This window comes from Pantoea sp. EA-12 (assembly GCF_030053355.1).
In the GTDB taxonomy this organism is placed as follows: domain Bacteria; phylum Pseudomonadota; class Gammaproteobacteria; order Enterobacterales; family Enterobacteriaceae; genus Pantoea; species Pantoea vagans_C.
Window position 1 is genome coordinate 57,672 of sequence record NZ_JASGBY010000013.1, and the last position, 114,430, is coordinate 172,101.

Below are 114,430 nucleotides of genomic sequence, written 5' to 3' on the forward strand. Positions count from 1 at the left end.
ACAGATGCGCATCAACCGGCAGATACCACCAATGCTTTTGAGCAAAGCCACGGCACTTCACGGCATCTTTTTCCGTCATCAGCAAACATTGCCCGGCCTGCGTTAAGCGGGCCAGTTCATCTTCGCTGTATGCATGATGGTCAGCAAAAGCGACCTCAGCAACCGGACTGACGCCCTGCTGTTTCAGGGTATTAAAGAAGCGAGGGGGATGCCCGATACCGGCCATCGCCACGATCGCCGGTAACTCATCCAGACTAGCAGTGTCACCAGTGAGCAGATTCACCGCTAAACCCGGCTGCAGCGTCATTGAGATTTCTCCCGCTTGCGCCTCACCGCCATTGACGATAACCGCATTCACATCCTGCAGGCGTGAAGCACGTTCACGCATGGGACCCGCAGGTAACCACCAGCCATTACCAAAACGTCGTGCACCATCCACAACCACAATTTCACGATCGCGCTGCAAGGCGTAATGCTGCAGCCCATCGTCAGTAATAATCACATCCAGTGTGTGATCGGCCAGCAGCGCTTCCACAGCCAGACGGCGTTCAGGGGCAACCGCCACTGGCGCCTTTGTACGCTGCGCAATCAGCACCGGCTCATCACCCGCTAATGCTGTAGGGGTATCCGCCGTGACCCGCAGTGGGTAACGATCTGCTTTCCCACCGTAACCGCGCGACACAACACCCGCACGCAGACCACGCTGCTGCAGCGCCTGTACCAACCAGATCACCACGGGTGTTTTGCCATTGCCGCCAGCCGTGAGGTTGCCGACTACAATCACCGGGCAAGGCGCACGCCAGCTTTTACGCCAGCCGCGCTGATAGCTAAGGCGAATCAGTACACTGATGGCCCCATACAGCAAGCTGAGTGGCCACAACAGTAGCCACAACGGCGAGCGCCCGCTCCAGATGCGTTCAATCATTGGCCAAACTGCAGTTTGTGAAGTTGCGCATAAGCACCCTTCTCAGCCAGCAAGACTTCATGGGTACCACGTTCAACAATCCGACCATCTTCCACCACCACAATTTCGTCGGCCTTTTCGATGGTCGACAAGCGGTGGGCAATCACCAGCGAAGTGCGGTTTTTCTGTAGTTCATCCAGCGCGGCCTGTATGGCGCGCTCAGATTCGGTATCCAGCGCGGAGGTGGCTTCGTCGAGAATCAGAATCGGGCAATCACGCAGCAAGGCGCGCGCGATGGCGATACGCTGACGCTGGCCGCCAGACAGCAGCACCCCGTTCTCACCAATGACGGTATCGAGGCCGTTATCCATTTTCTTGATGAAGTCCATGGCATGCGCCATGGTTGCCGCCTGCTCGATCTGCTCACGCGTGTATTCACCGTTGCGCGCATAGGCAATGTTGTTGGCAATGGTGTCGTTGAACAAGTGGACATTCTGGGAAACCAGCGCCACCTGATTACGCAGCGAACGCAGCGTATACTCACGCAGATCGTGACCATCCAGCAGAATTTCACCTGAATCGATGTCGTAAAAACGCGTCAGCAGGCTAGCCATGGTCGATTTGCCCGAACCCGAACGACCCACCAGCGCCACCGTTTTACCTTCTGGCAGCGACAGATTGATATCACGCAGTGCAGGCACTTCACGGCCTGGGTAGGTGAAGGTGACATTACGGAATTCAACATCACCTTTGGCACGGCCAATTTCACGCTTGCCGTTATCAATTTCCTGCTCGCTATCCAGAATCGAGAACAGCGTCTGGCAAGCCGCCATACCACGCTGGAACTGGGCATTAACGTTGGTGAGTGATTTCAATGGACGCATCAGCGCAATCATTGATGAGAACACCACGGTAATGGTACCCGCAGTCAGGGTTTCCATCACGCTTGGGAAGCTGGCGGCATACAGCACAAATGCCAAGGCCAGAGAAGCAATCAGCTGAATCACCGGATCGGAGATGGAAGAAGCCGATACCAGCTTCATACCCTGCTGACGCATTTTATTGCTGACCTGCGAGAAGCGCTCTGCCTCGACATCCTGACCACCAAAGATCAGTACTTCTTTATGCCCTTTCAGCATCTGTTCAGCGCTGGTGGTAACCTGGCCCATGGTGTTCTGCATATTCTTACTGATGTTGCGGAAGCGTTTGGACACGGTGCGAATGGCAAAGGAGACAATCGGTGCCAACACAATCAGGATCAATGACAGCTGCCAGCTGTAATAGAACATCATGATAAACAGGCCAATGATCGAGGCCCCTTCGCGTACCACCGTCACCAAAGCACTGGAAGAAGATGACGCAACCTGTTCCGAATCATAGGTAATGCGCGATAACAGCGTACCGGTGGATTGCTGGTCAAAGAATGCCACGGGCATGCCCATCATGTGACCAAACAAACGACGGCGCATGTTCATCACCACGTTGCCGGATACCCAGGAAATACAATAGCTGGAGATATAACTGGTGACGCCACGGACCAGCATCAGACCAATCACCGCAAGCGGCATCCACAGCATCACGGACTTATCGGCTTTCCCGAAGCCATCATCCAGTAAAGGTTTCAACAGCGACAACATTAAGGTATCGCCAGCCGCATTGAGAATCAGCGCCACCGCAGACACGAACAGTCCAGCTTTGTGCGGTGCAATCATCGGCCAGAGTCGGCGGAATGTCTGCCACGTTGAGAGATCTTTGTCTTGATGCATTATTTATTCACGCTGTTTGAAATAGCCGCTCATTCTACCTGGATTCACGTTTGACGCCAAACCACTGATGATACCAGCGGGGCATTATTTGCTCTCTTAACCCCTTAATCTGCCAGTCTCCTTGCCGAATACCGATGTGGATCTGTCCCGATTGCGCGGTGTCATGCCAGATGTAGCCCTGTTCGCGATAGCGAGAGACCACAGATTGTGCCGGCATGCGCCACGCGTTATAGCGAGCGACAGAGGCGATTGCCGCTTTTCCTGCAACACTACGTAACAGTAATGGTCCAGAAGAAGTCCGGCTGCCGTGATGAGGAACCTGTATCAAGGTGCTGGCCAGCCGTTCTTTCTCCAGTGCCACTAATTTTTTTTCTGCTTCCAGCTCAATATCCCCCGTGAGCAGCAGGCTGACTTTCCCGTCATCAACCCGCACCACACAGGAATCATTATTTTGCCCCTGCGTATTACCTGCCGGAGGCCAGAGTGCGGTGAAGGTCAGTTTCCCCCACAGCCACTGTTCCCCGCGCTGACAAGGCAAATGCCCCACTTCAGGCAACGCACTACGGATAACAAGGTCTGGATTGGCGTCTTGCAATGAGGGCAAACCGCCTCGATGGTCCAGGTGTTTATGGCTAATGATCACCGCTTTTAACTTGCGCCCCTGATAGTGTAGCCAGGGCAGAATCACCCGGGCGCCAGCATCATCTTGTTGCCAGCGTGGTCCCGCGTCATACATCACAACGTCTTTGCCCTGGGTGATGGCGATGGCGAGGCCATGTCCGACATCTATCATGTCCACCTGCCAGTCATCTTGCTCCGTCTGGCTGCGCCAAATGACGATAGCTAACGCCAAACCACAGCATGGCGTCAGCGCACGATACAGTAAGCCGCTGCGCCACAATATCAACCCTACCCACAGCACCGCGACGGCGGGTATGGCTTCATTCAGCGGCCACCATCCTGCCGGGAGTAGTGCCAATCCTTTCATCACCAGACTGACAGACCCGTCGGCCAGCCACCATAAAACGGCAGAAACAGGCGGCACCGGTAGCATCAGCGCCAGTAAAATCAATGGCACGGTAATTAATGACACCACGGGCACAGCAATAAGGTTGGCGACCAAAGCACTGAGGCTGATGCCCTGAAACAGATAGATTTGCAGCGGTGCCATTAAGATCATCATGCCCAGTTGCAAGTGCAACAGGCGCAGCGGCAACCATCGCCAGCCTTTGCTGAATCTCGCAGGTAGCGGATACCACTGAAACCAGGCTATCAACATCGCCACAGCGAGTGAAGAGAGCCAGAAACTCTCTGACAAGATGGTGAGTGGATCCAGCCAGAGCAGGCTGCCGATGCACAGCGTCCACACCTGCCAGCCACTGAGTTGCCAGCCTGCTAGCCGAATCAGTATCCAGATCGTCAAGGCTACCATCGCGCGCTGCGCAGGCGCGTGACTGCCGGAGATCCAGCAGTAAACAGCCGCCGTCATCAGGCTGCCCACCAGGGGCAATACATATCCAATAAGTCGAGCAGGAAGGAAAAATTGCAGTGCCCGAGCGATTGCCCAGCCCACGCTGGCGGCTAGTGCGATATGCATCCCCGATATTGCCATCAGATGTGCGGTTCCCGTTTCCCGCAATAACTGACGTTGTGCAGGCGTCATATTATCGCGATCGCCAAAGGCTAACGCTTGTAAGATCGCCGGTTGCTGCAGCGTTTCTATTCTCGGTAAGTGATAGTTGACCAACTGTGCTCGCCAACTGCAGTTCAGTGATTGCGCCTGCTGTTCGATAATGCGCCCCTGCAGTGGCGTATGATTGGCGAGTGCAAAGCGTTGGGCATCAAACCCGCCTTCATTTAATCGACCATGTACCGCACGCAGACGCAGTTTCATTTGCCAGCGTTGGCCGACACAAAATGGTGATGTGTTGGATGCAGTACTGAGGGTGACAAACAGCGGGGGAAACTGATATTTCTCGCCAACGCGGATAATCTGCGCACTGAGTTGCTGTTTTGTTTCACGCACTTCCATAATACGCAGCGTCACTTCGACGGGAGTTGCCGTCAAATCCTCTATCGAATTGATGATCTGCCGGGCTTCCCACAGCGCCCATGACAATAGCAGTAAGCCCATTCCTGTTACACGCAGCGCAGGTGGCGGCATCAATCCAGCAACGACGCCTGCCGCAGCCAGGGCGGCGATCGCTGCGCTTGTCGGAATTTGCGGCAAAAAAACCAACGCTAAGGTGGCCAGAATCATGGCCCGGGCCAGCAGTATCCCTGTCATCCGCATGCACTATCTCCCTTAAAGAGCGAGAAGTTTGCGCGCGTCTGGCGTGGATAGCCTGCTGTTTGTTTACCGTTTGCGGGAAGGGTTCAACGGAATCGATAGGGTTTGCAGCAGGCCAACTGGATGTTGGAATCAAGTGCACAGTGTTCGGCTATAGGCAAAAAAAAACGACACCCTGAGGTGTCGTTTTTGTCGTTCGGTCACAGCTTAGCCGTAAATGTTTGCACGGTCACGCAATTCTTTGCCCGGCTTGAAGTGGGGAACGTATTTACCTTCCAGATCCACTTTGTCACCCGTTTTCGGGTTACGACCAGTGCGCGGTGCGCGGTAGTGCAAAGAAAAGCTGCCGAATCCCCGGATTTCAATGCGCTCGCCCTGTGCCAACGTTGTGGCCATGTGCTCGAGCATCTCTTTGACTGCATCCTCAACGACTTTCGCCGGAATATGAGAGTGCTGGCCAGCAAGTCTTTCAATCAGTTCTGACTTGGTCATGTAACCTCCGGTTAATCCTTAATGGGAAAGGTATGACAGCTTTTACCGAAACCGGACGATTTACATCGTCCGGTGCCTCGGGTCGATTACTCGCCTTTAGCCGCTTTGAACGCTTCAGCCATAGCGCTAGAGAAGTTGCTTTCTTCCTGTTTGGTGTTAACAGTGTTGATTGCTTCTTTCTCATCAGCCTGGTCTTTAGCACGAACAGACAGGCTTACAACGCGGTTCTTACGGTCAACGCCGGTGAATTTAGCTTCAACGTCGTCACCAACACTCAGAACCAGAGTTGCGTCTTCGATACGGTCCAGTGAAGCTTCTGAAGCGCGCAGGTAACCTTCAACGCCATCAGCCAATTCTACTGTAGCACCTTTAGCGTCTACTGCAGTCACTTTACCGTTAACGATAGCGCCTTTCTTGTTCAGGGTGATGTAGTTGTTGAATGGATCTTCAGCCAACTGCTTCACGCCCAGAGAGATGCGCTCGCGCTCTGCATCAACCTGCAGTACAACAGCAGCGATTTCGTCGCCTTTTTTGTACTCACGAACGGCTTCTTCGCCAGTCGCGTTCCAGGAGATGTCTGACAGGTGAACCAGACCGTCGATGCCACCGTCCAGGCCGATGAAGATACCGAAGTCAGTGATTGACTTGATTTTACCTTCAACGCGATCGCCTTTGTTGTGGGTCTCAGCGAACTGCTGCCATGGGTTGTTTTTGCACTGCTTCAGACCCAAGGAGATACGACGACGTTCTTCGTCGATGTCCAGAACCATAACTTCAACAACATCGCCCACGTTAACAACTTTAGATGGGTGAATGTTCTTGTTGGTCCAGTCCATTTCAGAAACGTGTACCAGACCTTCAACACCTTCTTCGATTTCTACGAAGCAGCCGTAATCAGTCAGGTTGGTTACACGACCGGTCAGGCGGGTGCCTTCTGGGTAACGCTTAGCGATAGCAACCCATGGATCTTCGCCCAGCTGTTTCAGGCCCAGAGATACACGAGTACGCTCGCGGTCGAACTTCAGCACTTTAACAGTGATTTCGTCGCCCACGTTGACGATTTCGCTCGGATGCTTAACGCGTTTCCAAGCCATATCGGTGATGTGCAGCAGGCCGTCAACGCCACCCAGATCCACGAATGCGCCGTAGTCAGTGAGGTTCTTAACGATACCTTTAACTTCCATGCCTTCCTGCAGGTTTTCCAGCAGCTGATCGCGTTCAGCGCTGTTTTCAGATTCGATAACTGCGCGGCGAGAAACAACCACGTTGTTACGTTTCTGATCAAGCTTGATTACTTTGAATTCAAGCTCTTTGCCTTCCAGGTGCAGAGTATCGCGAACCGGACGAACGTCAACCAGTGAACCTGGCAGGAACGCACGAATACCGTTCAGCTCAACTGTGAAGCCACCTTTAACTTTGCCGTTGATAACACCGGTAACAGTTTCAGCTTCTTCGTAAGCTTTTTCCAGCGTGATCCAAGCTTCGTGACGTTTAGCTTTCTCACGGGACAGCAGGGTTTCACCGAAGCCGTCTTCTACTGCGTCCAGCGCAACGTCAACTTCGTCGCCTACCTGGATTTCCAGTTCGCCGGCTGCGTTCTTGAACTGCTCTGCAGGGATTGCAGATTCAGATTTCAGACCCGCATCAACCAGGACTACGTCTTTGTCGATAGAGACAACAACGCCACGAACGATGGAACCCGGACGGGTTTCGATTTCTTTCAGTGATTCTTCAAATAGTTGAGCAAAAGATTCAGTCATATTGATAATCTTAGGATTCTTCAATTTAACGTCCACCTGACGTCATTGTCGGATGGGGTTGTTTCACATGCCCAGCACCGGGTCCTTGGTACAGGGTTACAGCAATTCGGTTGCCTTAACGATTACATGCCCAGCTTACTGCGGGCATAATCAAGTGCCTTTTCAATCACTTGCTCAATGGACATACTGGTTGAATCCAGCACCAGAGCATCAGCGGCAGGCACTAAAGGTGCGATAGCGCGATTACGATCGCGGTCGTCGCGTTCCTTTATCTCGGATAAAAGGCGATCAAAGTTAACATTAAAGCCCTTCTCCTGCAACTGTAGCATACGACGATGCGCACGCTCTTCCGAACTGGCATCCAGGAAGATTTTTACCGGTGCATCGGGGAAAACCACGGTGCCCATATCTCGACCATCCGCAATCAGGCCTGGTTCTTCACGGAATGCACGCTGGCGACGTAACAGTGCTTCACGCACACGTGGGAAAGCCGCCACGCGTGAAGCCGTGTTGCTGACTTCTTGCGTGCGAATTTCACCCGTCACGTCTTCACCTTCAAGAATGACCTGCATTTCACCTTCCACAGAAAGGAAACGCACATCAAGGTGAGCCGCCATCGGAACTAACGCTTCTTCTGATTCAATATCTACCTGATGGTGAAGTGCAGCCAAAGCCAATACGCGATAAATGGCACCAGAATCCAGCAAGTGCCACTGCAATGACTCCGCCATCGCTTTACACAAAGTCCCTTTACCTGCGCCACTTGGCCCATCAATGGTAATGATCGGGGCGATTGCCGTCATTGTTCTCTCCTGTTGCTGCGTGCTTATTATCAGCCTTCTTGGCTGTCTGGATTGCGCGGCATTATACGCTGCCCGCGTCAGGTTAGTACCCTTTCACGAACACAGCGCTAGAATTTTAGTCAGATTCGGAAGAATTTCCGCTCATCAAGACCAGAAGAGAGCGAAGAAACCCGGCACAAGCGTACCGGGTAGGAAGATTATGAGGCGCGGCTGATTTTCGCTAACTGCTGGAAGTAGTCCGGGAAGGTTTTCGCCGTGCAACCAGGATCAAGGATGGTGACTGGCGTGTCGGACAGCGCAACCAGCGCAAAGCACATGGCCATACGGTGATCGTTGTAGGTACCAATATCCGCATGTTGCAACTGTGCAGGAGGCGTGACACGGATGAAATCGTGGCCCTCTTCCACTTCAGCACCGACTTTGCGCAGTTCTGTCGCCATCGCGGCCAGACGATCGGTTTCTTTAACGCGCCAGTTATAGATGTTGCGCATTAAGGTTGTGCCTTCGGCAAACAACGCCGTGGTGGCAATGGTCATCGCCGCATCAGGAATATGGTTCATGTCCATATCGATGGCGGTCAGCGTGCCACGCGTACAGGCAATGTAATCATCACCCCACTCGATCACCGCACCCATTTTTTCCAGCACATCGGCAAAACGAATATCGCCTTGCACGCTATTGCGGCCGATACCCGTTACACGCACGGTTCCGCCTTTAATTGCTGCAGCAGCAAGGAAGTAAGAAGCCGAAGACGCATCACCTTCCACCAGATAATCACCCGGTGACTGATACTGTTGCTGGCCCTTAACCACAAAGCGTTGATAATTTTGGTTATCAACGTCCACACCAAAGCAACGCATCAGGTGCAGAGTGATATCGATATACGGCTTGGAAACCAAATCACCTTTGATGGTGATAACAGTATCTTTCTCAGCCAAAGGCGCGGTCATCAGCAAGGCGGTCAGGAACTGGCTGGAAACACTGCCATCCACGCTGACTTCACCACCCACGAAGCCGCCGTTCAGGCGTAACGGGGGATAATCCGTCTGCTCCAGATAATCAATGTTTGCGCCGCCCTGACGCAACGCATCAACCAGATGACCAATTGGGCGCTCTTTCATGCGCGGCTCACCAGTCAGTACGATCGACTGTTGGCCTAAGCACAGTGCCGCAGCCAGCGGACGCATTGCCGTACCCGCATTCCCCAGGAATAGCTCCAGTGGCTGGTCAGCGTGCAGTGGCCCTGCATTACCCACCACTTCACACACGGTGCGATCGGCAGAGAGCGTATAACTGACGCCCAGCGCTTTGAGCGCATTCAGCATGTGTTTGACGTCATCGCTATCCAGCAAGTTCGTCAGGCGAGTTGTGCCGTTTGCCAGCGCAGCCAACAGCAATGCGCGGTTAGAGACGCTTTTTGAACCCGGTAAGTTTACCGTGCCGTCAACGCGGGCAATCGGTTGTAGAGTCAGGGAGTCCTGCATGTGAAACCAAATCTCCAGAAAAGACGAGACCCCGTCCAATCACGGGGCCAGTTGCCAGCCAGGCTGGCATAAAGTAAGTAATTAACCGTGGCGACGTTCGAAGTCGATCATGAACTCAGTCAGGGCTTTAACCCCTTCCAGCGGCATCGCATTGTAGATCGATGCACGCATGCCGCCAACCACACGGTGGCCCTTCAAGGCATGCAAACCTGCCTGCAGTGACTCCTCGAGGAACACTTTGTCCAGAGCGGCGTCGGCCAACTGGAATGGCACGTTCATGCGTGAACGGTTACCGGAAGCAACATCGTTACGATAGAAGCTGCTGCTGTCGATCACGCCATAGAGAAGGTCAGCTTTCGCCTGATTAACCTTATCCATTTCAGCCACACCGCCCTTCTCTTTCAGCCATTTAAAGACCAAACCAGAAAGATACCAGGCGAAGGTTGGCGGGGTGTTAAACATGGATTCGTTTTCTGCCAGCACCTTGTAATCAAGAATAGAAGGCACATAACGTTGCGCTTTGCCCAGCAGGTCTTCACGCACCACCACCAGCGTTAAGCCTGCCGGTCCGATATTTTTCTGCGCGCCCGCGTAGATCACACCATAACGGCTGACATCAATAGGACGAGACATGATGGTTGAAGAGAGGTCGGCAACAACAACTTTGTCACCAAAATCTGGTTCTTCATCGATAGCAATACCGTCGATGGTTTCATTCGGGCAGAAATGCACATAAGCAGCGTCATCGTTCAACTGCCATTCACGCATCGGTAACAAAGCACGTTTACCTTCCAACGTGGTTTTGACATCAATGGTGTTTGGGGAACAATATTTTTCCGCTTCTTTGATGGCGCTGTGAGCCCAGTAGCCGCCATCAATGTAGTCGGCGGTTTTGGCTTCACCCAGCAAGTTGCCTGGGATAGCCGCGAACTGTGCACGCGCGCCACCATGACAGAACAAAACTTTGTAGTTGGATGGGATCTTCAGCAGATCGCGAAAATCCTGTTCTGCTGCTTCAGCAACCGCAATGAACTCTTTACTACGGTGACTGATCTCCATCACCGAGGTGCCTAATCCGTGCCAGTTTGTCAGTTCTTGTTCTGCACGACGGAGCACTTCTACCGGCAGCATCGCTGGGCCGGAGCTAAAATTATAAACCTGCGTCATTTCCCCTCACCACTGTCATATCGAACGGTTATGAATACCGTATCGGTTTTATCATTGCCTCCGAATGGCTGCAATCATTAATCCGGCGGAGATCACATTTCCAGAGCAGGCATAGCCGCAGCTTATGTCATAAATGCAATCAGCCACGGAATTTTGTGAGGTGGTTTCATGAAGTAAAATCAGAATGCAGCCAGGTGAATAAAAAGCCGCAACAATACCGCGATAAATTTGGAACACTGAATAGCGAAGCAAGCGCAAAACCCGTATCATTGCGCGCTTTACGCCCACCCCATCGACTTGAGAGAGCGCCAACATGACGCAAACGTTTATTCCAGGAAAAGACGCCGCACTGGAAGACTCCATTGCCCGCTTCCAGCAGAAGCTGCAAGATTTAGGCTTCAATATTGAAGAAGCCTCCTGGCTTAACCCGGTTCCACATGTTTGGTCTGTGCACATCCGCGATCGTGACTGCCCACTGTGCTTTACCAACGGTAAAGGTGCCAGTAAGAAAGCCGCGCTGGCATCTGCGTTAGGCGAATACTTTGAGCGTCTCTCAACCAACTATTTCTTCGCTGACTTCTGGCTGGGTGAATCCATCGCGAAAGGTGAATTTGTTCACTATCCCAACGAGAAGTGGTTCCCACTGACTGAAGATGACAGCCTCCCGGCTGGTATTCTGGATGCGCGCCTGCAGAAATTTTACGATCCAGAAGATAGCCTGAGCGCCTCAGACCTGATTGATTTGCAGTCGGGCAATGCTGACCGCGGTATCTGCGGCCTGCCGTTTACCCGTCAGTCCGATCAGCAAACGGTCTACATTCCGATGAACATCATCGGTAACCTGTATGTTTCTAACGGTATGTCCGCCGGCAACACCGCCAATGAAGCGCGTGTACAGGGACTTTCTGAAGTCTTTGAGCGCCATATTAAAAATCGTATTATCGCCGAGTCCATCAGCCTGCCAGAAATCCCGGCTGAAGTGATGCAGCGCTATCCCGGTGTGATTGAGGCGATTGACCGTCTGGAAGCAGAAGGCTTCCCTATCTTCTCTTACGATGCTTCCCTTGGTGGGAAATACCCGGTCATCTGCGTGGTACTGTTCAACCCGGCAAACGGCACGTGCTTCGCTTCCTTCGGTGCACACCCTGACTTTGGCGTGGCGCTGGAGCGTACCGTCACCGAACTGCTTCAGGGCCGTGGCCTGAAAGATCTGGATGTGTTCACCCCGCCGACCTTTGATGACGAAGAAGTGGCTGAACATGCTAACCTCGAAACACACTTCATCGATTCCAGCGGCCTGATCTCCTGGGATATGTTCAAAGACGATGCAGATTATCCGTTTGTTGACTGGAGCTTCTCTGGCAGCACGCACGAAGAGTTCGACACCTTGATGGCGATCTTCCGTGCTGAAGATCAAGAAGTTTATATTGCTGACTACGAGCATCTGGGTGTTTACGCTTGCCGCATTATCGTGCCAGGCATGTCCGATATCTATCCGGCAGAAGATCTGCTGTTGGCCAATAACAGCATGGGCGCGCCACTGCGTGAAACCTTGTTGGCGCTACCAGCCAGCGAATGGGAACCTGAAGCCTATCTGAACCTCATTGAGCAACTCGACGAAGAAGGCCATGACGACTTCACACGTGTACGTGAACTGCTGGGTCTGGCATCGGGCAAAGATAACGGCTGGTACACCCTGCGTATCGGTGAATTGAAAGCGATGCTGGCGCTGGCAGGTGGCGATTTAGATCAGGCACTGATCTGGACTGAATGGACCATGGAGTTTAACCAGTCGATCTTCAGTGAAGAGCGCGCCAACTACTACCGCTGCCTGCAGACGCTGTTACTGCTGGCGATGGAAGAAGAGCGTGATCCAGTGCAGTATCATCGTGCATTCGTGCGTATGTATGGACAAGCAGCAGTTGATGCCGCATCCGCTGCTATCAGTGGTGAAGCGCCATTCTATGGTCTGCAAGCGGTCGATCTCGACCTCAAAGCCTTCCCTGCTCACCAGGCTCTGTTAGCGGCTTACGAAAAATTGCAGGCAGCCAAGCGCCAATACTGGTCACAAAAATAACGCCAGTTTTGCAGTGAAGTAATAATTGGCACTGAATCATTTCAGTGCCTTTTTTATGACTAAAATACAGCTGTCACACTTAACGTTTATATTTAACAATCGGTCTTCAATCGCTGAACTTAATTAACTGTTTACTCGCTGCCAGACTACGGAATTAAAATATTGTTGTATATTTTAAAAAATATTTATTTCATTAAAATCATATAATTAAATACAAAAACTATCGTTAATCGCCTCGCTTATCCCCGCTGCCCCTGGCATTTATGATCCACATCAATTCCTGACCTATACTCCTTTGTTAGTATCATTACAGACAAATTTTGGAGAGCGTTAGTGTGAAAGCTGACAACCCTTTTAATGCATTACTACCGGCGGCAATGGCTAAAGTTGCAGAAGATGCCGGTGTTTATAAAGCCACTAAACACCCTTTAACCACCTTCTTCCTTGCCATCACCGCTGGCGTATTTATCTCTATCGCTTTCGTCTTCTATATCACTGCCACAACTGGCAGTGGCGCGATGCCTTACGGCATAGCCAAGCTGATTGGCGGCATCTGCTTCTCACTCGGCTTAATGTTAGTGGTGGTATGTGGTGCTGACCTCTTTACCTCCACCGTACTGATTGTGGTGGCGAAAGCCAGTGGGCGCATCACCTGGCTGCAACTCGGTCGCCACTGGCTGAATGTTTATATCGGTAACCTGTTTGGTGCCCTGTTCTTCGTGGCATTGATTTGGTTAGCGGGTGAACACATGGTCGCAAATGGTGCATGGGGCCTAAACGTGCTTCAGACCGCAGACCACAAAATGCATCACACCTTTATTGAGGCCGTAAGCCTGGGCACGCTCGCTAACTTGATGGTTTGCCTTGCAGTGTGGATGAGTTATTCCGGCCGCAGTTTGTTCGACAAAATGTTCGCGATGATCTTGCCCGTCGGCATGTTTGTTGCCAGCGGCTTCGAGCACAGCATCGCCAACATGTTCCTGATTCCCATGGCCATTGTTATTCGTGATTTCGCCAGTCCTGAATTCTGGCAGATGGCCGGTTCCAGCGCCGCACAGTTCCCGTCTCTCAGCGTTGGTGACTTTATAGTTAACAACCTGATTCCAGTAACCATCGGCAACATCATTGGTGGCGGATTGTTAGTCGGTTTGACCTATTGGGTTATCTATCTGCGCGGCGATGAGCCCGTGCATTAATGAATTGATACGGGCGTGCGGAAGCGCACGCCATACGTCAGAGTCTCCCTAAATAAGGCAGGTATATCATGTCCGAACTTAATGAAAAAATGGCGTCAGCCTGGGAAGGATTTAGCGCCGGCGAATGGCAGAACAGCGTCAACGTCCGTGACTTCATCCAGAAAAACTACACCCCGTATGAAGGTGACGAATCTTTCCTGGCGGGCGCAACACCGGCCACCACAAAACTGTGGGACAGCGTGCTGGAAGGCATCAAAATTGAGAACCGTACCCACGCTCCGGTCGATTTTGATACAGACTTGGCTTCAACCATCACCTCTCACGACGCAGGCTACATCAATAAATCTCTGGAGACCATCGTTGGTCTGCAGACTGAAGCCCCTCTGAAACGTGCCATCATCCCATTCGGCGGCATCAAAATGGTCGAGGGTTCTTGCAAAGTCTACGGACGTGAACTCGATCCTGCGCTGAAAAAAGTCTTCACCGATTATCGTAAAACCCATAACCAGGGTGTGTTCGATGTTTACACCCCAGATATCCTGCGCTGCCGTAAATCCGGTGTGTTGACCGGTCTGCCAGATGCTTATGGTCGTGGTCGTATTATTGGTGACTACCGTCGCGTGGCGCTGTACGGCATCGACTATCTGATGAAAGATAAAGTGGCACAATTCAATTCACTGCAAAGTGATATGGAGAACGGTGTCGATCTGGAAGCCACCATTCGCTTGCGTGAAGAGATCTCTGAACAACACCGAGCATTAGGCCAAATCAAAGAGATGGCCGCTAAGTATGGTTGTGATATCTCTCTGCCAGCCGTGACCGCGCAAGAAGCTGTACAGTGGACCTACTTCGGTTACCTTGCCGCTGTGAAATCTCAAAACGGCGCAGCCATGTCATTTGGCCGCGTATCCACCTTCCTTGATGTTTATATCGACCGTGACATCAAAGCCGGTAAATTGAGTGAAGAAGGCGCGCAGGAGCTGATTGACCACCTGGTGATGAAACTGCGTATGGTGCGTTTCCTGCGTACACCAGAGTACGATGAACTGTTCTCTGGTGACCCTATCTGGGCAACCGAATCCCTTGCAGGTATGGGCGTTGATGGCCGTACTTTGGTCACCAAAAGCACCTTCCGCTTCCTGAATACGCTGTACACCATGGGCCCATCGCCTGAGCCTAACATGACCATTTTGTGGTCGGAAAAATTGCCCGTTAACTTCAAAAAATACGCGGCCAAAGTCTCTATCGACACATCCTCATTGCAGTACGAGAATGATGACCTGATGCGTCCTGACTTTGATAACGATGACTATGCCATCGCCTGCTGTGTCAGCCCGATGATTGTCGGCAAACAAATGCAGTTCTTTGGTGCCCGCGCCAACCTGGCAAAAACATTGCTGTATGCAATCAACGGTGGTGTGGACGAAAAACTGAAAATGCAGGTGGGTCCAAAAGAAGCGCCGATCACTGACGAAATCCTGGATTTCGATACCGTTATGGCGCGTCTGGATCACTTCATGGATTGGCTGGCGAAACAGTACGTCACCTCGCTGAACATCATCCACTACATGCACGATAAGTACAGTTATGAAGCCTCACTGATGGCGCTGCATGACCGTGACGTTTATCGCACCATGGCCTGTGGTATCGCCGGCCTGTCAGTAGCTGCCGACTCCCTGTCAGCCATCAAATATGCGAAAGTGAAAACCGTGCGTGATGCCGATGGCCTGGCCGTGGATTTCGAAATCGAAGGCGAATACCCGCAGTTCGGTAACAACGATTCACGTGTTGATGACATGGCCTGTGACCTGGTTGAACGTTTCATGAAAAAAATTCAGAAACTGCAAACCTACCGTAATGCGGTACCTACTCAGTCAGTGCTGACCATTACCTCAAACGTGGTTTATGGTAAGAAAACCGGTAATACCCCAGATGGTCGTCGTGCCGGTGCGCCATTTGGACCGGGTGCTAACCCAATGCACGGTCGCGATCAGAAAGGTGCCGTTGCTTCACTGACCTCGGTTGCCAAACTGCCGTTTGCGTACGCTAAAGATGGTATCTCTTATACCTTCTCCATTGTGCCAAACGCGTTGGGTAAAGATGATAACGTGCGTAAAACCAACCTCGCGGGTCTGATGGACGGTTACTTCCATCACGAAGCAAACATTGAGGGCGGTCAGCACCTTAACGTCAACGTCATGAACCGTGAAATGCTGCTGGATGCGATGGTACACCCTGAGAAATATCCTCAGCTTACCATTCGTGTTTCCGGTTACGCTGTGCGCTTTAACTCGCTGACGAAAGAGCAGCAGCAAGACGTTATTACCCGTACCTTCACGCAGTCTCTGTAATTCTTCCAGAGATGTAAAAGGCTCCTGCGGGAGCCTTTTCTCCACAAGTCTGTTTTGCCAGTTTGCTGGTGATGGCAACCTGGCAAAATCGACTTTAATCCCAGAGCACAACACAGATTGTGCCGCCTGATGTTGAGGCTAAACCGGAGAACTCATCGCAATGTCCACCATTGGTCGTATCCACTCATTTGAATCTTGCGGCACCGTTGACGGTCCCGGCATCCGTTTTATCACTTTTTTCCAGGGCTGCCTGATGCGCTGCCTCTATTGCCATAACCGCGATACGTGGGACACACACGGCGGCAAAGAGGTCACCGTTGAAGACCTGATGAAAGATGTCTTGTCGTATCGCCACTTTATGAATGCCTCTGGCGGTGGTGTTACCGCGTCAGGCGGAGAAGCGATTCTGCAAGCCGAGTTTGTGCGTGACTGGTTCCGCGCCTGCAAAGCACAAGGGATTCATACCTGTCTCGACACCAACGGTTTTGTCCGTCGCTACGATCCGGTGATTGATGAGTTGCTGGATGCCACCGATCTGGTGATGCTCGACCTGAAGCAAATCAATGACGATGTTCACCAGATTTTGGTCGGGGTGTCCAATCACCGCACGCTGGACTTCGCCCGCTATCTGCAAAAGAAAGGTAAACGCACCTGGATTAGATTTGTCGTGGTGCCTGGCTATTCCGATGATGACGACTCAGTTCATCGCTTAGGTGAGTTCACCAAAGATATGGACAACATCGAGAAGATTGAGTTGTTGCCCTACCACGAATTAGGCAAACACAAATGGATAGCGATGGGGGAAGAGTACAAGCTTGATGGCGTGAAGCCACCGAGTAAAGAGACCATGGAACGGGTCAAAAATATTCTCACCAGCTATGGTCACGAGGTGATGTACTAAATGGCATAAGGGGAGCAATCGCTCCCCTTATTTTTGCCGTTAAGCATGCGCCACTGGGGTGGCATGCTGATCGGCCTTGCGTAGCAGCATCACCAAATACACCAGTGCCACCACCGCAATCATCACAAACAGCAGGCGATCGGAGTAGTTCTGCATCAGCATCGACGTCATGCCAGGCCCAACTAAACTGCCAACGGTATAGCTAAACAGCAGAGCCTGATTCATCGCGACCAGCTCGTGGTGAGCCACGGTCTCGCATGCCCACGACATCGCCACCGGATAGAGGGTAAAACCTGCCAGACCCAACACAAACAGCGCGGGTGCCATGGCGGTATCACCCAGCATGGCAATCGCACCCAGAATGACGACAAACACCTGCACGCGTAAAACCATTAAGCGGCCAAAGCGGTCAGCCAGGCGTCCGACCGGCCACTGCCCTACGATGCCTGCGCTCACCAGTAATGCCATCCAGTATCCGACGGTGGCATCGCTCATTCCTTGATGGGACAAATAGAGTGGCATCAGTCCATACAGCGATCCCAGCACAATGCCTGAAATCACACAGCCGTTAATACCCAGACGAGAGCTGCGACGACGCAACATAGTCCAGATACGGCCGGTCGATGCCTCTTCAGTTGCGGCTCCGGCGTTCACACGCAGGAATACCACTGGCAACACGGCACAAACAATCAGTGCGGTGACCCACGGGATAACGTGCAGTAACTCAGTCGAAACACGGCTAACCAAAAGCTGACCCGCAACCGTGCCCAGGTAGTAAACAATCATATAGGCCGCTAACAATTGGCCGCGATTGCGTACCGTGCCGCTACACAGCAATGCACTCTCCACCACAACCCAGATCAGTGCGCAACCTAAGCCAGCCATGAAACGCAGAGACGTCCAGTTATAGAAACCGTCTAATAGCGCCATGCCCATGGTCGCCAAAGCAAACAGCACGCTCGCCAGATAAAAACAGCGATTAAATCCATAGCGATTAATCAACCAGCCTGCCAGCAAGGTCCCGAGCAGGTTGCCGGTGTAATAGGCTGAGCTGGCCATCCCCACCTGCCAGGTTGGCAGTTGATCATGGGTAAGCCAAAGCGGTACCAGCGTATTAAGCACAGCAATAGACACCGTCATGAGCATTAAGCCGCAGAGCAGCAACACGACGGGGCGCGACCAGGTTGACATAGGGATTAAAACCAAAGAAATGTAGATAATTGCGCGCAGTTTGCCATTCGCTATTTTAAAGTCAACGTGCAAAAAATAGTCGCCGCACAATTTGCTGCTGAACAATTTATTTTTTTTATCTTCAGCAGGTTAGAGGATATATCTCACACGAGAGTACAACAGCTATCTGTATGAATTTATAGATTTTAGTATTTTAAGGTCATCTGCTGACGATAACGTTTATTTCTGATTAATTCTTACTAAAAAATAATCCCTGCGCTGCGGACAATAAAAAACCCGGCATAGCCGGGTTTTTGCTGGGAAAGTACTGATTAACCAATCATTTCCAGACCGCCCATATAAGGACGCAACACTTCTGGTACCTCAATGCGGCCATCAGCTTGCTGGTAGTTTTCCAGTACCGCAACCAAAGTACGGCCTACAGCCAGACCAGAACCATTCAAGGTGTGAACCAGGCGTGGTTTTTTGTCAGCTTTGCTGCGGCAACGCGCTTGCATGCGACGCGCCTGGAAATCCCACATGTTTGAGCAAGAGGAGATTTCACGATAGGTATCTTGTGCTGGCAGCCACACTTCCAGATCGTAGGTTTTGGCCGAGCCGAAGCCCATATCACCGGTGCACAGCAATACTTTACGATATGGCAGATTCAACAACTGCAAGACTTTCTCAGCGTGTCCGACCAGTTCTTCCAGCGCATCCATTGAGGTTTCTGGCGCAACAATATGCACCATCTCTACTTTGTCGAACTGGTGCATACGGATCAGACCACGGGTGTCGCGTCCGTAAGAACCCGCTTCTGAACGGAAGCAAGGTGTATGCGCCGTCAGCTTGATCGGCAGGTCTTCTTCTTCGACGATCTCGTCACGCACCAGATTGGTCAGCGGCACTTCTGCGGTCGGGATCAGCGCATAGTTGCTGCTACCCGCTTCTTCACCCAGTGGCTTAGTGTGAAACAGGTCTTCACCGAACTTCGGCAGCTGACCTGTACCAAACAGAGTTTCACGGTTGACCAGGTAAGGCACGTAGGTCTCAAGATAACCGTGCTGCTCGGTGTGCAGGTCAATCATGAACTGGCTCAGAGCGCGGTGCAGGCGTGCAATCTGGCCCTGCATCACAATAAAGCGAGATCCCGTCAATTTCACTGCGGACGCAAAATCCAGTCCTTTTACTGCTTCACCCAGCTCAACGTGGTCTTTTACCGGGAAATCAAACTGGCGCGGCTGGCCCCAGCGGCTGACTTCCTGATTCTCGCTGTCATCTTTACCCAGCGGCACTTCATCGACCGGCAAGTTAGGCAGAGAGAGCGCAAAATCACGGATTTCGTTCTGCAGCGTGTCCAGTTCCGCTTTGGCCGCATCCAGGCGTTCGCCCAGCGCGTTCACTTCCTGACGCAGTGGCTCGATGTCTTCCCCACGCGCTTTGGCCTGACCGATGGATTTGGATCGGGAGTTACGCTCTGCTTGCAGGTTTTCAGTTTCTACTTGCAGGACTTTACGACGCTCTTCGAGGGAGCGAAGCGTTTCCACATCCAGTTTAAATCCTCGGCGTGCCAGTTTTTCTGCGACTGCGTCTGGCTCATTACGCAGCAGATTGGGATCGAGCATGCTTATCCTGTGTAATTAAGGTTGATTGAACGAATGAAGGGATGCATCCCACTGGAATGCATTGAAATACTTGCTCACCTTACCGTAAGGTCTTTATCAGCGGTAGCGTTTTATCGGGCTATTTTGATCCTGTTCAGCCAGCCAGGCGAGTTTTTCGCCAATTTTCCCTTCAAGCCCCCGATTGGTGGGCTGATAGTAGCGCGTTTGCGCCATTTCAGGCGGGAAAAACACCTCACCGGCGGCGTAGGCATTGGGCTCGTCATGCGCATAGCGGTACTCTTTACCCAACCCCATTTCTTTCATTAATTTGGTCGGGGCATTGCGTAGATGCTCTGGCACATCGTAGTCCGGCGATTCGCGCGCATCACGCATCGCCGCCTTGAAAGCGGTATAAACGGCATTACTTTTCGGTGCACAAGCCAGATAAACTATCGCTTGCGCAATCGCGCGTTCGCCTTCAGCGGGGCCAACGCGGGTAAAGCAATCCCAGGCCGAAATCGCCACCTGCATGCCTCGGGGATCGGCATTACCGACATCCTCTGAAGCGATGGCCAGTAAACGACGCGCCACGTAAAGCGGATCGCCCCCTGCGGTGATAATGCGTGCGTACCAGTAGAGCGCGGCATCCGGCGCCGATCCGCGCACTGATTTATGCAGTGCGGAGATCAGATCGTAAAAGCGGTCACCTTTATTATCAAAACGCGCCGCCCTTTCACCGGAGACTTCATTAAGCAGTTGCGGCGTCAGCTCGCGCAGGCCTTGAGCATTGCTCTCTGCCATATCGGCCATCATTTCCAGCGTATTGAGCGCCCGCCGCGCATCGCCGTTGACCAGTTCGGCAATCATCCGACGCGTGTTATCCGGCAACAGAATATCGCTGCTGCCATAACCACGGTCGCTGTCCTGCATGGCTTGCGTTAATACCCGTTCAATGTCTTCGGTGGTGAGGGATTTCAACAGATAAACACGCGCACGCGATAACAGTGCCGAGTTGAGTTCGAATGAGGGGTTTTCTGTGGTGGCGCCAATGAAGGTGATGGTGCCATCTTCAATATGCGGTAAGAAGGCATCCTGCTGACTTTTATTGAAGCGATGCACCTCGTCGACAAACAAAATGGTGCGACGTCCGAGCTGACGATTCTGACGCGCACGCTCAATTGCCTCTCGGATCTCTTTCACGCCGGACGTCACCGCAGAAATGCGCTCAACGTCCGCTTGACCATAATGCGCGATGATCTCAGCTAGCGTGGTTTTCCCTGTTCCTGGCGGCCCCCAGAGGATCATCGAATGCAGATGCCCGGCTTCAATAGCACGCGGCAGTGGTTTGCCCGGCGCCAGCAGATGCTGTTGCCCGATATACTGCTGCAACGTTGCTGGCCGCATACGCGCGGCCAGGGGTTGAAACTCATTCGAAGAGGCGAAATCCAGGGACAGGTTACTCACGCTGACCTCACTGACGTTGATCGTCGACCGTTACCCCTTTAGGCGGCGTAAAGGTAAATTTATCCGGGCTAATCGCGCCATTTTTCTGACTTTTCAGCTGGTAGTCACTGTGCTGGCCATCTTGTTCAATCGCGCTGAATTTATTAATGGTGCCGGATGCAGAAACATTGATGGTGAACTGTTTCAGATTGCCGTCGCTGCTTTTCGGCGTCAGTTCAAAGTTGTCGCCCTGCTGCTTGATGTTGTACTGCTGCCAGTCGCTTGGCTGGTTACGCGCAATCAACATAAACGGGGTGTTGCTGGTGGCATTCTGCAACAGGCTAACGCTCGCCTGCTCAACAAATGGGTTATAGAACCACAGATTCTTACCGTCAGAGATGATGACGCTTTCGTCTGGCGCGGTCATGTGCCAGTTAAACAGGCTTGGGCGCTTAACCCACAGTTCCCCTTCCCCATCCTGCACATTGGCACCGCTACCGTCGGTGACCTTCTGGCTAAAGCTGGCATGGAAACTGTTCACCTTGTTCAGACGTTGTTGCAAATCGCTGGACGCATCCGCCAATACCGATGCAGAGACAAAACTGGCCAACAGGCCGCAGGCAATAACGCGTAATTTCATCTGATTCGATTCCTTATTCATGGTTTCCCGACACTTACCGCATTAAACGTAGTTGCCGCCCTGTCAGTTCGACAGGAGAAAAAGCCGAAAGCTCCCGAAGATATGGGGATCGTTTCGCAGATAAACAACGGGCCAGTGTTAACTGGCCCGAATATAGCTCACTGCTGACACAAGATTACATCTCATGCGGCGGCGGGGAGAGGACTTCACGGTTACCGTTATGGCCCGGTTCAGACACAATTCCCTGCGCCTCCATCTGTTCAATAATACGTGCAGCACGGTTGTAACCAATACGGAATTGACGCTGGACACCCGAAATCGAGGCGCGACGTTTCTCCACTACGAACGAGACGGCCTGGTCGAACAGCGGATCCAGTTCTTCATCGCCGTCCAGCCCACCTGCAGCAGTTTCGCTCTCTTCACCCGCCGTGATGCTGTCGATGTATTGCGGACGTCCGCGTGCTTTCCAGTCTTGCACCACTGCATGCACTTCCTGGTCACGCACGAAGGCGCCGTGCACACGGACTGGCATCGAGGAGTTTGGCGGCATATAAAGCATGTCACCCATCCCCAACAGCGATTCTGCGCCCCCCTGATCCAGGATAGTACGGGAGTCAATCTTACTGGAAACGGTAAAAGCAATACGGGTTGGAATGTTGGCTTTAATTAAGCCGGTGATCACATCCACTGACGGGCGTTGCGTTGCCAGCACCAAGTGAATACCCGCTGCACGCGCTTTCTGGGCGAGGCGAGCAATCAACTCTTCTACTTTCTTGCCCACCGCCATCATCAGGTCGGCGAATTCATCCACCAACACCACGATATAAGGCAGTTTCTCCAGTACTGGCGGCGTCGTGTCCATGCTGTCGCCCGGCTTCCAGAACGGGTCAGGAATCGGACGGCCCATCGCCGCTGCCTGCTCAATCTTCTCGTTATAACCCGCCAGATTACGCACGCCGAGTGCTGACATCAGCTTGTAGCGGCGTTCCATCTCACCCACACTCCAGCGCAGCGCGTTGGCGGCATCTTTCATGTCGGTAACGACTTCAGTCAGTAAATGAGGAATACCTTCATAAACCGACAGCTCCAGCATTTTCGGGTCGATCATGATAAAGCGCACTTCTTCCGGCGTGGCTTTATACAACATGCTGATGATCATGGTGTTAACGCCCACTGACTTACCGGAACCGGTGGTACCCGCAACCAGTAAGTGAGGCATTTTCGCCAGATCGGCAACAACCGGCTGACCCGAAATATCTTTACCCAAAACCACAGAGAGCGGTGAAGGATTATCACGGAATTTATCGCAATCCAGTACTTCACGCAGATACACGGTTTGACGGTGCTTGTTCGGTAACTCCAGCCCGACATAGGGCTTGCCTGGAATCACTTCCACCACACGCACTGCAACCGCAGAGAGTGAGCGCGCTAAATCGCGTGACAGGTTAGAAATGCGAGCGGCTTTCACACCCGGCGCAAGGTCGAGTTCAAAACGGGTGATCACCGGTCCCGGCGAAATGCCCACCACTTCCGCTTTCACACGATAGTCAGCCAGACGCGCTTCAACCAGACGCGCAGTTTGCTCAAGGGCAAACATATCCACCGGCTCTTCTTCCGAAGGCGGCGAAGTCAGTAAATCGAGCGTTGGCAATGGAGTAGACGGTTTTTCCAGTGGCCGCTCATGACGCACCAGGAACGGATGGAACAGGCTGTCCTGCGCTGGTGCAGCCGGTTTTGGCGTTTCGCTGGGTGCGGCATAACTTTCCGGCTCAGCTGAAGACCATGGACTGTTCTGCTCAGTCAACGATGGCAGGGTTTCCGGTTGCGGCGCTGCAGGCTGCTGCCATTGCGATGGTGCTTCCGGTTCTGGCGTCGCGGCAATAGTAAACAGCGGCTCGCTTGGACCGTCATCAACCAAATCTTTCATTGGCGAAAAATCAAAGGCTGACGAGGTATCAAGACTAAATACCGGACCATCATTGGCATCTGATGGCTGATAGCGCTGTTGCTGCTGTGCCGCAAACTGATTCGCGAGCTGCGCCTGATGCAACGCCTCTTCATCATCCTCTTCCGGTTGCTGCTGCCAGCTGTCGCCATAGCGCTGCTGCTGTTGAGATTCATAAGCCTGACGCAACTGTGCCTGCTGCAGTGCGGCATCATCATCTTGATCATGTTGCGGTTCATGGTAGGTTGCCGTCATTTCTGGCAACGTCTGCTCCGCCTCTTCTCGTGCCTTTTCTTCCGCCATACGCTGAGATGGCAGTTTAATGCCATAAGAAGCCCGTTCACGACGGGTTGGCAGTTTGACTTTATTCGGACGCGGTAATTCAGGACCAATACCCTGCTTCACCTGCGGGTTGTAATCTCGCTCAGGGACAATATCAAAAGCCGGTGTGTAAGCTGACACGCTCTTCGCCGCCGCCATGCCCGCTGCTGCCGCTGCAGCAGTATTGAGAGAAGCAGACGAGGATGCCGCATCCTGCCAGTTGCCCATGCGCGGGCCATCATCCTCATCAGCCAGTGAGAATGGAGCGGGCGTTGGCGCAGGTTCATTCGGCACTTCAAAACGATACAACGGTGGCGCAGGCTGAATCACTGGCTCGGGAGCAGCCGCAACAGGTGCTACTGGCACAGGTTCGGTTGGCACAGCGTTCACCGGAGGCGTCACAACAGAGGATTCAGTTGGCGAACTGACCGCAGGTTGCACAGCAGCCGGAGCCTGTTGTGCGGCTTCTGTGGTAACCGCAATAGCTGCGGCTGTTGCTGCACTGGCTTTCGCCAACAGCGGATCATCCGCCAGTTCTTCCGCAATGGGCTCGGCGATTTTACGTGGTTTAGCCAGCAGAACGTCATCAGCGTCATGATGGGCTTGCGTACCACGTAACGGAGGCGCGGCATCTTCTGCCTGCTCCTCGTCTACGTACTCGTCATCTTCTTGCCAGGGTTCGTCATGGCGCGAGCGATTGCTGGCAAAGGTCAGCACGCCCATCACCACACCGCCAATCCTTTCGGCAATGGTAAGCCAGGACCAGCCGGTATACAGCGTAATACCCGCAGCCCAGACGCACAGCAGCGTTAAGGTGCCGCCCGCGGAACTGAACCACGGTGCCATCGCATTGCTGACCAGGCTGCCAATCACGCCGCCGGAAGCAAAGTACCAGATGTCATCCACGTTGAGCGCCGCCAGGCCGCAGGTGGTGACCACCAAAGCCAACACGCCGATCAAACGTAAACCAACGGCAAAGTAATCGATGTAATCCTGACGATCACGTTGACGGAACGTAATCCAGCACAGCCCAATAATGACGGGAGGAATGGCATAGGCCATCACGCCAAAAATGAACAGCAAGGTATCCGCCAGCCATGCGCCAACACTGCCGCCTAAATTATGAATCGGCTCATGCCAGGCGGTCTGCGACCAGCTTGGATCTGAAGGGTTGAAGCTAACCAGCGACACCATCAAATAGATGGCGAACAGGGCCACAAGGATGAGTAACGCTTCCAGCAGCCTGCGTCCACTGCTCAGCGGTTGTAACGAAACGTCTTTATCTTCTGTATATTCCTGGCTCAAGAGAACTCTCCAGGTGCCTGTAAATTAAGAAGGAAACAGCGTCGGGCAAGCCCGACGCTGATCCTGTATGAATTCACAGGAGTGTACCGAATTCCTGCAAGCTTTGCACCTGCCCTGCACTACCGGGTTTTGATCACCAGACGATTGCTCTGTTTGACCTCTTCCATTACCACGTAAGTACGGGTGTCATTTACGCCCGGCAGGCGCAGCAAGGTTTCACCCAGGAGCTTACGATAGGCGGACATGTCCGGTACACGGGTTTTCAGCAAGTAGTCAAAGTCACCGGAAACGAGGTGACACTCTTGAGTTTCCTCAAGTTTTTGCACTGCGGCGTTAAATTGCTCAAACACATCGGGCGCACCACGATTCAGAGTAATCTCAACAAACACCAGCAGTGAAGCGTCCAGATAATGCGGGTTCAGCTGTGCGGTATAACCCAGAATGAAGCCCTGACGCTCCAGGCGACGCACACGCTCAAGACACGGTGTAGGTGATAACCCAACACGTTTCGAAAGCTCAACATTGGAAATACGACCGTCTTTCTGCAATTCATTCAGAATGTTTCTGTCGATACGATCCAGGTCTTTTCCGGGGCGTTTCTTATTGTCTACCATTATTATTGTCTCTCTTAATTCCTTCCCTTTACCTGCCACACCCTGAAAACGCTCATTGTTCAGGGCCTTACTTAAGCGAAGCCTATAAGTCTGTGCAGTAATGCGGCCATCCGTATGACGCATGTTGTCTGTCCACACCATGCGTCATTACCAATGTCAGACTGAGTTTATCCGGCAAAAACACGCAAAACAGAAATGAAATTCTGTTTTGCGCCGCTAAATATTCTCTGCTTCTGGTAATGTTTTCGCAAAACAGCAGGCGATTGTCAAAGTAAAACATCCAAATTCAGTACAAGATGCCAGACAGAGTGCTGGGATGCTGTTTTTTAATGAGAATTTTTATACTGCTGCACCAGAAATTGCCGAGCATTGCCCCCTTTTGGCGCAACAGACGTGCAAAATTCCGCCTCATCGACTACGCCGCTTGCAGCGATTGTTAACAAAATCGCTGAAACCTTTTTTTGCGTCGCTAATTTCCCTACAATCAAAAACTATGTTGTCAGAAAAAAACTGAGGAACGCATGAGTACGGCCAAACACAGTAAGCTGCTCATTTTGGGCTCCGGCCCTGCCGGTTATACCGCTGCAGTTTATGCAGCGCGCGCCAACCTGAATCCGGTATTGATTACCGGACTGGAAAAAGGTGGCCAGCTCACCACCACTACTGAAGTGGAGAACTGGCCTGGCGACCCGCACGATCTGACTGGTCCGTCGCTGATGGAGCGCATGCATGAGCATGCCGAGAAGTTCAACACCGAAATTTTGTTCGACCACATTCATACTGTGGATTTGCAGAACCGTCCCTTCCGCCTGACTGGCGACAGCGGCGAATACACCGCTGATGCACTGATCATCGCAACGGGGGCGTCAGCACGTTACCTCGGTCTGCCTTCTGAAGAAGCCTTTAAAGGTAAAGGCGTGTCCGCTTGCGCGACCTGTGACGGCTTTTTCTATCGCAACCAGGAAGTCGCGGTTATCGGTGGCGGTAACACTGCGGTTGAAGAAGCGCTGTATCTGGCCAACATCGCGTCAAAAGTGCATCTGATTCACCGCCGCGACAGCTTCCGTGCTGAAAAGATCCTGATTGACCGTCTGATGGCGAAAGTCAGCAGCGGCAATATCGTGCTGCACACCGACCGCACCCTGGAAGAAGTGGTTGGCGATCAGATGGGCGTAACCGGCCTGAAATTACTCTCGACCAAGGGTGAAGCGCCGTCGACCCTGGCCGTTGCGGGTCTGTTTGTGGCTATCGGCCACAGCCCGAACACGGCTATTTTTGATGGTCAGTTAGCGCTCGAAAACGGCTATATCAAAGTGCAGTCCGGCCTGCACGGTAACGCGACACAAACCAGCATTCCTGGCGTATTCGCTGCGGGCGACGTGATGGACCACATCTATCGTCAGGCAATTACCTCTGCAGGCACCGGCTGTATGGCAGCATTGGATGCAGAACGTTATCTTGATGGCTTGGTTAAAAACGATAAGTAAGTTGTTAATAAGCTGATCATAATTGCTGAGAGGCGACCTATATTGGTCGCCTTTTTTATGACCTGCGTGCTACAGTTCATGCGCTCAGGATGTCCGGACAATTGATCCGGTATTTGCCTCTCTCCATCAGTGATCAAACGGCTTCGCATGGATAAATCACGGCAGCAACACCTTCTCCGCTGGCTTCGTCAGCAACGCATTCACGGCGCACGTAGTTTACGTGCAGCATCGCTTTTCGGTTTAGCCGGGGCGCTGGTCATTATTGTTCAGGCCTGGTTGCTGGCCTCGTTGTTGCAAAATTTGATTGTGGCGCAACAGCCACGCGGCTCACTGCTTGCGGATTTTATGCTGCTGTTGCTCTGCTTTGTCCTGCGCGCCGGGCTGAATTATGCTCGCGAAATGGCAGGATACCAGGCGGGTGTTGCGATTCGCCGTGCTTTGCGCCAGCAGGTGCTGGATAGACTGAATGCGTTAGGCCCTGCCTGGATTCAGGGCAAACCCGCGGGCAGTTGGGCAACACTGTTGCTGGAACAGATTGAAGAGATGCAGGAGTATTACGCACGCTATATTCCGCAAATGTCGCTGGCCGTGTTTATTCCCTTTGCCATATTGATTGCTATTTTCCCTGTCAATTGGGCCGCCGGTCTGATTCTACTCGCCACCGCACCGCTCATTCCGCTGTTTATGGCGATGGTCGGCATGGGCGCGGCAGAGGCTAACCGTCGAAATTTTCAGGCGCTGGCTCGGCTGAGTGGCGATTTTTATGACCGCTTACGTGGGCGCGAAACCCTACGCTTGTTTCATCGCGCCAAAGCCGAACAGCATGCGATTGCCGAAAGTACGACGGATTTCCGTCAGCGCACCATGGAAGTATTGCGCCTGGCCTTCCTCTCTTCGGCCGTTCTGGAATTCTTCGCTTCACTGGCAATTGCCGTCGTCGCGGTTTATTTCGGTTTTTCCTACCTTGGCGAACTCAACTTTGGGCATTACGGAACCGGCGTCACACTGTTTGCCGGATTCCTGGCCCTGATACTGGCACCGGAATTTTTCCAGCCTCTGCGCGATCTCGGCACTTTTTATCACGCTAAAGCTCAGGCCGTTGGCGGGGCAGATGCACTCGACAGCTTCCTGACAGAGAGTCCTGATATTGCCGCCGCTCATTCCTCAACCTCGGTAGAATTTGACACACCGTTGACGTTGCAGGCGCAGGATCTGATTGTGATGACAGCCCGCGGTGAGCCGCTGTCACAACCTCTTAATTTCACTCTCGCAGCCGGCAAACGCATCGCGTTAATTGGTCAAAGTGGTGCCGGTAAAACGGCGTTGATGAACGTGCTACTCGGCTTTATGCCGTATCAGGGTTCGCTACGCGTCAACGGTCACGAACTGCGTGAAATCAGTCGCGACAACTGGCACCAGCATCTGGCTTGGGTTGGACAGAACCCCCATCTACCTGCGTCAACGCTGCGCGAAAACCTGTTACTGAACCGAACGGTTGATGACATCACGCTCACGAATGTGCTGCAACGCGCGGGGGTGAATGATTTTCTGACACAACTTCCACAAGGGTTGGACACACCACTGGGCGATGGCGGCCTGGGGCTTTCTGTTGGTCAGGCGCAGCGCGTTGCGGTGGCGCGGGCACTGTTAAAGCCCGCACAGCTTCTGTTATTGGATGAGCCTGGCGCCGGACTGGATAGCCAAAGCGAGCAACATGTCATGCATGCGCTGCATCAGGCGGCTACCCAGCAAACCACCCTGATGATCACGCATCAGCTCAATGCGCTCGCCGACTGGGATGAAGTGTGGGTTATGCAATCCGGGCAACTGGTGCAGCAGGGCGGTTGGCAGCAGTTGAAGGGTCAAGTGGGTCCGCTGCGCGAGATGATGCAGCACCGCCAGCAGGAGATTGTTTGATGAAAAATTTACTGCCGTTTTTGCGTCTCTATCGCCGTCACCCCTGGCGTTTAGGTTTAGGCATCATCCTGGCGATCGCGACCTTGCTGGCCAGCATCGGCCTGCTGACCTTGTCCGGCTGGTTCCTTGCCGCCTCCTCGCTGGCGGGTGTGGCGGGCCTGTATAGCTTTAACTACATGCTGCCCGCAGCAGGTGTGCGCGGCGCGGCCATTACCCGCACGGCATCCCGTTATTTTGAACGTCTGGTCAGTCATGATGCGACATTCCGGGTATTGCAGCATTTGCGCGTATTCACCTTCAGCAAGCTGATCGCGCTGGCACCAGAGCAACTGGCGCGCTTTCGTCAGGGCGATCTGCTGAACCGCTTTGTTAGCGATGTTGATACGCTGGATCATCTTTACCTGCGCGTGATTTCGCCGCTGCTGGGTGCCGCCGTTGTCATTATTATCGTCACCTGCGGTTTGGCCTATCTGGATGTGCCATTGGCTTTGCTGCTGGGTGGCATCATGCTGCTGACATTAATCCTCCTCCCTCCTCTGTTCTGGCGGCTCGGAACTTCTGCTGGCCAGCAAATCTCGCAGCGCCAGGCCAGTTGGCGCTTGCAACTCACACACTGGGTGAGCGGGCTGGCTGAATTACACATTTATGGTGCGGCGACGCAGTGGCGCACTCACCTCGATGATGAAGAAAAAGCCTGGCAGCAGGCTCAACGCCGCCAGCATCGTCTGCAGGCCATCGCGCAGAGTGTGCTGCTGCTGATCAGTGGTTCAACGGTGGTGCTCCTGCTGTGGATTTCAGCCGCGGGCGTGGGAGATAACGCAGCGCCCGGTGCATTCATCGCGCTGTTTGTCTTCTGCGGTCTGGCGGCATTTGAAGCACTGGCCCCGGTTGCCGGTGCATTTCTGCCTTTGGCTCAGGTCACGGGAGCGGCACAACGCGTGCAGGAGATTATTGAGCAGGAGCCGCAAATCCGTTTCCCGGACACAACGATACATTCTCAGCCCGGCATTGCGCTTACGCTGGAAGATATTGTTTTTCGTTACCCACAGCGGCCAGAGCCGGTGCTTAACCACTTTTCACTTCATCTCAAAGCCGGTGAACATCTGGCGTTGCTCGGCCCCACCGGCTGCGGGAAATCCAGCCTGCTGGCGTTGATCACGCGCGGCTGGGAAGCGCAGCAAGGTGAAATCGCGCTCAACGCGATCCCGATTAATGAATGGGATGAAACCAGCCTGCGCCAGCGTATCAGCGTTGTTACCCAGCGCGTCCATCTGTTTAGTCAGCCGCTGCGTGACAATTTACTGTTGGCTAACCCAATGGCCAGCGACACACAGTTGCAGGATGTTTTGCGCCAGGTAGGTCTCAGCCATTTAGTTGAGCATGATGAAGGACTTAATGCGTGGATGGGGGAAGGCGGTCGCCCGCTATCAGGCGGTGAACTGCGCCGTTTGGCCATCGCCCGCGCACTGCTGCATAACGGTGATTTGTGGCTGTTGGATGAACCCACAGAAGGGCTTGATGCCACCACCGAACAGCAGATTTTAGCGCTGTTGCAACAGGTAGCGGGTGATAAAACGCTGATCATGGTGACACACCGTTTGAGCGGCCTTGAGAAGATGGATCGAATTTGCGTTATGGATCGGGGACAGATTATTGAATCAGGCTCACACGACGAATTAATCTCAAAAGCGGGTCGCTACTGGCGTTTCCACCAGCGCTTTGCGCTATAGTCTAAGCGACTAGCCCGAAGGGTAAATGACGCAATGAGACTGGTACAGCTTTCACGGGATTCGTTAAATTTTCCACCGCCAGAGATGGCGCTGCGCGAGCCAAATGGACTGTTGGCGATGGGTGGCGATCTCTCCCCTGCCCGCCTGATGAATGCCTATCAGCGCGGTATTTTTCCGTGGTTCTCCCCCGGAGACCCGATTTTGTGGTGGTCGCCGGATCCGCGTGCCGTGATGTTGCCGGAATCTTTCCATCTCAGCCGGAGCATGGCGCGCTTTCATCGTCGCTCTCCTTTTCGTGTCACCATGAATCATGCGTTTCCGCAGGTGCTTGAGGGCTGTGCCAGCGGTCGCCAGGAAGGGACGTGGATTACGTTTGAAGTGAAGCGCGCCTGGCTGCGCTTGTATGAGCTGGGTCATGCCCATTCCATTGAGGTCTGGAGCGATCATCGTTTAGTCGGCGGCATGTACGGTCTGGCACTTGGGCAAATTTTCTGCGGTGAATCGATGTTCAGCCGTCAGGAGAATGCGTCAAAAACCGCATTATGGGTTTTCTCCCAACATTTTCTGGCTCATCAGGGGCGTTTAATTGATTGCCAGGTATTGAACCCGCATACCGCATCATTGGGCGCCGTTGAAATCCCACGTGTCGATTATTTACAGTACGTGCAAACACTGGCGTGGCAGCCTGTTTTGGCGGGTTGCTGGCAAACACAAACCCTTTTTTGACCCTCCCCGCAGATGTTTTGCACACAATTCCCGACAAAAGTGATACAATAAGCGAGTTTGGTATGTCGTCCGCGCTTCGCTGTGGCGAGCCGGAATTGCCAGGTTGGGAATCTCATACATTTCCCGAAGCTGTATCAGTTGTGCATCAGCAGCCAATTGCTACAGATTCTTAGCCCGCTAATCCCCCGCAGACGTCAAAAAACACCCGAATTTTTCCGTAATGCACGCGCAATGGCGCGACGCACGGCGAAGCGTTGGCAAAATCACCAACGGTTCTTTACATAAATCATGGAATTCGGCATTATCTTGCCGGTTCAACAGTTTGGTAGTTCACCCAGAGGATTCGATGGCCAAAGAAGACAATATTGAAATGCAAGGTACCGTACTGGATACGTTACCTAACACCATGTTCCGCGTAGAACTTGAAAACGGGCACGTGGTTACCGCTCATATCTCCGGTAAAATGCGCAAAAACTACATCCGCATCCTGACGGGCGACAAAGTGACTGTCGAGTTGACCCCGTACGACCTGAGCAAAGGCCGCATTGTCTTCCGTAGTCGCTAAGTTGTTGCCCACATCTCGCGTTGGTGGCAAGTAACTGAGCGCGAAAAAAAAGGCCGGATTCTCATCCGGCCTTTTCTTATCTGGAACTTAGCACATCAGTGCACAGTCCCTTCGGTTTTACGTTTTTCCGCACTCAGGAAGTGGTAAGTCAGCTGGTTTTTCTCTTTATCCAGCGCTACCGAGACTGAGCCTCCGTCGACCAATGAACCAAACAGCAGTTCGTTCGCCAATGGTTTCTTCAGATTTTCCTGTACGGCACGTGCCATCGGACGTGCTCCCATCGCCTTGTCGTAACCTTTGTCAGCCAGCCAGTCACGTGCATCATCACTGACTTCCAGTGATACGCCTTTCGCATCCAACTGTGCCTGCAACTCGACGATAAATTTATCCACAACCTGATGAATCACTGCCGTATCCAGGTGACGGAACCAGATAATGTTGTCGAGACGGTTACGGAACTCTGGTGTAAAGATCTTTTTGATCTCCTCCATCGCGTCAGTGCTGTTGTCCTGATGAATCAGACCAATCGATTTACGCTCGGTTTCACGTACACCGGCGTTGGTGGTCATCACCAGCACGACATTGCGGAAGTCCGCTTTGCGGCCGTTGTTATCGGTCAGCATGCCGTTGTCCATCACCTGCAACAGCAGGTTAAAGACATCCGGATGAGCCTTCTCGATTTCATCCAGCAGCACCACCGCATGTGGATGTTTGATCACCGCATCAGTGAGCAAACCACCCTGGTCGAAGCCCACATAGCCCGGAGGCGCACCGATCAAACGGCTAACCGTGTGACGCTCCATGTATTCGGACATATCGAAACGCAGCAGCTCAATACCCAGCGCCTTCGCCAACTGAACCGTGACTTCGGTTTTACCCACACCCGTCGGGCCGGCAAACAAGAACGAACCTACCGGTTTACGCTCCTGGCCTAAGCCTGCACGGCTCATTTTGATCGCTTCCGTCAGCGCTTCAATCGCGTTGTCCTGTCCGAACACCAGCATTTTCAGACGGTCGCCGAGGTTCTTCAGCGTATCGCGGTCCGTTGCCGAGACACTTTGCTCTGGAATACGCGCAATACGCGCGACCACAGATTCGATGTCGGAAACGTTGACGGTTTTCTTGCGCTTGCTAACCGGCACCAGACGCGCACGCGCACCGGCTTCATCAATCACGTCGATAGCCTTATCAGGCAGATGACGGTCGTTGATGTATTTCACCGCCAGCTCTACCGCAGCACGCACCGCTTTCGCGGTATAACGCACATCGTGATGCGCTTCGTATTTCGGTTTCAGGCCGTTAAGGATCTGTACGGTCTCTTCCACAGAAGGTTCGGTGATATCGATCTTCTGGAAACGACGCGCCAGCGCACGGTCCTTCTCAAAGATATTGCTGAACTCCTGATAGGTGGTTGAACCCATCACGCGGATTTTCCCGCTGGAAAGCAGCGGTTTGATCAGGTTAGCCGCATCGACTTGTCCGCCAGAGGCAGCACCCGCACCAATAATGGTGTGGATTTCGTCGATAAACAGAATGCTGCTGGTGTCCTGTTCGAGCTGTTTCAACAGCGCTTTAAAACGTTTCTCAAAGTCACCACGGTACTTGGTGCCTGCCAGCAACGAACCGATATCGAGCGAGTAAATAGTGCAGTCTTTCATCACTTCAGGTACATCGCCCTGCACAATGCGCCAGGCAAGACCTTCCGCAATCGCGGTTTTACCCACGCCAGACTCACCCACCAGCAGCGGGTTGTTCTTACGGCGACGGCACAGCACCTGAATGGCACGCTCCAGCTCTTTATCGCGGCCGATCAGCGGATCGATTCCGCCGACACGAGCAAGCTGATTAAGATTGGTGGTGAAGTTTTCCATACGTTCCTCCCCGCCTGCTTGCTCTTCGTTAACCGGATTTTCCGCGTTGTTCTGCGGCTGGCCGGGTTCGTCTTTACGCGTACCATGGGAGATAAAGTTCACCACATCAAGGCGGCTCACTTCGTGTTTGCGCAGCAGATAAGCCGCTTGCGACTCCTGCTCGCTGAAGATGGCGACCAGCACGTTTGCCCCAGCCACTTCGCTGCGACCAGATGACTGGACATGGAATACCGCGCGCTGCAATACGCGCTGGAAGCTGAGCGTCGGTTGCGTATCGCGCTCTTCTTCACTGGCTGGCAGCACCGGTGTGGTTTGTTCGATGAAGGCTTCGAGTTCCTGTCGCAGAGCCACGATATCTACCGTACAGGCTTCCAATGCCTCTCTGGCCGACGGGTTGCTGAGCAATGCCAGCAACAGATGCTCGACGGTCATAAACTCATGACGGTGCTCGCGCGCTCTGGCGAAAGCCATGTTTAAACTGAGTTCCAGTTCTTGATTGAGCATTTGGCACCTCCCCCAATTATCGCTCTGACGACCTATCCCCTATATGGAGACGGGCTCAGGCTTTTTCTAGCGTACACAGCAACGGATGTTCATTCTCTCGTGCGTAGTTGTTCACCTGGGCGACTTTTGTTTCCGCCACTTCTGCAGTGAATACACCACAGATCGCCTTTCCATGGTAGTGAACTTTCAACATCAGCTGCGTTGCACGTTCAACATCATAAGAAAAGAACTTTTGCACCACGTCAATAACAAATTCCATAGGTGTATAATCGTCATTATTCAGAATGACTTTATACATTGAAGGCGGCTTTAACCCTTCGCGTACTTTATCTTCGGCCAGATGTTCAAAATTAAGCCAGTCGTTTGTGTTTGCCATAATGTTCCGTCGAAATTCTGCGTTACGATTGTGCACATTGCTGTGCCCATTCTTAAGTTTAACATGTCTGTCAAGCCACCATTCCTCGATTAAAAAACGGCACTAAAAGCCCATGCGCGACCTGTATCACAAAATTTGCAATAGCGTTAACTGCCTCAAATTTTGATGAATTTCTCCCCATGCGCCAGGGCCGTTTGCTTGACGATAAGGTCCGTTTCTCTACATTCTACTTACACAAGCTGATTGAGTTTTAAACAAACTCGACTCACAGCTTCAATGACCTCACCTACTTATCAAAATGTCTTGCGAGGGAAGTAAAAGCATGGAGACGGGTACTGTTAAATGGTTCAACAACGCCAAAGGCTTCGGCTTTATCTGTCCGATTGGCGGCGGCGACGATATCTTCGCGCACTACTCCACGATTCAGATGGAGGGATACAGAACGCTGAAGGCCGGCCAGCAGGTTCAGTTCGATGTCCATGAAGGGCCAAAAGGCAATCACGCCAGTCTGATTGTGCCCTGTGAAGCCACGCAACTCGCGTGACGCTTCACTCATTCTGACCACTCCCGAAAAAAAATGCCAGCCGCATACGCTGGCATTTTTCTTTTACGAATTTTCCCGCGTCTTAGTCCGCCCGACCTCTGGCTAACCACATCACGCGAGCAAATAACTGGTCGAGCAACGGCGGAATCGCCTCTGGCCCGCGTTCTGCCGCCGACAGCGCCACGGCGATCGCCAGTTCGGGCTTCGAGCTATGCTGAATCGCTTTGGTAATAATACGCCGTGCATTCATTGGCACGTTTAACGGCAGGTGCGCCGTCTGGTGGTAAACATCACTAAACCCATGCTTATAGAGAAAATGTTCGATGTCGGGTGCCGGGAACTGAGTCAGATGATCGGCCTCCTGTTCATGCTCCTGCAGTTGGCCGCGCGCACTGGCAGCATATTTGTTGCCCGCTTCATCACCATCCGTCAGCACATGCCAGGCGATGCCCATGCGGCGGGCAAACTTCAGTAACGGCTTAAGACCGGCCTGGGCAAACTCAATCACTTTGACCCCTTCAGCCGCAAAGTGATAGCCACGCTGCCGCGCCAGCTCATTGATAATCCACACTTCCGTCTCGCCTTCCACCAACAACCAACAGCGCGCAAACAGGGCTGATGGGCGATTAACGCGAATGTGGAAGCCAATACGCCGACTCTCCTCGGCACTCAGCCCTTCAGGCCCCACCCGCCAGGCTGCGACCCGAGTGGGTTCACGCACCAACCGGCAGATGTTTTCCACCGGCACCTGCGAGAGCAGTTCACCCGAATTGGTGGTGGTGATTTTCTGCAAAGGCATCAGATCCAACAAATTCCACGCCACCGATAGCATAATGGGGTGCAAGCGCGTTTCCGGGTCTTCGACCAACAGCAGCGGATGCGCACCCGGCGGTAAAGCTTCGTTACCGTGCGCCTGAATTAACAGCGAAAACATCCGTAATAGGATCACCTGACGGCTACGTGACTCGGTACTGGCAATCAGATGATTCAGCTTATCCAGCGATCGCCAGCCCTGGCTGCCGTCGCGCATTTCGGGGGCCACGCGCGCAGCGCTGCTGCCAGGTTGCTGCACCAAAAAATAGTGCTCCAGCAGTTGCTGCATGGTGTGTAATCCCTGACGCAGTAAATCATCGCTCAGCGTTTGCGGACGCACCACTAAATCACGCGTTAACTTATCGACTTCCTGCACCAGCTCGCTCATGGTCGATGCCCGCCGATCCGCATCCGTTTCACTCTGCCGCCCACGCCGACCAAAACGCGCATCGCGCAGGCGTAATACGGGATAGAAAGCACGCAAATGGGCCAGCGCAGCCTCCGTGCCCTCCATCGGTAACACATCACCATGCTGATCAATAAAGCGCCAGGTGGTTTTCACCCCGTGTTCGTTACGCCGCGCACGGGTGCTGAAGCTGATGTAGCGCCCCATGTCATCGTGCTGCCAGAAAGGCTGATACACCGCATTTTCATCGTCATCCTGGGCGCGAAAACGGAACACTAATCTTAGTTGACGCAGGCGCGCGTCGAGGTCACCGGGAGGGAAATGAAAATCGTGCTCGGAAAATTGATAAGGCTCAGCAGCAGGCGCTAACAGCAAGGTCAAGGCATCCAGTAGGCTCGATTTACCCCAGGCATTCTCGCCTATCAGCAGATTGGTGTCAGTCAGCGGCAACGACAGCCGATTAATGCCACGAAAACCCACAATGTCGATGTGTTCCAGAATCATCTTTTCCTCCCTTCGCTGTTTGCCTGAGCATGGTCCGCGGCGTTAGGTTGGTCAAGTTATCGAACCGGGAAAAGGTTTACACTTCAAATATTTTCCGCTAGCGTTGCGGCCCTTTCCCAAGGATGGACGCGTAATATGTACGGCTTAATCATTATTCTGCTGCCGCTGGTTTTCGGTTACCTGCTGCACATCCGGCACACTCCCCTACTGCGCGGCGTTGCCCGCATGCTCAGCGCACTGGTGTATATCATTCTGTTCTTTATGGGCACCAGTCTGGCGTTTCTTGATAACCTCAGTAGCAATTTACTGGCGATCTTTCATATCGCCCTTATCAGCATGCTGTGCATTTTGGCCTGCTCTCTGTTGGCATTCTGGCTGCTGGAGAAGCGTGTTCCCTGGCACCACCCGCACAAGCAGCAAGCCTTGCCCTCACGCCTGCATATGGCGCTGGAGTCGCTCAAGCTCTGTGGTTCAGTATTGGCGGGTTTTTTACTCGGTCTCACCCAGTGGCCCGTGCTGCGCCATGCCTCAACCGTAAGCGAATATGCGTTGATGTTGATGCTGTTTCTGGTGGGTATTCAGCTACGCAGCAGCGGCATGACGTTGCGCCAAATCACCCTGAATCGACGTGGCATGCTGGTCGCCGCGGTGTCTCTCTGCAGTGCGCTCATCGGCGGTATGTTAGCCGCGTTGTGGCTCGATCTACCGATAAAAACGGGTATGGCCTTAGCCAGCGGTTTTGGCTGGTATTCCCTCTCAGGCATTTTGATGACCGAATCTTTTGGCCCGGTGATCGGTAGTGCGGCCTTCTTTAACGACCTGTTGCGCGAGCTGATCACCATTATGCTGATCCCGGTGTTAATCGGTCGTCAACGCAGTATGACGCTGGGATTAAGTGGCGCCACGTCAATGGATTTCACCTTACCGATCCTGCAACGCACGGGCGGTATGGAGATTGTGCCCGCCGCGATCGTGCACGGCTTTATCATGAGTTTATTGGCTCCGATCCTTATCGCGCTGTTTTCCGCGTAATCGCCAACAGCGCATTTTTTCACGGCTACGCAAGGATTCCATCGTCTACGCTTCTGACTGACACGTTTCCGCCATCGGGATAGATGGCAAACACCAGAAAGGAGCGAACGATGAAACAAACTGTGGCAGCGCTGCTGGCCAAAACCCTGGAGAGCGCGGGCGTAAAGCGCATCTGGGGCGTCACGGGTGACTCCCTTAACGGGTTGAGCGACAGCCTGAATCGAATGGGCACCATCGAATGGATGCCCACGCGCCATGAAGAGGTCGCCGCCTTTGCGGCGGGGGCCGAAGCCCAAATCAGCGGTGAACTGGCAGTGTGCGCCGGTTCCTGTGGCCCCGGTAACCTCCATCTGATTAATGGCTTGTTTGATTGCCACCGCAATCACGTTCCGGTGCTGGCGATTGCCGCACACATCCCTTCCAGTGAAATCGGCAGCGGCTATTTTCAGGAAACGCATCCACAGGAGCTGTTCCGTGAATGCAGCCACTATTGCGAGCTGGTTTCCAACCCGGAGCAGTTACCGCAGGTGCTGGGGATTGCAATGCGCAAAGCGATCCTCAATCGCGGTGTGTCGGTGATTGTGCTGCCCGGCGATGTGGCGTTAAAACCCGCGCCAGAAGGCGCGCGCAGTGAGTGGTATCCACCACAACTGCCACACGTTGTCCCCTCAGCCAGCGAAATTGCCCGCCTGGCCGAAACCCTGAACGGTGCGCAAAATATTACCCTGATGTGCGGCAGCGGCTGCGCCGGGGCGCATGCCGAAGTGGTGAAGCTGGCGGAGACTCTGAAAGCGCCAGTGGTGCACGCGATGCGCGGTAAAGAGCACATCGAGTACGATAACCCCTACGACGTTGGCATGACGGGTCTGATTGGCTTCTCTTCCGGCTATCACGCCATGATGAACGCCGATACGCTGGTGCTGCTCGGCACACAATTCCCCTACCGCCCGTTCTATCCCGCCGATGCCAGGATTATCCAGATCGATATCAACCCGGCCAGCCTCGGCGCGCATAGCCATGTTGATATGGCGCTGGTCGGCGACATCAAAGCCACGTTACAGGCGCTGCAACCTCAGCTCAGCCGCAAAAGCGATCGCCACCATCTCGACAGCGCGTTGGAACACTACGTTGATGCCCGTAAAGGGCTGGACGATCTGGCTACCGCCAATGATAAACAAGCCATTCACCCACAATATCTGGCGCAGCAAATCAGCCAGTACGCTGCTGACGATGCCATTTTCACCTGTGACGTCGGTACGCCTACCGTCTGGGCCGCCCGCTATTTAAAAATGAACGGCAAACGTCGTCTGTTAGGGTCGTTCAACCATGGCTCAATGGCCAACGCCATGCCGCAGGCATTGGGCGCGCAGGCCATTGATAAACAGCGTCAGGTAGTGGCGCTGTGTGGTGATGGCGGTTTCAGCATGCTGATGGGCGATTTCATCTCCGTGGCGCAACTCAAGCTGCCGGTAAAGCTGGTGATCTTCAATAACAGCGTGCTGGGCTTCGTGGCGATGGAGATGAAAGCGGGCGGCTACCTCACCGATGGTACGGATTTGGAAAACCCTGATTTCGCCGCTATCGCTGCCGCCTGTGGCATCAAAGGCATTCGCGTCGAGAAAGCCTCAGACCTTAATGGCGCACTGGAGCAGGCTTTCGCGCATGACGGACCGGTGCTGGTCGATGTCATTACTGCCAAAGAAGAGTTGTCGATGCCGCCGCAGATCAAAGCCGAACAGGCCAAAGGATTCAGTTTGTACATGCTGCGTGCGATTCTTAATGGTCGCGGTGATGAGATTGTAGAACTGGCTAAAACTAACTGGCTGAGGTAAAACCGTTTCTACAAGCTGAGCGCAATGTGCGCCAGACGGGCAGCCTCAAGGCTGCCCCGACAACGCTGTTTACCCAGGAGAGCGATGTGATCGATTTACGCAGTGATACCGTAACCCGCCCGAGTGCCGCCATGTTGGATGCAATGATGGCCGCCGAAACTGGCGATGATGTCTATCGCGATGATCCCACCGTGAATGCCTTGGAAGCAGAGGCCGCGCGTTTGAGTGGCAAAGCGGCTGCTTTGTTCTTCCCTACCGGCACCCAAGCCAATCTGGTGGCGTTGCTGTGTCACTGTCAGCGCGGCGACGAGTATATCGTGGGTCAGCAGGCACATAACTACAAGTACGAAGCGGGCGGTGCTGCGGTACTTGGCAGTATCCAACCCCAACCGATTTCCCACGCAGAGGACGGTTCTCTGCCGCTGGCGGATATTATCGCCGCCATCAAACCGGATGATATCCATTTCGCCCGCACGCGCCTGCTGAGCCTGGAAAACACCCATCACGGCAAAGTGCTGTCACAGCGCTATCTGGAACAAGCCTGGAATTTAACCCGTGAGCGTAAACTGGCGCTGCACATTGATGGCGCACGCATTTTTAACGCGGTCGTGGCACAAAACCTTGAGCTGAAGGATATCGCACGTTATTGCGACACCCTGACCATTTGCCTGTCAAAAGGACTGGGCACGCCGGTGGGTTCGCTGCTGTGTGGTGATGAAGCCTACATTGAACAGGCGCGCCGCTGGCGTAAAATGACCGGCGGTGGCATGCGTCAATCCGGCATTCTTGCGGCGGCTGGCCTGTATGCCCTCAAGCACAACGTGGCACGCCTGAAAGAGGACCACGACAACGCAGCGTGGCTGGGAGAACAGTTGAGCGCCATTGGCGTGGAGGTGATGAATCAACACACCAACATGCTGTTTGTGAAGGTGCCTGCGGAGCAGGTTGAAGCACTGAAAAGCTGGATGCAGTCAGGCGATGTGTTGATCAGCGTAGGCCCGGTGACGCGTATCGTGACGCACATCGATGTCACCCGCCAGGATTTGCAACGCCTGGTGGCACACTGGCAGGCGTTCCAACAGCAGTAACCGTGGCGGCGCGTTAATGCGCCGCACCGTATTTCGCCAGCAGCGCACGGGCAATCGCCAGCGTTTCTGCATCCGCTATCCCACGATAATCCCGCGAGCGGAAATGCATCTGAAACGCCGCAATCAGCTTGCGCTGCATCTGTGGTGTCGTGGCCGACGCCACGTCATAGCCATAGCGCTGCAACGCACCCAGCAGTTCTGACTGATCAACGGGTGCATCGACTGCCTGGCCGTGTAAATAACGCAGCACTGTGGCCTGATCGGGCCACGCCCCTAAACCCTGTGCAGCCAGTTGCTGCCAGGGAAAGAGCGGACCAGGGTCCTGTTTACGCTGCGGCGCGATATCACTGTGGCCCACCAGATTCTCGGGCGTGATGGCATAGCGCTGGGTGATGTCTTTCACCAGTGCCACCAGCACGCTGATTTGTGCCGGCGTGAAGGGCTGCCACTCCACCCCCGTCAAGGTTCGCGTGTAGCCGCGATTCACAATCTCGATGCCAATCGACGTGTCATTGATACGGGTGGCACCTCGCCAGAAACTCGGCCCGGCGTGCCACGCCAGTTCACTTTCCGGCACCAGTTGCCATATCACACCCTGCCCGCGTTTCTGTTCTGGCTGCTGTGGGATCAAATAATGGGCGCTGACCTCACGATCGGTAAGCGTTGCCAGCGAAGAGGGGAAATCTTCCGCGGTGTAGTGGATCACCACCACTTTCACTCTCGGACGCGCACCCTCCGCCGGATGGGTGGTATCCACCCAGTAACCGTGACGCGGCTCAATCGACGACTGGCAGGCACTCAGCAGCAGCGCCACTGCCAGCAGAACAACCAACCGCATCAGCGAATGATCACGGCAGTGCCGGTCACGCTGACCATCAGCATGCTGCTGTCTTTGCCCACCGTTTCGTAATCGATATCAATACCTACTACCGCGTTAGCACCCAGCGCTTTGGCCTGCTCTTCGAGTTCTTCAAACGCAATCTGGCGCGCTTTACGCAGCTCTTTCTCATAGGCGCCAGAACGGCCGCCGACGATGTCACGAATGCCGGCAAAGAAGTCACGGAAGATGTTGGCCCCCAGAATTGCTTCACCGGTGACGACACCACAATATTCGCTGATGCTGTGCCCTTCCAGCGTGGGCGTGGTGGAAAATTTCATCGCGGTCTCCTTGTTTGAGTGATTCGGGCGAATGCGTTTAGCCAACGTATCTGCATCCTGAAGTATGACGGGAACAGCTCGTACGGCGTAAAAGCGAGACTATACTCTATGCTAAAAATGGCGCTTTGCCAGTGAACTATAAGGAAATCGAGATGAGAAACAATGCCTTTGCGCTGCTTGTTCCCGCTGCGTTACTGCTCAGTGCTTGTACCACGGTCGAACCGGTGTTCAAGGATAATGGACCGCGTACCGCCAGCTGTGTCGATGGTGGCCCGGATAGCGTTGCGCAGCAGTTTTACGATTTACGTATCAGCCAACCCACTCAGGGTTTGCCGAACAGCGCCACCCTGGCAAAATATCGCCCCTACCTGAGCGATCGCCTGTATCAGAAACTGTTGAGCGCCAGCACACAAAGCAATAAGCCTGCGTCATGGAGTCAGGGTGATCTGTTCTCCAGTTTGTCACAAGGCCCAACGTCAGCGGATGTCGCCAGCGCCTCAACCATTCCTAACCGCGATGCCCGTAACATCCCGCTGCGCGTCGCATTAAGCCGCGATGGCAAAAGCTGGAATGATGAAGTGCTGATGATTCAGGAAGGCACCTGCTGGGCGGTGGATGATATCCGCTATGTGGGCGACTGGCCGCATGCGGGTGGCGGCTCGCTCAGCCAACTGCTGGAAGAGAAAAAATAGCCGAACCGTGACGCTACTGTCTTATACGTCAAGGTTTTGTAGGGGGCGGCCTTGAGTCATTCCATCCCCGACATAACGGTAGCTGGGCGATCTATCGCGCTTCTGTCAGGTAACCCTGAGCTAAAGAAGCGCAATCAATTCCGCCGCCAGACCTTGAGCGTCGATATTTTGTGCTACGCTTTTGGGACTTCACTGCTGTTTAATAAATTTTAACCCACCACAATTGCATAACTATTCTGGTGACGTTAAGATTCGCGGCACTAATTACTATTCAATTTTTGCGCATGAGTATTCAACTAAACGCCATTAACTGTTTTTACGGTGCCCATCAGGCGCTGTTCGATATCAACCTGGCTTGTCCGCAGGGAGAAACGCTGGTGTTGCTCGGCCCAAGTGGCGCGGGTAAAAGTTCGCTCCTGCGCGTCCTTAATCTGCTGGAGCAGCCGCGTTCCGGCAGCCTGCAGATTGCCGGTAATCACTTTGACTTCAGCAAAGCGCCATCTGACAGCGCAATCCGTGAACTGCGCCAGAACGTCGGCATGGTGTTCCAGCAATACAATCTGTGGCCACATCTCACCGTGGTGCAAAACCTGATTGAAGCGCCGTGCCGGGTGCTGGGTCTCAGCAAAGACGCCGCGCGTGCGCGTGCTGACAAGCTGCTGGACCGCCTGCGTCTGACGCCTTTTGCTGACCGTTTCCCGCTGCACCTTTCCGGTGGCCAGCAGCAACGTGTGGCGATTGCCCGTGCGTTGATGATGGAACCCCAGGTGTTGCTGTTTGATGAACCCACCGCCGCACTCGACCCCGAGATCACCGCGCAGATCGTCAGCATCATTCGTGAACTGGCGCAGACCCAAATTACGCAGGTGATTGTGACCCACGAAGTGGAAGTGGCGCGTAAAACGGCCAGCCGCGTGGTGTACATGGAGAATGGTCATATTGTTGAGCAAGGCGATGCCAGCCACTTTTCACAGCCGCAAACCGAAGCGTTTGCACATTATCTTTCGCACTAAGTCAGGATGCATCTAATGAAAAAAGTCGTACTTGCTGCACTGCTTGCCGGTCTGAGCCTCAGCGCTTCTGCTGCGCAGACCCTGCGTTTCGCCACCGAAGCCTCTTATCCGCCGTTTGAGTTTGTCGATTCCGACAACAAGATTCAGGGCTTCGATGTCGATCTGGCCAATGCGCTGTGTAAAGAGATTGATGCAACCTGTACTTTCACCAACCAGGCGTTTGACAGCCTGATCCCAAGCCTGAAATTCCGTCGTTTCGACGCGGTGATGGCGGGTATGGACATAACCCCTGAGCGTGAAAAGCAGGTGCTGTTCTCCAAGCCTTACTATGATAACTCCGCCATCTTTATCGCGCAGAAAGGCAAGCTGGCCGATGTTGCCGCGCTGAAAGGCAAACGCGTTGGCGTGCAAAACGGCACCACGCACCAGAAATACCTGTCTGACAAACACAGCGACATCACCGTTGTGCCTTATGACAGCTACCAGAATGCGGTGCTGGATCTGAAAAACGGCCGTATCGATGCCGTGTTTGGTGATACCGCGGTGGTGAACGAGTGGCTGAAACAGAATGCCAACCTCGCGCCACTGGGTGAGAAAGTCACAGATAAAGATTACTTCGGTACCGGTTTGGGTATCGCGGTGCGTCAGGGTAATACCGATCTGCAGGGCAAATTCAACACCGCCTTGGAGAAGATCAAAGCTGACGGCACTTACAAAACCATCTACAACAAATGGTTCCAGCAGTAATTCCTGATGAATGAACTCATTCCACTCGCAAGCGCCGCCGGCATGACCGTCGGCCTTGCTGTTTGTGCATTGATCGCCGGCCTTGTGCTGGCGATGATCTTTGCTGGCTGGGAGATGGTGCGCTGGAAACCGCTGGCGTGGATCGGCACCCTGTTGGTGACCCTGATTCGCGGTTTGCCGGAAATTCTGGTGGTGCTGTTTATCTATTTTGGCGCGTCTCAGCTCTTATTGACGCTATCTGATGGTTTCCACATTAATCTCGGTTTGTTCAGCATTCCTGTACAAGTGCAGATTGAGAACTTTGATGTCAGCCCCTTCCTGTGCGGGGTGATTGCGCTGGCGATGCTCTATTCCGCTTACGCTTCCCAAACCCTGCGCGGTGCGCTGAAAGCCGTCCCGGTTGGACAATGGGAATCAGGCCAGGCATTGGGCATGAAGAAGTCGGCGATTTTCTTCCGCCTGATTATGCCGCAAATGTGGCGTCACGCACTGCCAGGCCTTGGTAATCAGTGGCTGGTGTTGCTGAAAGATACCGCGCTGGTGTCACTGATCAGTGTCAATGACATCATGCTACAAACCAAAAGTATTGCCACGCGCACCCAAGAGCCTTTTACCTGGTATCTGGCGGCGGCGGCCATCTACCTGATCATTACGCTGTTCAGTCAGGCGGTATTGCGCCGTATTGAATCGCGCACCACGCGTTTTGAGCGGGGGGCCTGACCATGCTGGATTATTTACCCGAACTGCTAAAAGGGCTGCACACCAGCCTGACGCTTACTGTGGCATCGTTAATCGCTGCGTTGGTGCTGTCAGTGTTATGCACCATTGTGCTGGCATTGAAAGTGCCGGTCATGAATGCCTGGGTGAAAGGCTATATCACGGTGTTTACCGGCACACCGCTGCTGGTGCAGATCTTCCTGATTTACTACGGCCCGGGCCAGTTTCCGAGCATTCAGAATGTACCATGGCTGTGGCATCTGCTTTCACAGCCCTGGCTGTGTGCGCTGCTGGCGCTCTCGTTAAACAGTGCGGCTTACACCACGCAGCTGTTTTACGGCGCGGTAAAGGCGATTCCGTCCGGCCAATGGCAATCTTGTGCGGCATTGGGCATGAATCGTAAGGATACCCTGCGCATTTTACTGCCTTATGCCTTCAAGCGCGCCCTCTCCTCATATTCCAATGAAGTGGTATTGGTGTTTAAGAGTACTTCTCTGGCGTATACCATCACGCTGATGGAAGTGATGGGACATGGGCAACTGCTGTATGGCCGTACCTATGACATCACCGTCTACGCCGCCGCTGGCTTGATTTATCTGGTGGTCAATGGCTTGCTGACCTTGATGATGCGGTTGATTGAGAAGCGCGCGCTGGCGTTTGAACAGCGGAACTGATCCGTAACGGCGTGATTTATCACGCCGTTACCATTCCCACTCATTCCAGTGTAATTTTTTAATCATATTTATTGCATATAAATTCATTAACTGGCATCGTGTTAACCGTTCAATCTCTGGCATGGTTTACAGGAGTCACATAATGAAAAAATGGATTGTTGCCGCGGCACTGGCAACACTGACAATGAATGCTTATGCGGCAGAAAAAATCCGCTTCGCCGCTTCTGCAACTTACCCGCCGTTCGAATCGCTCAACAATGAAAATCAGTTAGAGGGTTTTGATATCGATCTGGCTAAAGCGCTATGCCAGCAGATGAAAGCGGAATGCACCTTCACTAACAACGCCTTTGATAGCCTAATCCCTTCACTGAAATTCCGTCGCTATGATGCGGTGATTTCTGGCATGGATATCACCGCCGAACGCAGTAAGCAGGTTGATTTTACCCAACCTTATTACGCCAACTCCGCGATTGTCATTGCCCATAAAGGCCAGTTTACCGATTTCAGCCAGCTGAAAGGCAAACGTGTCGGTGTGGAAAACGGCACCACGCACCAGAAATATCTGCTGGAGAAGCATCCAGAAGTGATCGCCGTGGCCTATGACAGCTACCAGAATGCGATCCTGGATTTGAAAAATGGTCGCCTGAATGGCGTTTTTGGCGACAGCGCGGTGGTTAATCAGTGGCTGAAAGCCAATGACGATCTCAGTACCGTTGGTGAGCACATCACGGATACCGAATATTTTGGCACCGGACTGGGCATTGCAGTACGCAAAGGGAATGACCCCTTATTAAAAGAGTTGAATACCGCGCTTGAGGCATTAAAAAACAACGGCACCTGGCAGCAGATCAACCAGAAGTGGTTCCCTGAATAAGCATTATGGAACGGCGTAGTGCGCCATCTGGCAGGTTCTGCACGTCCTCAGTCCAGACGGCCGCTACGCTGTTCCACCCTTCTTAATCAGTAACGTCAGCACTTCAAAATGCGCAGTGTGCGGGAACATATCAAACAACTGCACGCGGGTGACGTCATAATCCGCCAGCCGTGCAATATCCTGCGCCATGCTGCTCGGGTTACAACTTGAATAGAGAATGTAGTCCGGAGCCATCTGGCTGAGATAATCACACAATTCTGCCCCAATCCCGCGGCGCGGTGGATTGACCAGCACCAATTGCGGCACCTGCGCGCGCGAGGTGGCAAATTGCGTGGAATCCAGTGCCGCAAAGCTCACTTTCTCCAGCCCTAATTGCTTCGCGGATTGCCGTGCGCAGGTAATGGCTTCGGCATTGATCTCGATGCCAGTAAGCTGCATCTCCGGTGTCGCACAGTGCAAACCGAACCCGCCCACGCCACAAAACAGATCCCACATGCTGGTGATGGGCAGTTGAGCGACCCACTCACGCGCGGTGGCGTACAGAGTCGCGGCAACCTGCGGGTTGGTCTGGAAGAAGCTCTGCGGGCGGATATACAGCGGCACCTGATTAAACATCTCTGGCAGCGCCTGCTCGGGCGTTAACGCTATCTCTTCATCGCCCTCTAAAATCGCCATATGTACCGGCTGGATGTTGGCAGAGATCACCTTCAGCTGCGGCAACTGCTGCTGGAGCCAGGGCAGCGCAGCGCGCAACTGCGCCAGCTTGCTGGTGGAACGAAGCACAAAACGCAGCATCATCCCGCCTTGTGAGCTCTCTGTCAGCAGCAGGAACTTTAGTTCACCGCGTTTACGCGCCACGTTATACGGGGTTAAACCGGCACGCGCGATAAAAGGCTTGAGTACTTCAAACACAGGCGTGAAGCTGGCGGGATAGAGCGGACAACCACAGAGGTCAACCGGCTCGCCCTCGCGCGCTACCATCCCCAGAATGGGGCGCTCAACGCTGCCACTCACCACCATTTTGGCTTTATTACGAAACCCCTGCTGCGCAGACGTCACCGGCGGGAGATACTCCGCCACCGGCATCTGTTGCAGCAACTGCTCAAGCAGCGACTGTTTGTCACTGAGCTGTTGCGGATAGGGTTTTTCCAGCCACTGGCATGAGCGACAGCGACCGGCATCATAAAGCGCGCAATGCATGGAGAGGCCTGTATTCAGAATCGGGAGAAAAATCGGGGGCAGATTGTATCACCGGCCACGGAAAAAAGCGCGGCTGCTGGCCGGGACAAACAGCAGCAGCAGTACCATCAAATCCGGCACTTTCTGCAGCAAGGTATGATGAACGATCTGCGCATTGGTCTCTCCGGAAATGCTGAAGATTTCCGGATAAATCCAGCCCACGGAAGCCATCAGCATATACGCCAGAACAATGACTTGTGTCGCGACATAGCCCCAGCGACCACGATTACTGCCGCGCATCAGGGTAAAGGCGCACCGCAGTTCAAATAAGAAGATGAGCTGGCTGGCGATAAAAATCAGCGTGGAGTCCCAGGCTTGCGCACTGCGATGGACAAAATTAGCGATTTCGTCGTAGCCCAGTTCGTTGGCGAGCATCAGCACGCTAAGACAGCGTGTGGCAATGATCGCGATACCTGCGACCATGACCGCAACAGGTGCTGACGTTAAAACGGTGTTTTTTAGCGTTTCCGACATTGACCAGACTCCATAAGAAAAGGCTGGTAACACCAGCCTTGCTTAGTGTGGCAAATGTTACGGCTTTCAGCCACGTCTGGCTTTCTGAATATCGCGTAAACGCTGCTTTTCTTCGTGTGCCATAAAGCGCCAGGCGATAAATCCAACCAGGCCGACGACAAACAAAATCAGCGAAGCCAGCGCATTGATCTCTGGGTTGACGCCACGACGTACGGTGGCAAAAATCGCCATTGGCAACGTCGTCGCACCTGGCCCCGTGACAAAGCTGGCGATAACCAAATCGTCAAGCGACAGGGTAAAGGCCAACAGCCAACCGGTGACAATTGCGGGCGCGATCATCGGTACGGTAATCACGAAGAACACTTTGAGCGGTGTTGCACCCAGGTCCATCGCCGCCTCTTCAATCGAGCGGTCCAGCTCACGCAGACGCGAGTTGATCACCACCGCCACATAAGCGGTACAGAAGGTCACGTGCGCCAACCAAATGGTGAGCATGCCGCGATCGCTCGGCCAGCCAAAGGTGTTGCCCATGGCCACAAACAGCAGCAGCAGTGACAAACCGGTGATCACATCTGGCATCACCAGCGGTGCAGTCAACATAAATGCAAAGCCACTGTGCCCACGGAAGCGACCAAAGCGCACGATAATCACCGCCGCCATGGTACCCAGCACCACCGCCATGGTGGCAGACAGTGCAGCAATGGTCAGACTGAGGCCCACCGCATCCAGCATCGCGCTGTCCTGGAACAGCACTTTGTACCAGTGGAAAGAGAAGCTTTCCCACACGGTAACCAACTGCGAGCTGTTAAAGGAATACACCACCAGTAGCAGCATTGGCGCGTAGAGGAACAGGAAGCACACCACCAAAATCGCGGTGCGCCACGGAGAGCGAATGGTCGGTAACTGATTCATTCCTTCTCTCCTAACTCACGGTTTTGGTGCTTGTGGAACCAGATAATCGGCAAGATCAGTATCAACAGAATGATCACCGCCAAAGCAGAGGCCACCGGCCAGTCACGGTTGTTGAAGAACTCCTGCCACAAGATGCGGCCAATCATGATGCTGTCTGGCCCACCAAGCAGCTCAGGGATCACGTACTCCCCCACCGCCGGGATAAACACCAACATCGAACCGGCAATAATGCCGCCTTTGGTCAGTGGCACAATCACGCTGAAAAAGGTCTTCAACGGGCGCGCGCCAAGATCCAGCGAGGCTTCCACCAGCGAGTAATCGATACGGGTCAGCGCGGTGTAGATTGGCAGCACCATAAACGGCAAGTAACAGTAAACGATACCGATATACACCGCCGTGTTGGTGTAAAGGATCACCAGCGGATGATCGATCACCCCCAACCACATCAGGAAGCGGTTAAGAATACCGTTGTTGTTGAGCAGCCCCATCCACGCATAGACGCGCACCAGGAACGAAGTCCATGACGGCAGAATCACCAGCAACAGCAGAATGGTGCGCATCGAGGGCTTACTGTGAGCTACCGCCCACGCCAGCGGATAACCAATCAGCAAACAGATCACGGTGGAAATCGCTGCCACTTTTAGCGAAGTCAAATAGGCTTCGGCATACAGCGGGTCGTCGGTCAGCGTAATGTAGTTGCCAAGGTTCAGCACCAGATTGAGCTGATCGTCCGCCCAGGTCACCAAATCGGTGTACGGCGGGATCGCACGCGCAATATCAGCAAAACTGATCTTCAGCACAATCAGGAAGGGCAACAGGAACAGCAGGATCAGCCACAGATATGGCAGTGCGATCACCAGCTTGCGGCCATGCAGCATTTTGATGCGCGTGCCCCAGCGTTGCAGCGGCGTGCCGACAACTTCGGGTTCGCGGCGTTGAGAAATCTGGCTCATTACGCCTCCTTAAACCGTCAGAACCACACAGCTATCGGCATCCCAGCACAGGCGTACTTCATCGCCCCATGTCGGCGCACCTTTGCGGTAGCGATGTGCATTCTGCAGCTGTGCACTGATCATCTGACCGCTGCGCAGGCGAACGTGGTAGATGGAGAGGTCGCCGAGATAAGCGATATGCACCACTTCACCCACCGCGAAATTGCAGCCGTCAGCCGGCACCTCTTCACACAGCATCACTTTCTCAGGACGCAGTGCAACGTGTACCGGCACGTTATCAACGATAGAGACATCGGTCTGAACTTTCAGTGGATGCACCAAACCTGGCGCATCTATCACCACGCCGTCCTCACCACGTTCACGCAGCAGGCCTTCAAACACATTGACCGAACCAATAAATTCGGCGCTGTAGCGGCTGGTTGGATGCTCGTAAATCTCTTCCGGCTCACCAATCTGCACGAACTTACCGCGGTTCATGATGGCGATGCGCCCGGCCATGGTCATGGCTTCTTCCTGATCGTGCGTCACCATCACACAGGTGGCTCCCACACGCTCCAGAATATCCACCACTTCGTGCTGCATGCGGTCACGCAGTTTCTTATCCAGTGCGCCCATCGGCTCATCGAGCAGCAGCAGCTTAGGACGTTTCGCCAGACTACGTGCCAGTGCCACGCGCTGGCGTTGGCCGCCAGAGAGCTGGTGTGGCTTGCGCTTGGCAAACTCCTGCATATGCACCAGCGTCAGCATCTCTTCAACACGGCTGCTGATTTCACCTTTCGGCAATTTATCCTGCTTCAGACCAAAGGCAATGTTCTGCTCCACCGTCATGTGGGGGAACAAAGCATACGACTGAAACATCATATTGATGGGGCGTTGATACGGCGGAACGTGGGACATGTCCTGGCCGTCGAGCACAATCTGTCCACTGGTCGGTGGCTCAAAGCCTGCCAGCATGCGCAGCAAGGTGGATTTACCACAGCCGGAGGCACCCAGCAGGGCAAAAATTTCACCTTTATAAATGGTCAGGCTGACATCATCCACGGCGTGCTGGCCGTCAAAAGATTTGGTCAGGTTGCGAATTTCCAGCAGCGGCGTTAACGCCTTAGCCGTTTTATTTGGGGGGCGGGGAATCGCGTCGTTCACTAACATTTCTCCGGCGCTAAGCGGTGTAGCGCGGCACAGCCAGCCGCTAAAATGGCACAACAGAGGCCATCACCGCGCCTCTGTTGTCGTCTACAAGTAAATGAATCCATTTACAACGAATTACTTACCACTTTTAACTTTAGTCCACGCACGGGTACGCGCACGATCCAGTTTTGGATCTTGGACTTTCAGCACAAACAACTTCGCCATGGCATCAGGCGTTGGGAAGATGCCTGGGTTGTTACGCACATCGGCGTTGATCAGCGGCAGTGATGCCTTGTTGCCGTTGGCATAGTTCATCTTGTTGGAGACATCAGCAATCACTTTTGGATCCATGATGTAGTTCAGCCACTGATAAGCTTCATCCAGATTCTTCGCATCTTTCGGAATCGCCATCATATCGAAGAAGGCCAAGGCACCCTCTTTCGGCACGCTGTACCCCAGGTGCACGCCGTTGTTGGCTTTTTCTGCACGATCTTTTGCCTGCAGGATATCGCCAGACCAGCCGATCGCCACGCAGATGTTGCCATTCGCCAGGTCGTTAATGTACTGAGACGAGTGGAAGTAACGGATGTTCGGACGCAGTTTCAGCAGCAGATCGGTGGCAGCGCCGGTGTAATCTTTGGCATCAGAGCTGTTCGGATCTTTGCCGAGGTAATTCAACACGGTAGCGAAAATCTCTTCCGGTGCATCCAGGAAGGAGACGCCACAGCTTTTCAGTTTTTCCAGGTTTTCTGGCTTCAGGACCAGATCCCAGCTGTTGAGTGGTGCATCGGTGCCCAGCGCGGCTTTCACTTTATCAATGTTGTAGCCGATACCGGTGGTGCCCCACAGATAAGGAATCGCATATTTGTTACCTGGATCATGCTGCGCGACTTTCGCCATCAGGTCAGGATCGAGGTTTTTGTAGTTAGGCAGTTTGCTCTTATCCAGCTCCTGGAAAACACCTGACTGCAACTGACGCGCAAGGAAGCTCGAAGAAGGCACCACAACGTCGTAACCGGTTGAGCCCGCCATCAGCTTACCTTCCAGTACTTCATTGGAGTCAAACACGTCGTAGACCACTTTAATACCGGTCTGCTTTTCGAAATTAGGCACAGTATCGGCCGAGATATAATCGGACCAGTTATATACGTGCAGCGTTTTATCCTCTGCCTGAGCACCCACGGCCGCAGCCATCAGCACACCTGCAACCACACCTGGCAACCATTTTTTACGTTGGTTGATCATGTTTTACATCCTCCTTAGCGGGTCATCACAACGCTGCATACACGCGATCCTGACGTTGCGTTTATTGTCGAATTAGACGCATAGAATGAATCAATATTCAGCGGGAGTTTAATAGCAAAAACCTATGTTTGTGCTGAGGTTGCACGTCTCAGGCAGCCCCGCAAGAATAGCCCCACAGCTTCATGCGTGCCAGAGCCCAGCGTAAAAAACGCCTTTTTGCGATATCTTATGCATGTTTCTGCTATGGGGTTTGGCACTAGCGGCATAAAGCACGACTAATATCTGGCAATAAAGGGCAAAATGCAGAATAAAAAGTGGTGGGGATAAAATGAAAACTGCCGCAAAAAGCGGCAGTTAGCGAGACGGGAAATCTTAGTGCAGCATCGCGTGGCTGCCGGAACTGGGTTGACGTTCCTCTTCTTCGCCCATCATCAGTAAATTGTTGGCAAAGGCTTCCATAATCACCATGGAAATCCCCTCTTCACTCTGCTTCATAAAGTGAGAGAACTGGCCAAAGGTCAAACCAGCGGTGGTACTGATGGACTGGCAGACAATCAGCTTGGGCAGATTATCGTCCTGAATATCGATAAAGGCTTTCACCGTTAATGAACTGGCGTTGATTTGCGACAAATCGCCAACCAACGGGATAAGCGCCGTGGGCTTCACTTCAGCCAGTGCGGAGAAAAGGATGACGTCGTCCACCAGGTCGATTTTTGCATCAAACACCCCGTCAAAATTCTGCATGTGCGGCAGATGCAGTGCCTGGCAGGCATCGCATTCGAACCAGGTGATATTTTGTTGATCCAGCCAGCGACGCAGCATGTCGATGTCAGGAACGACCAGTGAATCCATCGTTATGTCCTGTGGGGTGAAGAAATAAGCGCCTTAGCTTACGGAAAAAGTCATGCTGTTGCCACGAAAACCGCGTAAAAGCGGGCTCAGCCGCCCGTTTTAAGACGATAGCCGGGGCAGGCGTGTTGTTCAACCCATTCAATCATCATGGTGGCGATATCTAAACCGGTGTTGCCCTCAATACCTTCGAGACCGGGCGACGCATTGACTTCCATCACCAGCGGCCCGCGATGCGCACGTAAGATATCAACGCCAGCGATCTCCAGACCCAGCGTTGACGCGGCTTTCACCGCAATCTCACGCTCCTTGTCGGTAATGGTCACTGCATGCGCTTTGCCACCGCGATGCAGATTAGAGCGGAAATCCCCCTCTTTGGCTTCACGTTCAATGGCGGCCACCACCCGATCGCCAATCACCAGACAACGAATATCGCGCCCTTGTGCTTCTTTGATGAACTCCTGCACCAGGATATGGGCGTTCAGACCACGAAAGGCATCAATCACGCTTTCGGCAGCCTGACGCGTTTCCGCCAGTACCACACCAATACCCTGCGTCCCTTCCACCAGCTTGACCACTAGCGGCGCCCCACCCACCATGGCGATGAGATCTTGCGTATCGTCCGGCGAGGAAGCAAATCCGGTGATTGGCATATCAATGCCTTCACGTGCCAGCAACTGCAGTGAGCGTAATTTATCGCGGGCGCGGGTAATCGCCACCGACTCGTTCAAGGGATAACTGCCCAACATTTCGAACTGACGTAGCACAGCCGTGCCATAGAAGGTGGTGGCAGTGCCGATACGCGGGATGACCGCGTCAAAATGGCCCAGCGGTTCACCCCGATAATGCACAGCCGATGAATCGGAGTTGATGTTCATATAGCAGGAGAGCGGATCGATCATCTGCACCTGATGACCACGCTCTTCCGCAGCATCCCGCAGGCGTTTGCACGAATACAGCGATCCATCGCGGGTAAGAATGGCCATCTTCATTGCTGAGTTCCTTGTGCTTAGCGTGTCGCCCAGCCTTGCTGATGCAGATAATCCAGCATAAATGGCCGCGTTTCTTTAATAATCAAGCGCTGAATCAGTTCGCTCCAGGTTTCGGAACGCTGGTTGCTGTCGCGCTGCTGATAATAGGCCGTAATTTGATTATCGTAATCAGCCAGTAGGTTTTTATCGACAGCCTGATAACGATTTTCATGCACCAGCATAGCTTGCGGCATACGCGGTTTCACATCCGGCGCTGACGCAGGATGGCCAATACAGAAACCAAACAGGGGCAATACAAATTGAGGCAGTCCCAGCAATTCGGTGACTTGAGCAATGTTGTTACGGATGCCGCCAATAAACACCCCCCCCAGGCCCAACGATTCGGCCGCTACCATGGCATTTTGCGCCATCAGCGCGGTATCGACGCAGCCCAGCAGTAGCTGCTCGGCGCGGCCGAGATGCGCATCGGGGCAAATTTGCTGATGGCGATTAAAGTCGGCGCAGAATACCCAAAACTCCGCTGCAGCACTGACCCAAGGCTGTCCGCCGGTCAGCTGCACCAGCTGTTCACGCATGGCCTTATCCGTGATGCGAATAATGGAAGAGCACTGTAAAAAACTGGAGGTAGAGGCCGCTTGTGCTGCAGCAATGATCGCGCTGCGCTGGGCATCATCTATACCTTGCTCAGTAAAGGCGCGAATGGAACGGTGGCTGCATAGTAAATCAATCGTCGGCGTCATAATCCTCTCCGGTTACTTCTTTTTGTGAGTTTGATTAAACAACTGCGGCGCCATGGCTTTCGCCGTTCGCCACATCATCAGCCATGCTGCGGGCAGCATCAGCGCAATGCCAAGGAAAAACAATAGCGTAGCCAACGAGTTTTTCGCCATAAACGCTGGGGCGCTGACCCAGTCGTTGACCAACAGCAGCGCGCCAATCACCGAAAGAACGCCCAGCACTTCCAGTAGCAATATCGGTTTGGGCAAAGTCGCCAGATTACGCATAGGTGAATCCCTCAGTGACTCAATTTGTCAGTCGCATGCTAGATCCGAATACTTCGCATCATGAGGGTGAAGTATGGCGGATATAGTTTGCGGCCATTAGATTAACAGGCAATTTCTTCTTTGCTTAAGCAGGATGGGCGGGCATGATGAATGCTATTATTCACGCTGTAATGTGAAACTGGTCACAAAACAGCAGCGGAAGGAGAGAAGCAATGATTGCAGTGATTTTTGGCCGTGAAAGCTGCCCATACTGCGTACGTGCCAAAGAGTTAGCCACCAAGCTAACCAGTGAGCGCGACGATTTTAACTATCAGTACGTCGATATTCAGACCACCGGTATTACTAAAGCCGACCTGGAAGCGCGTGCGGGCAAACCGGTTACCACCGTGCCGCAGATTTTCCTCGACGATCAGCATATCGGTGGCTACACCGAATTTGCTGCCTGGACCAAAGAAAATCTGGGTGTTGAAGCCTGATTGATCGGGCGCGTTATCGGGGCGGCTTTTAGGCCGCCTCTCGCCACAAATCCAACATATTACTCAGCCCGCATCGCCAGCATTATCCGCAGTAGTCGCACCACCAAAGCGCCGCACCCCGCCCAGAACAACGCACTCAAACTCCACGCCACCACCAGCAGCCAACTGTGCATTTGCGTCACGGTGAACCACACCCACGCTAACCCCAACAATGAGCCGCCCAACGCGACCCACAGCGTCCCGATCAGCGGGCTGTCTGGCTGCATCACAGCCATCAGCATGCCTGGCAATAAAAACAGCAATAACTCAGGTTGTCCACGCACGGCTTGTTCCGCCGCAGCGGCCCAAAAATGATGTGCAAAAATAAACACCAGCGTATAAAGCATCATGCCCAAAACCGATGCTGGCCAGCGATTATTGCGCTGCAACATAACCATCCTCAACTTTGACGTTAACAATATTGAAACGTTTACTGCCCTGATGCGTAAAAGTGGAAATAAAAATAAACAGCAACGGCCCTAAGGAATGAAATGGCTGATAGCTGAGGGAGTTAATTATGATTAGAATGACGCCGCTGTCATTTATGGCCTGCACCTTCCTGGCGACAAGGACACTTGCGGTCGCCACAAGATAGCGAAAAAAGGCCCATTCATCAACTCGTTACTGGTAAAGAAGAAGTTAAAGCGTGAACATTAACGTCGCAGAATTGTTAAGCGGAAATGACGTTCTGTTATTATTTGTCGTCTTAGCCCTTGGGCTGTGTCTGGGTAAATTACGCCTGGGTTCTGTCCAACTCGGTAATTCCATTGGTGTACTCGTTGTTTCTTTGATTTTAGGCCAACAACACTTTGCGATAAATACCGATGCATTAAGCCTCGGCTTTATGTTGTTTATTTTTTGTGTCGGTGTCGAAGCGGGGCCAAACTTTTTCTCAATCTTTTTCCGCGACGGTAAAAATTACTTCTTTCTCGCCATTGTGATGGTGGTCAGTGCACTCCTGATAGCCTTAGGGCTGGGTAAACTGTTCGGTTGGGATATTGGGCTGACAGCGGGCATGCTGGCCGGCTCCATGACGTCAACGCCGGTGCTGGTTGGCGCGGGTGACACACTGCGACAAAGCATCAGCGACGGCCATCAGTTGAGCACGATGCAGGATAATCTGAGTCTCGGTTACGCCCTGACCTATCTGATTGGTTTGGTCAGCCTGATTTTTGGTGCGCGCTATCTTCCACGCCTGCAGCATCAGGATTTACCGACCTGTGCGCAACAGATCGCGCGTGAACGAGGCCTTGATGCCGACAGCCAGCGCAAAGTGTTCCTGCCGGTGATTCGCGCCTACCGCGTGGGGCCGGAGCTGGTGGAATGGAGCGGCGGCAAAAATCTGCGCGAACTGGGCATTCACCGCCAGACCGGCTGTTACATCGAACGCCTGCGCCGTAATGGTATTCTCGCCAGTCCCGATGGTGACGCGATGCTGCAACTGGGCGATGACATTTCCCTGGTGGGCTATCCTGACGCACACGCTCGCCTCGATCCCAGCTTCCGCAACGGCAAAGAAGTGTTCGATCGCGATCTACTCGACATGCGTATCGTCACCGAAGAGATCGTGGTGAAAAACCACAATGCGGTGAATAAGCGCCTTAGCCACCTGAAACTCACTGACCACGGTTGCTTCCTCAACCGCGTAATCCGCAGCCAGATTGAGATGCCCATTGATGACAGCATCATGCTCAATAAAGGCGATGTGTTGCAGGTCAGTGGTGAAGCGCGACGCGTAAAAAGCCTGGCAGACCGCATTGGCTTTATCGCAATCCACAGTCAGATGACCGATCTGCTGGCATTCTGCGCGTTCTTTATTATCGGATTGATGATCGGCATGATTACCTTCCAGTTCAGCAACTTCAGCTTTGGCATCGGCAACGCCGCCGGTTTGCTGTTCGCCGGGATCATGCTGGGTTTCCTGCGTGCTAACCACCCTACCTTTGGTTATATCCCTCAGGGTGCACTCACCATGGTGAAAGAGTTTGGTCTGATGGTGTTTATGGCGGGTGTCGGCCTGAGTGCTGGCAGCGGCTTGCAACATGGACTAGGCAGCGCAGGTGCACTGATGCTGTTAAGCGGCTTGCTGGTCAGTTTAATACCGGTGGTGGTGTGCTATTTGTTTGGCGCCTATGTGTTGAAAATGAACCGTGCGCTGTTGTTCGGCGCCATCATGGGTGCCCGTACCTGTGCACCGGCAATGGAGATCATCAGTGATACCGCCCGCAGTAGCATTCCGGCACTAGGCTATGCAGGAACTTATGCCATTGCTAACGTTTTGCTGACGCTCGCCGGCACCCTGATTGTGATAATTTGGCCGCTTTTGCCTTTTTAAAATTTTTTTTACCCCGTTCAGAACTTTCTATTTGGGGCGCAGTCTGAATAAGTGCCACTGCTTTTCTTTGAAATCCCCAAATTGAGGAGCCCGCCGGTCACTGACTTGCGGGTTTTTTTATGCCTGCTATTCCTGCCGCTTAAGGTTCTCCTAAGCGTAAATTGCGACCCTGCCGCTCTGATTTCGCTATTTTCAAACCTTCATGCAACTTTCATCAAAGTTAAACACTCCAACAACCCGCGATAAGATTAAGAGCCAGACTATTTATTGTTTGTCTGGGCGCTTTTACGCTATCAACTTTATTTTGCTGGCAATTTTTGCACTGGTGTTCTTGTGGTGGTCACGCCACGAAAGCCTGGATATCGCCATCACCAGGATGTGGTTTGATCCGCTGACACAGACGTTTCCGTGGCAGCACAACCGCTGGCTGGACCTGATAAATCATCGTTTGTTCAAAGATGTGATCATTATCGGCGCGGTACTGCTGCTATTACGCGGACTACAGAAGCGCGATGGGCGTCGCGTGCTGGTGGCCCTGCTGTTTGGCTTGGGGCCGCTGGTGGTAGGTGTTCTGAAGGCGCACAGCGCACATTCATGCCCATGGGATCTGGCGATGTTCGGCGGTAAAGCTGCCACCTTCGCGTTGCTGGATGCCGTGCCCGCCAATAGCGGGCCGGGCCAATGTTTCCCTGGCGGACATGCCTCCAGTGGTTTTGCCATGATGGCGCTGTTTTTCCTGTGGTGGCCTGAACGTCCCCGCCGCGCGCTGTTGGCGCTGTGCGCAGGTGGCACAATTGGCCTGTTGATGGGTTATGGCCAGGTGATGCGCGGTGCCCACTTCTTCTCACACAACCTGTGGGCAGGCTGGTGGGTATGGCTGAGCCAGGTGCTGATTTTTGCTGGTGTTTCTTTTTGGGTAAACAGAACGAGGGTGATGAAACGTGATGGAAGCACTTAACCACACGATTTTTTTATGGATTAACGCCACCGCGGATTCGCCGCAGTGGTTGATTCATCTGGCCACTTTTATCGCGAAAGATGTGATTGCGATTGTGCCATTACTGATTGTTGCGCTCTGGTTGTGGGGACCGCGCGATCAGGTTCAGTCACAGCGTGCGCTGGTGTTAAAAACCGGTATGGCGCTGATCTACGCACTGAGTATTTCATGGTGTGTGGGACAACTGCTGCCGCATCCGCGCCCCTTCGCTATCGGCCTTGGTCATCAGTTCCTGGCACACGCCGCCGATGACTCTTACCCCAGTGACCACGGCACCACTATCTTCACCTTTGCGCTGGCGTTTATCTTCTGGCATCGCCTGTGGTCGGGCGTGATTTTGTTGGCGGTGGGCAGTGCGATTGCCTGGTCACGCGTCTATCTGGGCGTTCACTGGCCGATGGATATGCTGGGTGGATTCCTGGTAGGTCTGCTGGCTTGTCTGGCGTCGCACATGGCGTGGCAGCTATACGGTGAACGCATGCTGGCCTTTACGCATCAGGTGTATCGCGCACTCTTTTCAATGCCGATTAAGAAAGGCTGGGTACGCGGATAATGCAGCAGGCGGCGCAAATGCGCCGCCCAAGTATCAATTCAACCACTTACCAAACCAGCCGTTGAATTTCATCATGATGAAGTCCCAAATGCGGCCAATAAAGCCACCCTCGGGCACATCCTCCATCACCACCAACGGACGCTGGTCAATCGTTTTGCCATCCAACTGGAAATCGATAGTGCCCACCACCTGATTCTTCTGCAGCGGTGCCTCCAGTTGCGGCGAATTCAGGGTAAAGCTTGCCTTGAGGTTTTTCATTTGGCCTTTCGGCACAGTGATTGCCGCATCCTTAGCGACTCCCAGATTGACCTGGCTGTGGTCGCCAAACCAGACACGCTGTTGGGCAAACGGCTTATCAGCTTTGATTGGCGTCACCGTTTCATAGAAACGGAAGCCCCATGTCAGCAGTTTCTCGCTCTCACGAAAACGAATCGCATCGGTTTGCGTGCCCAGCACCACTGAAATCAGTCGCATGTCACCATCTACTGCGGAGGCCACCAGATTGTTACCTGCGCCAGAAGTGTGCCCGGTTTTGATACCATCTACCTTCAGATTACTGCTCCACAGCAGGCGGTTGCGGTTCATCTGCTTGATATGGTTAAAGGTGAACTCTTTTTCGCTGTTGAGCGCATACTCTTCCGGCACGTCACTGATCAGACGCTGACCAATGATGGCCATGTCACGAGCGGTGCTGTATTGCCCTTCCGCATCAAGACCGTGCACAGTCATGAAATGGGTGTTTTGCAGTCCAAAGGCTTTCACGTAGTTGTTCATCAGGCCGATAAACGAGTCCTGGCTGCCTGCAACATAATCGGCCAGTGCGATACAGGCATCATTACCTGACTGAATCACCACGCCTTTATTCAGTTCCGAAACCGGAATGCGGTCCCCCGGCTTAAGGAACATCAGCGATGAGCCGCGCAGTTTTGGATTGCCGGTCGCCCACGCATCCTGACCAATGGTCACCAGGTCATCATTATGTATCTTGCCCGCTTTCAGTGCCTGTCCGACCACATAACTGGTCATCATTTTGGTCAGGCTGGCGGGATCGAGGCGTTGATCGGCATTGGACTCTGCCAGCACTTTCCCACTGTTATAGTCCATTAAAATCCAGGCTTTGGCTTCAATCTGTGGAGCAGCAGGCGCCTGTTCAGCCTGAGTGGTGAACGGGAGGAAAAGCACTAATAATGAAGTGGCAGCCAGCGGCCGCAAGGCAGAAGTGACGGAGTTTTTTCTCATGAGCGTGACCAGATTGTCCTTGTTAAATCATGGTTTTGGTGCGGGTAAGACATGTCTTAATAAAAGCTACACGCTAACCCCCTGCGAACAAAACCGTCCAATCGTAAAGTTTTTTAGAGTTTATTAGAGTAACCCTGGCACCAACGCCGCAGTGCTGCCACTTTTGATCTATTGCACAAGATGAAAAAATGCGAGAAATTCCGATTTTTCGCAGAACGGTTAAGCCAGTCACAAAATTCCGCTACCCTGATACCAGTCAGCCCGAGGAGAACCACGATGGACTTAGCCGTTTTCGATCTGGACGAAACCCTGATTTGTGAAGACAGTACCAGCCTCTGGCTGCGCTGGCTGGTTTCACAGGGATTCGCACCCGAAGCAGTCATTTTGCAAGAGCAGGCTCTGATGGAAAAATATCACGCCGGCACCCTTTCAATTGAAGAATATATGAGCACCACTCTTTCCCCTCTCGCCGGTATGGCGACCCTCACCGTTGAGGGCTGGGTGCGTCGTTTTATCCATCGCGACATTTTACCCCGTGTTTTCCCTGCCGCACGCGAACGCATTGACTGGCACCAGCAGCGCGGCGATACCGTAATGATCATTACGGCCAGTGGCGACCATCTGGCCGTTCCGATTGCACAGCGTCTTGGTGTACATGGGGCCCTTGCCATTGGTGTTGAGGTCGTGGACCAACGCTACAGTGGCCAGATCTATGGCACGGCGACCTATCGTGAAGGCAAGGTCACACGTCTGAGTGACTGGAAAGCCTTGCAGCAAGATCAACGCTTTGAGCGTACCTGGGCCTACAGCGATTCGATGAATGATCTACCGCTGCTGGCCCACGCCGATCATGCCTGGGTGATTAACCCTAATGCGCAGTTGCAGCAGGAAGCACAGCAGCGCGGCTGGGAAGTGTGCAACTGGGTGCGCTAAGTTAACCGCGAGAGGGGTTGGCCGCGTCTGCCAGCCCCACTTTTAACAGTTTTCCGTTAGCCTCATCCGTTAGCAAATAGAGAAAACCGTCTGGCCCCTGGCGGACATCGCGGATGCGTTCACCACGATCCTGCAACAAGCGCTGTTCCTCGAACACTTTCTCACCATTCACCCGCAGGCGGATTAAGCTTTTCTCTTTTAAAGCACCAATGAACAGCGAATTCTTCCATTGCGGGAAACGTGCGCTGTTGTAGAACGCCATGCCGCTGATGGCCGGAGACACTTTCCACCAAAACAGCGGTTGTTCAGTCCCCGCGACATGGGTTCCCTGGGCTTCTGGCACCTTCTGACCGCTGTAATCGATACCGTAGGTGGCCAATGGCCAGCCGTAATTTTTGCCTTTCTCTGGCAGATTCACCTCATCGCCGCCACGTGGACCGTGCTCACTCTCCCACATTTGCTGCGTCCACGGATTGAACGCTAACCCCTGTGGATTGCGCATGCCATAAGACCAAATCTCTGGGCGTGCGTCTTTGCGATGCACAAAGGGGTTATCGGGCGGGATCTCACCATTCTGCGTCAGACGCACGATTTTTCCAGAGAGCTTATCCAGCTGTTGGGCACTGCTACTGGCAAAGTTGTCACCAAAAGCGATATAGAGATATCCCTGATGATCAAACGCCAGGCGCGTGCCGATATTGGCACCGCTGGAGAGTTTAGGCGTTTGCTCCAGCAACACTTTGAAGCCGTTTAGCTGACGGTTATCGTCGCTGAGCCGCCCGTACCCCACCACACCGCCGGCACGCCCTTCAGCATTTGCCGTGGTGTAACTGAGCCACACGCGACGGCTTTGGGCGAAATCGGGCGCCAGCACCACATCCAGTAATCCACCCTGACGATTGGCCCAGACTTTCGGCACCCCGCTGATGGGCTGCGATAACCCGGTGCCCGGTTGCCAACTGCGCAGTTGCCCGGAACGTTCTGTAATCAGCAAGGTTTGATTGTCAGGCAGAAACGCCACCGACCAAGGGTGGTCGAGCTTATCCTGCAACACCTGAACCTGGACCTCTGCGGCCAAAGTGAATGAGGGGTAACTGAATACGCCAAGCAGTAGCGCAACGGGCAGTAAACGCATGGAATGCTCCTTTATCACGGTTTGCGATCAAGGGTAGTCAGTCAGTAAGAAAAGATGTGCAGGATTTACAAAACATTAAGCCCGACGCGATGTCGGGCTGCAGGATTAAGGAGCTGAGAAAGCTACAACATCGCGCACCATCTCGTCGATGCCGGGGCGTAAGTCATTGAGGGTGATTGGGGTGCTGTTATTAGGCAGTGACTTACCAAACGCCTTGCGCACCACCTTAATCATCGGTTTCCCGGTTTGGGCATCCACCGCTTCCACTTCCAGGAACAGCGCACTGTTTTGAGTTCTGTGCCCGGTGGCCGCCATGGTGCTGGCCACCACAGCAGCAATCGGTACCACTTCGTAGAACTGCACCCCTTCGTTTTCAGCACTCACCGCCGTGATTGCGCTCTTCACACGCAGGGTATGCGCACCTGTCTTGCCCACCACAGGTTTACGTTCTGACACCGCTTTTTTTAGTTGGGCGTCAGTGTACTGGCGAATCTGATCGAGAGTCTGCTGGCTGATTCGCTCGGTAGGGCGCGCGGCGGGATAATAAACCACCGGTTCAAACACCACATTGGTATAATCCGCGCTGTGGTAATCCGGTGCTATCCAGCGTAGCGTCGGCTTTCCACTGGGCGATTGCGCCGGTTTTAACTGGCTGTAATCGCCAAGGAACCCAGAGAATTGCTGTTTATCGGCAACATGAGAGGTACAACCCACGGCCAGCATTGCCAGCGTTAAAGCAGGAATATAAAGACGAAATCGCATGAGAAAGCCCTTATAAGAGGTAAACGCTTCTCAAGTGTAGAGCGCACGCTGCGCTTTAGCGGGATAAATTCGCAGGATGTGAAGAAAACCACCCGCAGAGCAGGTGGTTTGCAGGATTACTCGAAGCAGGTCTCTGGATTATCTGAAAGTGAGATAAACGATTCACCGCCTTTGGTCAGGGCGATAATACCGCCGCTCTCAATATCATAAACCCACCCATGCAGGCGAATTTTGCCTTTACGCAGCGCTACCGCCACGGAAGGGTGTGTTTTGATATTGTTCAGCTGAGCAATAACGTTTTCTTTCACCATCTCGTTAAGACGGGTTTCAACGGACTCATACTTGCGCTCTTCCACCACGGCTTTTGCCGCATTGGCGTAATGTAGCCAGTGATCGACCGCAGGCATGCTTTCCAGGTCGGCGTTAGCCGCAATCGCATTCATGGCACCGCAATTCGAGTGGCCGCAAATAATGATTTCAGTCACGCCCAGTGCCACTACTGCATATTCAATGGTGGCAGAGACACCGCCCGGTTCAGGACCAAATGGCGGCACAATATTACCGGCATTACGGATCACAAACAGTTGACCGGGCTCAGATTGCGTGACTAATTCGGGCACCAGACGGCTGTCTGAGCACGAAATAAACAGCGCTTTAGGATTCTGGTTTGAAGCCAGACTTTTGAAAAGATCCTTCCTTTCAGGGAACACATTCTGTTGAAAATTCAGAAAACCTTTGACGATCTCTTGCATATGTCTGCTCTCACATTATCCACTTCTGCTTAGGCCATTAAATACGGCCTTCAGCGCGAGTTAACATTCTCCAGTGACAAGAATAACTTACCGTCACCGACCCAACATTTAAGCAAAACAGGCTGGATTGCACAACTCGGATCACCAGCACACTGGTTAAGCGTATACCAAAGTTGCCGCTACGCTGCAGACTAATCGTATAACCAGCGCCCAGCCTTCGCAGACTCAATTAACATGCCAATGGTGAAGTCCGGAACGGGAACAGGTTCCGTTTTTTTAAAGGGATTAAGTGAAAGCGGGACATCAGGGATGTAGGTATTGATGTCGAACTTCTGACGATCAACTTTAAACTTTTTAAAATAGTCTTCCATCAGATCTTCGAGTTCTGCAATATCAATATCCAGATCAAAGTCGAGGTCAGTATCAGGTGTCAGATTAACTTTTTTGTGATTGAACAAATACGTTCCTGCATAGGGACGAATGAAGTCATAAATTTCTTGTTCAAGCGTATTCACCATAATTTATCCTCTTCTCTGGCAATCACTTTGTAGTCTCGTACTGTTCGATAAATGATTTGAGAAATATCGGCGGCGAGGATGATGATTCCCAATAACGGCACTGAACGTCCCACGAAAGCAGAGATATTGCGCACATAGATCTTTCGCGCTGTCCAGGGAGTATAGCCACCTACCCATGTAGGAAGAGACATGCCGAAGGGAAATTTCGCTTTCTTAAACACTGCACGGGAAGCCTTGGAGGCATATGACGTCCCTTTCGTGGCATTCGCGAATTTTCCGCGCGTACCGAGATTGTTTCGTCCTGAAATAATAGCAACCACTGCGCTAAAATCTGTTACGCCTAAGCCTAATTGCTCAAGGGTATTTTCACAGAAGATCATAAAGAGCAGCTCTCCTGCGTTAAGATTCGATTTGCCCGCGTAATAGTAAGTCCCATTGAGTTGTTCTACTGTATCCACACACTCTCTCCTGAGTATCAGACAAGGGTTACCTTACATTGAAGAAAATGAATGCATAATACATAGGAATATGATGAATATTATATTGAGGGTGCTAGCCAGGGTCCAGTACGTTGATTATCCGCCAGCATGACTAATAAAGTCATATGAGTTTTTTTTCAGCCCCTGTATATATATTTCATTTTTGTGAAAATTGGCTCTCTATCTCTGGTTAATTACCTCGTTGACTGCTTAATGCCTTAGCCAGGCGGCCTCAATGTACGCTTCGCAGAATTTTTACCTTCAGACGCTTTTCACTGCATCTTACCTATACATTTTCTCCAGCAACCTCTGTACAATCGCCCCCCTATCCACACTAATTATGATGAATTTTTATCCTTATGAGCCATGTCAAAAATCCGCCGCGCGTGGGCTTCGTCTCACTCGGTTGTCCAAAAAACCTCGTCGACTCTGAACGCATCCTGACGGAACTGCGTACCGAGGGCTACGATGTGGTGCCACGCTACGATGATGCGGAGATCGTCATCGTTAACACCTGCGGATTTATTGATAGCGCCGTACAGGAATCACTGGAAGCGATTGGCGAAGCACTGAACGAAAACGGCAAAGTGATCGTCACCGGCTGCCTGGGTGCCAAAGTGGATCAGATCCGCGAAGTACACCCTAAGGTGCTGGAGATCACTGGTCCGCACAGCTACGAGCAGGTGTTGTCTCACGTTCACACCTATGTGCCAAAACCTGAGCATAACCCGTTCCTCAGCCTGGTGCCGGAGCAAGGTGTTAAGCTGACCCCGCGCCATTACGCTTACCTGAAAATTTCTGAAGGCTGCAACCATCGCTGCACTTTCTGCATCATCCCATCGATGCGTGGCGATCTCGACAGCCGCCCGATTGGTTCCGTGCTGGATGAAGCGAAACGTCTGGTGGAAGCGGGCGTAAAAGAGCTGCTGGTGATTTCACAAGATACTTCAGCCTACGGCGTGGACGTGAAACACCGCACCGGTTTCTGGAATGGATCACCGGTAAAAACCAGCATGGTCAGCCTGTGTGAGCAACTGGCTAAGCTTGGCGTCTGGGTACGTCTGCACTACGTGTACCCGTATCCACATGTGGATGACGTGATCCCGTTGATGGCCGAAGGTAAAATTCTGCCTTACCTCGATATTCCGTTACAGCACGCCAGCCCGCGCATCCTTAAGCTGATGAAGCGCCCTGGCGCAGTGGAGCGCACTCTGGAACGCATCAAACGCTGGCGTGAAATTTGCCCAGAGTTGACGCTGCGTTCGACCTTTATCGTCGGCTTCCCGGGTGAAACCGAGGAAGATTTCCAGATGCTGCTCGACTTCCTGAAGGAAGCGCGTCTGGATCGCGTCGGCTGCTTCCAGTACAGCCCAGTTGAAGGCGCTACCGCCAACCAGTTGCCGGATCAAGTGCCAGAAGACATTAAGCAAGAACGTTTCGACCGCTTTATGCAACTGCAGCAGAAAATCTCCAGCGAGCGTTTGCAGGAGAAAATCGGCCGTGAAGTGCTGGTGATCATCGATGAAGTCGATGAAGAAGGCGCAGTGGGCCGCAGCATGGCCGATGCCCCTGAGATTGACGGCGCCGTTTACCTGAATGGCGATCGTCAGGTCAAAGTGGGTGACGTGGTCCGTGTGAAAGTGGAACACGCTGACGAGTACGATTTGTGGGGTACGCGCGTTTAACCGTACTGCTGCTGGTGCGCACGTTTGCGCGCCAGATAATCCGTATCAGCTCGGATCCGATCCCAGCATGATTTGAAAATGGCCGCCGCAGCGGCCTTTTCTTTTTCCGTAGTACGCGGCAGCTCTTTCCCCTCCGCATCATATTTTCGCCCGCCTTTATGATTGCTGTAACGGCGTGCGCGGGTGTAACCCATCTGAATGAACTTGCGTGCCATGTCCATGCCAACAAAATCGTCCTGGGCGCGATAATCTTCAAACAGTTGCATGATTTGCACCGAGGACTCCTGCGCCAATTCCACGGTACGAAAGCGCCAGAAAGGCAGGATTTCACTTTTGTAAGGCTCCACCATCAACACCCCCTGCTCACCGCGTCCCACCTGATAAAGGTCTGGCCGCTGTCGGAAATCGATATTGTTAAAGTCTTGTTCGTAATCAAAGGGTTTCACTGCATTTCTCCCAACCGCCATCATCACACAGCGTAATTATTTCATCTCGGCACTTAAGCGTTCGGCTTTCACACCGATAACCTAACTATTAGCCTACTTTGTGCAGAGAGACCCCATGTTTACGAAAATGAAAATTGTGACCGCCATCATGATGATATTGGTGGTATTCACTGCGATGCAGGCGATATCTGGCTCGCTGTTTTTATCCTCGCTGATCGCCGGTCAGCATAACTTCACCACCAGCAATCAACTCTCTTATCAGCAGCGTGAAGTGGCCGATGGCTGGCAAACACTGGTGAAAACCCGTGTGATCATTAACCGCGTCGCCATACGTATTCTGAAAAATCAAACTGATGACGCGTCGCGTGCCGCCATCGACAAGCTTTTAGTCTCGGCAGGCGCATCCCTTGATGAAGCCAGGAAACACTTCGACCTGTACAAAAGCTTTCCGCGCGTTACAGGGCAAAGCGAGGCGTCTGCCCAGCTCATTGACAGCAAATTCACCGCTTATTATGCGCTGTTGAAACAATCCTCCGTGTTCCTCAAAGCCAACAACTACGCCGCTTACGGTGAACTGGATGCTCAACAGGCACAGGATGAACTAGAAGCAGCCTACAAACAGTGGCGTGAGCAGAACGTCGAGTTGCTTAACGCACGTAACGCAGACAACGACAGCACTTACCAACATATGCTGGTAATGGTGGGCGTGATGGCGGTGATTGTGGTGCTGTTGCTGATTGCCGTGTGGTTGCTGGTGCGCAAAATTTTGCTGGCTCCAATGAAGCAGGTGCAGCAGCAAATCGAACGCTTTGCCGATGGCGATCTCTCCGCTAGCCTGCAAATTGAGGGGCGCAGTGAGATGGCATCAATTGCCGCAAGCCTAAGCCATATGCAGCAGGCGCTGCTCAGCACCATCAACAATGTACGCGACAGTGCCGATGCCATTTTTGGTAGCGCCAGCGATATCGCCAACGGCAATAACGATCTCTCTTCCCGCACCGAGCAACAAGCCGCCTCGCTGGAAGAGACGGCGGCCAGTATGGAAGAGTTAACCGCAACCGTGAAGCAGAACGCTGACAACGCACGACAGGCTTCATTGCTGGCGAAAACCGCGTCAGAAACAGCGGATAAAGGCGGCAACGTGGTGGATGGCGTGGTGAAGACCATGCATGCCATCGCCGACAGCTCCAAAAAAATTGCCGACATCACCAGCGTGATCGATGGCATTGCTTTCCAGACCAATATTCTGGCACTGAACGCGGCAGTCGAAGCGGCACGTGCGGGCGAGCAAGGCCGTGGCTTTGCCGTGGTCGCCGGGGAAGTACGTAACCTGGCACAACGCAGCGCACAAGCGGCGAAAGAGATTAAGCTGCTGATTGAGAATTCGGTGCAGCGCGTCGATTTAGGTTCGCAACAGGTGAGCAGCGCGGGCGATACCATGCAGGAGATCGTCAGTGCAGTGACGCGTGTGACGGATATTATGGGAGAAATTGCCTCGGCGTCTGATGAGCAGAGTCGTGGGATCGATCAGATTGGTCAGGCGGTGAATGAGATGGATCGCGTTACGCAGCAAAACGCCACGCTGGTACAGGAATCTGCTAACGCGTCCGCATCACTGGAGCAGCAGGCCAGCAGCCTGTCATCCGCCGTGGCACGCTTTAAAACCGGTTCCCGCCCCGCGATCGCCGTAGCGCCAAAAATCGTGAAGCCTGCTGCGATTGCGCCAGTCCGTGCGGTGCCCGCCGTGAGCGGCAACAGTAACGAGAACTGGGAAACGTTTTAAGCCCAGTATCTTACGCAGTGGCGTGCTGAGGTACGCCCCAGCGATTATTTGTACGGCAAGATTATGTGCGCGCCTTCATTGTAGTGGAGGCCTTCAGGCCTCCCAGAACACGCCGCACACGCCCAAAATTTACGTCTTCAGCTTGGGGTCCAGCGCATCGCGCAATCCATCCCCCAGCAGATTAAACGCCAGCACGGTTAAGAAAATCGCCAGACTCGGGAATATGGCCACATGCGGGGCAATCACCATATCGGCGCGCGCCTCGTTGAGCATCGCCCCCCACTCCGGGGTCGGTGGCTGAGCACCCAGCCCAAGAAACGACAAGCTCGCTGCGGTGATAATGGACGTGCCAATGCGCATGGTGAAATAGACCACAATGGAGGACACCGTACCGGGCAAGATGTGACGCATAATAATGGTCCAGTCGGATGCGCCAATGCTGCGAGCTGATTCAATAAAGGTCTGGTGTTTCAGCACCAGGGTATTGCCGCGCACCAGACGGGCAAACGCCGGAATACTGAATATCGCCACCGCCACAATCACGTTGCTCATGCCGCTGCCCATAATGGCCACCACCGCAATGGCTAGCAGGATGCCAGGAAAAGCGAACAGCACATCACAGATTCGCATGGTTATGCGGTCCCACCAGCCTTCGTAGTAGCCCGCCAGCAGGCCCAGTACCGTCCCTATCAATGCCCCGATCGCCACCGAGAAGAAACCGGCGATCAATGAAATACGCGTCCCGACCAGCACACGACTAAAAATGTCGCGCCCTAACGAATCCACGCCAAACCAGTGCATGAGCGACGGGCCTTCATTGAGCCGGTCGTAATCAAAATAGTTTTCTGCATCAAAAGGGGCGATCCATGGCGCAATAAACGCCACCACAATTAACAGCAGCACAAATAAGCCCGCGATCATCGCCACATGTTGCTGGCGAAAGCGACGCCAAAATTCGCGCCACGGCGTACGTACCCGGGTTTCCGTCATCATCGGCATGGTCTTCAATGCCGCTGCGCGTCGCCAGTTCTTCAATTGCGACTCCTTACCTGTAACGAATGGCCGGGTTGATTGCCGCGTACAACATATCGACAATCAGATTGATCAGAATAAATTCCAGTGAGAACAGCAGTACCTCGGCCTGAATCACCGGGTAATCGCGCATCTCTACGGAATCGACCAGCAACCGGCCCAAACCAGGCCAGTTGAACACCACTTCCACCACAATCGAGCCACCGAGCAGGAAACCAAACTGCAGGCCCATCATGGTCACCACTGGGATCATCGCGTTGCGCAGACCATGTTTGACCACCACCAATGATTCACGCACCCCTTTCGCGCGGGCGGTGCGCATATAGTCTTCCTGCATCACCTCAACAAAGGAGGCGCGCGTAAAGCGTGCCATGACCGCAGCCACCGCGGCGCCTAAGGTAATTGAGGGCAAAATGTAGTGTTTCCAGCTATCTGCGCCCACAGTCGGCAACCAGCCCAGTTCAACCGAGAACACCTGCATCAGCAGCATGCCAAGCGCAAAGGCCGGGAAGGAGATGCCGGACACCGCCAGCGTCATGCCGAGGCGATCGGGCCAGCGATTGCGCCACACTGCCGAGACAATGCCAATGGTCATGCCAAAAATCACCGCCCACACCATACTGGTGAGCGTCAGCCACAGCGTAGGGAAAAAGCGTGCGGCAATCTCTGCCGAGACCGGGCGTTTCGATACCATTGACTGGCCGAAATCCCCCTGCACCGCATTGAGAATAAAGTGCCAGAACTGCTGGATCAGCGGCTGATCGAGCCCCAGTTCCTGACGCACCAGTGCCACCACCGAAGCATCCGCTTCCGGGCCCGCAATCAGGCGCGCCGGATCGCCCGGCAGCAGGTGGACAAACAGAAACACCAGCACCGCCACAATCAGCAGCGTGGGGATAAGCCCCAGTAATCGTTTGAGAAAATAGTTGAGCATGCGAAGTCCTGCGCAGCATCGGCCAGCCCCGCAAGGCTGGCCGCGTCTGTTACTTCAGATCCGCCTCATCAAAATTGAATGAGGTGTCGGGCATAACGTAAAAACCGGTGAGGTTTTTATTGTTAGCAGAGAGCAGCTGCTCCACCACCAGCGGGATCCACGGATGGTCATTCCAGATGCGATCCTGTGCGTCTTTATACAGGCTCGCTTTCTGCGCACGGTCGGTGGTTTTCAGCGCATCGCTGAGGTCTTTATCCACCTGCGGATTGCTGTAGAACGCCGTGTTAAAGATGGCTGGTGGCCATGACGTGGTGGCAAACAGCGGCGTCAGCGCCCAGTCAGCTTCGCCGGTTGATGCAGACCAGCCGGTGTAGAACATGCGCACACCGCTCTCTTTCTGCCCTTTGCTCTCGACTTCCGCCGCGCGCTGTCCCGCATCCATCGCCGTGACTTTCACTTTCACGCCAACCTGCGCCAGTTGCTGCTGCGTAAACTGCAACACTTTCTGCGCGGTGCTGTGGTTATGTGAAGACCAGAGCGTGGTTTCAAAGCCGTTCGGGAAGCCCGCTTCCTTCAGCAGCTCGCGCGCTTTTGCCGGATCGTATTTGATTGCCGGGTATGTCTGCGCAAAGTCGATGGCTGGCGGCACAATGCCAGTGGCTGGCGTGGCATAACCCGCAAACGCCACTTTCACCAGCGCTTCACGGTTAATCGCGTACTCTAACGCTTCACGCACTTTCGGGTTATCGAAAGGCTTTTGCGTCACGTTGAGGCTAATATAGCGCTGCATAATCGACGGCGTGGTCACCACATCAAGTTTGCTATTACCTTGCAGCAACTTGGCCTGCTCAAAGGGCACCGGGAAAGCGAAAGTCGCTTCGCCCGTTTGCAACATCGCGGCACGGGTGTTGTTATCCACGACAGGACGGAAGGTGATGCTGTCCAGCTTCGGATAGCCCTTCTTCCAGTAACCCTCCCACTTCTTCACTTTCACGAAGTCGGTCTGATTCCAGGTCACGAACTCATACGGGCCGGTTCCCACCGGATGGAAGCCGATGTCTTTGCCATATTTCTTCAACGCGGTCGGGGAAATCATCACTGCTGCCGGGTGCGCCAGGTTGTTGATGAAGGCCGAGAACGGCTGCTTCAGCGTGATCTTCACCGTGGTCGGATCGACCGCTTCGGTGCTGGCGACATACTTAAACAGGTTGTAACGCTTTAGATGATTATCCGGATTGCTGGCGCGGTCGATGTTGGCTTTAACCGCTTCCGCGTTGAAATCCGTACCGTCCTGGAATTTCACCCCTGAACGCAGTTTGATGGTGTAGGTCAGGCCATCGCTGCTGGCTTGATAGCTCTCCGCTAAAACGTTTTGCAGCTTCATGTCTTTATCGAAGCCGAACAAGCCTTGATAGAAGGCTTTCGCGACAGATTGCGACAGCGTGTCGTTCGCGTCGTACGGATCCATCGTGGTAAAGGTCGACGCCACAGCAATCACCGCGTCCTTCGCTGCCCACGCGGGCATCGCCAGCGCTGAACTCAACAAACCGGCGGTGATAACCCCTTTTCGCATAATGTGGTGCATTGTTATCGTTCTCCTGTAGTCCCTGTCTTGCGCGACATCGACCGATGACGCGGTTGCTTGCTGCTCAGGCGCCGCTAATGGCGTGTCGGGCGACAAAGTGCCCCGGTGCCACTTCCAGTAAAGGCGCCACTTCTGGCTCGTCACCCAATGGGCGAATCGGGCTGGGGATCTCATCCACCATCAGTGCCCGCTCACGGTGTCGATGCGCTGGATCGGCGACCGGCACCGCAGCCATCAGTTTCTTAGTGTAAGGATGGCGCGGCTGCTCAAACACCGCCTGACGCGGCCCCATCTCCACAATCTGTCCGAGATACATCACTGCCACACGATGGCTGATGCGTTCGACCACCGCCATATCGTGTGAAATAAACAGAAAGGCAATGCCAAATTCGCGCTGTAAATCGAGCATCAAATTGATAATTTGCGCCTGGATAGAGACATCCAGTGCCGAGACGGACTCATCGGCAATCACCACTTTCGGATTCAGCGCTAGAGCACGGGCAATACAGATACGCTGTCGCTGGCCACCGGAAAATTCGTGTGGATAGCGCTGGGCATGTTCAGGCAACAACCCGACGCGTTCAAGCAGCCAGGCAACGCGTTTTTCCGCCTGGCGTCGATCCATGGTGTTATGCACCAGCAGCGGTTCCATGATGGAAAACCCGACGGTGAGACGTGGATCGAGCGACGCGTAAGGGTCCTGGAAGATAAATTGAATATCACGACGCAGCGAGGCCAACGCGTGGCCCTGAAGTGCATCAATACGCTGACCGTTGAAGGTGATCGTGCCGCCCTGACTGGCGACCAGACGCAGCAACGAGCGGCCCGTGGTGGATTTTCCGCAGCCAGACTCTCCCACTAGCGCCAGTGTCTCTCCGGCATACAGATCAAAACTCACCTTCTCGACGGCGTGTACACGGCGTTTCACGCGGTTGAACAAACCGCTACGAATATCAAAGCGCGTGACTAAATCGCGCACCTGCAAAATCGGTGGCTCATCGCCGCGCACCGTATCTTGCGGTGTTGCAGGTTCTTCACGACCATTGGTGTGCAACAGCGGGAATTTGGCCGGAAGTGGCTGACCGCTCATCGCGCCGAGTTTCGGTACTGCCGCCAGCAGCGCTCGCGTGTAGGGCTGCTGAGGCGCATCGAACAACTGCTGTACTGGCGCACGTTCCACCACGTCACCGCGATACATCACCTGCACGCGGTCGGCCATTTCTGCCACCACGCCCATGTCGTGAGTGATAAAAATCACCCCCATCTGCATCTCTTTTTGCAGCACGCGGATCAATTGCAGAATTTGCGCCTGAATGGTGACATCCAGCGCGGTGGTGGGTTCATCGGCGATGAGCAGTGCAGGTTTGCACGACAGCGCCATGGCAATCATTACGCGTTGTCGCATGCCGCCCGAAAGCTGATGCGGATAACGCGACAACACGTTGTGGGCTTCGGGAATACGTACCAGATCCAGCATGCGGCGCGCTTCCGCCTGCGCCTGCTGATGACTTTTTCCCTGGTGCAGACGAATCGACTCCGCAATCTGCTCACCCACGGTGAAAACCGGGTTGAGTGAGGTCATCGGCTCCTGGAAAATCATCGCCATGTCGGCACCGCGCACTTTACGCATTTGGCCTCCGGTGGCGCGCATCACGTCCAACACCTCACCGTTGCGACGCCGCAAATGGATTTCACCGCTGACGTCGCCGCCCGCCTGCTGAATCAGGCGCATCAGTGCCAGCGAGGTGACCGATTTACCGGAACCGGATTCACCGACCAGCGCCAGGGTTTCACCACGGTGCAAATCAAGCGACAGATTACGCACCGCTTCGGTGATGCGGCCTTCATGTTGAAAACGGACGTTAAGGTCACGCACCGCCAGAACTTGCTCAGGTGCCATCTGCTGCTGATGTTCTGTCATGCCTGCTCCTTAGCTGTCGCGGTAAATCGCTACCTCAACTTCGCCGCCGACATAAGCGAATCCGCGATACATTCCTTCGCTGTTAAACGGCAGCGCCACATTGCCGTGGCTGTCAACGGCGATCAGTCCGCCGCTGCCGTCCAGTTCCTGAATTTTGTCGTGAATCACGTTGGCGGTGGCTTGCTGCAATGAACGTCCCGCATATTCCATCTGCGCAGAGACGTCATACGCTGCCAGGGTGCGAATAAACACTTCACCGGTGCCGGTGCAGGATACCGCGACGGTTTCATTATTAGCGTAGCAGCCTGCGCCCACCAGCGGTGAGTCACCCACGCGCCCCACTTGTTTATTGGTCATGCCTCCGGTCGAGGTGGCAGCCGCCAGATTACCCTGAAGATCGAGGGCCACTGCGCCCACCGTGCCGAATTTGCGATCGGGATCGAGAGGATCATCGCTGTGGCTTTGCGCCTCACCATCGTGATCGAGCACCATCTGCTGGCTGCTCAGCGCACGCTGTAACTGTTCCCAGCGCTCGGGGGTAGAGAAGAAATCAGGCTCAACCTGTTCCAGGCCTTGTTCAACGGCGAAGGCTTCTGCACCCGCGCCAATAAACAGCACGTGTGGGCTGTTTTCCAGCACCTTACGTGCCGCCAGTATCGGGTTTCGAATGTGGTTCACGCCCGCCACGGCCCCGACGTCGAGGGTACGGCCATCCATAATGCTGGCATCGAGTTCATGCGTGCCCTGATGGGTAAATACCGCACCTTTGCCTGCGTTGAACAGCGGGCACTCTTCCAGCAAACGCACCGCTTCGGTGACGGCATCCAGCGCGCTGCCGCCCGTGGCGAGGATATGCTGACCCGCGGTAACGATTGCGTTTAACTGCTGACGATAATGCTGCTCTTTTTCGGCGCTCATTGCGGCACGTGTAATCGCGCCTGCCCCGCCGTGAATTGCGATAACTGCTTTAGCCATAACCGGTACCCTGTCAAGAAATCAGAAGCAAAAATACTGATTTAGAATGGTTTTCATCTTTTTTTGGCAATTTTCGACTATAGAAAGGCACTTCCAGCTTGTAAAGCAGAAAGTGTATCAGCGGTCATAACCTTTTAATGTGGATTATGCTTTTTTGTCGCATGTGACTCTGCGGGCAAATGCCACCATAATAGGCAGCATCTGAATTTTACTTGGCAGAGATGGATATGGAACCTTTCACCGCAGGATTAATCTCCCTCGAAGACGCGCAGCAAAAGATGCTGCAACAGCTTACCCCGATCAGTGATTGCCTGAGCGTCTCGCTGTTTGAAGCCGCGGGACGCATCACCGCCAAGCCAGTAAGTTCGCCGCTGGATGTGCCGCCTTTTGATAACTCAGCAATGGACGGCTATGCCGTGCGCCTGAGTGACTTGCAGTCAAACGGCGTCTTACCGGTCGCCGGCAAAGCCTTTGCTGGCGCACCTTTCCATGGCGAATGGCCTGCTGGCAGCGTGGTTCGCATTATGACAGGCGCCCCGGTGCCTACGGGCTGCGATGCCGTGGTGATGCAGGAACAAACCGAGCAGCGTGATGGCGGCATTGTCATCACCGCAGACGTTAATCAGGGACAAAACATCCGCCGTATCGGCGAAGATATCCAGGCAGGCAAACAGGTGTTGGATGCGGGTGTGCGCTTGGGTGCCGCCGAACTGCCACTGCTGGCTTCGCTGGGCATTGCGGAAGTGAGCGTGCTGCGCAAGCTGCGCGTGGCGATCTTCTCCACCGGCGATGAACTCCAGGCCGTGGGTCAGCCACTGGCTGAAGGGCAAATCTACGACACCAACCGCTTTACCGTATCGCTGATGCTGAAAAAACTCGGCTGCGAAGTGATCGACCTCGGGGTGATTGCCGATGACCACGACGCGTTGCGTCACGCGTTCAGTGAAGCCGATCGCCAGGCCGATGTGGTGATCAGTACCGGTGGCGTGTCCGTTGGCGAAGCTGATTTTACCAAAGCGATGCTGGAAGAGTTGGGTGCCATCACCTTCTGGAAACTCGCCATTAAGCCGGGCAAACCTTTCGCCTTTGGTCGTCTGGCGAATAGCTGGTTCTGCGGCTTACCGGGTAATCCGGTCTCTGCGGCGGTGACGTTCTATCAGTTAGTGCAACCTTTATTGGCCACCCTGACCGGCCAGACCACGCGCATTATGCCACTGCGTCAACGCGCACGTGCCACGCAGCGGCTGAAGAAATCGCCTGGCCGTCTCGATTTTCAGCGCGGTATTCTCAGCCGTGGCGAAGATGGCGTGCTGGAAGTGCGCAGCACCGGCGCGCAGGGGTCACACGTCTTCAGCTCCTTCGCCCTGGCAAACTGTTTCATCGTGCTGGAACGCGACAGTGGTGATCTGGAGGCCGGTGAATGGGTGGAGGTTGAAGCCTTTAACTCCCTGCTGGAGGGCTGATGAGCATTGCGCTGAGCGATGAAGAAATGCTGCGCTACAACCGTCAAATTGTACTGCGCGGCTTTGATTTTGAGGGCCAGGAGAAGCTGAAGGCTTCACGTGTGCTGGTGGTCGGCTTAGGCGGACTGGGCTGTGCAGCCGCGCCCTATCTTGCTTCGGCGGGTGTTGGACATCTCACTTTGCTCGATTTCGATACCGTCAGCTTGAGCAACCTACAGCGCCAGATTCTGCACAGCGATGCCACCGTGGGCCAACCAAAAGTGGCGTCTGCGCGTCATCAACTGGCAGCCATTAACCCGCATTGCCAGCTGGAAGCGATCAATGCACAACTGGATGATGACTCGCTTAGTGCGTTGATAGCCCGCCATGATGCGGTGCTGGATTGCACCGATAACGTCATTACGCGTGAGCAGATCAACCGCGGGTGCTTCCAGCACAAAGTTCCACTGATCTCCGGTGCGGCGATCCGCATGGAAGGACAGCTCAGCGTATTCACCTGGCAGCCCGATGAACCCTGCTATCGCTGTATCAGCCGTTTGTTTGGCGATCAGACTTTGAGCTGCGTGGAAGCGGGGGTGATGGCGCCGCTGGTCGGCGTGGTGGGCGCAATGCAAGCGCTGGAAGCCATTAAAGTGTTAACGGCATGGGGCCAACCGGCCACGGCAAAATTGCTGATGTACGATGCGATGAGTGCCGATTTTCGCAGTCTGAAGGTGGCGCGGGATGTGCATTGCGAGGTGTGTGGTCACGTTTGAGCCAAGTAACTCGCTCTCTTTGATGCCACACACTTTGACTCCCTTTAATCAAAGAACGCTGGCTGCAGGCGTTGCGGCGTTGAAACGCTGCATCTCTGCCAACAGCCAATCCCGAAATACCGCCACGCGCGGCAACATCTGTTTGCCGAAGGGAACTTCCAGCCAGTAGCCATTCGCGCTGGAAAGCAGCTGCGGTGACACCTGCACTAAGACGCCGCTGCTCAGTTCATTACGCACCATCGCGCGATCCAACACGGCATAGCCTGCACCGGTAACACAAGCATTGATCACCTGGTCCTGGGTGCTAAACGCCAGCCCATTATCTTCTGGCGGCCGTGCCTCACCACAGGCTTGATACCAGCGTGACCAGTTATCCAGGCGGCTATCGCCATTCAGCACGTGCAGTTGCGGCATCAGGCAGACATCGGGCCATTGACCATCCAGCATCAGCAACGGGCTGGCCACCAGCACCAGCGTTTCATGGCACAGCCATTCCCCCTCTGCACCTGCCATTTGCGCATCCTGCTGCGATCCAAAGCGAATCGCGCAATCGAAGTCGCTGTATTTCTGCCGCGCTTCGCTGATCAACATGATTTGCAACTGGCGATGCTGTTGGCGTAGCGAGACCAAACGCGGCGCTAACCAGCGCGTGGCAAACGTGGGGGCGGCCTGCAAACGCAAATGTTGGCGAGGATTGTGCTGTTGCACGCTGCGCACCCCCTCTTCCAGCAGATCGAGGGACTGACGCACCACCGGCAACAGCTGGATCGCCTCCGGCGTGAGCATCAATCCACTGTGGCTGCGCACGAACAGGTCTTTGCCGAGGAAGGTCTCAAGCTGGCGCATTTGGCGACTGGCAGCGCTTTGCGTCATGAACAACGCATCAGCGGCTTTACTGAAGCTCAGCGTGCGGCAGGTCTCTTCGAACAGCCGTAACATATTGAGTGAAGGCAACTTTCTCATACTGCCTCCGGCAGTCATGGCGGTAAAATATCGCGCCAATCTAACCACAGGCCAAGCGGCAACGGAGAACGTAATCCAAATTTTATGAGTGCAATCACAGGAAATTGCGGAATAGGGGTATGACTTTTTCGCACTGGCCTGCCCCCGCTTCCAATGTCACAGTAATTTCTCATCCAGATAACAATAAAATAACAACCATCTCTCCCCGAAGGAGGAAGGAACATGACGCAAACGACTCTGATGGATGATGTACCCTTAAATCGCTTTCACCTCAAAATCACCGGGCTGACGTTTGGTGCCCATCTCACCGATGGCTACATTCTGGGTTCGGTCGGCTTCGCCCTGACGCAAATGACGCCGCAAATGGCGCTGACACCCTTCTGGCAAGGGATGATTGGCAGCTCAGCACTAATAGGCCTGTTCCTCGGCAGCCTGATACTAGGCTGGATTGCCGACAGCGTGGGACGCCAAAAGATCTTCTGTTTTAGCTTTATCCTGATCACCCTTGCTTCTGGCATGCAGTTTTTCGTGCAATCCCCTGAACAGCTTTTCCTGCTGCGTGTACTGATTGGCTTCGGTCTGGGCGGGGATTTCTCGGTCGGGCACACCATCCTCGCGGAGTTTGCACCGCGCAAACATCGTGGCGTACTGCTCGGCGCCTTCAGCGTACTCTGGACCGTCGGTTACGTCGCGGCCAGCTTTGCCGGCCATCTGGCCTTGCAGGCCCATGTGGATGGTTGGCGCTGGCTGTTGGCTTCCTCCGCGTTACCTGCCCTGGCGATTCTGCTGCTGCGTATCGGCACCCCGGAATCACCGCGCTGGCTGATGCGCCGTGGTCGCAAGGATGAAGCGATGGCGATAGTTCACCGTCTGTTTGGAACGCATGTCACCCTGCAAGAAGAGAAACAGCAAACCCAGGACGGCAGCCTGAGTGCCTTGTTCCGTCCGCGCTACCGTCGCCGCACCGCCTTCAACTGCCTGTTCTTTGTCTGTCTGGTGATCCCCTACTTCGCCATCTACACCTTCTTGCCCGCCATTCTGCGCGAGATGGGGTTAGATCAAGGCTTTGCCACCGACCTGCTGTTGAGCGGCCTGCTATTAGTAGGTGCGGTGCTCGGTATCGTCCTGACGGCAGTCTGCTCACGTCGAGGCTTCCTGATTGGCTCCTTTATCTTCCTCGCCGCCTGCTTAGTGCTGTTGAGTGTGCTGCACAGCAGCGCGGGCATCTGGCTGATTCTGCTGTTCGCCGCTTTCACGCTGGTGATGTCGGCAGTGAGCAATCTGGTGGGCGTGTTCCCGGCAGAAAGCTTCCCGACTGATGTGCGCTCGCGTGGTGTCGGTTTTGCCACCTCAATGAGCCGCCTGGGCTCGGCGGTTGGCACACTGCTGCTGCCCCTCGCCATCGTGAATTACGGTATCGCCGGCACCATGGGTCTGCTGTCCGCCATTCTGGTGCTTGGCGCACTGGTTTCCATTGCCTGGGCACCGGAAACCAAAGGTTTAACGCTGACCGATGCATCGCAGGATTCCCCTGCCACCGATGCACCGCTCAGCCCTAACGCTTCAACTTCAACGCAACATCTGTAACTGGAGGCAATGATGGAAATGTATATCGGTGAAGGCTTTGCAGGCGATGGCGTCAACGCATCGCACATCAATATCATGATTGGACCGCGCAACGGCGTAGTCGGACAGGCATTCTCGACCAGCCTGGCCACACCGTCACAGGGCCACTGCCCGTTCATGGTGGTGATCAAACCGAATGTACCGGCCAAACCGATGACACTGTATGTCAACAAAGCGGCGATCGGCAGCGAGTTGCATGGCAATGCGACTTGGGGCGCATCGCAGGCCGCGATTGCCAAAGCGGTGACCGAAGCCCAGTTGCAGGGCACGCTGCCACCCCAAGCCGAAGATGAGTGGTGCATTGTCACCGCCAACTGGGTCAATCCTGGTTGTACCGATCTTGATGAAGTGTTCGCCAATAACTATCGCGCCTGCAAAGTGGCCATTGAAGCGGCGATGGAGAAGCTGCCGGGCCGCCAGCAGTTGATCAACGCCCTGCCTGAGTTGGGCAATCCGTTCTATTCCCCGAAGTAACAGGAGTTGCAGCATGGAATACATCAAACTGGGCCACAGCGGTTTGCAGGTGTCGCGTCTTTGCCTTGGCACCATGAATATGGGCAGCAAGAGCTGGAAGCCATGGATCTTCGACGAGGCACAAAGTGAGCCGATTATTCGCCACGCGCTGGAAAACGGCATTAACTTTATCGATCTGGCTGATTTCTACTCCAGCGGGGCCGGTGAACAGGTGGTGGGCCGCGTCATCAAGCGCATTGCTCAACGCGATGAACTGGTGCTGACCACCAAAGTTGGCTATCCACTCGGTGGCGGTCAAAACAATCAGGGCCATTCACGCAAACATATCCTCGACAGCATCGATGGCAGCCTGCGCCGCCTCGGCACCGATTACGTCGATATCTACATGCTGCACTACTTCGACGTCAATACGCCGATTGAAGAGACATGGGAAGCGATGAACAGCATCGTGCGCAGCGGCAAAGCGCGTTACGTTGGCGTCTCGACCATGTACTGCTGGCAGTTGGCGAAGATTCTGTGGTGCTGTGAGCGCAACGGATTTGTGAAACCCATCAACATGCAACTGCAACTGAACTGCGCCTATCGCGAGGAAGAGCGTGAAATGCTGCCGTTCTGTCGCGATCAAGGATTGGGCGTTTCGGTGTTCAGCCCATTGGCGCGTGGCTTGTTGAGTGGTGATGCTCAATCGATCCGCAATCAAACCGACTTCTTCACACGTGAAATGTACGCTGACGAAACTTCGCTACAGATTGCCGAATCCGTAGGTCGTGTCGCGGCGGCGCGGGGCTTGTCGAGTGCGCAAATTGCGCAAGCCTGGGTGCTGTCCCATCCGGGCGTCGATTCGATGCTGGTGGGCGCGGATAGCGTGGCACAGTTAGACAGCGCCATCGCGGCGCTAGATACGCCGCTGGATAGTGAAGAGCGCTTCGAACTGGAGCGTAATTACACGCCGTGCGATCTGATTAACGATTACACCGCAGGTAAGCGTATTGCCCGCCATAGCCGCCCGGCACGCACAGTTTTTGCTGACTCAGATCTTCAACCTGAAAGGAATATCGCATGACATCTTCACTGCTGCGTAGCGGCTGGTATTGCAATGGACAATGGCTGGAGAGTGAGCGCACCTATGATGTGACCAATCCGGCTGACAACACGCTGGTGGCACGTGTTGCCAATGTTGGCGCTGCGGAAACCACACGCGCTATTGAGGCAGCCGCCGCCGCCCTACCCGCCTGGCGTGCCTTAACGGGCAAAGCGCGGGCGGTCATTTTGCAGCGCTGGTATCAATTGATCCTCGAAAATCAGGAAGCACTGGCGCAGTTGGTGGTGCAGGAGCAAGGTAAGGTGCTGGCGGAAGCGCGCGGTGAAGTGCTCTACGCCGCCAGCTTTATCGAGTGGTTTGCCGAGGAAGGGAAACGTGCCAACGGCAAAACCATCCCCTCAACCAAAGCCGGTAATCTGATTCTGACGCTGAAACAGCCAGTCGGCGTCATCGCCGCCATCACACCGTGGAATTTCCCGCTGGCGATGCTGACGCGCAAACTGGGTCCCGCGCTGGCTGCTGGCTGCACCGCGGTGGTGAAGCCGGCCAACGAAACGCCGCTTTCGGCCTTTGCCCTATTGGTACTGGCCGAGCAAGCCGGTGTGCCCGCTGGCGTACTGAATGCGGTCAGCGGTGAAACCGTCGAAATCGGCCACACGCTGACTCATCACGATACCGTGCGTAAGATTTCGTTCACTGGCTCAACGGCAGTCGGGCAGTTGCTGATGCGTGATGCGGCCAGCTCGGTGAAAAAACTGTCACTGGAGTTAGGGGGCAATGCGCCCTTTATCGTGTTTGACGATGCAGATATTGACGCCGCGGTGGAGAGCGCCATGGCAGCCAAGTTCCGTAACAGCGGCCAGACCTGTATCTGCGTGAACCGTTTTTACGTGCAGGACGCCGTGTACGATCAGTTCGTGTCGAAGCTGGCAGAGGCGGCGAATGCCCTGAAAGTAGCGCCGGGTTTAACGCCTGGTGCACAGCAGGGCCCGCTGATCCACCTGCGTGCCATGCAGAAAGTTGAGGCCCATGTGCAGGACGCGATACAGCAGGGTGCCCGTCTGGTTTGTGGGGGTGAGCGTCACGCTTTGGGGGGCAGTTTCTTCCAACCCACGGTGTTGGCAGAAGCCAATGAGCAGATGCGTCTGGCACACGAAGAGACTTTCGGACCCGTCGCGGCCTGTTTCCGTTTCAGTACGGAACAGGAAGTGATTGAGCGTGCCAATAACACACCGTATGGCCTGGCGGCCTACCTCTTCACACGCGATCTGGCCCGTGCGCTGCGCGTCACGCCACAACTGGAGAGCGGCATGGTGGGTGTCAATGAAGGGATTATCTCTACCGAGGTGGCACCTTTTGGCGGCGTGAAAGCCTCAGGCTTAGGGCGCGAAGGGGCGGATATCGGGCTGGAGGAGTATCTGGAAACCCAGTATGTAAATATTGGGCAGATTGGCTAATGTCATTCTATTGTAGGGGCGCGCCTTGGCACGCCTGAGGCGGCCTAAAGGCCGCCCCTACCACCCCGTGAGGCTTAAACGATACCCTGACTACGCAGATAATCTTCGTAGTTGCCGGTAAAATCGACCACTCGATCGCCTTTCATCTCCATCACGCGGGTGGCCAGCGAGCTGACAAACTCACGGTCATGCGAAACGAAAATCAGCGTGCCTTCGTACATCTCCAACGCCATGTTCAGGGATTCAATCGATTCCATATCCAGGTGGTTGGTCGGTTCATCCATGATCAGGATGTTTGGCTTCTGCATCATCAGCTTGCCAAACAGCATGCGGCCTTTCTCACCACCGGACAGCACCTTGGCGGGCTTCTTGATTTCATCATGGCCGAACAGCAGACGCCCTAAAATACTGCGTACCGCTTGTTCGTCATCACCTTCCTGTTTCCACTGACTCATCCAGTCAAATACGCTCAGGTCATCGGCGAAATCTTCGGCATGATCCTGGGCGTAATAACCAATAGACGCATTCTCAGACCATTTAACCGTGCCGCTATCCGGTGTCAATTCACCCACCAGCGTTTTCAGTAAAGTGGTTTTACCGATACCGTTGGCACCCAGAATCGCCACTTTCTCGCCCACTTCAACCATCAGATTAAGTTTGTTGAACAGTGGGCCGTTATCAAACCCTTTGGTCAGTGCTTCTACTTCCAGCGCATTACGGAACAGCTTCTTATCCTGGTCAAAACGGATATACGGGTTCTGACGGCTGGAGGCTTTTACTTCATCCAGTTTGATTTTATCAATCTGCTTAGCACGTGAGGTCGCCTGACGTGATTTAGAGGCGTTAGCACTAAAACGGCTGACAAACGATTGCAGATCGGCAATTTGCGCTTTCTTCTTCGCATTGTCTGCTAATAAACGCTCGCGCGACTGGGTCGCCGCGGTCATATATTCGTCATAATTACCCGGATACACGCGCAGCTCGCCATAATCCAGGTCCGCCATATGCGTACACACCATATTCAGGAAGTGACGGTCATGCGAAATGATGATCATGGTACTGTTACGTTCGTTCAGTACCTGCTCCAGCCAGCGAATGGTATCAATATCCAGGTTGTTCGTTGGTTCATCGAGTAACAGAATATCTGGGTTTGCAAATAATGCCTGCGCCAATAGCACACGCAATTTCCAGCCCGGCGCAATCTCGCTCATCGGGCCGTAATGCTGCTCCACCGGAATGCCAACGCCCAGTAATAATTCACCCGCACGCGACTCGGCACTGTAACCGTCCATTTCGCCGTACTCGACTTCCAGGTCAGCAACTTTATAGCCTTCCTCTTCACTCATTTCTGGCAAAGCATATATACGATCACGCTCTTGCTTAACCGCCCATAATTCTGAGTGACCCATAATCACAGTATCCAGCACACTATATTGCTCAAATGCAAACTGGTCCTGACGCAACTTACCGATGCGTTCATTGGGATCAAGGGAAACATTTCCGTTGGTTGGAACCAGGTCTCCGCCCAGTATTTTCATAAAGGTCGATTTACCGCTGCCGTTCGCACCGATTAAACCGTAACGATTACCGCCGCCAAATTTAACGGAGATATTCTCAAACAGCGGCTTACTGCCGAACTGCATAGTGATATTGCTGGAAACTAACACGGCATTGACCTTTGTTACGCAGTGGAGGAAAAAACAGCGGGCATTATGCCAGAAACGGACACAGGGACGCCACCTTTGCGCCTGCAGCTATACCCATCATACTTCGAACCGCAGCTGCGTTGGCTGCACGTGCTCACCCTGCGGGCCAGCGCAAGTGCTGTTCAATAGCGCCGTAAAGCACTTTTGTGCTGCAACTCGAATTATTATGGGTATAAAGGCGCAGTTGCCTATACAGAAATAAAAAAGCCGGAGGCGATGTCGCCTCCGGCTCCCACTGACAAGGAATGTGCAGATTATTTGATCAGGAAGCTGTCCAGGCTTTTACCTGAGTCCAGTGCTTTTTTAATCGCAGCTGGGGTACGACCTTGGCCAGTCCATGATTTCTCTTCACCGTTTTCGTCGGTGTAAGAATATTTGGCTGGACGCGGTGCACGCTTAGCGCGTTTTTTACCGGTTTCCAAAGCACCGAGTAATTCGTTTGGATCAATACCGTCAGCCAGCAGCATTTCGCGGTATTTAGACAGTTTCTCTTCTTTTTCGCGGTTCTGTGCTTCTTCAGCATGAACTTCGTCACGACGCTCGGTCACAACGACAGTTAATTTTTCCAGAATCTCTTCCAGATCGGTCAATGGCAGTTCACGTGCTTGTGCACGTAATGTGCGAATGTTGTTCAGAACTTTAAATGCGTCACTCATCACAATGTCCTTGCTTAGGGGGGTAAATAAACTGTAGTGGCAAGATTACCCAATTCAAATAAAAAAATAAATTAATTTATGCGAACGGATAATTCCGAACAGATTAACATATTCACTCACCCCAACCTTAAACCCAACATGCGGCTTTAATTAACGGTGAATTAACAACGTGCATTTTGTGCCACCCACTGGAACAGGTACCGATTCCAGTCCTTATTCCCGGCTGATAAACAAGCATTTAGCCACTATTGCAGGCAGCAGCGAAAGTGAGCACAAAGGTAAAAAAAGATTAATGGTGTAAGCGAAAATCTATTTTCACAGGTGATTATTATATTAGTGGCAGTGAGAGGAGAATCTCATTTTTCCGATCGCATGACGATAAAAAGCCGGTGCATGCACCGGCCAGGAGGATAAAACCTGCAGTCTCAGGTTATAAGGTTTTCTTCACGGCAGGTGTCAAATGCGGTTGAGGTTCTTCCTTTGATAGCCAGTCGTGCAAATAATGTTCGATCTGTTCCAGCGAACGATTGCGCGTTTCAGGTACACAGCGAATGACAAAAATGGCTCCCCCTATCCCTATCAGCGCAAAAATAAAGAATGCCCCTGATAAACCGACTGAAGCCAGCAGTATGGGGAACATCAGCGAGATAACGAAATTCGCTATCCACATCGCAAACACCGCACCGCCCATAAATATACCGCGCAAGCGAGTCGGAAAAATTTCAGACAGCAGCAGCCAGGTAACGGGCGACAGCGCCCCTTGCTGAAAACTTAAAAACATCAACATGCCAAGCAAGACCATATAACTGCGCAGCACGTCCGGTTGACCCTGTACCGTTTCCGGCATCAAATAACTGACGGTGCCAATAAACACCAGACAGGCGGTGCAACCAAACTGACCCAACATGGTCATGGTGCGGCGACCGATACGCCCCAGCAACCAGATGCCAACGAATGTCATTAATACCGAAATGACACCGTTGGCAATGGTAGCAATTAATGCCGCGTTATCGCTCATGCCCACCGCCTTTAACATCGTGGGCGCATAATACATGATGGTATTCACACCGGTTAATTGTTGAATCACGGCGATACCCACACCAATTAAAAACAATTTCATCAGCCAGGGTTTGCGTAATTCACGCAAGCGCGGACGGGCATCCTGCTGTTCTTCGGCTAACGTCTCTTCAATTTCCGTCAGCTCCCACTCCACATCTTGTTTAGCACGGGTACGCTCCAATACCTGCCGAGCCTCGGCCAGGCGACCTTTCATCGCATACCAGCGCGGCGAGTCAGGCATAAACAGCATACCAAACCACAGCAGCACCGCCGGCACCGTTGCTACCGCCAGCATCCAGCGCCAGGTGGTGTCTCCACCCCAAACTGCATTGAATCCGGCATTGGAGATGTACGCCAACATCTGACCGGAAACGATCATTAACTCCTGCATGGTGACCAGTTGCCCACGCTTATTCGCGGGCGCCATCTCCGCGATATACACCGGCACCGTGGCCGACGCGCCACCCACTGCCACACCCAATACCAGGCGGAAGAAAATCATCCATTCAACGTTAGGGGCTAACGCGGTACCTATTGCGCCCATCGCAAAGATGATCGCCAGTACCAGAATAATTTTTCTCCGCCCGGCAGCGGCAGCAAAGTGACCCGAAGCCAGCGCACCAAAGGCGGCACCAAACAGTAAGCTGCTCGTCACCAGCCCGGTGGTAAAGGGTGTCAGATGCAAATCGTCACCCATAAACAGCAGTGCGCCGGAAATCACGCCCGTGTCGTAGCCGAACAGCAAGCCACCGAGGGTGGCAATCATTGCTATCACCTTCACAAAGGGTTCAGTGCGCGTACTGCTGTTCGGCCCTGATGCCTTATTGGGGGTGAGATAGGTTTCCCGGGACATAACCAACTCCTTAACCTGTGAGAGAAGGTTTAAAAATAGATTATTTCATCCAACAGGAATAATTATGAAATTTAAATTTTGCGCGACAGGTCATAAACACGCGAGATACTTGCGATAAGGATCACAAAAGTAGCCATCAGGAGTGGAAATTAGCGGAGATATGATCGGGTTGAATTTTACACAATCGATGAAAGGAAAATTTTTGTTCCGAATTGAACCGGGCGGCAACTCGCCGCCCATGTCGTTACGGAACGGTGGTGGCAGGACCGAACACCGAATATTCCGGCAGATTGACCTTCTGATAAGGTTCCCAGCCGCCGCCCAACGCTTTATACAGTGCAACTAAATCAAGCGCACTTTGCATCCGGGCTTGGGTTGACTGCGCCTGCGCCTGCGCCAACTGGCGCTGGGCATCCAGCACATCCAGGAAGGTCGAAATACCCTGCTTGTAACTATCACTGGCGAGGTCAAAGGCATGCTGCAGCGCCCCGGTGGTTTCATCCAGCGCCGTGACCTGTTGCTGATCGGCACGATAGCTCACCAGTGCGTTTTCCACATCCTGCAACGCAGTGAGCACCGTCTGGCGATAATCCAGCGCCGCGCTCGCCTGCTGTGCCCGTGCCAGTTTGACACTGGAGACCAGGCGACCGCCCTGGAAGATAGGGATCGAGAGTGAAGGACCAATGCTGTAGAAATGACTGCTCCAGTCATCAAGATAGCTGGCGTCAGTGTTGCGCACGCCAAGTTGACCGGTAAGTGACAGGCTGGGGAACAGATCCGCCACCGATACACCAATATTGGCTGTCTGCGCATGCAGATTGGCTTCCGCCTGGCGAATATCTGGTCTGCGCCGTGCCAGCGTTGATGGAATACCCACTGCCACCATCTTCGGCAATGCAGGCAGCGCTTTGCGGTTCATTAACTCGTTATCCAGCGTGCCGGGCATTTTACCCAACAGCACTGCTAAGCCGTTCATTGCCTGCCGCTCTTGCGACTGATACTGGGGCAGTTGCGCATTCAGTGAAGCTAACTGCGCGCGCGCATTTTCCACGTCGGTCAGCGGCGCTAAACCGTTGCGTTGCTGGCTTTGTGTCAGCTCCCAGGTTTGCTGCGCGACGTCAATCTGCTGCTGCAAGGTGTCGAGCACGGCCTGTGCACCGCGCAATTGCAGATACGCGCGCGCCACTTCCGCTTCCAGTGACACCAAAGCATCATTGCGTTGTTCAATCGCCACCTGCTGCTGGGCATCTGCCGCTTCCATCTGACGGCGGACTTTACCCCACAAATCCAGCTCCCAACTGGCGTCAAAGCTGCCCTGATAAAGCGTAATGGAGTGATCCAGACCGTTCAGCTGATTAGCCACATCACTATCAACCTGATCGTACACCCCGTTGGACTTCAACAGGCCTTTCAACCCCAGTTGCTGACGCGTCACTTTGGCCGAGCCATTCACTGAAGGGAAAAGCCCACCGCGAGCCTGCGCCAGCTGTTCGCGTGCTCCGGCAATGCGCAGCACTGATTGCTGCAAGGTCAAATTGCCGGCAATGGCACGTTCAATCAGGCTATCCAGCTGGGGATCGTTAAAGTTTTTCCACCACAGTGGTTGAGTCGCTGCCGACAGCGGCCTGGACGCTTCCTGTGAAGGCAAGTCACGATAGCTGCCCGGCGTCTGCGCATGGGGAGGCTGATAATCAGGCCCCACGGCACAGCCCGCCAGCATTAATGTCAGCGCCATAAGGCTCAAGCGCGGAGAGATGATCATTCTAGTGTGCTCCTGCACTGCCTTCGCTCTTAATCGGCGAAAGCAACCAACAAAATGGAATCAACAGCAGAGCCACGATACTCAGGCCCATAAAGACATCGATGTAAGCCAAAATACGCGCCTGGGCAATCATCTCTTTATACAGTTGCCCCGTGGCCAGCGTCAGCGGATCGCCCACCGCCGTAGTGAAATCGCGGATCGCTTGCGCCCAATGCTGCAAGGTAAGATTGAACGGCTCATTAAGTGGGGTCATGTTATGGATCATGCTGGCCGAGCGCGCCTGCATTCGCTCGGTGATCCCCGCCGTGGCAAGCGAAATACCAATCGATCCCGCCACGTTACGGAACATGGTAAACAGCGCCGCCGCATCCGCATTTAACCGCTGCGGCACGGTGATAAAGGCGATGGTGGTTAACGGCACAAACAAGAAACCGAGCCCGATGGACTGCGCACTGCGCATCATCACCAGCGTGGTGAAGTCCACGTTCGGTGTCAGCGTGGTGGAATAGAAGAAGGCACTGGCGAGGCAGGTGAAACCAAATGCGATGATGTAACGCGTTTGCACAATCGGCATCAGCTTCAGCACCAGCGGAATCGTAAGCACGATCAATACCGCACCAGGAGAGAGCACCAGACCGGACCAGGTGGCGGTATAGCCCAGATCCTGCTGCGCTAGCTGAGGCAACACCACTGAACTGCCGTAGAGGATCATCGCCATTCCGGCCATCAGCAAACCCGCGACCCAGAAGTTACGGTCCTTCATCACCGTGATATCCACCACCGGTTTGCGTGCATACAGCAGCCAGTAAACCGCACCCACAATACCAATCACCGCGAGCATGGCGAACAGACGAATAAAGTGCGAGGCGAACCAATCGGCATCCTCCCCACGATCGAGGAACACCTGCAAACAGCCGAGGCCCAGCGTGATTAAACTAATGCCGATGTAGTCGATTTTCAGGCGACCTTTTTCCCATTTACGCTCCCATGGCGGATCTTCCAGCAGCTGATAAATCGCCAGCACCGTCAAAATCCCCACCGGGATGTTAATGAAGAACACCCAACGCCAGCTGTAGTTATCAGTGATCCAGCCGCCCAGCGTAGGGCCGATCACCGGCGCGACGATGATTGCAATGGAAGAGAGGCCAAACGCTTTCCCGCGATCTTCCGCCTTAAAGTAGTCCAGCAACACTGACTGTTGAACGGGCTGCAAACCTCCGCCGAAAAAGCCCTGTAACACTCGGAACAGAATGATCTGCCAGAGCTCGGTGGCGATACCGCACAGGAACGAGCAGATGGTGAACATCACAATACAAATCAGGAAAAACGTTTTGCGGCCAAACAGACGGGTAAAGAAGGCAGAGATGGGCAGCACGATACCGTTGGCGACCAAATAGGAAGTGAGCACCCACGTGGATTCGTCGTAGCTGGAAGAGAGCGAACCAGCAATATGTGGCAGCGCAACGTTAACGATGGTGGTGTCAAGGATCTCCATAAACACCGCCAGCGTCACCGTAATCGCGACCAGCCACGGATTGCTGGCCGGACGCCAGCTTTCGCTCGCACTCATTCTACCGTGACCTTGGGCTCAACCGACAGGCCAAGCGGCAACGGATGATTAGGGTCCAACCCTTTATCAATCACGATTTTCACCGGCACGCGCTGCACAATTTTCACGTAGTTACCGGTGGCATTTTCCGCGGGGAAGGTCGAGAAGCGCGATCCCGAGCCCATCTGAATACTGTCCACGTGCCCTTCCAGCTTCATATCTGGCCAGGCATCAATGCTGATATCCACTTTGTCACCCGGGTTCATGCGCGCCAGCTGGGACTCTTTGAAGTTGGCATTGATCCAGATATCCGGAGACACCAGAGAGAACAGCGCGGTGCCTGCCTGCACCAGGGTGCCGACCTGCACATTACGTTTGGTGACGAAGCCATCGTAAGGCGCGCGTACTTCGGTATAAGAGAGGTTGAGCACAGCGGTATTGAGCTGCGCCTGCGCCTGCTCAACCTGCTGCTGACGAGCCTCCACGTTGGTTTCCTGCTGGCGAATTTGCAGCTGAACCTGAGAAGCGACCTCCACTTGTGCTTTAGCACTCTGTAATTGTGCTTCAGCAGAACGCAGTTGAGCGGCGGCGGTATCAATATTGCGCTGTGAAGTGGCGCGCGGATCCACGCCACGCTGACGACGATAATCCGCCTGAGCATTCAGTAAATTAGCCTGCGCTTTGGCTTGATCGGCTAACGCCTGATCGCGCTGAGCCGGGTATTGCACCCGAGAGAGCGCCAGCTGCGCCTGTGCTTGATGGAGTTGCGCCTTGGCCAGCCCCAACTGAGCTTGTGCCTGATCGCGCTGGGCAGCATTATCGCGAGGATCAATTTCTACCAGCAAATCGCCCTTTTTCACCCGCTGATTATCGTTCACCAGCAGTTTGACCACAAAACCGGCCGCTTTAGGCGCGATGGTAACCGCATCACCTTCGGTGAAAGCATCATCGGTGGTTTCAATGTTGCGGGTGGAGAACCAGAACCACAATCCCACCAGCAGCATGATGACCACCACAATGGCGAGAATAATCAGTGGCTTTTTGCCGGGGCGTTTTCGTTGCGGTTCGTTGTTGTCTTGATTACTGTCTGAAGCGTGCTGCGCATCCTGCTGCTCGCAAGCGGGCGGCTGATTTTGATTATCACTCATAGGTTATCATCGCTGGCTGTGATCCCGATCCACGGGCAAAAACGGTCAACTTAACCTTAGATCGAAAATTGACAAATTCCAGTACAACTTTACAGAAGCCAACAAAACACGCATTAATTGCCACTCACTGCGATAACGCGCTGAAAAATCAACGCGTCAGCCCGGTTAGCAGCACAAAAATGTCGGTTTAATTCAGCCACTGGAGCAATAGCCAGCCCCACAGCATTGACCACGCCAGCATCGGTAAAGAAAACAGATGGAAACGCCACCAGACGCGCGCATCCTGTGCCATACGCAGCGCGATGAGATTGGCCAACGAACCCGGCAACAGACCGAAACCACCAATGTTTACCGCCCAGGCGAACACATCGGATGGCGGCACTTTCTGTAACAGCAAAATGGTCGCCGGAACGTTACTGATCACCTGCGACAGGCCAATCGCCAGCAGATATAACCCGCCCTCTCCCAACTGACTGATAGCAGCGAAATGCGGTTGCAGTAAAGGCAGATGCATCAATAAAAAGACATCGATAAACATCGCCACAAACACCAGTAGCAGGCTCCAGTCAATACTGGCTAAGACCTTACGCGCCATCACTAAAAAGCAGGCGGCGACCAGCAGCAACGCCCAGCCCGTCATTTTCAATTCCAGTGCCACGATAAACACCACGTAGAGCAACACGCTGACGAAAAACAGCGGCTTCTGCCACTGATGCGCGGCGCTTTGTGCATGCTTTTCAATAAGCCGGGCAGGGAAACTCCACCAGGTGAGCGCCATTAAGGTGATCATTAAAAACGCAGCCAGCGGAGCCATTTGCAGCATGAACCCCGACACACTCAAAGTGCCGTGACTCCACAGCAAAATATTCTGCGGATTGCCGACTGGCGTCAGCAGCGATCCCGCATTCACCGCGAGCGCCTCAAAAATAATCAGGCGGGAAATCGGTAAGCGTGAAAATTTACGCAGCGTCAATGTCAGCGGCACCAAAATAAACAGTGCGACATCATTGGTCAGAAAGGTGGAGAGTAACGCGGCCGCACACACCATAAACAGCGCCAGCGTGCGCTCATGCTGAAAACGCTGAATCAGGCGTGCACCAAGCACATCAAAGTAGCCGCTGTTCTCCAGCCCTTTGGTTAGCATTAATAAACCGGTGAGCGTCATGATGGTGTGCCAGTCAACAGCGGCTGGCAGTTGCGGCCAGCGAAAATCGGCCAGCGGCAACAGCACCACACCCAACAGCAACAACAAATGCAAAATACGATCACGCATTAAGGAACGAAGCACGATGGGCATGATGGCGAAAAGCCTTGTAGGTTAGCGACTCTCGTAAAACTGCTTGAAAACGGCCAGGGTTTCATCACTGACGTGATGCTCAAGACCTTCAGAATCTCGGCGGGCGGTTTCCGGGCTGACACCCAGAGCCAACAGAAAGGTTTCAACAATATGGTGGCGAACGCGGCTCGCTTCGGCCAGCTTCTCGCCTTCCGCAGTAAGAAATACACCGCGATACGGCACCTGTTCAACCAAACCGGTGGTGCCCAGACGCTTCAGCATTTTGGCTACCGTAGGTTGAGAAACGCCTAAGCGCGCAGCCATATCCACCTGACGGGCTTCACCAAATTCACGAATCAAATCAGAGATTAACTCGACGTAGTCATCAATAAGTTCACGTCGATGCGCTTCGCGCACCTGGCGAAATCCCTCGACATGCTCCTCGATATCTTTAAGCGGCCCCTGGGGCGTATTGTTAGCGCTCTTTGCACGACGACTCATTCAGCTTCCTCTTTATTATCTGCCGCACTTTAACTGCGGTGCGGGCCTGGCTGCGCTCATTGTAAACCAGGCACAAATAAGCACAAATTTTTCCTAAATAGTGTTGGCTAAAGAGTATAGCCAGTGCTATCTTTGTTCGTAATGTAAGCGAATAGCTTATTAAGGAGGCAAAGATGAACGAACCCTATCTGCTGCTGCTCCTTTTCCTGCTGTTTATTGCAGGCTTATGCTTACTGTTACGATGTCATTCTTTCGGGAGGTAAACATGACCACCATGAAAAACTGCCTCGACTGCGGCAAATGCTTCCAGGCTGAACAAAGCAAACCGGCTTTTGAACTGAAGTCACTGCTGTGCCTCTTCAGCCGTTCACCGTTTGCACTGCGTCTGATGCTGATTGAAAAGCTGACGGGCAAACAGCTGGTTGAGCGTCCTTGCCCGAATTTAATCTGGCGCGGATAACGCCGGTTTACATCTCCTCTTCGGATCCGTTTTCACACGGATCCTTTGCACGATCTCACATTTTGTTACCTTTTTAGTCCCACTCTTTCTATTGTTATTGAACGAAAGTCATATCCCCATTTCTTCTATGGCTGAATCGCTTCAGGTTATTCCCACTTCTTTTCTTCAACACGGCTTAAACGGTTAGGCTGCTAACATTTAGCTTGCAACCTATTGTGACAGCTGATTAATCTCCTCATAACAAAAAATTACATACTTATAACAAAACTAACCCAGGGTGGGTTTTCGTAAGGAAGATCAGCAATGTCACTAAAAAAGCCTGAAGAGCAACCGTCGGGCCGGAGACGATTTTTGCAAAAATCGCTCTCGCTCATTCCTCTCGCCGCCGCAGCCAGCACCGGTGTGGTGTCACTCTCCTCCCCCGCTGCCGACAAACCGCAAGGTGTGTTATCAGACTATGTTCCTGCCTACTTCAATGACAAAGAGTGGAAATTCCTGCTCGCCGCGTTGGATCGCCTGATCCCCGCCGATGCCAATGGCCCGGGTGCCGTGAGCGAAGGCGTACAAGTATTTATTGATAAGCAAATGGAACTGCCCTACGGCTATGGACGCCTGTGGTACATGCAGGGCCCGTTTGCCGATGCCATCCCAGAGATGGGTTACCAGTCGCATTTAGTCCCACGCGACACCTATCGTTTGGGGATTGCCATGGCTGACCAACATTGTCAGCAGCAGTATCAGAAAGATTTTTATCAGCTGGAAACCGCGCAGCAGGAAGAGGTATTGCACGCGCTGGAAGCCGACAAACTGCGTAACGATGCCATTCACGGCAAGCTGTTTTTCGAGCAACTGCTGGAGAACGCCAAAGAGGGTTATCTCGCCGATCCGATTCACGGCGGCAACCAGACGCTGGCCTCGTGGAAAATGATTGGTTTTCCCGGTGCACGTGCGGACTTCGTCGATACCGTACAACAGCCGAATAAACCCTATCCGCTTGGCCCAGTCAGTATTTCCAGCAAAAGGAGCGTGTAATGGCAGCAGTAAAAAAAGCGCCCGTCGATGTGGTGATCGTCGGGTTTGGCTGGACCGGCTCGCTGATGGCGATGGAACTGGCCAGCTCTGGTTTGAATATTGTGGCACTGGAACGCGGCGAAAATCGCGATACCTACCCTGACTTCTCTTATCCGCGCATCGCGGATGAACTCACTTACGGCATCCGTTTAAAACTGTTCCAGAATGCCTCGAAAGAGACGGTCACGGTGCGCCACACTACCCAGGAAACCGCGCTGCCTTATCGCCGCTTTGGTTCTTTCCTGCCCGGTGATGGTGTGGGCGGTGCGGGTACCCACTGGAATGGTCAGCTGTGGCGTCCGCTGGAAGCCGATCTGAAAATGCGCAGCACCGTGATTGAAAAATACGGCGCAGATTTCATCCCTAAAGACATGACGGTACAAGATTATCCGTTCACCTACGATGAAATGGAGCCGTACTTCGACAAGTTCGAAAAAATCTGCGGTGCGGCCGGTCAGGTGGGTAACCTGAATGGTGAAAAAGTCGAAGGCGGTAACCCTTTTGAATCTCCGCGTAAAAATGGCTACCCGACCAAACCACTGGAAACCCTGTATGCTGGCGAGCTGTTCTCCAAAGCCGTGAAACAGCTGGGATATCATCCCTTCGAATGCCCGGCGGCCAACTGTACCGAAGCCTGGACCAACCCTTACAACGTACAGCTTGGTGTCTGTAACTACTGCGGTTACTGCGAACGCTTTGGCTGCTTCAACTACTCTAAGGGTTCACCACAGAGCTGCGTCATCCCCGCACTCAAACCCTTTAGCAATTTCGAGCTGCGCACTCAGGCACACGTGATCCGCGTGAATACCGACAGCAGTGGCAAGAAAGCCACAGGCGTCACCTATATCGATGCGCAAGGCAATGAAGTGGAACAGCCAGCAGACCTGGTGATCCTCAGCGCCTTCCAGCTGCACAATGTAAGACTGCTGCTGTTGTCGAAAATCGGCAAGCCTTACGATCCGCAAACCGGTGACGGTGTGGTGGGCAGAAACTACGCCTATCAGATGACCGGTGGCATCAAGCTGTTCTATGACAACGACAACTGGTTCAATCCGTTTGCCGCGACCGGCGCTACTTCAACAGTGATCGACGATTTCAACGCCGAGAACTTTGACCACAGTAAAGTCGGCTTTGTCGGCGGTGCCACCATCTCCGCCGCCTTCTCTGGTGGTCGCCCGATTCAGCAGATGGGCATTCCTAAAGATGCGCCACGCTGGGGCTCAGGCTGGAAGCAGGCCATCAAAGATAATTATCTGCACAATATGAACGTCGGTTCGTCCGGCTCCGTGATGCCCTACAAGCAGTGCTATCTCGATCTTGATCCTACCTACCGTGATATCTACGGTCAGCCTCTGCTGCGCATGACGTTCGACTGGCAGCAAAACGAACTGAAGATGACCAACTTCATCAAGGATAAAGCAGAAGAGATCGTCAAGGTGATGAATCCGAAGCACTACGAAGTGGGATTCAAGACGCTCAACAGCCATTACGATGTGCGTCCTTATCAATCCACGCACACCACGGGTGGTGCGGTAATGGGTGACGATCCGCGTACCAGCGTGGTGAACAAATATCTGCAGAGTTGGGATGTGCCGAATCTGTTTGTGACCGGTGCCTGCTGCTTCCCGCAAAACCTGGCATACAACCCCACCGGGATTGTGTGTGCCACCGCACTGTTCGCGGCGGATGCGATTCGCAACCGCTACCTTGCTAACCCCGGCCCGCTGGTTCAGGCCTGATAAGGAGCGTCATAGTGAAATTTTCCGCACTTTTTCTCGCTCTGAGCGGCGCACTGGTAAGCCATGCGGCACTGGCAGCCAGTGAAGCTTCGGTTAAACAGGGTGAATATCTGGCGAAAGCGGGCGATTGCGCCGCCTGCCACACAGCGGCGGGCGGCCAGCCGTTTGCCGGTGGACTCAAAATGAGCACGCCGATTGGCGCGATTTACTCGACTAACATCACCCCCGATAAAACCCACGGCATTGGTGACTATAGCTACGACGATTTCGTAAAAGCGGTGCGTGGCGGCGTGGCAAAAGATGGTAGCTCGCTCTATCCGGCGATGCCGTTCCCGTCCTATGCCAAAATCAGCGACAGCGATATGCACGCGTTGTATGACTACTTTATGCAAGGCGTTAAACCGGTCAGCCAGGAGAATCACAAAAGCGACATCCCCTGGCCGCTGAGCATGCGTTGGCCGCTGGCGATCTGGCGCTGGACCTTTGCCGATGACAGCACCTATGCACCGGTGGCGGGCAAATCGGAACAGTGGCAGCGCGGTGCTTATCTGGTGCAGGGGCTGGGTCACTGTGGATCCTGCCACACGCCGCGCGGCATCGGCTTCCAGGAAAAAGCCATGGATGAGAGTGGTAAAGGCTATCTGACCGGCGGCACGCTGGAAGGCTGGCACGCGCCCGATCTCACCGCCAGCCCAGCCGCAGGACTTGGCAGCTGGTCACAGCAGGATATCGCCACCTTCCTGAAAACGGGTGCCAATAAACAGGGTGCCGCCTTTGGTTCAATGACCGATGTCATCGCACACAGCACGCAATACCTCAGTGATGAGGATCTGAATGCGATAGCTGTTTATCTGAAGTCACTGCCTGCCGCAGATGAAACCGCGCCTCCGCAGGCCAGCGATGCCACGGCACAAGCGCTGTTCAAAGGGGATGTCAGCCAACCGGGCGCACAGGTGTATGTCGATAACTGTGCGGCCTGTCACCGAACGGATGGCAAAGGCTACGCCAGTACCTTCCCTGCGCTGGCGCACAATCCTGCCTTGCTGAGTGAGGACCCGTCTTCAGTGATCAGTGTGATTCTGAAAGGAGGCCAACGTGCGATTACGCAGCAGGCGCCGACCGGTTTCACCATGCCTGATTTCGCCTGGCGTCTTGATGATCAGCAGGTCGCTGATGTCGCGAACTTCATCCGCAACGGATGGGGCAATAAAGCGGCACCGGTAACGGCTGACCAGGTCAAAAAGATCCGCGCGACACTGCCTCCTCCTGCCAAACAGTAGGCATAAAAAAACGGCCCGCATTGGGCCGTTTATTGTGCAACTCTGGTCTAAGCAAGGACTTAGAAGCTGTAACCTACGCCAGCAATCCAGGTGCCCACGTCTACGCTGCGGATACGGCTCTGCTCGTAACCAACATCCAGAGCAACGTTCTGGATTGGGTTAAACTGCATACCTGCGCCATAAGAGAAACCAACATCGCTGGAATCAGATTTAGACTGTGCAGCTGCGTCGTTTGCCTGGTATTTGCCGTAGCCGATACCGACAACACCGTAGATGCTTGCCCAGTCGTTCAGACGGTAAGCAGGACCACCGGTGATACCGTAGTACTGGCCTTTGTTGTACACGCCAGCGTCAGTACGGTCTTTCTCGGTGTAGGTGAAAGAACCGATCCAACCCAGTGGGTTAGTACCGTCTTCGTAACGGTATTTCAGGTTGAAGCCGTTTGCTTTGTTAGCAACACCTTGATAATCGCTCTGCGCGTAGCCAGCAGAAACGGTGCTCTGTGCCATGGCTGAACCAGCAGAAACTGCCAGTACGCAAGCCAGTGCTGAAAGACATGCAATTTTTTTCATAACCACCTCAAATGTGAATATACTTCTCTCCTGACAACGCTAAAAATATAACAAAAATCAGCCAGAAACTCTGCCCCGTATTTGTTGTCTAACAGATTGTTTGGTGTAACAGAAAGTTAATGAAGTTTCGTATGTCATTCATTTTACTTATAAAAACCTTCATATTTCTGCAATCTAATTTCGGGTCACAAATAATACCTTTAAGTATATTCCTAAAAAAACCTGACATTTCTTTACTGAAATGGCCCTGAAAGTGGTTACTTTTCATCCCGTCGCGGTATTTTATTTCCCTGTTGTGCGCCTCCTTATTTACTCCGAATTCCTTTAAACTGGCGTTTTGTTACTTTGTTGTTAATCACTACAGGAATGGATTACAGGATGTCTGCGCCTCTGACCAACCCCAAAATGGCTCCGGTATGGTTCCCGATTGCCGTACTGCTTATCGCTATGCTTTCACTGCAAGGTGGTGCCTCACTTGCCAAATCGTTGTTCCCCACCGTGGGCGCACCCGGCATCACCGCGCTGCGTCTGGGGCTAGGCACCCTGATTCTCTGCGTCATCTTTAAGCCCTGGCGCCTGCGTTTTACGCGTGCTCAACGCAAGCCGCTATTAATGTACGGACTGGCGCTGGGGTGCATGAATTACCTCTTCTATTTATCCATCCGAACCATGCCGCTAGGTGTCGCGGTTGGCCTCGAGTTTCTTGGCCCCTTAACGCTGGCACTGGCGGGTGCACGCCGCCCGCTGGATTTTCTCTGGGTGTTGCTGGCGGTGACAGGGTTGTGGTTCCTGCTGCCGATTGGCGATGGCATCAGCCATATCGATCCGCTGGGTGCACTGCTGGCGGTGGGAGCCGGTGCCTGTTGGGCCGTCTATATACTGGCAGGCCAACGCGCTGGCGCAGAACATGGCCCGGCCACCGTGGCAATGGGATCGTTGATCGCCTCGATCATCTTTGTGCCGCTCGGCTTAACCTTTGCTGCTCCGGGCATCTGGCACTGGGAAATACTCCCGCTGGCCTTGATCATCGCCCTGCTCTCCAGTGCCATCCCCTACTCGCTGGAGATGATGGCGCTGACACGACTACCTGCACGTATCTTTGGCACCCTGATGAGCCTGGAACCGGCGATGGCCGCCCTCTCTGGCATGCTCTTCCTCGGTGAACTGCTGACCTTTAAGCAGTGGATCGCTTTACTGGCGATTATTGCCGCTTCGGCGGGTTCGACACTCACCATGAAACAAAAGCGTGCCAAAATAAACGAAGTGGATATAAACAACCCGCAGTAAATAACGGCTTTATTCAGCCTGAAACATTCAGGCTGAATAAATAAGCATTCTCATTCAATTCTTTTCATTTACTCAATCCGCATTTGTTATTATTTTGCAACATCACTGAAAGATAATTAACATCATTAGCAACCCATTGTTATACATGAAATTAATTCAAACTCGATTAAATCCCATGCAACATTAAGGTTTATCTATTCCTGTCATCGGTTTAAACAATCCGGCACAACTAAAAACTGCTGCTATACTTATTCCCGTGCTTGATTAGGACAACCATCAATTAGAGGACATTCATGATGAGTACCGCAAAACTGGTTAAAACTAAATCGTCTGATCTCATTTACACCCGTAATGATGTTGCTGATAGCGATAAGAAAGCGACCATCGAGGTGCTCAACCGTCTGGTAGTGGAATATATTGACCTGTCGCTGATCACCAAACAGGCGCACTGGAATATGCGTGGCGCCAACTTTATTGCCGTGCATGAGATGCTGGATGGCTTCCGTACGGCGATTACGGATCATCAGGACACTATTGCCGAGCGTGTCGTGCAGTTGGGCGGCGTTGCTTTGGGAACTACCCAGATCGTCAACGATAAAACACCACTGAAAAGCTATCCGCTCAATATTCACAGCGTGCAGGATCACCTGAAAGCGTTGGCCGATCGATATGCGATTGTGGCTAACGATACGCGTAAGGCGATTAGCGAAGTCAGCGATGAAGATACCGCTGATATTTTCACGGCCGCATCGCGGGATCTGGATAAATTCCTGTGGTTCATCGAATCCAACATTGAATAACGTATGACAACGAAGGCGGGTTATCCCGCCTTTTTTACATTTGTAACATCATGGTGCTTTTTTTGACGCCGTTAACAATTTCTTAATCCTGCCTTTCCCTTGCTATGCCCTTGGTGCACACTGTGCCCGCACCACAACAGCACAATGCACCATTTTGGTGATCCAAATAGGTGCAAGCTTTTCATTGTATGCAAAATCGCTTCAGCACGGCCCTGCATCCTGCTGATTTCGATAAAAATGAAAAGTTGGCATAATTTTTTCATATGATACGCCGTACAGCAGGCCATCAGGTCTGAAGGGTAATAAGGAAAATAATGATGAAGTCTTTGATTAAAGTCTCCGTGGCCGCGCTGGCGCTGGCCTTCTCGCTTTCTTCCACTGCAGCAGATAAGAAACTGGTTGTCGCCACTGACACCGCATTCGTGCCGTTTGAATTCAAACAAGGCAACGATTATGTCGGCTTCGATATCGACCTGTGGGCCGCTATTGCTAAAGAGCTGAAGCTGGATTACACCCTGAAGCCAATGGACTTCAGCGGTATCATTCCAGCTCTGCAAACCAAAAACGTTGACGTTGCGCTGGCCGGTATCACCATCACACCTGAGCGTCAGAAGGCGATCGACTTCTCAGACGGCTACTATAAAAGCGGTCTGCTGGTGATGGTGCGTGAAAATGAAAACAACATCAAAGGTATTGACGATCTGAACGGCAAAGTGGTTGCGGTGAAGAGCGGTACCGGTTCTGTTGATTACGCGAAAGCACACATCAAATCGAAAGATCTGCGTCAGTTCCCGAACATCGACAACGCCTACATGGAATTAGGCACCAACCGTGCTGATGCCGTGCTGCATGACACACCAAACATCCTGTACTTCATCCATACTGCAGGTAAAGGTCGCTTTAAAGCGGTTGGCGAATCTATCGAAGCCCAGCAGTACGGTATCGCCCTGCCTAAGGGCAGTGATGAGCTGCGTAACCAGATCAACGGCGCGTTGAAAACCCTGCGCGACAACGGCACCTACAATACTATTTATAAAAAATGGTTCGGCAGCGAACCAAAATAATTCCGGCTTAAGCCGATTTTTGTAGCAGGGAGCTTATTCTCCCTGCTTTTTATATTTCCACTGCAACTGATTCTGGAGTGACACCATGGAGTTTGACTGGAGCGTCATTTGGCCTGCCCTGCCGATTTTGATCCAAGGCGCCAAAATGACCCTGATAATTTCCGTACTCGGCCTGGTCGGCGGATTGATTATCGGTCTGGTGGCCGGTTTCGCCCGCGCGTATGGCGGCTGGGTGACCAACAACCTCGCGTTGGTCTTTATCGAACTGATTCGCGGCACGCCTATCGTGGTGCAGGTGATGTTTATCTACTTCGCCCTGCCGATGGCTTTCCCGGATTTGCGTATCGATCCGTTCACTGCCGCGGTGGTGACCATCATGATTAACTCCGGTGCCTATATCGCGGAAATTACGCGTGGCGCGGTGCTGTCGATCAACAAAGGTTTCCGTGAAGCGGGCCTGGCGCTGGGCTTATCACGTCGTGAAACCCTGCGCTACGTCATCATGCCATTAGCGCTGCGTCGTATGCTGCCACCGCTGGGCAACCAGTGGATTGTGAGTATCAAAGATACCTCGCTGTTTATCGTGATTGGTGTGGCGGAACTGACCCGTCAGGGCCAGGAGATCATCGCCGGAAACTTCCGCGCGCTGGAGATCTGGAGTGCTGTTGCCATCATCTATCTGGTTATTACGCTGGTGTTGAGCTTTGTGCTGCGCCGTATTGAGAAAAGGGTGAAAATCCTGTGATTGAATTTAAAAACGTCTCTAAAAACTTCGGCCAGACTCAGGTTCTGCACGACATCAATCTGAAGATTAATCAGGGTGAAGTGGTGGTGATTATTGGGCCATCAGGCTCAGGTAAATCTACCCTGCTGCGCTGCATCAACAAGCTGGAAGAGATCACCACCGGAGACCTGATTGTTGATGGTATGAAGGTCAACGATCCGAAAGTCGACGAGCGCCTGATCCGTCAGGAAGCCGGCATGGTGTTCCAGCAGTTCCATCTGTTCCCACAGATGAGTGCGCTGGATAACGTTGCCTTCGGTCCTATTCGCGTACGCGGAGCTAAGAAAGACGCTGCGCAGAAGCTGGCACGTGAACTGCTGGGCAAAGTAGGCCTGGCTGAGCGTGCACACCACTTCCCGGCTGAACTGTCCGGTGGACAACAGCAGCGCGTGGCGATCGCCCGTGCTCTGGCAGTGAAACCGAAGATGATGCTGTTTGATGAGCCGACCTCTGCCCTCGATCCTGAACTGCGCCATGAAGTGCTCAAGGTTATGCAGGATCTGGCGGAAGAAGGCATGACCATGGTCATCGTGACGCACGAAGTCGGTTTCGCACAGAAAGTGGCTTCACGTCTGATCTTCATCGACAAAGGCACCATCGCTGAAGATGGCAACCCAGATGAGTTGATTACCAACCCGCCGAGCGATCGTCTGCGCGAGTTCCTGCAGCACGTTTCCTGATAACGATGCAGTAAGTAAAAAGCCGTATCAGCTTAGCTGTGCGGCTTTTTTATTATCTTTCGGCTTTGTTATACCCTAAATACTTCGAGTTGCAGGAAGGCGGCAACTGAACGAATCCCCGGGAGCATACACCAGTATGTGACTGGGGTGAGTGAAGGCAGCCAACGCACCTGCGGCTTGAAGTATGACGGGTATAGATAATTTTCCTTTCAGAATCTTCACCTTCCATTGCTGACTATACTTTTTCTCTGGTGCCGCTGAGCGTTGTTCAAGGAGAAAGTCATGTCGTTTGCCCACCCATCATGGCGCTTTGCCATATGGATGCTGCTCTGTCTGTTCCTCATGCCTGCCGCCAACGCGGTCAATCTGCCGCAGGCGGCCGTTGCGGCTCAACAAACGCAACCCCCCACAGCCAGCAACACGGCTAACAGCGAACCCACCATTGAAGATAAAAAAGCCGCCTATGCCGCACTGGCCAATATTCTGGAAAACAATGATTCGCGCCAGGAGCTGATTGATCAGTTGCGCCAGGCTGCCAACAGTAAAGCAGTGGACGAGCAGCCGGTACTGGCACCGCCGCAGGCCGATCAGGAAGATCCCACCGTGCTGGAGAGTGTCACCAACGTGACGCGGGAATATGGTGGCGCAGTGGCCTCACAGTTTGTTCGGCTGCATGACAACATTGTGAATGCGCCGCATAAGGCGTTTAACCAGCAGACCTTTTTTAATGCGCTGAAGTATTTTGTTGGGCTGGCCGCCGCCGTGTTTGCCTTCTACTGGCTGACTCGGCTGTTGATGTACCCGATTTGGCAACGCATGGGCCGCTGGGGACGTAATCACAATCTTGAACGCAGCAAATGGTTGCATCTTCCTGCCACCATTGCATCAGCGTTTATCCTCGATTTACTGCTTCTGGCACTGACGCTGTTTATCGGCCAGATCATCAGTGATAACTACCACAACAACAACCGCACCATTGCCTATCAGCAAGGGCTGTTCCTGAATGCGTTTGCCCTGATTGAATTTTTCAAAGCGGTGCTGCGCCTGATTTTCTGCCCCCGCTTCCCTACCCTGCGTTTCTTCCATCTTTCCGATGCACGCGCCGCGTACTGGAATACGCGCCTGAGCTGGTTGAGCGGCATCATTGGTTACGGACTGTTGGTGGTGGTGCCGATTGTCTCCAATCAGGTTAATGTACAGATCGGCGCGCTGGTGAATGTGCTGATCATGTGCATCATGACCGGTTGGGCACTGTGGCTGATTTTCCGCAACAAGCGCAATATCCACGATGAGTTGGCGCGCCTGGCCGACCGCAGCATGAGCTTCTTTGCCCTGTTCATTCGCGCCTTCGGTATGGTGTGGCACTGGCTGGCGAGCGCTTACTTTATTGCACTGTTCCTGTTCTCAATCTTCAACCCTGGCGACAGCCTGAAGTTTATGATGTCTGCCACGGTGCGCAGTATGGCGATCATTGTCATCGCCGCGCTGATCTCTGGCATGTTGACGCGCTGGATTGGTAAGACCCTGACGCTGTCGCCCGACCTGCGTCGCAATTACCCTGAGTTGCAAAAACGGGTGAATGACTGGGTAAAAGCGCTGCTAAAACTGGCTCGCGTCATTACCGTGTTTGCCACTCTGCTGCTCTTACTGAATGCCTGGAATCTGTTCGATCTCACACACTGGCTGACCTACGGTGCCGGGCAGAAGATGGTTGATGTGCTGATCCGCATCGTGATGATCCTGCTGCTCTCCGCCATTGGCTGGACGTTACTCGCCAGCTTGATTGAAAGCCGCCTGGCCTCAGATTCTCACGGTCGCCCGATGCCCAGTGCGCGTACGCGCACACTGCTGACGCTGTTCCGAAACGCGCTGGCCGTGGTGATCAGCACCATCACCATTATGATTTTGCTGTCTGAGGTAGGGGTGAATATTGCGCCGCTGCTGGCGGGAGCCGGTGCGTTAGGGCTGGCGGTGTCATTCGGTTCACAGACGCTGGTGAAGGATATTATCACCGGCATCTTTATCCAGTTTGAGAATGGTATGAATACCGGCGATTTGGTGACGATCGGGCCGATTACCGGCACGGTAGAACGCATGTCCATTCGCTCGGTTGGTGTACGCCAGGATACCGGTGCCTATCACATCATTCCGTGGTCTTCGATCACCACCTTCGCCAACTTCGTGCGCGGCATCGGCTCATTTGTAGCGAATTATGATGTGGACCGCAGTGAAGATACCGAGCGCGTCAACGCCACGCTGCAAGCTGCAGTGAAAGATTTACTGGATAACCCAGATATTCGCGGCATGGTGATCGGCGAACCGAGTTTTTCGGGGTTAGTCGGCTTAACCAACCAGTCCTTTACCGTACGCGTGTCCTTTACCACCCAACCGTTGAAACAGTGGACGGTGCGGTTTGCTCTGGATGATAAAGTGAAGAAGCATTTTGATGCGGCGGGGATCAGAGCGCCACATCAAACGGTAGAGGTGATGCAAACCGGCAGTGATGTAGCCTCTGCTGCCAGTGTGCCTGCGCTGCCGCCACCGATGTAGCAACGGACGTTATCCAGCGTGCTAAAGCACGCCCCAACACCCCGTTGCCGCCCGACTAACCGTGGCGTGCGATGCGTTTCGCGCGCGCCGCTGGCGGCAGGAAGGTCCAGGAAATAAAGCGGCTCTGCTTCTGCCCTTGCGCCATCTCGATGATACGCACTTCATGCGCATCGAGATCGCGCAGTTGGTCGCGCAGCGCTGGCAGGTTCTCTTTGCGCGAAACCAGCGAGGTGAACCAGACAATGTGGTCAGCGAAGGCGACACTTTCATCGATCATCTGGCCGACGAATTGACGTTCGCCCCCTTCACACCACAACTCGTTATGCTGGCCACCAAAGTTGAGCGGCGCGTTTTTCCCTAAGCCAAGGTTGCGCGTTTTACGCTGGCCAACCATCGCCGCTTCCTGCGCCGAGGCGTGGAAAGGGGGATTACACAGCACCGCGTGATAGCGTTCGTTTTTATGCACCACTCCGGCAAAAATTGCCGAGGCATTTTTCTGGCGGCGCAGACGCACACCGCGCTGCAAACCTGGATTACTCGCCACAATCTGGTTGGCGGCAGTAATCGCTTCGGCGGTGATGTCAGTACCGGTAAACCGCCAGCCGTACTCGGCGTGACCAATTAACGGATAGATCAGGTTGGCACCGCAACCGATATCCATGATATCTAAATCGCGCGGGATTTTACCGCCATTGTCGCCTGCCAGCAGGTCGGCTAAGGCGTGAATGTAGTCAGCACGACCCGGCACCGGCGGGGTGAGATAGCCTTCCGGTAACTGCCAGTTGAGGTTGTAGAACAGCTTAATCAGCGCCTGGTTCAGCAGCATGACCGCTTCAGGATCGGCAAAATCCACCGACAGATCGCCATAGCCGTTGGGACGCACTTTTACCGCCAGCGGCGGATGGGCTGCGGTCAGAGCGGCAAAATCATAACGGCCCTGATGGCGATTACGTGGATGGAATGGCGAGGTAGCGGCTGGCTTGTTCATAGTTTCTCCGGAAAGTAGCGCGGGCGTAAGATACGCTGGATGGCGGCATCGCACAATCCGCCTACAAGATTTTCTGCATTGAATTTAAACCTACTATCCCAAAACTGAGTCCAAAATAATTCGTGCTACAGCAAGGCGGCAAGTGTGGGTAACCCAGGCGCTTACAGATGTCAGTGACTGGCGTGCGCACGCGCAGCCAACGCCGCTGTCGTACGAAGTATGAAGGACGAATCAGGAGCGCTAATGCGGCAACGTTACACTTATCAACCACGAAGCGGGCATGGCTTGCCGCACGACCCTTTGAACGCCATTGTCGGACCGCGCCCTATTGGTTGGGTCAGTTCCCTCAGCGCGAGCGGCCAACGCAATCTGGCCCCCTACAGCTTCTTTAACTGCTTTAACTATCATCCGCCTATTATCGGTTTCGCCAGCAGCGGCTGGAAAGACAGCGTACGCAATATCAGTGAGAGCAAAGAGTTTGTCTGGAATCTGGCGACGCGCCCGCTGGCGGAAGCAATGAACGAGAGTTCCGCGTCCGTCCCGCCTGAACAGGATGAGTTTGCGCTGGCAGGATTGACGCCCCTCGCCGCCTCACATGTGAATGTCAGTATGGTGGCTGAGAGCCCGGTAAATTTTGAGTGCCGTTTAACCCAGCTGATTCGTCTGCAAGATGTGCAGGGAACCGAGCTGGAGAGTTGGTTGGTATTGGGCGAAGTGGTGGCGATTCACATTGATGAGTCACTATTGGAGAACGGTATTTACCAGACGGCTAAGGCGCAACCGATTCTGCGTGCCGGTGGCCCTTCGGCTTATTACGGCATCAGTGAGGATCTGCGCTTTGATTTAGTCCGGCCAGATGCCCGCCGGGGATAAAGCCGGCACCTGACGTAGAGACGCAATTTATTGCGTCTTCATCACCTCAACCGCTCGCGCAATCTCGGGTGCCAGCCAGCGATCTTCCTGCCAGTTCGCTACCACGGCACGTAAGCGATGTAATGCCTGCTTTGTGCCCTGCGCGAGTGCCTCCTCACCGTGAAAGTCCAGCGCCTGCGCAGCCAGCAGGTATTCGATCGCCAGAATCTGCCAGACGTTGCCCACCAGCTTCAGCAGCTTGAGCGCCGCGCCGGTGCCGAGGCTGAGATGATCCTCCTGCAAACCTGAGGTCACGTAATTATCCAGCACCGCCGGTTGCGCCAGCTGACGGTTTTCCGCACACAGTGAGGCCGCCACATACTGCGCAATCATCATGCCGGAATTTACCCCCGGTTGTGCCACCAGAAACGCGGGCAGACCACTGACCAACGGATTCACCAGTCGATCCAACCGCCGCTCGGCAATGCTTCCCACTTCCGCCATGGCAATGGCTAACAGATCTGCCGCCATCGCCACCGATTCACCGTGTGGGTTCGCCTGGGACACCACGCGCCAGTTATCCACCGTGCCCAGCACCAGCGGATTATCGGTGCAGGCATTTAATTCGGTATTCACCTGACGCGCGGCATGATCGAACTGATCGCGGCTGGCACCGTGTACTTGCGGCATCGAGCGCAGACTCAGTGCATCTTGAGTGCGCACCCCGACACTTTTTGCCAGCAATGGGCTGTCGTTTAACAACTGGCGTAACCTTTGGCCGCTCACCTGCATCCCAGGACTGGCTTTCAAAGCTATCACTTCGGCATCAAATGCCACCAACTGCCCACGCAGCGCTTCAAAGCTCATGGCGCCAGTGACGTCGGCCCAGTCCAGCAAGCGTGCGGCATCGTCGAGCGCCAGGCATGACAAACCGGTCATGCAGGGTGTGCCGTTAACCAGACTCAAGCCCTCTTTTGCACCCGGGCGATAAGGTGTGAGTCCAGTCTGACCCAGCGCCTGTTCAGCGGGTATGATCTTATGCTGATACTCAACGTCGCCCACGCCAATCAGCGCCAGCCCGATGTGTGCCATATGGCTGAGATACCCCACCGATCCCTGTGAGGGCACCTGTGGCGTAATCTGGTTGTTGAGTAACGCCAGCAGATGCTGCACCAACGCCACAGACACGCCAGACTTACCGTGGCTGTAGTTGGCAATCGCGGCACAGAGAATGGCGCGCACCTGTTCGCGCGCCAGCAGTGGCCCGACACCACAAGCGTGGCTCAACAGCGTGTTGCGTGAAAGCTGGCTGAGTTGCGCTTCCGGCAAGGTGATATTGCACAGCGCCCCTAATCCGGTGTTGATGCCATAAGCAATATGACCGCTGGCCACGATCTGTTCGACAATCTCGCGCCCCTGCGCAATGCGCTGCCAGGCACTGACACTCAAGGTCAGTTCAGCATCATGTCGTGCAACCTGCACCAGCTCCTGCCATGTCAACGGCGCGTCGCCCCATACGATGGTCATGCGGTTTGCTCCGTGTGGTGGCTTTGATGGCTGGAGATAAACTGCTTAAAGCGCTGCGATCCTTGTTCGCCAAACATCTCTTGCGGTGTGCCCTGGCAATCGATGGTGCCCTGGTGCATAAACACCACACGATTGGAGACGTTGCGCGCAAACCCCATCTCGTGCGTCACCACAAGCATGGTGCGGCCCTCCTCTGCCAGGCTGCGCATCACCTTCAGCACCTCGCCCACCAGCTCCGGATCCAGCGCCGAGGTCGGTTCATCAAACAGCATGACTTCTGGATCCATCGCCAGGGCGCGAGCAATCGCCACACGCTGTTGCTGCCCGCCTGAAAGCTGCGCCGGATAGAAGTCCTTGCGATTGAGTAAGCCAACACGATCCAGCAGCTGCTCCGCCTGCGCGATGCAGCTTTTTTTATCGCGCTTGAGCACATAGTGCGGCCCTTCAATGACGTTTTGCAGCACGGTCATATGTGACCACAGGTTAAAACTCTGGAACACCATGCCCAAGCGTGAGCGTAGGCGCTCAATCTGCTTCGGATTCGCCGCCAGTTGATGGCCACGCGCATGGCGCTTCATTTCAATGGTTTCGCCACCGACACTGACGACACCCGCATCCGGCGTTTCCAGCAAATTGATGCAGCGCAGCAAGGTACTTTTGCCGGAACCGCTGGCACCAAGAATCGAAATGACATCGCCTTGATGCGCCTGCAGCGAAATGCCTTTTAATACTTCCATCGCGCCAAAAGATTTGTGGATATCTGTGGCGGTTAAGGTAACAGGTGATGTGGATTGCATCTTACTCTCCGGCAAGCGGTTTAACGGCGGGTAACGGCTTTTTTTCAACGCGATGCACCGGGGTTAAACGGCGTTCTAATAACGCGTAAAGCTGGACGATAATGAAATTGAGGATCAGGTAAATCGCCGCAGCACAGACAAATACTTCCATGGTGCGATAGGTGCGCTGAATGATCTGTTGCGCCACGCCCGTGACATCCCAGACAGTCACCAGACTGGCAAGTGCGGTGGATTTCACCAACAAAATGGCTTCGGTGGAATAAGCTGGCAGTGCGTAGCGCAGCATGATCGGCGCGATAATGCGGCGCAGAAGCAACCAGCGCGACATGCCACAGGCTAACCCGGCTTCAACTTGCCCTGGTGGCACCGCCAGCAAAGCGCCGCGCAAGATCTCCGCGGTGTAAGCCGCCGTGCACAGCGACAGCGCCAGCACTGCACAGATAAAGGGTTCACGCAGAAAAGGCCAGACAAAGCTGTGACGGATGACACCAAACTGGCCCAGTCCGTAGTAGATCAGAAACAGCTGGATCAGCAGCGGAGAGCCGCGGAACACCAGGATATAACCGCGCGCAAAGCCGCTTAATACACGCCAGCGGCTCATGCGCAGCGTCAAAATGCCCAGCGCCAGAATGCCGCCGCACAGGAAAGCACTGATAAACAGACCCAGCGTCACCGGCAGCGCGGCACTGAGTTTAAGGAAGGTATCCGTGAGAAAGGCGAAGTCGATCATGCTGCTGCTCCTTAATGCTGTGCCGCAGTGCGACTTTGCCAGGCGCGTCCCAGGCGTAACTCCGCCCGACGAAACGCATGATTAGACAGCAGTGTCAGCACCAGATAGCAGGCACCGCCAATCAGATAGAAGGTGAAGTAATCACGCGTGGATCCCGCAGCGACCTGGCTGGCACGCATCAATTCGACAATGCCGGTCACCGACACCAGCGCCGAGTCTTTTAAGCTCATCTGCCAGACATTCGACATGCCCGGCAGCGCATAGCGCACAATCTGCGGTAACAGAATGCGCTGTGCGATGCGCCAGCGTGGCATCCCTATCGCCATCGCCGCTTCGATTTCACCTTTTGCCAGCGCCAGACGCGCCGCGCGATACACTTCACCTTGATAAGATCCAGAGATGAGCCCAATCGCCAGCGCGCCAATCAGGAAGGGCGGCGCTTCGATGAAGCCGTCAGCGCCGAACATCTGCCCCACCAGCGTAATCAGCCCTGAACCACCAAAATAGAACAGGTAGATCACCAGCAGTTCTGGAATGCCACGAAACACCGTCGAATAGGCTTCACCCAACCAACGCAGCCAGCGCTGCGGCGACAGCTTGGCTGCCGCGACGCCCGAACCGACTACGGCACCAATCACCAGCGCGGACAGCGACAGCAGCAGCGTGGTGAAGGCGGCCCCGAGGATCAGGCGACCCCATCCATCAGCACCAAAACTCAGCAGGCTCATCATCTTTCACCTCACTTACGGCGTTACGTCAGTTTTAAACCACTTTTCACTCAGCTTTTTCACTGTGCCGTCCGCCAGCGCGGCTTTGATCGCCTCGTCGAGTTTGGCTTTCAGATCGTTATCCGCCATGCGTACGCCCATGGCTTCACCCTCTCCCCAGATTGGGCCACCCAGTTGCGGGCCGCTGAAGGTCAGGTTGCTGTTCTCCTTGCGTGCCAGCATCGACTGGGCAAAGGTGACGTCGTCGAATACCGCATCAATACGGCCCGCCTGGAGATCGAGGATGGCATCCGCTGAAGAGGTGTACTCACGCACGTCTGCGACATCTTTGAAGTATTTATCAATGAAGGGGGTGTAGACCGTGCCAGAGGCGATACCGATGGTTTTGCCCTTAACTGCCGCTTTCAGCGGGGCAATCGCAGCGTTAATTTCTTTTTCATCATCATGCAGTTTGATGATGTTTTTATCCGCTGGCAGCAGTGGGCTGTCTTTGGTGGTGATGAAGGTGGCTGGCGTGGACGCGTAGGGCACGGTGAAATTCACCACTTTTTTACGGTCTGGCGTGATGACAATCGCGTCCATGATCACGTCATATTTTCCGGCGTTAAGTCCAGCAATCATGCCATCCCAGTTCTGCACCACTAGCTTGCACTGGATGCCCATGCGTTTACACAGGTCTTCCATTAGTTCAGGTTCAAAGCCGCCTAACTTGCCGCCTGGCAGCGTCAGGTTCCAGGGTTCATAACTGCCTTCAGTGGCGATAGTGATGGATTTCCACTCTTTCGCCTGCACAGCAACACCGCTGATCAGCAGGCTGGCAAACAGGGTCGTGAGGCAAAAACGGCGAATTGGGGCGCGGTGCGTCATGCGGCTTCTCCTGGTCATTTATCGAATTGGCTGTCTCTGTTAGCTGATACAGCGCAGATGACATTTCATGTATATACAAGTTAGCGTGCGGCAGATCATTGTCGGCATGAGCTTTTTGTGAGCCAGCCAGAATAAAATTTGATATCAACCACGTGGTCTTTACTTGTACATACAACCTAGCAAGTGATGTGCCAGGTCGGCAGAAGCGGTTAAATCAGGGAATTGTCACGGAGGGGTGGCATTGATGCACCGTTTCGGGGCGTTCAATGCACAAGATTGGGGATAGGGTTGAATGAGTGCGCATCCTCTGACATCTAAGGGTCGCCATTTATGTCGTAATTCATGTTAGTTAATGACTGGCGATAACGCCGTCTGGGACCGCACCCGGGCCGGCGGTCCTCGCGCCGCTACGCGGTGCCTTCACTTCACTCGTCTGCCTTACGGACCGGTGCCGATGGAACATCCATGTTCCAGCGCCACCTTTCG

The 114,430-nt window shown here is 53.8% G+C and carries 102 protein-coding genes (1 of these 102 running past the window's edge); 43 read left to right on the forward strand and 59 right to left on the reverse strand.

Going from position 1 to position 114,430, the window contains the following annotated elements; all coding sequences use genetic code 11:
- From lpxK to QMZ30_RS18645, 9 genes are all read right to left on the reverse strand, one after another.
- Positions 1 to 925: the 5' portion of a tetraacyldisaccharide 4'-kinase gene (lpxK, locus tag QMZ30_RS18605; protein ID WP_283228534.1), read on the reverse strand. The gene continues 80 nt to the left of window position 1, outside the view; only the first 925 of its 1,005 coding nucleotides appear in the window; its start codon is at positions 923 to 925; the stop codon falls past the left edge of the window.
- Positions 922 to 2,670 carry a lipid A ABC transporter ATP-binding protein/permease MsbA gene (msbA, locus tag QMZ30_RS18610; RefSeq protein ID WP_283228535.1) on the reverse strand — a complete coding sequence of 583 codons (1,749 nt, stop codon included), beginning with the start codon at positions 2,668 to 2,670 and terminating at the stop codon, positions 922 to 924. Before msbA ends, lpxK begins: the two co-directional genes overlap by 4 nt.
- A 34-nt stretch (positions 2,671 to 2,704) precedes the next feature.
- Positions 2,705 to 4,963 (reverse strand): DNA internalization-related competence protein ComEC/Rec2, encoded by a 2,259-nt coding sequence (locus QMZ30_RS18615; RefSeq protein ID WP_283228536.1) that lies wholly within the window; start codon positions 4,961 to 4,963, stop codon positions 2,705 to 2,707.
- 204 nt (positions 4,964 to 5,167) lie between these two features.
- Entirely contained in the window at positions 5,168 to 5,452 is a 285-nt protein-coding gene (gene ihfB, locus QMZ30_RS18620) for an integration host factor subunit beta (RefSeq protein ID WP_039332425.1), read from the reverse strand.
- An 86-nt stretch (positions 5,453 to 5,538) separates the two neighbouring features.
- Complete coding sequence (rpsA, locus tag QMZ30_RS18625; RefSeq protein WP_039332423.1) at positions 5,539 to 7,212, reverse strand: 30S ribosomal protein S1; 1,674 nt, start codon at positions 7,210 to 7,212, stop codon at positions 5,539 to 5,541.
- Between the two features lie 122 nt (positions 7,213 to 7,334).
- The gene (gene cmk / locus QMZ30_RS18630; protein ID WP_039332421.1) at positions 7,335 to 8,015 is read right to left on the reverse strand and encodes a (d)CMP kinase; all 681 of its coding nucleotides are present in this window, start codon (positions 8,013 to 8,015) and stop codon (positions 7,335 to 7,337) included.
- Positions 8,016 to 8,212: 197 nt separating this feature from the next.
- The gene (gene aroA, locus QMZ30_RS18635) at positions 8,213 to 9,499 is read right to left on the reverse strand and encodes a 3-phosphoshikimate 1-carboxyvinyltransferase (protein ID WP_283228537.1); all 1,287 of its coding nucleotides are present in this window, start codon (positions 9,497 to 9,499) and stop codon (positions 8,213 to 8,215) included.
- 81 nt (positions 9,500 to 9,580) lie between these two features.
- Entirely contained in the window at positions 9,581 to 10,666 is a 1,086-nt protein-coding gene (serC, locus tag QMZ30_RS18640) for a 3-phosphoserine/phosphohydroxythreonine transaminase (RefSeq protein WP_039332415.1), read from the reverse strand.
- A gap of 51 nt (positions 10,667 to 10,717) precedes the next feature.
- Positions 10,718 to 10,981 carry a hypothetical protein gene (locus QMZ30_RS18645; RefSeq protein ID WP_283228538.1) on the reverse strand — a complete coding sequence of 88 codons (264 nt, stop codon included), beginning with the start codon at positions 10,979 to 10,981 and terminating at the stop codon, positions 10,718 to 10,720.
- On the opposite strand from QMZ30_RS18645, the gene ycaO reads away from it, so the two are divergent.
- From ycaO to pflA, 4 genes are all read left to right on the forward strand, one after another.
- Positions 10,980 to 12,743, forward strand: a complete 1,764-nt coding sequence (gene ycaO / locus QMZ30_RS18650) for a 30S ribosomal protein S12 methylthiotransferase accessory factor YcaO (protein WP_283228540.1) — start codon at positions 10,980 to 10,982, stop codon at positions 12,741 to 12,743. The two genes, QMZ30_RS18645 and ycaO, sit on opposite strands and share 2 nt — an antisense overlap.
- 335 nt (positions 12,744 to 13,078) lie before the next feature.
- Positions 13,079 to 13,939 (forward strand): formate transporter FocA, encoded by an 861-nt coding sequence (focA, locus tag QMZ30_RS18655; RefSeq protein WP_039332409.1) that lies wholly within the window; start codon positions 13,079 to 13,081, stop codon positions 13,937 to 13,939.
- Positions 13,940 to 14,007: 68 nt separating this feature from the next.
- Positions 14,008 to 16,290, forward strand: coding sequence for a formate C-acetyltransferase (gene pflB, locus QMZ30_RS18660; RefSeq protein WP_283228541.1), 2,283 nt, complete (start codon positions 14,008 to 14,010; stop codon positions 16,288 to 16,290).
- 160 nt (positions 16,291 to 16,450) lie between these two features.
- On the forward strand, positions 16,451 to 17,191 hold the full coding sequence (gene pflA / locus QMZ30_RS18665; RefSeq protein ID WP_058969299.1) for a pyruvate formate lyase 1-activating protein: 741 nt from the start codon (positions 16,451 to 16,453) through the stop codon (positions 17,189 to 17,191).
- A gap of 39 nt (positions 17,192 to 17,230) precedes the next feature.
- On the opposite strand, the gene QMZ30_RS18670 is transcribed toward pflA, so the two are convergent.
- The 6 genes from QMZ30_RS18670 to lrp form a co-directional block, all read right to left on the reverse strand.
- Positions 17,231 to 18,382 carry an MFS transporter gene (locus tag QMZ30_RS18670; protein WP_058969399.1) on the reverse strand — a complete coding sequence of 384 codons (1,152 nt, stop codon included), beginning with the start codon at positions 18,380 to 18,382 and terminating at the stop codon, positions 17,231 to 17,233.
- A gap of 311 nt (positions 18,383 to 18,693) precedes the next feature.
- A complete protein-coding gene (gene serS, locus QMZ30_RS18675; RefSeq protein ID WP_039332403.1) occupies positions 18,694 to 19,986 on the reverse strand; it encodes a serine--tRNA ligase in 1,293 nt (430 codons plus the stop codon).
- A 96-nt stretch (positions 19,987 to 20,082) separates the two neighbouring features.
- On the reverse strand, positions 20,083 to 21,429 hold the full coding sequence (locus QMZ30_RS18680; protein WP_283228542.1) for a replication-associated recombination protein A: 1,347 nt from the start codon (positions 21,427 to 21,429) through the stop codon (positions 20,083 to 20,085).
- Between the two features lie 7 nt (positions 21,430 to 21,436).
- Entirely contained in the window at positions 21,437 to 22,048 is a 612-nt protein-coding gene (lolA, locus tag QMZ30_RS18685; RefSeq protein ID WP_039332399.1) for an outer membrane lipoprotein periplasmic chaperone LolA, read from the reverse strand.
- A 175-nt stretch (positions 22,049 to 22,223) separates the two neighbouring features.
- On the reverse strand, positions 22,224 to 25,619 hold the full coding sequence (locus QMZ30_RS18690; protein WP_283228543.1) for a DNA translocase FtsK 4TM domain-containing protein: 3,396 nt from the start codon (positions 25,617 to 25,619) through the stop codon (positions 22,224 to 22,226).
- 119 nt (positions 25,620 to 25,738) lie between these two features.
- Positions 25,739 to 26,233 (reverse strand): leucine-responsive transcriptional regulator Lrp, encoded by a 495-nt coding sequence (gene lrp / locus QMZ30_RS18695; RefSeq protein ID WP_006118610.1) that lies wholly within the window; start codon positions 26,231 to 26,233, stop codon positions 25,739 to 25,741.
- Between the two features lie 521 nt (positions 26,234 to 26,754).
- On the opposite strand from lrp, the gene trxB reads away from it, so the two are divergent.
- From trxB to infA, 5 genes are all read left to right on the forward strand, one after another.
- The gene (trxB, locus tag QMZ30_RS18700) at positions 26,755 to 27,720 is read left to right on the forward strand and encodes a thioredoxin-disulfide reductase (protein ID WP_283228544.1); all 966 of its coding nucleotides are present in this window, start codon (positions 26,755 to 26,757) and stop codon (positions 27,718 to 27,720) included.
- Positions 27,721 to 27,867: 147 nt separating this feature from the next.
- Complete coding sequence (gene cydD, locus QMZ30_RS18705) at positions 27,868 to 29,637, forward strand: heme ABC transporter permease/ATP-binding protein CydD (protein WP_283228545.1); 1,770 nt, start codon at positions 27,868 to 27,870, stop codon at positions 29,635 to 29,637.
- The gene (cydC, locus tag QMZ30_RS18710; RefSeq protein ID WP_283228546.1) at positions 29,637 to 31,367 is read left to right on the forward strand and encodes a heme ABC transporter ATP-binding protein/permease CydC; all 1,731 of its coding nucleotides are present in this window, start codon (positions 29,637 to 29,639) and stop codon (positions 31,365 to 31,367) included. Before cydD ends, cydC begins: the two co-directional genes overlap by 1 nt.
- A gap of 33 nt (positions 31,368 to 31,400) precedes the next feature.
- Positions 31,401 to 32,093, forward strand: a complete 693-nt coding sequence (gene aat / locus QMZ30_RS18715) for a leucyl/phenylalanyl-tRNA--protein transferase (protein ID WP_039332385.1) — start codon at positions 31,401 to 31,403, stop codon at positions 32,091 to 32,093.
- A gap of 346 nt (positions 32,094 to 32,439) precedes the next feature.
- Positions 32,440 to 32,658 (forward strand): translation initiation factor IF-1, encoded by a 219-nt coding sequence (infA, locus tag QMZ30_RS18720; protein ID WP_002211347.1) that lies wholly within the window; start codon positions 32,440 to 32,442, stop codon positions 32,656 to 32,658.
- A 95-nt stretch (positions 32,659 to 32,753) separates the two neighbouring features.
- Here the strand turns inward: infA and clpA are convergent, their stop codons facing one another.
- Together clpA and clpS are read right to left on the reverse strand one after the other, a co-directional pair.
- A complete protein-coding gene (clpA, locus tag QMZ30_RS18725) occupies positions 32,754 to 35,033 on the reverse strand; it encodes an ATP-dependent Clp protease ATP-binding subunit ClpA (RefSeq protein ID WP_039332382.1) in 2,280 nt (759 codons plus the stop codon).
- A 55-nt stretch (positions 35,034 to 35,088) separates the two neighbouring features.
- The gene (gene clpS / locus QMZ30_RS18730) at positions 35,089 to 35,409 is read right to left on the reverse strand and encodes an ATP-dependent Clp protease adapter ClpS (protein WP_039332380.1); all 321 of its coding nucleotides are present in this window, start codon (positions 35,407 to 35,409) and stop codon (positions 35,089 to 35,091) included.
- 322 nt (positions 35,410 to 35,731) lie between these two features.
- On the opposite strand from clpS, the gene cspD reads away from it, so the two are divergent.
- On the forward strand, positions 35,732 to 35,953 hold the full coding sequence (cspD, locus tag QMZ30_RS18735) for a cold shock-like protein CspD (protein ID WP_058969281.1): 222 nt from the start codon (positions 35,732 to 35,734) through the stop codon (positions 35,951 to 35,953).
- 82 nt (positions 35,954 to 36,035) lie between these two features.
- Here cspD and QMZ30_RS18740 read toward each other — a convergent pair whose 3' ends face one another.
- The gene (locus QMZ30_RS18740) at positions 36,036 to 37,676 is read right to left on the reverse strand and encodes an ATP-dependent nuclease (RefSeq protein ID WP_283228547.1); all 1,641 of its coding nucleotides are present in this window, start codon (positions 37,674 to 37,676) and stop codon (positions 36,036 to 36,038) included.
- A gap of 135 nt (positions 37,677 to 37,811) precedes the next feature.
- Between QMZ30_RS18740 and QMZ30_RS18745 the strand changes: the two genes are divergently transcribed.
- The 3 genes from QMZ30_RS18745 (at position 37,812) to ltaE (ending at position 41,628) form a co-directional block, all read left to right on the forward strand.
- Positions 37,812 to 38,708: a LysO family transporter gene (locus QMZ30_RS18745; RefSeq protein ID WP_283228548.1), complete on the forward strand. Its 897-nt coding sequence runs from the start codon at positions 37,812 to 37,814 to the stop codon at positions 38,706 to 38,708.
- 110 nt (positions 38,709 to 38,818) lie between these two features.
- On the forward strand, positions 38,819 to 40,540 hold the full coding sequence (gene poxB / locus QMZ30_RS18750) for a ubiquinone-dependent pyruvate dehydrogenase (protein WP_283228549.1): 1,722 nt from the start codon (positions 38,819 to 38,821) through the stop codon (positions 40,538 to 40,540).
- Positions 40,541 to 40,626: 86 nt separating this feature from the next.
- Positions 40,627 to 41,628 carry a low-specificity L-threonine aldolase gene (gene ltaE / locus QMZ30_RS18755; RefSeq protein WP_283228593.1) on the forward strand — a complete coding sequence of 334 codons (1,002 nt, stop codon included), beginning with the start codon at positions 40,627 to 40,629 and terminating at the stop codon, positions 41,626 to 41,628.
- A gap of 13 nt (positions 41,629 to 41,641) precedes the next feature.
- On the opposite strand, the gene QMZ30_RS18760 is transcribed toward ltaE, so the two are convergent.
- Both QMZ30_RS18760 and QMZ30_RS18765 read right to left on the reverse strand, forming a co-directional pair.
- A complete protein-coding gene (locus QMZ30_RS18760; RefSeq protein ID WP_283228550.1) occupies positions 41,642 to 42,466 on the reverse strand; it encodes an N-acetylmuramoyl-L-alanine amidase in 825 nt (274 codons plus the stop codon).
- A complete protein-coding gene (locus tag QMZ30_RS18765) occupies positions 42,466 to 42,786 on the reverse strand; it encodes a heavy metal-binding domain-containing protein (protein WP_038647859.1) in 321 nt (106 codons plus the stop codon). The genes QMZ30_RS18760 and QMZ30_RS18765 overlap by 1 nt, the downstream gene beginning before the upstream one ends.
- Before the next feature lie 152 nt (positions 42,787 to 42,938).
- Here QMZ30_RS18765 and QMZ30_RS18770 point away from each other — a divergent pair, with 152 nt between their 5' ends.
- The 6 genes from QMZ30_RS18770 (at position 42,939) to artJ (QMZ30_RS18795) (ending at position 47,503) form a co-directional block, all read left to right on the forward strand.
- Positions 42,939 to 43,478 carry a lipoprotein gene (locus QMZ30_RS18770; protein ID WP_283228551.1) on the forward strand — a complete coding sequence of 180 codons (540 nt, stop codon included), beginning with the start codon at positions 42,939 to 42,941 and terminating at the stop codon, positions 43,476 to 43,478.
- Positions 43,479 to 43,762: 284 nt separating this feature from the next.
- On the forward strand, positions 43,763 to 44,491 hold the full coding sequence (artP, locus tag QMZ30_RS18775) for an arginine ABC transporter ATP-binding protein ArtP (protein ID WP_052206066.1): 729 nt from the start codon (positions 43,763 to 43,765) through the stop codon (positions 44,489 to 44,491).
- Positions 44,492 to 44,506: 15 nt separating this feature from the next.
- Positions 44,507 to 45,238: an arginine ABC transporter substrate-binding protein gene (gene artJ / locus QMZ30_RS18780; protein WP_283228552.1), complete on the forward strand. Its 732-nt coding sequence runs from the start codon at positions 44,507 to 44,509 to the stop codon at positions 45,236 to 45,238.
- 6 nt (positions 45,239 to 45,244) lie between these two features.
- Entirely contained in the window at positions 45,245 to 45,958 is a 714-nt protein-coding gene (gene artQ / locus QMZ30_RS18785; RefSeq protein ID WP_283228553.1) for an arginine ABC transporter permease ArtQ, read from the forward strand.
- Positions 45,959 to 45,960: 2 nt separating this feature from the next.
- The gene (artM, locus tag QMZ30_RS18790; RefSeq protein ID WP_283228554.1) at positions 45,961 to 46,629 is read left to right on the forward strand and encodes an arginine ABC transporter permease ArtM; all 669 of its coding nucleotides are present in this window, start codon (positions 45,961 to 45,963) and stop codon (positions 46,627 to 46,629) included.
- A gap of 142 nt (positions 46,630 to 46,771) precedes the next feature.
- A complete protein-coding gene (artJ, locus tag QMZ30_RS18795; protein ID WP_283228555.1) occupies positions 46,772 to 47,503 on the forward strand; it encodes an arginine ABC transporter substrate-binding protein in 732 nt (243 codons plus the stop codon).
- Positions 47,504 to 47,566: 63 nt separating this feature from the next.
- Here the strand turns inward: artJ (QMZ30_RS18795) and rlmC are convergent, their stop codons facing one another.
- The 10 genes from rlmC to QMZ30_RS18845 form a co-directional block, all read right to left on the reverse strand.
- Entirely contained in the window at positions 47,567 to 48,703 is a 1,137-nt protein-coding gene (gene rlmC / locus QMZ30_RS18800; RefSeq protein WP_283228556.1) for a 23S rRNA (uracil(747)-C(5))-methyltransferase RlmC, read from the reverse strand.
- Between the two features lie 48 nt (positions 48,704 to 48,751).
- On the reverse strand, positions 48,752 to 49,216 hold the full coding sequence (locus tag QMZ30_RS18805; protein ID WP_283228557.1) for a YbjO family protein: 465 nt from the start codon (positions 49,214 to 49,216) through the stop codon (positions 48,752 to 48,754).
- Between the two features lie 66 nt (positions 49,217 to 49,282).
- Positions 49,283 to 50,128 carry a putrescine ABC transporter permease PotI gene (potI, locus tag QMZ30_RS18810; RefSeq protein ID WP_039332211.1) on the reverse strand — a complete coding sequence of 282 codons (846 nt, stop codon included), beginning with the start codon at positions 50,126 to 50,128 and terminating at the stop codon, positions 49,283 to 49,285.
- Positions 50,125 to 51,081, reverse strand: coding sequence for a putrescine ABC transporter permease PotH (potH, locus tag QMZ30_RS18815; RefSeq protein WP_039332209.1), 957 nt, complete (start codon positions 51,079 to 51,081; stop codon positions 50,125 to 50,127). Before potH ends, potI begins: the two co-directional genes overlap by 4 nt.
- A gap of 9 nt (positions 51,082 to 51,090) precedes the next feature.
- Positions 51,091 to 52,224 (reverse strand): putrescine ABC transporter ATP-binding subunit PotG, encoded by a 1,134-nt coding sequence (gene potG / locus QMZ30_RS18820; RefSeq protein ID WP_153011468.1) that lies wholly within the window; start codon positions 52,222 to 52,224, stop codon positions 51,091 to 51,093.
- A gap of 120 nt (positions 52,225 to 52,344) precedes the next feature.
- On the reverse strand, positions 52,345 to 53,454 hold the full coding sequence (gene potF / locus QMZ30_RS18825; protein WP_058973362.1) for a spermidine/putrescine ABC transporter substrate-binding protein PotF: 1,110 nt from the start codon (positions 53,452 to 53,454) through the stop codon (positions 52,345 to 52,347).
- A gap of 372 nt (positions 53,455 to 53,826) precedes the next feature.
- Positions 53,827 to 54,306: a YbjN domain-containing protein gene (locus QMZ30_RS18830; RefSeq protein WP_039336361.1), complete on the reverse strand. Its 480-nt coding sequence runs from the start codon at positions 54,304 to 54,306 to the stop codon at positions 53,827 to 53,829.
- Between the two features lie 86 nt (positions 54,307 to 54,392).
- Positions 54,393 to 55,295, reverse strand: coding sequence for a 30S ribosomal protein S6--L-glutamate ligase (gene rimK / locus QMZ30_RS18835; protein WP_039336363.1), 903 nt, complete (start codon positions 55,293 to 55,295; stop codon positions 54,393 to 54,395).
- Positions 55,296 to 55,312: 17 nt separating this feature from the next.
- The gene (nfsA, locus tag QMZ30_RS18840) at positions 55,313 to 56,035 is read right to left on the reverse strand and encodes an oxygen-insensitive NADPH nitroreductase (protein WP_283228559.1); all 723 of its coding nucleotides are present in this window, start codon (positions 56,033 to 56,035) and stop codon (positions 55,313 to 55,315) included.
- Positions 56,036 to 56,047: 12 nt separating this feature from the next.
- Positions 56,048 to 56,299 carry a DUF1418 family protein gene (locus tag QMZ30_RS18845; protein WP_039336368.1) on the reverse strand — a complete coding sequence of 84 codons (252 nt, stop codon included), beginning with the start codon at positions 56,297 to 56,299 and terminating at the stop codon, positions 56,048 to 56,050.
- Between the two features lie 212 nt (positions 56,300 to 56,511).
- On the opposite strand from QMZ30_RS18845, the gene QMZ30_RS18850 reads away from it, so the two are divergent.
- Positions 56,512 to 56,775, forward strand: a complete 264-nt coding sequence (locus QMZ30_RS18850) for a GrxA family glutaredoxin (protein WP_039336371.1) — start codon at positions 56,512 to 56,514, stop codon at positions 56,773 to 56,775.
- Between the two features lie 59 nt (positions 56,776 to 56,834).
- Here the strand turns inward: QMZ30_RS18850 and ybjM are convergent, their stop codons facing one another.
- Complete coding sequence (gene ybjM / locus QMZ30_RS18855; RefSeq protein ID WP_283228560.1) at positions 56,835 to 57,206, reverse strand: inner membrane protein YbjM; 372 nt, start codon at positions 57,204 to 57,206, stop codon at positions 56,835 to 56,837.
- Between the two features lie 254 nt (positions 57,207 to 57,460).
- Between ybjM and QMZ30_RS18860 the strand changes: the two genes are divergently transcribed.
- From QMZ30_RS18860 to ybjG, 3 genes are all read left to right on the forward strand, one after another.
- Positions 57,461 to 59,149 (forward strand): aspartate:alanine antiporter, encoded by a 1,689-nt coding sequence (locus tag QMZ30_RS18860; protein WP_283228561.1) that lies wholly within the window; start codon positions 57,461 to 57,463, stop codon positions 59,147 to 59,149.
- 202 nt (positions 59,150 to 59,351) lie between these two features.
- Positions 59,352 to 60,107: a phosphatase PAP2 family protein gene (locus QMZ30_RS18865; RefSeq protein WP_283228562.1), complete on the forward strand. Its 756-nt coding sequence runs from the start codon at positions 59,352 to 59,354 to the stop codon at positions 60,105 to 60,107.
- The gene (ybjG, locus tag QMZ30_RS18870) at positions 60,094 to 60,699 is read left to right on the forward strand and encodes an undecaprenyl-diphosphate phosphatase (RefSeq protein WP_283228563.1); all 606 of its coding nucleotides are present in this window, start codon (positions 60,094 to 60,096) and stop codon (positions 60,697 to 60,699) included. Before QMZ30_RS18865 ends, ybjG begins: the two co-directional genes overlap by 14 nt.
- A gap of 33 nt (positions 60,700 to 60,732) precedes the next feature.
- On the opposite strand, the gene QMZ30_RS18875 is transcribed toward ybjG, so the two are convergent.
- Positions 60,733 to 61,938 (reverse strand): serine hydrolase, encoded by a 1,206-nt coding sequence (locus QMZ30_RS18875; protein ID WP_283228564.1) that lies wholly within the window; start codon positions 61,936 to 61,938, stop codon positions 60,733 to 60,735.
- A 276-nt stretch (positions 61,939 to 62,214) separates the two neighbouring features.
- On the opposite strand from QMZ30_RS18875, the gene QMZ30_RS18880 reads away from it, so the two are divergent.
- A complete protein-coding gene (locus QMZ30_RS18880; RefSeq protein ID WP_283228565.1) occupies positions 62,215 to 62,871 on the forward strand; it encodes an HAD family hydrolase in 657 nt (218 codons plus the stop codon).
- Between the two features lies 1 nt (position 62,872).
- Here the strand turns inward: QMZ30_RS18880 and QMZ30_RS18885 are convergent, their stop codons facing one another.
- The 5 genes from QMZ30_RS18885 to QMZ30_RS18905 all read right to left on the reverse strand — a co-directional run bounded on the left by QMZ30_RS18885 (position 62,873) and on the right by QMZ30_RS18905 (position 66,496).
- Complete coding sequence (locus QMZ30_RS18885) at positions 62,873 to 64,006, reverse strand: PQQ-dependent sugar dehydrogenase (RefSeq protein WP_283228566.1); 1,134 nt, start codon at positions 64,004 to 64,006, stop codon at positions 62,873 to 62,875.
- Between the two features lie 105 nt (positions 64,007 to 64,111).
- A complete protein-coding gene (locus QMZ30_RS18890; RefSeq protein WP_283228567.1) occupies positions 64,112 to 64,768 on the reverse strand; it encodes a DUF3313 domain-containing protein in 657 nt (218 codons plus the stop codon).
- A 116-nt stretch (positions 64,769 to 64,884) separates the two neighbouring features.
- On the reverse strand, positions 64,885 to 65,520 hold the full coding sequence (locus QMZ30_RS18895; RefSeq protein ID WP_058973369.1) for a carbonic anhydrase: 636 nt from the start codon (positions 65,518 to 65,520) through the stop codon (positions 64,885 to 64,887).
- Positions 65,521 to 65,711: 191 nt separating this feature from the next.
- On the reverse strand, positions 65,712 to 66,038 hold the full coding sequence (locus tag QMZ30_RS18900) for a DUF1493 family protein (protein WP_283228568.1): 327 nt from the start codon (positions 66,036 to 66,038) through the stop codon (positions 65,712 to 65,714).
- Positions 66,032 to 66,496: an STM2901 family protein gene (locus QMZ30_RS18905; protein ID WP_283228569.1), complete on the reverse strand. Its 465-nt coding sequence runs from the start codon at positions 66,494 to 66,496 to the stop codon at positions 66,032 to 66,034. The genes QMZ30_RS18900 and QMZ30_RS18905 overlap by 7 nt, the downstream gene beginning before the upstream one ends.
- A gap of 380 nt (positions 66,497 to 66,876) precedes the next feature.
- Here QMZ30_RS18905 and rimO point away from each other — a divergent pair, with 380 nt between their 5' ends.
- The gene (rimO, locus tag QMZ30_RS18910) at positions 66,877 to 68,202 is read left to right on the forward strand and encodes a 30S ribosomal protein S12 methylthiotransferase RimO (RefSeq protein ID WP_283228570.1); all 1,326 of its coding nucleotides are present in this window, start codon (positions 66,877 to 66,879) and stop codon (positions 68,200 to 68,202) included.
- Here rimO and QMZ30_RS18915 read toward each other — a convergent pair.
- On the reverse strand, positions 68,199 to 68,648 hold the full coding sequence (locus QMZ30_RS18915) for a DUF4385 domain-containing protein (protein ID WP_283228571.1): 450 nt from the start codon (positions 68,646 to 68,648) through the stop codon (positions 68,199 to 68,201). The genes rimO and QMZ30_RS18915 overlap by 4 nt on opposite strands.
- Before the next feature lie 115 nt (positions 68,649 to 68,763).
- Between QMZ30_RS18915 and QMZ30_RS18920 the strand changes: the two genes are divergently transcribed.
- Complete coding sequence (locus QMZ30_RS18920) at positions 68,764 to 70,431, forward strand: methyl-accepting chemotaxis protein (protein ID WP_283228572.1); 1,668 nt, start codon at positions 68,764 to 68,766, stop codon at positions 70,429 to 70,431.
- Between the two features lie 129 nt (positions 70,432 to 70,560).
- Here QMZ30_RS18920 and gsiD read toward each other — a convergent pair whose 3' ends face one another.
- The 5 genes from gsiD to QMZ30_RS18945 form a co-directional block, all read right to left on the reverse strand.
- Positions 70,561 to 71,466 (reverse strand): glutathione ABC transporter permease GsiD, encoded by a 906-nt coding sequence (gene gsiD / locus QMZ30_RS18925; RefSeq protein ID WP_283228573.1) that lies wholly within the window; start codon positions 71,464 to 71,466, stop codon positions 70,561 to 70,563.
- 10 nt (positions 71,467 to 71,476) lie between these two features.
- On the reverse strand, positions 71,477 to 72,397 hold the full coding sequence (gene gsiC, locus QMZ30_RS18930) for a glutathione ABC transporter permease GsiC (protein WP_283228574.1): 921 nt from the start codon (positions 72,395 to 72,397) through the stop codon (positions 71,477 to 71,479).
- Positions 72,398 to 72,446: 49 nt separating this feature from the next.
- Positions 72,447 to 73,982, reverse strand: coding sequence for a glutathione ABC transporter substrate-binding protein GsiB (gene gsiB / locus QMZ30_RS18935; RefSeq protein WP_283228575.1), 1,536 nt, complete (start codon positions 73,980 to 73,982; stop codon positions 72,447 to 72,449).
- A 64-nt stretch (positions 73,983 to 74,046) separates the two neighbouring features.
- Positions 74,047 to 75,903: a glutathione ABC transporter ATP-binding protein GsiA gene (gene gsiA / locus QMZ30_RS18940; protein WP_283228576.1), complete on the reverse strand. Its 1,857-nt coding sequence runs from the start codon at positions 75,901 to 75,903 to the stop codon at positions 74,047 to 74,049.
- Positions 75,904 to 75,912: 9 nt separating this feature from the next.
- Entirely contained in the window at positions 75,913 to 76,878 is a 966-nt protein-coding gene (locus QMZ30_RS18945; RefSeq protein ID WP_283228577.1) for an isoaspartyl peptidase/L-asparaginase family protein, read from the reverse strand.
- Between the two features lie 227 nt (positions 76,879 to 77,105).
- On the opposite strand from QMZ30_RS18945, the gene moeA reads away from it, so the two are divergent.
- Positions 77,106 to 78,341: a molybdopterin molybdotransferase MoeA gene (gene moeA / locus QMZ30_RS18950; RefSeq protein WP_283228578.1), complete on the forward strand. Its 1,236-nt coding sequence runs from the start codon at positions 77,106 to 77,108 to the stop codon at positions 78,339 to 78,341.
- Positions 78,341 to 79,096: a molybdopterin-synthase adenylyltransferase MoeB gene (gene moeB / locus QMZ30_RS18955; RefSeq protein ID WP_283228579.1), complete on the forward strand. Its 756-nt coding sequence runs from the start codon at positions 78,341 to 78,343 to the stop codon at positions 79,094 to 79,096. Before moeA ends, moeB begins: the two co-directional genes overlap by 1 nt.
- 48 nt (positions 79,097 to 79,144) lie before the next feature.
- Here moeB and QMZ30_RS18960 read toward each other — a convergent pair whose 3' ends face one another.
- Complete coding sequence (locus QMZ30_RS18960) at positions 79,145 to 80,059, reverse strand: LysR substrate-binding domain-containing protein (RefSeq protein WP_283228580.1); 915 nt, start codon at positions 80,057 to 80,059, stop codon at positions 79,145 to 79,147.
- A gap of 222 nt (positions 80,060 to 80,281) precedes the next feature.
- Here QMZ30_RS18960 and QMZ30_RS18965 point away from each other — a divergent pair, with 222 nt between their 5' ends.
- Genes QMZ30_RS18965 through QMZ30_RS18980 form a run of 4 tightly spaced genes read left to right on the forward strand, consistent with a single transcriptional unit; the run spans position 80,282 to position 84,658 of the window.
- The gene (locus QMZ30_RS18965) at positions 80,282 to 81,646 is read left to right on the forward strand and encodes an MFS transporter (RefSeq protein ID WP_283228581.1); all 1,365 of its coding nucleotides are present in this window, start codon (positions 80,282 to 80,284) and stop codon (positions 81,644 to 81,646) included.
- 12 nt (positions 81,647 to 81,658) lie between these two features.
- Complete coding sequence (fae, locus tag QMZ30_RS18970; RefSeq protein ID WP_283228594.1) at positions 81,659 to 82,159, forward strand: formaldehyde-activating enzyme; 501 nt, start codon at positions 81,659 to 81,661, stop codon at positions 82,157 to 82,159.
- Between the two features lie 13 nt (positions 82,160 to 82,172).
- The gene (locus QMZ30_RS18975) at positions 82,173 to 83,222 is read left to right on the forward strand and encodes an aldo/keto reductase (RefSeq protein ID WP_283228582.1); all 1,050 of its coding nucleotides are present in this window, start codon (positions 82,173 to 82,175) and stop codon (positions 83,220 to 83,222) included.
- Positions 83,219 to 84,658, forward strand: a complete 1,440-nt coding sequence (locus tag QMZ30_RS18980; RefSeq protein ID WP_283228583.1) for an NAD-dependent succinate-semialdehyde dehydrogenase — start codon at positions 83,219 to 83,221, stop codon at positions 84,656 to 84,658. The genes QMZ30_RS18975 and QMZ30_RS18980 overlap by 4 nt, the downstream gene beginning before the upstream one ends.
- 74 nt (positions 84,659 to 84,732) lie before the next feature.
- On the opposite strand, the gene QMZ30_RS18985 is transcribed toward QMZ30_RS18980, so the two are convergent.
- From QMZ30_RS18985 to mntR, 8 genes are all read right to left on the reverse strand, one after another.
- Entirely contained in the window at positions 84,733 to 86,325 is a 1,593-nt protein-coding gene (locus QMZ30_RS18985) for an ABC-F family ATPase (RefSeq protein WP_039336411.1), read from the reverse strand.
- Between the two features lie 293 nt (positions 86,326 to 86,618).
- Positions 86,619 to 87,020: an H-NS family histone-like protein gene (locus QMZ30_RS18990; RefSeq protein WP_034820857.1), complete on the reverse strand. Its 402-nt coding sequence runs from the start codon at positions 87,018 to 87,020 to the stop codon at positions 86,619 to 86,621.
- 430 nt (positions 87,021 to 87,450) lie between these two features.
- Positions 87,451 to 88,932, reverse strand: coding sequence for a sugar porter family MFS transporter (locus QMZ30_RS18995; protein ID WP_283228584.1), 1,482 nt, complete (start codon positions 88,930 to 88,932; stop codon positions 87,451 to 87,453).
- 244 nt (positions 88,933 to 89,176) lie between these two features.
- Positions 89,177 to 90,694 carry an efflux transporter outer membrane subunit gene (locus QMZ30_RS19000; RefSeq protein WP_283228585.1) on the reverse strand — a complete coding sequence of 506 codons (1,518 nt, stop codon included), beginning with the start codon at positions 90,692 to 90,694 and terminating at the stop codon, positions 89,177 to 89,179.
- Between the two features lies 1 nt (position 90,695).
- On the reverse strand, positions 90,696 to 92,264 hold the full coding sequence (locus tag QMZ30_RS19005) for a DHA2 family efflux MFS transporter permease subunit (protein WP_039336416.1): 1,569 nt from the start codon (positions 92,262 to 92,264) through the stop codon (positions 90,696 to 90,698).
- Positions 92,261 to 93,391 carry an HlyD family secretion protein gene (locus QMZ30_RS19010; RefSeq protein WP_283228586.1) on the reverse strand — a complete coding sequence of 377 codons (1,131 nt, stop codon included), beginning with the start codon at positions 93,389 to 93,391 and terminating at the stop codon, positions 92,261 to 92,263. Before QMZ30_RS19010 ends, QMZ30_RS19005 begins: the two co-directional genes overlap by 4 nt.
- Positions 93,392 to 93,578: 187 nt before the next feature.
- Positions 93,579 to 94,688, reverse strand: a complete 1,110-nt coding sequence (locus QMZ30_RS19015; RefSeq protein WP_058972294.1) for an SLC13 family permease — start codon at positions 94,686 to 94,688, stop codon at positions 93,579 to 93,581.
- Positions 94,689 to 94,709: 21 nt separating this feature from the next.
- Positions 94,710 to 95,168, reverse strand: coding sequence for a manganese-binding transcriptional regulator MntR (mntR, locus tag QMZ30_RS19020; RefSeq protein WP_039336423.1), 459 nt, complete (start codon positions 95,166 to 95,168; stop codon positions 94,710 to 94,712).
- A gap of 265 nt (positions 95,169 to 95,433) precedes the next feature.
- On the opposite strand from mntR, the gene QMZ30_RS19025 reads away from it, so the two are divergent.
- The 4 genes from QMZ30_RS19025 (at position 95,434) to QMZ30_RS19040 (ending at position 99,718) form a co-directional block, all read left to right on the forward strand.
- Positions 95,434 to 95,628: a hypothetical protein gene (locus tag QMZ30_RS19025; protein ID WP_058972295.1), complete on the forward strand. Its 195-nt coding sequence runs from the start codon at positions 95,434 to 95,436 to the stop codon at positions 95,626 to 95,628.
- A 303-nt stretch (positions 95,629 to 95,931) separates the two neighbouring features.
- On the forward strand, positions 95,932 to 96,660 hold the full coding sequence (locus QMZ30_RS19030) for a gluconate 2-dehydrogenase subunit 3 family protein (protein ID WP_283228587.1): 729 nt from the start codon (positions 95,932 to 95,934) through the stop codon (positions 96,658 to 96,660).
- On the forward strand, positions 96,660 to 98,438 hold the full coding sequence (locus QMZ30_RS19035) for a GMC family oxidoreductase (protein ID WP_058972296.1): 1,779 nt from the start codon (positions 96,660 to 96,662) through the stop codon (positions 98,436 to 98,438). The genes QMZ30_RS19030 and QMZ30_RS19035 overlap by 1 nt, the downstream gene beginning before the upstream one ends.
- An 11-nt stretch (positions 98,439 to 98,449) precedes the next feature.
- Positions 98,450 to 99,718 (forward strand): c-type cytochrome, encoded by a 1,269-nt coding sequence (locus tag QMZ30_RS19040; protein WP_502921492.1) that lies wholly within the window; start codon positions 98,450 to 98,452, stop codon positions 99,716 to 99,718.
- 59 nt (positions 99,719 to 99,777) lie between these two features.
- Here QMZ30_RS19040 and ompX read toward each other — a convergent pair whose 3' ends face one another.
- Positions 99,778 to 100,290, reverse strand: a complete 513-nt coding sequence (gene ompX / locus QMZ30_RS19045) for an outer membrane protein OmpX (RefSeq protein ID WP_058972298.1) — start codon at positions 100,288 to 100,290, stop codon at positions 99,778 to 99,780.
- Positions 100,291 to 100,668: 378 nt separating this feature from the next.
- Here ompX and rhtA point away from each other — a divergent pair, with 378 nt between their 5' ends.
- The 6 genes from rhtA to ybiO all read left to right on the forward strand — a co-directional run bounded on the left by rhtA (position 100,669) and on the right by ybiO (position 107,455).
- Positions 100,669 to 101,577, forward strand: coding sequence for a threonine/homoserine exporter RhtA (gene rhtA / locus QMZ30_RS19050; protein WP_283228588.1), 909 nt, complete (start codon positions 100,669 to 100,671; stop codon positions 101,575 to 101,577).
- Positions 101,578 to 101,873: 296 nt separating this feature from the next.
- Entirely contained in the window at positions 101,874 to 102,377 is a 504-nt protein-coding gene (dps, locus tag QMZ30_RS19055) for a DNA starvation/stationary phase protection protein Dps (RefSeq protein WP_058972301.1), read from the forward strand.
- 317 nt (positions 102,378 to 102,694) lie between these two features.
- Positions 102,695 to 103,441, forward strand: coding sequence for a glutamine ABC transporter substrate-binding protein GlnH (gene glnH / locus QMZ30_RS19060; RefSeq protein WP_039336043.1), 747 nt, complete (start codon positions 102,695 to 102,697; stop codon positions 103,439 to 103,441).
- Between the two features lie 85 nt (positions 103,442 to 103,526).
- The gene (glnP, locus tag QMZ30_RS19065; RefSeq protein ID WP_039336041.1) at positions 103,527 to 104,186 is read left to right on the forward strand and encodes a glutamine ABC transporter permease GlnP; all 660 of its coding nucleotides are present in this window, start codon (positions 103,527 to 103,529) and stop codon (positions 104,184 to 104,186) included.
- Positions 104,183 to 104,905 (forward strand): glutamine ABC transporter ATP-binding protein GlnQ, encoded by a 723-nt coding sequence (glnQ, locus tag QMZ30_RS19070; RefSeq protein ID WP_039336039.1) that lies wholly within the window; start codon positions 104,183 to 104,185, stop codon positions 104,903 to 104,905. The genes glnP and glnQ overlap by 4 nt, the downstream gene beginning before the upstream one ends.
- Positions 104,906 to 105,226: 321 nt before the next feature.
- On the forward strand, positions 105,227 to 107,455 hold the full coding sequence (ybiO, locus tag QMZ30_RS19075) for a mechanosensitive channel protein (protein WP_502921493.1): 2,229 nt from the start codon (positions 105,227 to 105,229) through the stop codon (positions 107,453 to 107,455).
- Between the two features lie 55 nt (positions 107,456 to 107,510).
- Here the strand turns inward: ybiO and rlmF are convergent, their stop codons facing one another.
- Positions 107,511 to 108,443 (reverse strand): 23S rRNA (adenine(1618)-N(6))-methyltransferase RlmF, encoded by a 933-nt coding sequence (rlmF, locus tag QMZ30_RS19080; RefSeq protein ID WP_283228590.1) that lies wholly within the window; start codon positions 108,441 to 108,443, stop codon positions 107,511 to 107,513.
- Between the two features lie 243 nt (positions 108,444 to 108,686).
- On the opposite strand from rlmF, the gene QMZ30_RS19085 reads away from it, so the two are divergent.
- On the forward strand, positions 108,687 to 109,316 hold the full coding sequence (locus QMZ30_RS19085) for a flavin reductase family protein (protein WP_039336034.1): 630 nt from the start codon (positions 108,687 to 108,689) through the stop codon (positions 109,314 to 109,316).
- Positions 109,317 to 109,343: 27 nt separating this feature from the next.
- Here the strand turns inward: QMZ30_RS19085 and QMZ30_RS19090 are convergent, their stop codons facing one another.
- The 5 genes from QMZ30_RS19090 to QMZ30_RS19110 are packed head-to-tail and all read right to left on the reverse strand — an operon-like array spanning position 109,344 to position 113,944.
- Positions 109,344 to 110,822, reverse strand: a complete 1,479-nt coding sequence (locus tag QMZ30_RS19090; RefSeq protein WP_283228591.1) for an HAL/PAL/TAL family ammonia-lyase — start codon at positions 110,820 to 110,822, stop codon at positions 109,344 to 109,346.
- Entirely contained in the window at positions 110,819 to 111,619 is an 801-nt protein-coding gene (locus QMZ30_RS19095; protein ID WP_058972306.1) for an ABC transporter ATP-binding protein, read from the reverse strand. Before QMZ30_RS19095 ends, QMZ30_RS19090 begins: the two co-directional genes overlap by 4 nt.
- A 1-nt stretch (position 111,620) precedes the next feature.
- On the reverse strand, positions 111,621 to 112,349 hold the full coding sequence (locus tag QMZ30_RS19100) for an ABC transporter permease (protein WP_058972307.1): 729 nt from the start codon (positions 112,347 to 112,349) through the stop codon (positions 111,621 to 111,623).
- An 11-nt stretch (positions 112,350 to 112,360) separates the two neighbouring features.
- On the reverse strand, positions 112,361 to 113,080 hold the full coding sequence (locus tag QMZ30_RS19105) for an ABC transporter permease (RefSeq protein ID WP_039336715.1): 720 nt from the start codon (positions 113,078 to 113,080) through the stop codon (positions 112,361 to 112,363).
- A 12-nt stretch (positions 113,081 to 113,092) separates the two neighbouring features.
- Positions 113,093 to 113,944 carry a transporter substrate-binding domain-containing protein gene (locus QMZ30_RS19110; protein ID WP_039336717.1) on the reverse strand — a complete coding sequence of 284 codons (852 nt, stop codon included), beginning with the start codon at positions 113,942 to 113,944 and terminating at the stop codon, positions 113,093 to 113,095.
- Positions 113,945 to 114,430 lie beyond the last annotated feature (486 nt).

Excerpts from the sequence above, each read along its gene's own strand:
- QMZ30_RS18965 (WP_283228581.1), top strand. The coding sequence starts at position 80,282 with ATGACGCAAACGACTCTGATGGATGATGTACCCTTAAATCGCTTTCAC.
- QMZ30_RS18900 (WP_283228568.1), bottom strand. The coding sequence starts at position 66,038 with ATGGTGAATACGCTTGAACAAGAAATTTATGACTTCATTCGTCCCTAT.
- gsiB (WP_283228575.1), bottom strand. The coding sequence starts at position 73,982 with ATGCACCACATTATGCGAAAAGGGGTTATCACCGCCGGTTTGTTGAGT.
- ompX (WP_058972298.1), bottom strand. The coding sequence starts at position 100,290 with ATGAAAAAAATTGCATGTCTTTCAGCACTGGCTTGCGTACTGGCAGTT.
- QMZ30_RS18960 (WP_283228580.1), bottom strand. The coding sequence starts at position 80,059 with ATGAGAAAGTTGCCTTCACTCAATATGTTACGGCTGTTCGAAGAGACC.
- rlmF (WP_283228590.1), bottom strand. The coding sequence starts at position 108,443 with ATGAACAAGCCAGCCGCTACCTCGCCATTCCATCCACGTAATCGCCAT.
- dps (WP_058972301.1), top strand. The coding sequence starts at position 101,874 with ATGAGTACCGCAAAACTGGTTAAAACTAAATCGTCTGATCTCATTTAC.
- glnH (WP_039336043.1), top strand. The coding sequence starts at position 102,695 with ATGAAGTCTTTGATTAAAGTCTCCGTGGCCGCGCTGGCGCTGGCCTTC.
- clpA (WP_039332382.1), bottom strand. The coding sequence starts at position 35,033 with ATGCTCAATCAAGAACTGGAACTCAGTTTAAACATGGCTTTCGCCAGA.
- rpsA (WP_039332423.1), bottom strand. The coding sequence starts at position 7,212 with ATGACTGAATCTTTTGCTCAACTATTTGAAGAATCACTGAAAGAAATC.
- QMZ30_RS18980 (WP_283228583.1), top strand. The coding sequence starts at position 83,219 with ATGACATCTTCACTGCTGCGTAGCGGCTGGTATTGCAATGGACAATGG.
- potH (WP_039332209.1), bottom strand. The coding sequence starts at position 51,081 with ATGAGCCAGATTTCTCAACGCCGCGAACCCGAAGTTGTCGGCACGCCG.
- QMZ30_RS19030 (WP_283228587.1), top strand. The coding sequence starts at position 95,932 with ATGTCACTAAAAAAGCCTGAAGAGCAACCGTCGGGCCGGAGACGATTT.
- artJ (WP_283228552.1), top strand. The coding sequence starts at position 44,507 with ATGAAAAAAGTCGTACTTGCTGCACTGCTTGCCGGTCTGAGCCTCAGC.
- QMZ30_RS18875 (WP_283228564.1), bottom strand. The coding sequence starts at position 61,938 with ATGAGAAAAAACTCCGTCACTTCTGCCTTGCGGCCGCTGGCTGCCACT.
- QMZ30_RS18885 (WP_283228566.1), bottom strand. The coding sequence starts at position 64,006 with ATGCGTTTACTGCCCGTTGCGCTACTGCTTGGCGTATTCAGTTACCCC.
- rimO (WP_283228570.1), top strand. The coding sequence starts at position 66,877 with ATGAGCCATGTCAAAAATCCGCCGCGCGTGGGCTTCGTCTCACTCGGT.
- moeB (WP_283228579.1), top strand. The coding sequence starts at position 78,341 with ATGAGCATTGCGCTGAGCGATGAAGAAATGCTGCGCTACAACCGTCAA.
- aat (WP_039332385.1), top strand. The coding sequence starts at position 31,401 with ATGAGACTGGTACAGCTTTCACGGGATTCGTTAAATTTTCCACCGCCA.
- cydC (WP_283228546.1), top strand. The coding sequence starts at position 29,637 with ATGAAAAATTTACTGCCGTTTTTGCGTCTCTATCGCCGTCACCCCTGG.
- QMZ30_RS19025 (WP_058972295.1), top strand. The coding sequence starts at position 95,434 with ATGACCACCATGAAAAACTGCCTCGACTGCGGCAAATGCTTCCAGGCT.
- QMZ30_RS18990 (WP_034820857.1), bottom strand. The coding sequence starts at position 87,020 with ATGAGTGACGCATTTAAAGTTCTGAACAACATTCGCACATTACGTGCA.
- QMZ30_RS18995 (WP_283228584.1), bottom strand. The coding sequence starts at position 88,932 with ATGTCCCGGGAAACCTATCTCACCCCCAATAAGGCATCAGGGCCGAAC.
- potI (WP_039332211.1), bottom strand. The coding sequence starts at position 50,128 with ATGAATCAGTTACCGACCATTCGCTCTCCGTGGCGCACCGCGATTTTG.
- QMZ30_RS19000 (WP_283228585.1), bottom strand. The coding sequence starts at position 90,694 with ATGATCATCTCTCCGCGCTTGAGCCTTATGGCGCTGACATTAATGCTG.
- QMZ30_RS18830 (WP_039336361.1), bottom strand. The coding sequence starts at position 54,306 with ATGGATTCACTGGTCGTTCCTGACATCGACATGCTGCGTCGCTGGCTG.
- serS (WP_039332403.1), bottom strand. The coding sequence starts at position 19,986 with ATGCTCGATCCCAATCTGCTGCGTAATGAGCCAGACGCAGTCGCAGAA.
- ybjG (WP_283228563.1), top strand. The coding sequence starts at position 60,094 with ATGGAAGCACTTAACCACACGATTTTTTTATGGATTAACGCCACCGCG.
- gsiA (WP_283228576.1), bottom strand. The coding sequence starts at position 75,903 with ATGACAGAACATCAGCAGCAGATGGCACCTGAGCAAGTTCTGGCGGTG.
- ihfB (WP_039332425.1), bottom strand. The coding sequence starts at position 5,452 with ATGACCAAGTCAGAACTGATTGAAAGACTTGCTGGCCAGCACTCTCAT.
- clpS (WP_039332380.1), bottom strand. The coding sequence starts at position 35,409 with ATGGCAAACACAAACGACTGGCTTAATTTTGAACATCTGGCCGAAGAT.
- QMZ30_RS18805 (WP_283228557.1), bottom strand. The coding sequence starts at position 49,216 with ATGTCGGAAACGCTAAAAAACACCGTTTTAACGTCAGCACCTGTTGCG.
- infA (WP_002211347.1), top strand. The coding sequence starts at position 32,440 with ATGGCCAAAGAAGACAATATTGAAATGCAAGGTACCGTACTGGATACG.
- QMZ30_RS19085 (WP_039336034.1), top strand. The coding sequence starts at position 108,687 with ATGCGGCAACGTTACACTTATCAACCACGAAGCGGGCATGGCTTGCCG.
- QMZ30_RS19100 (WP_058972307.1), bottom strand. The coding sequence starts at position 112,349 with ATGATCGACTTCGCCTTTCTCACGGATACCTTCCTTAAACTCAGTGCC.
- QMZ30_RS18880 (WP_283228565.1), top strand. The coding sequence starts at position 62,215 with ATGGACTTAGCCGTTTTCGATCTGGACGAAACCCTGATTTGTGAAGAC.
- ybjM (WP_283228560.1), bottom strand. The coding sequence starts at position 57,206 with ATGTTGCAGCGCAATAATCGCTGGCCAGCATCGGTTTTGGGCATGATG.
- QMZ30_RS18645 (WP_283228538.1), bottom strand. The coding sequence starts at position 10,981 with ATGTTGGCGCTCTCTCAAGTCGATGGGGTGGGCGTAAAGCGCGCAATG.
- QMZ30_RS18845 (WP_039336368.1), bottom strand. The coding sequence starts at position 56,299 with ATGCGTAATCTGGCGACTTTGCCCAAACCGATATTGCTACTGGAAGTG.
- QMZ30_RS18670 (WP_058969399.1), bottom strand. The coding sequence starts at position 18,382 with ATGTCAACCTGGTCGCGCCCCGTCGTGTTGCTGCTCTGCGGCTTAATG.
- lolA (WP_039332399.1), bottom strand. The coding sequence starts at position 22,048 with ATGAAATTACGCGTTATTGCCTGCGGCCTGTTGGCCAGTTTTGTCTCT.
- QMZ30_RS18975 (WP_283228582.1), top strand. The coding sequence starts at position 82,173 with ATGGAATACATCAAACTGGGCCACAGCGGTTTGCAGGTGTCGCGTCTT.
- ycaO (WP_283228540.1), top strand. The coding sequence starts at position 10,980 with ATGACGCAAACGTTTATTCCAGGAAAAGACGCCGCACTGGAAGACTCC.
- QMZ30_RS18890 (WP_283228567.1), bottom strand. The coding sequence starts at position 64,768 with ATGCGATTTCGTCTTTATATTCCTGCTTTAACGCTGGCAATGCTGGCC.
- fae (WP_283228594.1), top strand. The coding sequence starts at position 81,659 with ATGGAAATGTATATCGGTGAAGGCTTTGCAGGCGATGGCGTCAACGCA.
- QMZ30_RS18770 (WP_283228551.1), top strand. The coding sequence starts at position 42,939 with ATGAGAAACAATGCCTTTGCGCTGCTTGTTCCCGCTGCGTTACTGCTC.
- potF (WP_058973362.1), bottom strand. The coding sequence starts at position 53,454 with ATGATCAACCAACGTAAAAAATGGTTGCCAGGTGTGGTTGCAGGTGTG.
- QMZ30_RS18760 (WP_283228550.1), bottom strand. The coding sequence starts at position 42,466 with ATGCGGTTGGTTGTTCTGCTGGCAGTGGCGCTGCTGCTGAGTGCCTGC.
- QMZ30_RS19105 (WP_039336715.1), bottom strand. The coding sequence starts at position 113,080 with ATGATGAGCCTGCTGAGTTTTGGTGCTGATGGATGGGGTCGCCTGATC.
- artQ (WP_283228553.1), top strand. The coding sequence starts at position 45,245 with ATGAATGAACTCATTCCACTCGCAAGCGCCGCCGGCATGACCGTCGGC.
- QMZ30_RS19005 (WP_039336416.1), bottom strand. The coding sequence starts at position 92,264 with ATGAGTGCGAGCGAAAGCTGGCGTCCGGCCAGCAATCCGTGGCTGGTC.
- QMZ30_RS19095 (WP_058972306.1), bottom strand. The coding sequence starts at position 111,619 with ATGCAATCCACATCACCTGTTACCTTAACCGCCACAGATATCCACAAA.
- QMZ30_RS18745 (WP_283228548.1), top strand. The coding sequence starts at position 37,812 with ATGTACGGCTTAATCATTATTCTGCTGCCGCTGGTTTTCGGTTACCTG.
- artM (WP_283228554.1), top strand. The coding sequence starts at position 45,961 with ATGCTGGATTATTTACCCGAACTGCTAAAAGGGCTGCACACCAGCCTG.
- mntR (WP_039336423.1), bottom strand. The coding sequence starts at position 95,168 with ATGAGTCGTCGTGCAAAGAGCGCTAACAATACGCCCCAGGGGCCGCTT.
- QMZ30_RS19110 (WP_039336717.1), bottom strand. The coding sequence starts at position 113,944 with ATGACGCACCGCGCCCCAATTCGCCGTTTTTGCCTCACGACCCTGTTT.
- aroA (WP_283228537.1), bottom strand. The coding sequence starts at position 9,499 with ATGCAGGACTCCCTGACTCTACAACCGATTGCCCGCGTTGACGGCACG.
- msbA (WP_283228535.1), bottom strand. The coding sequence starts at position 2,670 with ATGCATCAAGACAAAGATCTCTCAACGTGGCAGACATTCCGCCGACTC.
- nfsA (WP_283228559.1), bottom strand. The coding sequence starts at position 56,035 with ATGACGCCGACGATTGATTTACTATGCAGCCACCGTTCCATTCGCGCC.
- QMZ30_RS18920 (WP_283228572.1), top strand. The coding sequence starts at position 68,764 with ATGTTTACGAAAATGAAAATTGTGACCGCCATCATGATGATATTGGTG.
- poxB (WP_283228549.1), top strand. The coding sequence starts at position 38,819 with ATGAAACAAACTGTGGCAGCGCTGCTGGCCAAAACCCTGGAGAGCGCG.
- gsiC (WP_283228574.1), bottom strand. The coding sequence starts at position 72,397 with ATGCTCAACTATTTTCTCAAACGATTACTGGGGCTTATCCCCACGCTG.
- cydD (WP_283228545.1), top strand. The coding sequence starts at position 27,868 with ATGGATAAATCACGGCAGCAACACCTTCTCCGCTGGCTTCGTCAGCAA.
- glnP (WP_039336041.1), top strand. The coding sequence starts at position 103,527 with ATGGAGTTTGACTGGAGCGTCATTTGGCCTGCCCTGCCGATTTTGATC.
- pflB (WP_283228541.1), top strand. The coding sequence starts at position 14,008 with ATGTCCGAACTTAATGAAAAAATGGCGTCAGCCTGGGAAGGATTTAGC.
- artJ (WP_283228555.1), top strand. The coding sequence starts at position 46,772 with ATGAAAAAATGGATTGTTGCCGCGGCACTGGCAACACTGACAATGAAT.
- serC (WP_039332415.1), bottom strand. The coding sequence starts at position 10,666 with ATGACGCAGGTTTATAATTTTAGCTCCGGCCCAGCGATGCTGCCGGTA.
- rimK (WP_039336363.1), bottom strand. The coding sequence starts at position 55,295 with ATGAAGATGGCCATTCTTACCCGCGATGGATCGCTGTATTCGTGCAAA.
- QMZ30_RS19090 (WP_283228591.1), bottom strand. The coding sequence starts at position 110,822 with ATGACCATCGTATGGGGCGACGCGCCGTTGACATGGCAGGAGCTGGTG.
- cmk (WP_039332421.1), bottom strand. The coding sequence starts at position 8,015 with ATGACGGCAATCGCCCCGATCATTACCATTGATGGGCCAAGTGGCGCA.
- QMZ30_RS19010 (WP_283228586.1), bottom strand. The coding sequence starts at position 93,391 with ATGAGTGATAATCAAAATCAGCCGCCCGCTTGCGAGCAGCAGGATGCG.
- QMZ30_RS18615 (WP_283228536.1), bottom strand. The coding sequence starts at position 4,963 with ATGCGGATGACAGGGATACTGCTGGCCCGGGCCATGATTCTGGCCACC.
- QMZ30_RS19015 (WP_058972294.1), bottom strand. The coding sequence starts at position 94,688 with ATGCCCATCGTGCTTCGTTCCTTAATGCGTGATCGTATTTTGCATTTG.
- trxB (WP_283228544.1), top strand. The coding sequence starts at position 26,755 with ATGAGTACGGCCAAACACAGTAAGCTGCTCATTTTGGGCTCCGGCCCT.
- QMZ30_RS18740 (WP_283228547.1), bottom strand. The coding sequence starts at position 37,676 with ATGATTCTGGAACACATCGACATTGTGGGTTTTCGTGGCATTAATCGG.
- QMZ30_RS18865 (WP_283228562.1), top strand. The coding sequence starts at position 59,352 with ATGCAACTTTCATCAAAGTTAAACACTCCAACAACCCGCGATAAGATT.
- rhtA (WP_283228588.1), top strand. The coding sequence starts at position 100,669 with ATGTCTGCGCCTCTGACCAACCCCAAAATGGCTCCGGTATGGTTCCCG.
- moeA (WP_283228578.1), top strand. The coding sequence starts at position 77,106 with ATGGAACCTTTCACCGCAGGATTAATCTCCCTCGAAGACGCGCAGCAA.
- ybiO (WP_502921493.1), top strand. The coding sequence starts at position 105,227 with ATGCTGCTCTGTCTGTTCCTCATGCCTGCCGCCAACGCGGTCAATCTG.
- QMZ30_RS18895 (WP_058973369.1), bottom strand. The coding sequence starts at position 65,520 with ATGCAAGAGATCGTCAAAGGTTTTCTGAATTTTCAACAGAATGTGTTC.
- QMZ30_RS18945 (WP_283228577.1), bottom strand. The coding sequence starts at position 76,878 with ATGGCTAAAGCAGTTATCGCAATTCACGGCGGGGCAGGCGCGATTACA.
- rlmC (WP_283228556.1), bottom strand. The coding sequence starts at position 48,703 with ATGCATTGCGCGCTTTATGATGCCGGTCGCTGTCGCTCATGCCAGTGG.
- cspD (WP_058969281.1), top strand. The coding sequence starts at position 35,732 with ATGGAGACGGGTACTGTTAAATGGTTCAACAACGCCAAAGGCTTCGGC.
- pflA (WP_058969299.1), top strand. The coding sequence starts at position 16,451 with ATGTCCACCATTGGTCGTATCCACTCATTTGAATCTTGCGGCACCGTT.
- artP (WP_052206066.1), top strand. The coding sequence starts at position 43,763 with ATGAGTATTCAACTAAACGCCATTAACTGTTTTTACGGTGCCCATCAG.
- lrp (WP_006118610.1), bottom strand. The coding sequence starts at position 26,233 with ATGGTAGACAATAAGAAACGCCCCGGAAAAGACCTGGATCGTATCGAC.
- QMZ30_RS18850 (WP_039336371.1), top strand. The coding sequence starts at position 56,512 with ATGATTGCAGTGATTTTTGGCCGTGAAAGCTGCCCATACTGCGTACGT.
- QMZ30_RS18765 (WP_038647859.1), bottom strand. The coding sequence starts at position 42,786 with ATGAAATTTTCCACCACGCCCACGCTGGAAGGGCACAGCATCAGCGAA.
- QMZ30_RS19035 (WP_058972296.1), top strand. The coding sequence starts at position 96,660 with ATGGCAGCAGTAAAAAAAGCGCCCGTCGATGTGGTGATCGTCGGGTTT.